We start from the raw sequence: 115,343 nt of genomic DNA, 5'->3' as shown, positions 1-115,343 counted from the left end.
CGATTATTTATTCACATTTTATCGATGTGATGAAGGCATTTAGCGGTAAACAAAGAGAAATATCTGGCAATAATGCGAAATAACCAGAATAAATGGCGGTGAAAGGAAAATAAGTAAAACCAATTGCTGCCGTTGGCAGCAACCGTATCAATGCAGATGAGAGGTGGTGACTCTGGCAGCAGAGCCCTCTTCTTCCTCACCGATAAACAGCAGATTATTAGCGCCGGCCTCAAGGATCACCATTGAGATTTGTTCTTCGGACTGCTGCATGAAATGTCTGAATTGTTCCAACGTCATGCCAGCGGCCACGCTGAATGACTGGCAGACAATCAACTTCGGCAGGTTATCGTCCTGAACGTCGATAAATGCCTTCACGGTCAACGAGCTGGCATTGATTTGGCTCAAGTCGCCGACCAGAGGAATCAACGCGCTGGGCTTCACTTCGGCAAGGGCAGAAAACAGGATCACGTTATCTACCAGATCAACTTTCGCATCGAACACGCCATCAAAATTTTGCATATGAGGAAGATGGAGCGCCTGACAGGAATCACATTCGAAATACAGAATGTTCAGTTGATCCAGCCACCGCCGTAGCATAGCCAAATCCGGGACGATGAGTGAATCCATCATGTTTGCCTCATACCTGCTGCCGTACAGACAGCGTTGTTGAAAAGAAAACACCGTTTACGCAGAAGCGATGTTAAAACAGAAAGAGCCTTAAAAACGGCCCATAGCTTACGGAATATTGCGCGACGATGCCATGATAAAAGCGCCTCTCCGTCCGCTTTCGTCGGCCCACTGCGCGGCGGCGCACCACCTCGCACCTCACCAATGCCCACACGCCAATGGGGTACGCCGCATTTTACGGCGCAGCCCCCGTTTCAGAAAGCTAACTTTTACTTATTGTTGTCGATATTGCGAAGCGCCTCAGGGTATTTTGCTCAATAAACTCAATCATCATGTCGGCAATATCGAGTCCGGTCGTCGTTTCAATCCCTTCCAGCCCCGGCGAGGCGTTGACTTCCATCACCAGCGGCCCCCTATCGGCACGCAAAATGTCGACGCCTGCAACATTCAGCCCCAGCGTTTTTGTCGCCTTGATGGCGATCGCACGCTCCTTCGCCGTAATCTTCACTTTATTCGCTGACCCGCCGCGATGCAGGTTTGAACGGAATTCCCCCGCTTTCGCCTGTCGCTCAATTGCTGCAACAACCCGGTTACCGATCACAAAACAGCGGATATCTTTACCCTGCGCTTCATGCACGTATTCCTGCACCAGGATGTGCGCATTCAGCCCGCGAAAGGCATCAATCACGCTTTCCGCCGCCTGTCGCGTCTCGGCCAATACCACACCGATTCCCTGTGTACCTTCCACCAGTTTTACGACCAGCGGCGCACCGCCCACCATCGCAATCAGATCGCCGGTGTCATCCGGCGAGTGAGCAAATCCGGTGATCGGTAAGTCAATCCCTTCGCGGGCAAGCAGTTGCAGCGAATGCAGTTTGTCGCGGGCGCGAATGATAGCGACAGAATTATTCAGCGGGTAGCTGCCCAGCATTTCAAACTGGCGCAATACCGCCGTACCATAAAACGTGATCTGTGAACCGATACGCGGAATAACCGCATCAAATTTATCCAGCCGACGCCCGCGGTAATGCACCGACGGCGCCGCCGAATTGATATTCATGTAGCAGGAAAGCGGGTCAATAATCTCAATGCTGTGCTTGCGCGCCTCAGCCGCTTCACGCAGGCGTTTGCAGGAATATAACGCCCCATCACGAGACAGAATGGCTATCTTCATAAATATCCTACGGATACTAGCGTATCGCCCATCCTTGTTGATGTAAGTAGTCCAGCATAAAGGGACGTAACTCTTTTTTCAGCGTCCGTTCCACGTGCTCGCTCCAACTTTCACGACGGCTACCGGTACGTTGCAGGTAATATTCCACCATTTGCTGGTCGTATTGCGCCAGCACATCATGGTCGAGCGGATGATAGACATTTTCATGCAGCAGCATAGCGGTTGGCATGCGCGGTTTCAGCATCGGTTCCGCGTCCGGGTGCCCCAGACACAGGCCAAACAACGGCAGAACTAACGTTGGCAGTTGCAACAACCGCGTCACGTCAGCGATTCGATTGCGGATCCCGCCGATAAATACCCCGCCCAATCCCAATGACTCGGCAGCAACCAGTGCATTCTGCGCCATGATAGCGGTATCAACACAGCCAATCAGCAATTGCTCCGCCAGCCCGGTTTCTGCCTGTGGAAAGATCGCCACATGCCGGTGGAAATCGGCACAAAAGACCCAAAACTCCGCCGCCTGCGCCACATAACCTTGCTCACCGGTATAGTGAACAAGCGTTTCCCGCACGGCAGGATCGGTAATACGGATAATTGAGCTGCATTGTAAAAAGCTGGAGCTGGAGGCACTTTGTGCAGAGGTAATGATGGCGTGGCGTTGCTCATCCGTTATGGCCTGAGACGTAAACGCGCGAATAGAACGGTGGCGCTGTAGCAAATCAATCGTTGGTGTCACACTGGCATCCTTCAGTCGGTAAAGTTATTGCATCATCTATACCCTAAATAATTCAAGTTGCAGGACAAAACGTTAACGTTTTGAACAACGCAAAGCGTTGACCCTTTAGGGCGAGGCTCATCTATGGGCCTCGTAACGCGGCAAGAGAAGGACAAATTCTTCGGGAACGAATTTGACCAGCCAACGGCTGGCCTCTGGTGAGAGACAGGATGTCTCTCATTTCATCCCGATGAGCTTACTCAAGTAAGTGATTCGGGTGAGTGAGCGCAGCCAACGCGCATGCAGCTTGAAGTATGACGGGTATAATAGCTTCAGCAAATCGTTATAACAGGTAATGACTACTTTTTTTCATCAATGAATGCGGGCATAGTATTGGTAAATTTCGGTATAGTAGCGCGATTCGCAGTAACCTCATTGACCGTAACACTTTTAGCCGTGACCTTGTCTGTAATAGGCGTCACGCTATCCGTTTCAAGAATGAGAACATTTTTCTAATTTTACAAAGGAGTTTACATGTTCGCTGTAATTTTCGGGCGCCCTGCTTGCCCTTATTGTGTACGTGCGAAAGAACTGGCAGAGAAACTGGCCGAGCAACGTGATGACTTCAGCTTTCGCTATGTAGACATCCACGCAGAAGGCATCTCGAAAGAAGATTTGTCCAAGACGGTTGGAAAGCCGGTTGAAACCGTACCGCAGATTTTCCTGGATGAAAAACACATCGGCGGCTGCACTGATTTTGAAGCCTATGCCAAAGCGCATCTGGCCCTGTTCCAGTCATAATCATCAAGCTGACAAAACAGTAGATCATCAAACTGACAAAACAAGCGCGGCGACCGTCCGCGCTTTTTTATAGATTCAGAATAGAACCCTCTCAACGAAGATAGCGTCGATACAGGCTACACAAACACATCACGCCCATTGCCCCCAGCACGCACCAAAAGGCCGCACTCATCACGTAAGCCAACTCTTGCCAGAAAGAGCGCATTGGCGTATTCCACAGATGGAGCATCAGCAAACACACGGGCATTGCTGCCAGCGCGCCAAACAGCGGGTAAAGCAGGCGACCACGCGCAGAAAGAAAACAGGCCACCATACCAGGCAGCAGAAAAAACAGCATTCCCGGACTGCCACGCAGACCTTCATCCACAACGGTATCCAATACTTCAATTTTTTGACTCAAAAACACCACGGTAAACAATAGAAAACAGCAGATCGCGCCTACCCAACCTTTATTTCTTGCCATAAATCGCCCCTTTTCAATATCTATCTCAACCTCCATCACTCCAATACCGAAAACGGGCGGTATGATAAAGCGATGGGTATCTCTATTCCCTGATATGAAAAACATGAGGCTTCGCTACGATCTATTAGGCATACAGATACAGGTTGTCCGCAACAAAAAGACGATAACCCGCCGCATTTCTTCAACAGCGACACCACAATCATTAAATTAAAAAATAATTACACTGAACAATTTTATCGGATAAATTATACTGAACGAGGCTGACTCCTTTCAGCTGACGCGTATTGATACCGTTACAGAAATTCATGCATTTAATGCATTCCATGGCTAAATCTAGCCGCTATAATGAATAACATCAAGAACTTACTGGTAAACAACAAGTTACACTCCATGAATATAAACGTCGCTGATTTGTTAAATGGGAATTACATTCTGCTTTTATTCGTGGTTCTTTCACTAGGACTCTGTCTGGGGAAATTGCGCCTAGGGTCGGTACAACTCGGTAATTCTATTGGCGTTTTAGTGGTTTCTTTATTACTCGGCCAACAGCATTTTTCGATTAATACCGAAGCACTGAGCCTCGGCTTTATGTTATTTATTTTTTGCGTGGGAGTGGAAGCTGGGCCTAATTTCTTTTCTATTTTCTTCCGCGACGGGAAAAATTATTTCATGCTGGCGCTGGTGATGGTCGGCAGCGCCATGTTACTGGCATTAGGTTTAGGCAAACTCTTTGGCTGGGGAATTGGTCTGACGGCGGGAATGCTGGCTGGTTCCATGACATCAACGCCGGTGCTGGTCGGTGCGGGTGACACACTACGCAATACCACCAGTATGGGGAGTCAGCTCGGTATTGAGCAAGATCATCTGAGTCTGGGCTATGCGCTGACGTATTTGGTCGGGCTGGTCAGCCTCATTTTTGGTGCACGCTACTTGCCCAAACTCCAGCATCAGGATTTACCCACCAGCGCTCAGCAGATTGCACGCGAGCGCGGATTAGACCCAGACAGCCAGAGAAAGGTCTATCTGCCGGTGATTCGCGCCTATCGCGTCGGGCCGGAGCTGGTTGATTGGGCGGACGGCAAGAATTTGCGTGAGCTGGGTATTTATCGACAAACCGGCTGCTACATCGAACGCATCCGACGCAACGGAATTCTGGCCAACCCTGATGGTGACGCCGTCTTGCAAATCGGCGATGAGATCGCGCTGGTCGGCTATCCCGATGCCCATTCCCGCCTGAATTCCAATTTCCGCGATGGCAAGGAAGTTTTCGACCGCGATTTGCTGGACATGCGCATCGTGACGGAAGAGATCGTCGTCAAGAACCACAATGCCGTCGGCAAACGCCTGAGCCAATTGAAGCTGACCGATCACGGCTGTTTTCTTAACCGCATTGTCCGCAGCCAGATTGAAATGCCGATTGACGATAACGTCGTCCTGAATAAAGGCGATGTCTTGCAGGTCAGCGGTGATGCCAGACGGGTAAAAAGCATTGCGGATAGGATCGGGTTCATTTCTATTCATAGTCAGGTCACCGATCTGCTCGCCTTCTGCGCCTTTTTCGTCATCGGCGTGATGGTCGGGCTGATCACCATCCAGTTCAGCAACTTCACCTTTGGCATCGGTAACGCGGCTGGATTACTGTTCGCTGGTATCATGCTGGGGTTCCTGCGCGCCAATCACCCGACCTTCGGCTATATTCCGCAAGGCGCACTTAACATGGTCAAAGAATTCGGCCTGATGGTTTTTATGGCGGGCGTTGGTCTGAGTGCAGGTAGCACCATCAACAGCAGTCTGGGAGAAGTCGGTATCCAAATGCTGGCTTCAGGGCTGATTGTTAGTCTGCTGCCAGTGGTGATTTGTTTTCTATTTGGTGCGTATGTGCTGAAAATGAACCGTGCTCTGCTGTTTGGCGCCATGATGGGGGCACGAACTTGCGCACCCGCGATGGAAATTATCAGCGATACGGCGCGCAGTAACATCCCTGCGCTCGGCTATGCGGGTACCTATGCCATTGCTAACGTGCTACTCACCTTAGCGGGCTCACTTATCGTGGTTATCTGGCCTGAGCTGCCCGGCTGAAAAAATGTAAAAAATCGTCAATATTATTTTTTAAAAGCCAGAACTTTTTCTTTGCCCTAAAGTCTGAATAAGTGCCACTGCTTTTCTTTGATCCCCCTTATTGAGGAGCCCATCGTTCCCGCCTTTCAGGTTCAAGAACGATGGGCGTTTTCTTTTCTGTTTTATACGATTCAAACCCCTCCACCTTTTCATTCTCCCTATCGTCGGTATCACATTTATTTCATTTTTTGTTATTAAAATAACAAAATTTAATTTTATTGTTATTTTTGTGACATTAAAATTATTGAGTGTCATAATCACGCTATCTGATTTCTTATCGATATCACTGAGGATTTACCATGACTGACTACGCACGCTATATCGACCACACCCTGTTGGCGGCCAATGCCACCGAACAGCAAATTGCCACCCTGTGCGATGAAGCGATCGCTCACCGTTTTTATGCCGTCTGTGTTAATTCCGGTTACGTTCCTTTAGTGGCCGAAAAGCTGAAAGGCACTGAAGTACAGGTGTGCTCTGTTATCGGTTTTCCTCTCGGTGCAGGCCTGACTTCCAGCAAGGCTTTTGAAGCAAAAGCGGCGATTGATGCGGGTGCTCAGGAAATCGACATGGTGATTAACGTTGGCTGGCTGAAAAGCGGGAATATTGCTGCCGTCAAAGCAGATATTCAGGCCGTGCGTGAGGTTTGCGCCGCTATACCGTTGAAGGTAATATTGGAAACCTGTCTGCTTGATGACAAACAGATTGTACTGGTCTGTGAGATGTGTCGTCAGTTGGATGTCGCGTTCGTCAAAACGTCTACCGGTTTCAGTACGGGTGGCGCACGTGAAGAACACGTTCGACTGATGCGTAGCACCGTCGGCAGCGAGATGGGTGTCAAAGCATCCGGCGCGGTTCGCGATCGCCAAACGGCACAGCGTATGATTAAAGCAGGCGCCACGCGTATCGGCACTAGCTCAGGCGTCGCTATCGTTTCAGGTGAAACGGCCGCAGCAGGAAACTACTAACAACAAAAATAGCTTACTAGCAGGGAATTTTATGGAAACGCGGCGCGACGAACGAATCGGCAGACTGGCTAAAGCATTAAAGAAAACCGATAAACTCCATCTTAAAGACGCCGCACAGCTACTCGGCGTGTCCGAGATGACCGTGCGCCGCGATCTGAATGCAGATTCCACCAGCGTCATGCTGCTCGGCGGCTACGTCGTTAGCGACCTGAAGAATAACGGTGTCACGAATTATTTTGTCTCCGACCAGCAGAGCAAGCACGTAAGAGAAAAGCAGGCTATCGGTACCGCAGCAGCCTATCTGGTGGAAGCAAACGATACCGTTTTTTTTGACTGTGGCACCACGATTCCCTTCATCATTGACGCCATTCCTGACGAGTTGCCCTTTACTGCGATTTGTTATTCCCTGAACACGTTTTTAGCGCTACAGGAAAAAAAGGCGTGCAGAGTGATTTTGTGCGGCGGGGAATACCATCCTGATAACGCGATTTTTACCCCGCTCAACCAGCGAAGCGAGCTGGACAACATCTGCCCGAATAAAGCCTTTATCTCTGCGGCAGGTATCGAACTGACTGCCGGCGCCACCTGCTTTAACTTTGCCGAACTGGGCATGAAGCAACGCGCGATGGCGACCGCGCAGCGAATTATTATGGTGGCGGATAGCAGCAAATTCGGTCAGATCAAACGTGCCTGTATCGGCCCGATGACGCTGTTTGATACGGTCATTTCCGACAGCGCCCCGAGCGAATCCTACTTACGCTATTTTTCCAACAACGGCATTCAGTTCATCCACCCAGGGAATTAGAGTCTGTCCCAGTAGGCGTTATTGGTGCAGCCAGTTTGGACACGGACAGCGCGCAGAAACCGGAGCGTACACGTAGTACGTGAGGATTTCGAGCACTGCCCAGGTTCAAAATGGCAAATAAAATAGCCCTAATGAGGTAGGCTCTTAGCCGAATAGCCCACCGAACCACTGCTGCACCTTCATCATCACCGTATCCCAGAGGCGGCTAAAGAAACCGGCCTCTGGAATATCATCCATCGCGACCAGTTCGCGTTGTCCGATGCTCTTGCCGTCCAGTTGGAAGTCGATAGTGCCGACAATCTGATTTTTGGTTAACGGTGCGGAAAGCTGCGGCTGATTGAGCGTAAAGCTGGCTTTCAGGTTCTTCATTTGTCCTTTCGGGATGGTCAACGCAGCATCCTGTGCGACGCCAAGCCGTGCCTCTTTCTCAGTACCAAACCAGACTCGCTGCGTGGTAAAAGGCGCATCCGTCTTGATAGGCGTTACCGTTTCGAAAAAGCGGAAGCCCCAGGTGAGCAGTTTTTCACTTTCACGGAAGCGAATGGCATCCGTTTGCGCCCCCAACACCACGGAAATCAGGCGCATATTACCTTCGGTGGCCGAGGCCACCAGATTGTGTCCCGCTCCGTTGGTATGGCCGGTTTTCACACCGTCTACATTCAGGTTAGTGCTCCACAGCAGACGGTTGCGGTTAGGCTGGCGAATGTTATTGAAGGTGAACTCTTTTTCCTTGTGCAACGCGTATTCTTCCGGCACATCGCGAATCAGCGCCTGCCCTAACAGCGCCATATCGCGCGCGGTGCTGTACTGCCCCGGCGCATCGAGACCGTGCACGGTCAGAAAATGCGTATTCGTCAGGTTAAGTGCCTTCGCATAATTGTTCATCAGGCTAACGAACGCATCCTGACTACCCGCGACGTAATCCGCCAGCGCGATGCTGGCATCATTGCCTGACTGAATGACAATGCCTTTATTTAACTCAGAAACGGGGATGCGGTCGCCCGGTTTAAGGAACATCAGCGACGAGCCACGCAGCGCCGGATTACCCGTTGCCCAGGCATCTTTTCCGACGGTCACTTCATCCGTCGGACGAATTTTACCGGATTTGATCGCCTGTCCAATCACATAGCTCGCCATAATTTTTGTCAGGCTGGCAGGGTCAAGGCGCTCATCGGCATTACTTTCTGCCAGCACTTTACCGCTGTGGTGATCGATCAAGATATAGGCTTTAGCATCAATTTGCGGCACCGCTGGCAACTGTTCCGCATAGGTGAATGGCACTAAACCAACAAGCAATACCGTACCTACAGAGAAAGACGTGAGTCTGGTCAGGAAAGGAGTTGTTTTCATGAGTTCGCCGCGATATCCATCAGTCGTTAAAAATTCTTAATTTTCAATATGTTTTGAAAACTTTAGTAACATACAAAGGTAACGCGTCATCTCTGGGATGAAAACCGTTCATTCTGTAAAGATAGTCAAAGAAATGAAAGTTTCTAAAAAAACGCAGATAAAAAAAGCACTTAGAAAAAAGTAAGGAATGTCTGAAAATGCAGACGGCAGGGCCGCCAGAAAAAATAGCAGATAGCACGAGGGGGACATGGCAGCGCAGCCTACCTCGTGCACAGTAGTTGGAAATACCCTTAGCGGCGTTCGCGCTTATCGGCACGTTTTGACAGCCAGTCACCCAGCGTCTGTACCACCTGCACCAGAATGACCAGCGCAATAACAGTAATCACCATCACCTCGGTTTCATAGCGGTAATAGCCGAAGCGGATCGCCAAATCACCCACCCCGCCGCCGCCGACAATGCCCGCCATCGCCGAATAACCGATGAGGCTCACCAGTGTAATCGTCAAGCCACGCAATAGTCCCGCTTTCGCCTCTGGCAGCAGCACCGTGCCGATAATACGCATCGGGCTGGCTCCAAACGCTTCGGCCGCTTCCACGATACCGGGATCGATTTCACGCAGTGCGCTATCCACCAGACGTGCATAAAACGCGATCGCGGCGACCGACATCGGTACCGCCGCCGCTACAGGCCCAATCGTATTCCCCAACAGGATCTGCGTCAGCGGTAACAGCAGAACCAACAGAATCACGAAAGGAATAGAACGGATAATATTCACCAGCACCGTGCCAAACAGATAGACGGCGCGATTTTGCCAGAACAGGTTCCTGTCGGTGACGTAAATCAGCAGCCCCAGCGGTAAACCGCCAATCACGGCAAATAGCGTGGAAATCCCCACCATTTGAAATGTCTCGCCGAACGCTGCGACCAGATCGATCCATAAATCAGCCATGCAGCACCTCCACGTTCGCCGTTCTGACCTGAATATGCTCCACTGCTTCGGTCACTTTTCCGGGATCGGAAGGATGAGTCAGTAGTGCGACGAGTATGCCTAGCGCACGATTGCCGATGTATTCGATCTTGCCGTGCAGGATATTGACGGACACGCCAAAACGCGTCGCAACGTCCGACAGCACGGGTTGCTCCGCCGATTCACCAACGAACAGAATCTTCAGTAGTGTGCCCTGTAAATCCACCAGCAAGCGAGGCGGCAATGCAAGATCGAGCGTGTGGGAGACCAGTTGACGCGTAAAGGCGTGCTGCGGCGTCGCAAAAATATCGAAAACATCGCCCTCTTCCACAACCCGACCGCCCGTCATCACCGCCACCCGATCGCAGACCGCCTTAATCACGCTCATTTCATGAGAAATCAGCACGATGGTAATGCCCAGTTTCTCGTTAATCTCTTTCAGCAGCGCCAGAATAGCGGCTGAGGTTTCCAGATCGAGTGCCGAGGTCGGCTCATCACACAACAACACTTCGGGATCGTTGGCAATGGCTCTGGCGATACCTACACGCTGTTTCTGACCGCCGCTGAGCTGCGCCGGATAAGACGACGCTTTATCCGTCAACCCTACCAGATTCAGAATTTCCGGCACCCGTGCAGCAATTACCGCGCTGGATTTCCCAGCAGCTTTCAGGCTGAACGCCACGTTTTCCGCCACGGTACGCGTCTGCATCAGGTTGAAATGCTGAAATATCATGCCAATTTTTTGCCGCTGTTCTCGCAGCGGTTGCCCAGCTAATTCGCTGATGAGCACGCCATTGACGAGCACGCGGCCGGCAGTCGGTCGCTGCAAGAGATTGATGGTCCGCAGCAGCGTGCTTTTCCCTGCGCCGCTGGTGCCGACAATCCCGTAAACCTCGCCACGTTGAATGTGCAACGACACGTTGTCTACCGCGAGATTTTCTGGTTGCTTCCCGTGCGAGAAGTCAACGCTTACCCCTTCTAACTGAATCATTATCCGCAAACTCCTGGCCTGAGCGGAAAAGAAGAAAGCCGGTCATAGACCGGCCAAAAGATATTCTGTATAGCCTGAAAGTTACTGTGCGGGCGCTGGCGTTTTCGCCTGCATCCACTCCGGTTTCTGGAATTGGCTATACATCAACGCAGGATCGTTGATCACCGCGGCATACGCAGGTGATTCCACAATCGCTTTGGTATCTTTAACAAAGGGCTTATCGAGATCGTCGGTACGCACGGCAATAACATTTTTCAGGTTCTCATCCAGCGTTTCCAGCTTGATGGCCGATGACAGTTTCATACCGGACGCAAGCGCAAAATTACCGTTCACCAGCGATGCCGTCACGCTATCCAGCGTACGGGGTAACTGCGCCGCTTCCATCGGTTTGAAGACCAAACCGCGCGGGTTTTCAAGAATATCTTTCTCAGATGCTTTGGTCGGATCGATATCAGCCTTGATCGTAATCAGCCCCATCGATTGTAGGAAACGCAGACCGCGTGCCAGATTGGTGGCATCGTTAGAGAGCGTGACTACGTCTCCTTTTTTCAGCTCATCCAGCGATTTGATCTTCTTCGAATAGAAGCCCATGCTGGCAGTAGGTACGATAATCAGTGGGGAAATTTTTAACCCTTTATCGGCAGCGAATTTCTCCAAATACAGCGTATGCTGGAAGAGGTTGGCATCAATGCTGCCGTTGGCCAGCGCCAGATTGGGCTGAACGTAATCGCTGAATTCACGCACGACGACCTTGTAGCCTTTTTTTACCAGCTCAGGTTTGATCGCCAGATTCACCATGTCGCCATACGGCCCGGGTGCCACGCCAAACGTGATCGTCTGTGGATCGCTGCTGGCCAGCGCCAGTTGCATCCCGGCAGCAAGCAGTGTGATGCCGAGAGCGGCGCGAACAGAATGCGTCAATTTCATTGTGTAACTTTCCTGTCTGAATGTAACTTGCTGTCATTATTAAGAATGAAAAGTTAAATCATAAAGACTAAAAAGGCATATCATTATTTCTCATCGGCTGTCGCGGATAATCGGGACAGGCTTCACGAAGAAAGGGGCAACTATGATAACGATTTGGGGTCGTGATAACTCGACCAACGTAAAGAAAGTCCTGTGGTGTGCGGAAGAACTTGCACTGCCTTATCAGCATATTGCGGCGGGCGGACAATTCGGTCTTAACCATGAGGTCGATTATCTGGCGATGAACCCTAATGGCCTCATCCCGTGTTTGCGGGACGACGATCTGGTGCTGTGGGAATCCAATACCATCGTCCGTTATCTGGCGGCACAGTATGGTCAGGATTCGCTGTATATTTCCGATGCGGGCAAACGCGCCAGTGCCGAGAAGTGGATGGACTGGGCCACCTCCTTCGCCGTGTCTTTCGGGCCGGTATTCATTAATATAGTCCGCGTCGCGCCGGAAAAACGCGATATGGCATTGGTCCAGAAAGGCATCGCCGAATGCGAACGTCTTTTCGATATTGTCGATACCGTTCTGGCTAATCAGCCGTGGCTATCCGGCGATAAATTTGGCGTTGGCGACATTCCGTTAGGCTGTATTGCTTACGGCTGGCTGAATATGCCGATTGAGCAACAGTCGCATCCTCACCTGGAACGCTGGTATGAGCAACTCACCGAACGTCCGGCGTATCAGAAATACGTCATGATTCCGCTGTCTTAATCTAATGAATATCTTCCTGTACGCTCGGCTTGCTCAAACACTTTACGGTTCTATTCTGTTGCTGCCGTTTCCGTTCTGCGAGTAGGTTGGTCAACGGTTTGATAGGCTTTTTGTAGTGTAATGCCAGTAAGTTAAATAACTGACTGGCTTTTTCCTTAGCTTTTCGTATTTATAAAGTATTTCCTCCCTGGGAGGACGATTCCAGTTATTTAGCGTAGCCAATGACTTTAACTGGGAAGTGCTGGTAATCGAAATTGGCTTGTATATACCCGCTCACTATGTTCTTTGCATTTTGCTGAAATGAATATCCTGCTTTATACAAAGCGACAACGCGCAAGGACGCACAGAACATAACGAGGAACGTCCTTATAGTTCACTTGATGAGATGCAGTTAGTTATTTATGCGAGGAAAAAACTGAGAAACTACACTCGAAGCATAATGATAAGATATTATTTCTCTTGTTGAACATTAATTACATTCATTAAATTCGATTAATTTACGACCTAAATATTTATTGAATTAACCATATTATTATTTTACTAAGTGCGTCAGCCCTATATTTAAAAAAACAAATACACTCAATTACCACTCATTATTTCAATAATTATCAAATCAGTGTGAATAATTCCATGGTGATTTTAAATTCCCACCTCAACATTCTTAAAAAAAAATAAAAATCATTGACAAATTCACATCCAGAAACTTAACTAAACATTAACCTTTGGGTTGTAAATACAATACATTTTTTCAACTAATTATTTATTGAAAATAAATTAGATACTACGATAAATCCATTACGCTCAGGTATTTCAGTCGTAACAATGTTTGCTGCGCTATTGGCATGCGCGTTAGGACATGAAAATTGGGAAGTGAATAATAGTAATTTGATAATTAACATCATTACTCCATTATAAAGGAAGTCAAAATATGAATACTACGACCTTAATTCATGACAAAAAAAAACATAGTCGCACAGTGCGTTACCCTGTAAAAAACGGTATTGAAATCACTGCGGAAGATTTAAGTGAGTTACTTGAAGATCACATTACTGTGACAATCCTTATAAAAGATGGAGAATGGACACCCGCAATTCATGCACCTATCCCTTCAGGATATGAATCAGCTCAAGCCATTGCTATTAATAATATAACTTCCGCTTCAACGCCCCCCGTTGAACTACATGTGAATGGAGAAACGATATTAGCAGGTCCCAATGCAAGCGGCTTTCTTTTTGCTTATCCTAAAGATGATAAATGGGAGATACATGGACTAGACTCGTAAATAACTTACAATAGAGTGCCATGTCATTTTTCAAAAACAGCGTGCTAATAGGGCTTTAGCAACGCTGTTTTTACTTTTTCAGTATATAGAATATTCGTAAAGCTTGTACTATCCCACCGCTTTTCGACCCACTTTGTTTGACCCTATATTCTTCCTCACTGTACACTTTCAGCTCGATAGCATAGATGACCAGATATACAATTTCACTGCGAGTCGGTATTTTGACCTTGATGTTAACACTTTTTACTCACTTGCTACCGAGACAGTTCGGTACCTGATGTTTTACTCCAGTCCCACTTTCAGCAGTTTACCATTGTCGTGATCGGTCAACAAATAGAGATAGCCGTCCGGCCCCAACCTTACGTCACGGATGCGTTCACCGTGGTCGCCCAGCAAGCGCTCTTGGGACGCGACTTTGTCGCCATCAAGCGTCAGACGAATCAGGTTCTTTTCTGCCAGCGCGCCGATAAAGACGGAATTTTTCCACTGCGGGAAACGATCGCTGTTATAGAACGCCATTCCACTGATCCCCGGAGATTTTTCCCAGTAAAAATCAGGGTTCACCATCCCTGCGATCTCTTTTCCTTTCGCTTCTGGAATCTTCAGCCCGGAATAGTTAATGCCGTGTGTCGCAATCGGCCAGCCGTAATTTTCGCCCGCTTTGGGAATATTGATTTCATCGCCGCCTTTCGGACCGTGTTCATTTTCCCACAGCGCGCCAGACCACGGATTAATCGCTAATCCCTGCGGGTTACGATGTCCGTAAGACCAGATTTCCGGTCGCGCGTTAGGCGTATTCACAAACGGGTTATCGGACGGCACTTTACCCTCCGCAGTCAGGCGAACAATTTTGCCCTGTAATTTATCCAGATCTTGTGCAGTCGGGCGTTCGTTATTTTCGCCCAGTGCAATAAACAGATGCCCTTGTCGATCAAAGGCCAGCTTGCCGCCGAAATGGTTACCCGTTGACAGTTTCGGTTCCTGACGGAAGAAGACCGTGAAATTCTCTAACCGTTTATTATCTTCAGAGAGCTTACCGTAGCCGACAGCGGTTCCCGCTTTACCCTCGCTCCCCTCTTCGGCAAAGCTCAGATAGATGCGCCGATTCTGTGCAAAATCCGGCGATAGCGCGACTTCCAGCAATCCGCCCTGTGATTTAGCGAAGACCTTCGGTACACCGGCTATCGGCGCAGACAGCGCGCTACCCGCTTTCCATAAGCGTAAATTTCCGGCGCGTTCCGTAATCAGAATTCCCTGTTCTTCCGGTAAAAACGCTAATGACCACGGATGATCCAGCTTATCCTGCAATTCCGTCACCTTCGGTTCCGCCGCCAATAGCTGGCTGGAAAACAGCAGCGTCGCACTGAGCAGCAACCAATGCGGCGCAGCAGAAAATTGTCGTAACAGGGTGTGTGAAGCAGAATTGCGAGGTATCAGGCAGTAGGACATAGCGTTGTCTCCATCCAACAAAAAGTCCTGTAAATTTAGGCGGCAGGCGATGTTTGTGCAAAAAAACGGGGCAAGGTTTACATTTATTGAAGAAATTCAGCCGTTAAAAGCACCATCGCCGCAGTGATAAAATGCTGAGTTTTACACCACTGACTATAAGGATAATCAACTATGGTGTAGAATCCTCCGGTTTTTATTTTCTGTTTATTTTGTGAGCGAATAATATGCAACAACCACGTATCGGCTTTGTTTCCCTCGGTTGCCCGAAAAACCTCGTCGACTCCGAGAGGATTCTGACCGAACTGCGTACTGAAGGTTATCAGGTCGTCCCACGTTATGACGACGCTGAACTGGTGATCGTCAATACCTGTGGTTTTATTGACAGCGCCGTACAAGAGTCGCTGGAAGCCATTGGCGAAGCGCTGAATGAAAACGGTAAAGTCATCGTCACAGGCTGTCTGGGTGCCAAAGAAAATCAAATACGCGAAGTGCATCCCAAGGTTCTGGAAATTACCGGCCCACACAGCTACGAGCAAGTTCTGTCACACGTCCATCAATATGTCCCTAAACCGACGCACAACCCGTTTACCAGTCTGGTTCCCGAGCAGGGAGTCAAACTCACGCCGCGCCATTATGCCTATCTGAAAATCTCAGAAGGCTGTAACCACCGCTGTACGTTCTGCATCATCCCTTCTATGCGTGGCGATTTGGACAGCCGTCCAATCGGCTCGGTGTTGGATGAAGCAAAACGTCTGGTTGATGCTGGGGTAAAAGAGCTGCTGGTGATTTCTCAGGATACCTCAGCGTACGGTGCGGATGTGAAGCAGCGTATGGGATTCTGGAATGGTCAACCGGTCAAAACCAGTATGGCCAGCCTGTGTGAGCAACTGGCGTCGCTGGGCGTGTGGGTGCGCCTGCACTATGTCTACCCTTACCCACATGTAGACGATGTCATTCCATTAATGGCGGAAGGCAAAATCCTGCCTTATCTGGACATCCCGCTCCAGCACGCCAGCCCGAAAATTCTCAAGCTGATGAAGCGTCCGGGTGCGGTAGAAAGAACGCTGGAGCGCATTAAGCGCTGGCGTGAAATCTGCCCGGACTTAACGCTGCGTTCTACCTTTATTGTCGGCTTCCCTGGCGAAACGGAAGAAGACTTCCAGATGCTGCTCGACTTCCTGAAAGAAGCCAAGCTTGACCGCGTAGGCTGCTTTAAATTCAGTCCGGTCGAAGGCGCAGCGGCAAATGAATTGCCAGATCAGGTGCCGGAAGAGGTCAAAGAAGAGCGTTTCCACCGCTTCATGCAGCTTCAGCAGGCGATTTCCACCCAGCGTTTGCAGGATAAAATTGGCCGTGAAGTGCTGGTGCTGATCGATGAAATCGACGAAGAAGGCGCGATTGGCCGCAGCATGGCTGACGCCCCTGAAATTGACGGCGCAGTTTACCTGAACGGCGAAACCGGCGTGAAAGTCGGTGACATCGTCAAGGTGAAGGTCGAACACGCAGACGAGTACGATCTGTGGGGTAGCCGCGTTTAATACGCTTATCACGCCAGCTTTTCCGCCCGAAAAGCTGGCGTTTTATTTTTACACCATCTCGCCCCGAACGCTGAAAATTCAATCAATAAACCGCCCATTCCTCGCCTGCGTCTTGCGTCACCCTGTCAGGTAAAGTAGCCTTGAGGCATGATTAGTCTACTCGCCTTACCTGAGGCATAAGCATGTGGAAACGCCTGACATTCGGTTTGTTAGCCCTCATTGGCGTGCTGCTGCTCTCTGCTTTTGCCCTCGATCGTTGGATCAGTTGGAAAACCGCGCCATTTATTTACGATGAGCTTCAGACCTTGCCGAAACGTCAGGTCGGCGTCGTACTGGGAACGGCAAAGTACTACCGTACCGGCGTGATCAACCAGTATTACCTGTTCCGTATGCAAGGGACGATTAACGCTTATAACAGCGGTAAAGTCAGCTATCTGCTATTAAGCGGTGATAACGCGCTACAAAGTTACAATGAACCGATGACGATGCGTCGTGATTTGATCGCCGCAGGCGTTCCGCCTTCGGATATCGTGCTGGACTATGCAGGGTTCCGCACGCTGGATTCCATCGTCAGAACGCGCAAGGTGTTTGATACCAACGATTTCACCATCATCACCCAGCGTTTTCACTGCGAACGGGCGCTCTTCATCGCGCTGCATCTCGGTATTCAGGCACAGTGTTACGCCGTGCCTTCCCCGAAAAATATGATGACGGTGCGGGTTCGTGAATTTGGCGCTCGTCTGGGCGCGCTGTTCGACCTGTATATCCTTAAACGCGAGCCGCGCTTTTTAGGGCCACAGGTGCCGATTCCTGCCGAGCATACCATTCCAGAAGATGCTCCGGATTATCCTGCTGTCCTGCCGGAACAGGTGCTTCCCGCGCCAGCGCAGCAGGTTAAACCGGAGCAACTGGCAAAACCCGAGCCCGAATCTGAACCTTACCACGAGCAGGCCGCACCGTAACGTCTTTCTCTACGCCGTTTTCCCTATCGCATTAGTGAGCGTGCGCCATAGCCATTCGAGCGGTCCCTGACGGAAATAGCGTAGCCAGTAGTGAGAAAAGACCAGATTGGCGATCCAGATAGCGGGAACCAGTGCCAGCAGTTGCAGGCGGCTGAACGCCATAAACAGGCCAAGCTGATTAAACAACGCGACGCAAATTAGCGTTTGCAGCAAATAGTTGGTTAACGCCATGCGGCCGACATCCGTAATCCAGTAGGTGATGCGCCATTGGCACAGCGTGGCCCAGAAGCCATAACATAGCGCCAGATACCCTATCGCCTGCAAAGGTGAACTCAATTCACGCGGAATCTGCAATAACAGCCCGCTCCAGCGATATTCCCAACCCACCAGCCACTGCCCTACCACGCCAATGCTGTTGATTGCTACACCCAGCGGAATCAGCCACAGCGCAACCTTACGATAGTGTGCCGTGCTGAACTCACCTTTCAACCAGCCGCTGCGCATTAACCCTGCACCCAGCAGCATCGATCCCGCCAGCAGCCAGCCGTACTGCACGCCCAGTGACAACAGGCTTTCCGTGAGCAGATCGACACGATTCCCCCACGCTTCCGGCCCACCTAACACTCGCCAGTAGGCCTCATAGGCGATATCCGCCATGCCCGGCAGCCAGAAACGTCCCGGTTGCAGGCTCAAAATCTGGCTCAACACAAACAGTACGCCGATTCCCACCAGATACAGGACCGCCCCCGTCCTTATTAACAACCGGCTGCTTTCCGCGTGGCGAATCATGCCGTAGCACACCAGCCCAATCAGCGCATAGTCGAGTAAAATATCGCCATCCCACAGGAAAATTGCATGAATCAGCCCGATGATCATCAACCAGAACAGACGTGCATGTACCCAGCGTTTCCCCCGCGACAGCAGCAGCTGTAGCCCCGCACCAAAAAGAAGAGAAAACAACGTCAAAAATTTTGCCTGCGCCAGCAGGTCCATTACCGCCCAGGTTAAGGCATCAGATAATGTGGTTTCTCCCTGCCAGGCCGGATTCAGGTATGCCGCATGCGGTAAGCCAAACGCCGTAATATTCAGCAGTAAAATGCCCAAGATAGCGACGCCGCGCGCGAAATCCAGCGCAACGATCCGCGAGGGTGGTAATGGAAGTGACGGTATAGTGTGAGAAGGCATACAAATTACATTTTCAAATCATCGAAGTAGCGATTGTATGCACATACAGAGAAAAAGCGAAGATGCTTGCTGATTTGACGATGACAAAGCGCATTTCCTTCATCATCGCCAATAAGAGAGGGCTTAATTGTGGTGACGCACCGCGCGCAAGAATTCCTGACGCGTATTTTGGCTGGACTTAAACAGCCCACCGAGCGATGTCGTGGTCGTGGCGCTGGTCGCATCACGGATACCGCGAGCCTTCACGCAGTAGTGCACCGCATCAATCGAGACCGCAACGTTGTTGGTTCCCAACAGCGTTTGCAGCGCGACCAGAATCTGCTGCGTTAAGCGCTCCTGCACCTGAGGGCGCTGAGAGAAAAACTGGACGATTCGGTTGAGCTTCGACAAGCCGATGACACCATCTTTCGGAATGTACGCCACCGTCGCTTTCCCATCGATCGTCACGAAATGGTGTTCACAGGTACTGGTCAGCGTGATATCTCGTACGGTGACCATTTCATCGACCTTCATTTTGTTTTCAATGATGGTGATTTTGGGGAAGTTGGCGTAGTCCAAACCGGAGAATATTTCATCAACGTACATTTTGGCGATACGCGTCGGTGTTTCAGCCAGGCTGTCATCGCCCAGATCGAGGCTCAACAAATTCATAATTTCCGTCATATGCTCGGCAATACGTTGCTTACGCGTATCCCGATCCAACAACGCACCGCGCAGCGGCGTTTCCAGACCGCGTGCCAGCAGCGCTTCGTGCACCATAACGGCTTCTTTACTTAGTGATGACATTATTATTCTCCTGCAGGTGTAACTATGCCTATCGCACTATCACGGTCTTGGTCAGACCTTAGCGCCGTCAACACTCTAGTTGAGAGAGTCACGATTATCCAGCGATTGTATGTCATGATTGTTGAAATAGATTCAAGTTATCAAGCGTGGCAGATGTGCCTGTGTGCCGTAACAAGGTCGAAACATATGCACAGAAAAACACCTATTTAATCGTCAATATTCAGCGCTAAACAAAAAAGCACCGGGAGACTATCCCAGTGCTTTTAACGATAAATCATCTGATTTTTGCGGTCGTCAGCGCCCTGACGACCCGTGCAGTGAAGCTATCAGAAGGTTTCCCAGTTGTCGTTAGCATTGCCCTTCTTACCGCCAGCGGCCGCTAATAACATCGGCTTTTGCGTTGTTGGCACTTTCTCCGCCAGACGCTGCTGAGGACGACGAAGTGCCTCTGAACCTGACAGTTGGAACACCGATACCGCTTCAGTTAACTGACGAGCCTGATCTTCCAACGATGCAGCAGCGGCGGCAGATTCCTGTACCAGTGCGGAGTTCTGCTGTGTAACGCCATCCATCTCGGTAACAGCCTGACCAATCTGAGTAATACCGCGACTCTGTTCATCCGATGCCGATGCGATTTCGCCCATCAGATCATTCACTCGGGTAATGGCAGAAATGATGGAATCCATCGCTTCACCGGTTTGTGTGACTTGATTTGACCCCATGTTGACACGTGCAACCGATTCGGTAATCAGGCTTTCAATTTCTTTCGCTGCCTGAGCACTGCGCTGCGCCAGATTACGAACTTCGCCTGCGACGACTGCAAAGCCACGGCCTTGCTCACCGGCTCTGGCGGCTTCGACTGCTGCGTTCAGTGCCAGAATGTTGGTCTGGAAGGCAATACCGTTGATCACACTAGTGATGTCAGCAATTTTCTTCGAGCTGGTCGTAATACTCGCCATCGTCGCCATTACATCTGCCGTGACGTCGCCCCCCTTCCTGGCTGCAACGGAAGCGTCCTGTGCCAACTTAGTAGCCTGATGAACGTTATCGGCATTCTGTTTCACCGTCGCGCTCAGCTCTTCCATACTGGCAGCGGTCTGCTCCAGTGCGGCGGCCTGCTGCTCGGTACGTGCGGACAGATCGTTGTTGCCGCTTTTAATTTCGCTTGAGCCCTGATGAATCGATGCAGAACTGTCGCGGATGATGGACACCGTATTAACCAGACTGCCCTGCATCTCTTTCAGATAAGGAATCAGCTGCCCGGCACAGTTGCGGCCAAACTCTTCAAGCGGGTGACCAAGCTGCCCAGCAGCCAGAACCTGGAAATAGCCTTTGATCATATTCAACGGCTTGACCAGATAGTGAACCAGATAGCGATCCGTCAGCAGCAGGATGAGCAATCCAAGAACCATCGCGCCCAACAGAATATGGTTGCTCCAGCCAACCAGACCATAGACCTCGTTCATTGACGCTTCTGACGATGAAATCATCGCGGTTTGGTATTTATCCATATTCGCACCAAACGCCACGCTCAGCGGCGGGTAGGTTTTACGGAAAAGCTGGCGAAACTCTTCTTGACGATTCTCACGCGCGGCGTTCAGCATCGGCGTCAACCCGTTATCCAATATCTGGGTCCACGCAGCGATCATATTGTCTGCCGTTTCTTTATCGACACCGACATGTACAACGGCTCTAAACGCAGCCAGTTGATCTGACGTGTTTTTAAACGCGGTCGTTGCTGACGTAAATACTTTTTCTGCTTCCGCAGTTTCACCTGTTTGCTGGAAATCCATAGAACGCAACAAGCGAGTAACCGTACGAAAATACTGGTCATTGCCTTTCACCAGCATCTCTACGTTTTTACGCTGAGTTTCGCTAGACTCCAATAGTTTGGTCATACTGCTTAATGAGGTAGTAGTAAAGAAAGATGCGCCCCCCCATACAGCCAGAAACAGACCCAGTATTGTTAAAAGCATTGCCCTGATGGTGATATTTTTTAAAAAATTCACAGAAGACTCCTATAAATTATCTGGCGATTTTCCTCTGCGCTTTCTGCAAGATAGCCGCACATTTTTAATTGGAAATACGCCGGGTGTTACGTCATTTAATGAAGAGCAGAGGCTCTCATTAGTTAGAGTTATTTTCCTTTAATGACCAAAAGATACATTTCCTTACAATAACGATAAGATATTCCTACCATACATTAACATTATCGGCACTTTAGGCAGGCACTTTACGCTGTTGCATCAACAAATGCGATCAAAATGAAGAATTGCGATAGTTTTTGACTATTGCTCTGATACAACAATTTACCTATACATTTAACTGTTTATTTTAATTATCTATTTATTTTCACGCCTTCGCTATTGCATCAGGGAAAGTACGGATTTATTTTTTTGTGATTATTCTTATTTTTTCATTATTCCCTATTCATTAGAAAATATGTCCTATTCACAGCAATAGTTGATTGTGATGCTATTAATTCCGGCCGCGATCATTTTATCGCTTTCTTCTCTTTCTCCGTTCGAATATTAATTCTGATGATAATTACGCCCGTCATTTTCATCATTGCGAGCACATCTCATCGCGCTGGGTTTACGTTGCGTTCACGTCAGTGTGGCGTAAGCCAGTTGCGAAATGCTCAGCTTGCCGCTACACTTCACAAAAAATGAATAATCAAACACCAGTTCATTACGAAAAGAGAAAGATATGGATTTGACCCAGCTTCGCATGTTCTGTCTCGTCGCCGAAACGGGCTCCGTCGCGCGCGCCGCAGAACAGCTTCATCGAGTCCCCTCAAATCTGACCACGCGGCTGCGCCAGTTGGAACTGGAACTGGGCACCGATCTGTTTATCCGTGAGAAACAGCGCCTGCGCCTGTCCCCTATTGGGCACAATTTCTTATGTTATGCGCAGCGCATTCTGGCACTTAGCGAAGAAGCGATCAGCATGACGCGCACGGGTGAACCCGCCGGTAATTTCGCACTCGGTTCGATGGAAAGCACTGCGGCAACCCGTTTGCCTACGCTCTTGGCGGCTTATCATCAGCGCTATCCCAATGTTTCACTGTCCCTGAGCACCGGTACATCGGGGGAAATCATTGAGCGTGTGCGAGCGGGAACGCTGGCTGCCGCGTTAGTTGACGGCCCCGTTGTCTACGATGAGCTGAATGGCTGTTCATGTTTTACGGAACGACTCGTGCTGATATCGGACACGACGCATGCGCCGATTACCCATGCACGGGATGCCAGCCACGATACGTTGTTTGCCTTCCGCCCCAGCTGTTCTTACAGAAAGCGCCTTGAGAACTGGTTCCGGCAGGATGGCGTGGTGCCCAGCACGATCATGGAAATCCACTCATACCATGCCATGCTTGCCTGTGTAGCTAGCGGTGCCGGACTCGCCATGCTCCCCTATGCCGTCCTTGAATCGCTGCCCGCTGGCGCGCGCGTTCAGATACATGAATTACCGCCCGATATCGCCGCCGCGTCTACTTGGCTTGTCTGGCGACGCGACGCCTTCGGCCCAAATGTCGAAGCGCTTAAAAAGCTCATTATTGAACAGAGCAGCATGATTGAACCACCCGTTCAGTCGGAATGAACCCATTATTTTCCATGAACGACCCTTTTCAAGAGAGGACGATACAGTGAGCAATGCTACGTCCTGTCATTCAACTTACAACCCATAACGGAATGCCATTAGGAGTCTCCACCATGCAAATGATTAAAACCCGCGCCGCCATCGCCTGGGGTCCCAACCAGCCACTGTCGGTTGAAGAAGTGGATCTGATGCCACCACAGAAAGGGGAAGTGTTGGTACGCATCGTCGCAACTGGCGTGTGCCACACGGATGCCTACACGCTGTCCGGCAAAGATCCTGAGGGCGTGTTCCCAGCGATTCTTGGTCATGAAGGCGGCGGGATTGTGGAGGCGATTGGGGAAGGCGTGACAAGCGTTGCCGTCGGCGATCACGTTATTCCGCTTTACACCCCAGAATGTGGCGAATGTAAATTCTGTCGCTCTGGCAAAACCAACCTGTGCCAGGCTATTCGCTCCACGCAGGGCAAAGGCCTGATGCCGGACGGCACCACTCGCTTCTCCAAAAACGGCCAGCCGATTTTCCATTACATGGGCACATCCACCTTCGCAGAGCACACCGTCGTGCCTGAAATTTCGCTGGCGAAAGTGAATAAAGAAGCGCCGCTGGAAGAAGTCTGCCTGCTGGGCTGTGGCGTCACCACCGGTATGGGTGCCGTGCTGAATACCGCAAAAGTGAAAGCAGGCGATACGGTTGCGATTTTCGGCCTCGGCGGCATTGGTCTGTCGGCGATTATCGGGGCGCAAATGGCAGGTGCCGGACGCATCATCGGTATCGATCTCAACACCAGCAAATTCGATCTGGCGCGTAAACTGGGTGCTACCGATCTGATCAACCCAAAAGATTACGATAAGCCGATTCAGGACGTCATTGTTGAACTGACCGATGGCGGCGTTGACTTCTCCTTCGAGTGTATCGGTAACGTCAATGTCATGCGTTCCGCGTTAGAGTGCTGTCATAAAGGCTGGGGTGAATCCATCATCATCGGCGTGGCAGGCGCTGGCGAAGAAATCGCAACCCGTCCGTTCCAACTGGTGACCGGTCGCGTATGGCGCGGTTCTGCTTTCGGCGGCGTGAAAGGTCGTAGCGAGCTGCCAGGCATTGTCGATCGTTACCTGAAAGGTGAGTTCCCGCTGAATGACTTCATCACCCACACCATGGGGCTGGACGAGATCAACACGGCATTCGATTTAATGCATGAAGGCAAATCGATTCGCTCAGTGATTCATTTCGGTTAATGCACCACCGTCAGGAACAGAATAAAGGAGGCTGTACAGCGATGAATTCATCACTGGAACTGCTGGAAGAACACCGTATGTTTGGCGGCTGGCAACAGCGCTACCGCCATGTGTCAGAAACGCTGAACACCACCATGACGTTCAGCATTTATCTGCCACCGACACAGGATGACACGCCGCCGCCCGTGCTTTACTGGCTGTCTGGGTTAACCTGCAATGACGAAAATTTTACGACAAAAGCCGGCGCACAGCGCGTGGCCTCCGAGCTGGGTCTGGTGCTGGTCATGCCAGACACCAGCCCGCGCGGCGATGGTGTAGCGGACGATGCTGGGTACGATCTGGGTCAGGGCGCGGGATTCTACGTGAATGCCACGCAGGCACCCTGGGCGGCACACTACCGGATGTATGACTATATCAGCAGCGAATTACCCGCGCTGATCCAGCAACATTTTAACGTGAATAGCCGTCAGTCCATCAGTGGGCATTCAATGGGCGGGCACGGTGCGCTGATGCTGGCGCTACGCAACCCGGACCAATTCCTGTCTGCGTCGGCGTTCGCACCGATCGTTAACCCAAGCCAGGTTCCGTGGGGGCGCAAGGCGCTTACCGCCTACCTCGGCGAGGATGAAACACAGTGGTTGCAGTATGACAGCTGCCATTTGCTGGCGAATAGCCAGAAGAAGCTGCCTATGCTGGTTGATCAGGGCGATTGCGATCAATTCCTCCCCGACCAGCTGCAACCGGCGAAACTGGAAGCGCTGGCAAGCCAGTATGACTGGCCGCTGACGCTGCGGACACAGTCTGGCTATGACCACAGCTATTTCTTCATTGCTAGCTTTATCGAAGATCACCTGCGTTTCCACGCCCACTATTTGTACGCATAAATAGTTGTATGCATAATCGCGATACGAATAATGGGCTATGCTCATCTAGCTGATAACCGCACTCGGGAGATGTCTCCCGAGTGCTATTTTCACTTCCCTGTTACAGCAAATCTCAGTAAAACAATCACACACCTGCACCGTGCTGAATAACGGAACCAAGACAAACAAAAAGGAAATCTTGATGATACATGTTCATCACCTCGAAAAATCCCGCTCAACCCGCGCGACCTGGCTACTGGAAGAGCTGGGCGTTGACTATGAAATCATTCGCTACGCCCGTGACCCAAAAACGTTTAGCGCCCCGGCGTCACTCAAACAAATCCACCCGCTAGGGAAATCGCCGGTGATTACCGATGGCGAACTGACGATTGCCGAATCCGGAGCCATTGTGGAATACCTGATTGAAAATTACGGCAACGGCAGGCTCCGTCCACAGAGCGGGCGAGCCCTGCTGGATTATCGCTTCTGGCTGCATTTTGCCGAAGGTTCCCTCATGCCGCTGCTGGTGATGCGTTTAGTATTGGCGAAAACAGAATCCGCACCGATGCCGTTTTTCATCCGCCCTATTGCGCGCAAAATTGTGCAAAGCATCGAGCAGGTCTTTATTGTGCCGCGGCTGACGACGCAACTTCAGTTCATCGAACAGCATTTAACTAAACAAGATTGGTTTGCGGGAGAGTCGCTCAGCGGTGCCGATATCCAAATGGCAGTCCCGCTGGTGTTGGCGAAAACACGTTTGGATTTCAGCCACTACCCGCACATCAAACAATACATTGAGCGGATAGAAAGCCAGCCAGCTTTTCAACGGGCTATTGCTCAGGATTAATGGTGCGATCGGAATATCACCTTATCGACGACAAACAAAGCGGGTCGATGGGCGACAGAGCAAGAATTCTGTGAGCGTTTACTGATTATTCATGATCTAATAAAGATATGCTGCTGTTTAACCCCGATATATTTCGAGCTATAACACAATATGGTTAGAAAACCCAAAAGGTGGTATATCGTCAGGATGCGGTATTGATACGTTGGGAGTGATTAATTTTGCAGAGAAAACGAGTTTCATCAACAGAGTTGTTTTCAGTCGGGTACGATGCAGAAAAAAGCCAGTTGGAAGTCGAACTGCTGAATGGGAGCATCTATCTCTATAGCGGCGTCGCACGCATGATTTATGAAGAGCTGATGGCAAGCAAGACGAAGTACCGTTACTACGCCAACTTTATCAAAAATTCATTCCCCTACGAGAAAACGCAGTAGTTTTTAAAGATAAAGCATGGTTTTTTAGAGATAAAGTCTTTGGGGCGGAGAATCCTCTCCGCCATCCTCTTTCTACCCGGTTATTCCCCAGTAGACTCAACGGTGTTAAACGCGGCCAGCAAGACCTCTTCATTGAGCGTCAACGGCAGATAATGAATGGATTCACCCGCCTGCAACGTGCGAACAATAACGGCCTGAATCGCAGCGCGATCGTGAATATCCACATCCAGCGCAGCCAGCGAGGTCGGCAAACCAAACGCCTTAAACGCCTCCTTCAACTGGAGCAATGTGTCGTTATCGCCCAGTAACGCACTTTGTACCAGAATGCCATAAGCCACTTTGGTGCCGTGCAGGAAGCGTTCGGTTTGAGGCAACACCGTTAAACCGTTATGAACCGCATGCGCCGCCGCCACGCGGGTGTAGCGCTCACCCAACCCGCCAACCATGCCGCCTCCGGCAATGATCGCATCCACGACATCCAGAAAATCCTGCGTCAGTTCACCACGCTCGACGGCTTCCAGCGCCGCTGCACTTTGTTGCAGCAATACATTGCGGATATCCAGCGCGGCCTGTAAGCCCAGCCGAACTGAAAGTGGCAGCGTTTCCGGCTGAGGACTGAGAACGACGGCTTCATACCACTTCGCCAGCGTATCACCGACGCCAGCCAGCAGATATTCCACCGGTGCCGCCAGCATAATCCGTGGTTCCACCAGCACCAGATGGTTAGCATCAGTGAAAATCTCGAAGCGCAGCGCCTGCCCGGCATCGTTATACCACACGGACAGCGGCGTCCAGGCCGCACAGGTCGCTGCAATAGTCGGAATCGCCACCAGCGGCACGCCAATATGACGCGCGGCGACCTTCGCGGTATCCAACACCGCTCCGCCGCCGACGCCAATGACGACCTGACACTCATCACCCGCTTGCGCCACCAGTTTTGCAACTTCTCCTTCGCTACAATGCGCGCCAAACCGGACGCGGCGGGCTGAAGGCGCCTCAAATTCTGCTGGTAAATACGGTCGAGCCGCAGCAATCGCCCGCTCACCGTAGATCCACAGCGCGTTTTTCAGCACGTCTGGCGGATAAAACTCCAGCAGCTTATCGATAGCGCCGGGGAAAGAGAAATAGTTGGCAGGGCCAACCTGTACGCGGACTGTCGTTGTGTGCATGTTTGAATCTTCCTCGCCGTGCCTTCTCTTGAGCACGGCTCTTATCTTATGTTTGTCTGACAGCCGAATCTGCTGCGCTACTCTATTGATAATCCCATCTTATTCACTTGCCTGCGCCAGCTTAAGAACTTTTTTATTTAATTTATGCCTTTTCGTTCATAGCCAATAACTCTCAAACACTTGAAGCTGTATTAAATTCTCTGGGATATGTGCTACCTTTCTTTTCCGTTATTTCATGACCTTGACCGCCAAGAGCGTTACCGACCATGATTCCTACCTCCCAAAGCCGACTGGAAATGCACAACATTTCCATCTCCTTTTCTGGTTTCCACGCCCTCAAGCAGGTTAATTTCACACTGGAAGGTGGTTCGATTCATGCCCTGACTGGCGCAAACGGCGCGGGTAAATCCACGCTCATGACGATCTTATCAGGCGCTTACGATCACTATCAGGGCGACATTCTGATTAATGGTAAGCAGGTCGACGTCCATTCACCGCGTGATGCCAAGCGATACGGCATTCATCTGGTGCAGCAGGAAGTCGATGTCGCACTGGTCCCCACGCTGTCCGTGGCGGAAAACATTATGTTGGATACGCTGGCGCAGGACGGACATCTGCTGAGTTGGCCGCAGATCTATCGTCAGGCGCAGGCGCTGCTTGACCAGCTTGGCGTTCACCTCAATGTTCGCCAACGATTGGATACCTGCTCGCTCGCGGAGAAACAGCAAATTCTGCTCGCCCGTGCGTTATCTCATGAGTGTCGCTTCCTGATTCTGGATGAACCCACCGCCCCGCTGGATCAGGCCGAAAGCGCGCGCCTCTTCGAGGTAGTACGCCGTTTACAGGCCGATGGTATCGGGATCGTGTTTATTTCCCACCGTATTCATGAGTTGAGCGAAATCTGCGATACGTTGACCGTCCTGCGTGACGGCGAGTTTGTCAGCAGCGGTGCGATGCAGGGGCTCAGCGGCGAAGAGATTGTAGAGAGAATGCTGGGGCATCGGCTCGACGATATCTTCCCGCCACGCCGAACAACCCCTGCCACAGAGACGCTGCTTCAGGTCACCGGTTTACACGACGAAACGCTACTGCACAATATTTCTCTCACGCTGCACAAAGGGGAAATTCTGGGCATTGCCGGGCTGGCGGGCGCGGGGAAAACCGAGCTGTGTAAAGCGCTGTTCGGCGCGGAACCCTGCCAGATCGCACAGGGTGAATATCGTGGTAAACCCTGGCGGCCGCATTCACCGCACCAGTCCGTCGAACAGGGTCTGGCCCTGGTTCCTGAAGAGCGGCGCAAAGAAGGCATTTTTATTGATGAATCCGTCACCATGAATCTCAGTATCACCGCCACCGATAGCTTTTCCCGCTGGGGCCTGTTCAGCCGTCGCAAGGCATTGGGCTGGGCGAAACAGATTGTTGAGCAACTTGCCGTTCGCACCACCGGTCCGGCGCAAAAACTGGCACGCTTGTCGGGTGGAAATCAGCAGAAAGTGGCTATCGGCAAGTGGCTACGCAGTGAAGCACAGGTGTTGATTTTTGATGAACCCACTAAAGGCGTCGATATCAAGGCTAAACAGGACTTGTTCACACTGATTGACGGCCTTGCTCGTCAGGGCAAAGGCATTATTTATGCATCGGGCGAGTTTTCCGAACTCGTCGGGCTCTGCGACCGTATCTGCGTGCTATGGGATGGCCGTATTGTCGCTGAATTGAACGCCGCTGAGATTGACGAAGAAACCCTACTTTTATATTCAACTGGAGGAACTCCCGCGTGAGTCAGCCACTTTCATCTAACGGGGCGCTCCCCTTCCGTCACCACGTTTTCGAGTTTCTCTATAAATGGGGCATGCTGATCACGGTTGTGGCCCTGATTGCGCTCTTCGGGTTGGCGTCGGACAACTTTCTCGACCCGTACAACATCATCAATATTCTGCGTTCTATCGCCATCGTTACGGTGATTGCCATTGGTGTTTCTATTTCGTTGTCCGTGGGCGGATTCGACCTTTCCGTAGGATCGACAGCCTCGCTGGCTAATGCGCTGGTTATCTCGCTTTTCGTCTGGCATGGATTCGGCACTACTGGCGCGATTGTCCTGACGCTGCTGCTGTGTACGCTGGTCGGGCTATTCAACGCCTTCCTCATCGTCGTGCTCAAGATTCCCGATATGCTGGCGACGCTCGCCAGTCTGTTCGTCATTCAGGGCGTGGCGATGACTTACAGCTATGGCGGTTCCATCACGCAGAACATGGTGCTGCCCAGCGGTGAAATGGCAGAAGGCGTCATTCCTGAATTCTTTGCCACATTAGGTCAGGTGCCGGTCATTGTTGTCATCATGCTGGCGGTTACGTTACTGGTGCAGCTGTATCTGTCTCTCACCAAGCACGGCCGCCGGATGTATGCCATCGGCGGCAACCCAGAAGCCGCGCGGCTGGCGGGCATTCGCACGGCGCGTTATCGGGTACAGGCGTATGTGTTTTCTTCACTACTCGCGGCGCTGGGCGGTATCTTACTGGCATCACGCATCGGCTCTTCGCAGGTCAATGCTGGGGGCGGCTATTTGATGGATGCCGTTGCCGCGGCCTACATCGGTTTCTCGCTGGCGGGATCTGGCAAGCCGAACGCGCTGGGTACGCTACTCGGTGCCGTTATTCTTGGCGTCTTGCAGAATGGACTGGTGATGCTCTCCGTGCCTTATTACGCGATGGATATCATCAAAGGTCTAGTTCTGGCACTCGCGCTAGCCATGACGTATATCCAGAAGCGCTAATAGCTATAGCTTTCAGTAACGTCTCGTTTCAGTACCTTCTCGCTTCCGCCCCCTTCATCCGAATTCGGGGCGGATTCATAATACAGCTCACCAATACCTTCTTCATTACGCGGCGTTTTGCCGCCGAAAAATATCACTGCATTCACTCTATTATTTACTTCCGTTATTATTAAGAAATAAATATTCGCTCATACAATCAAGAGTGGTTCGGAATAATCACAAATAATAACGTTGTCACTTTAGGTCTGACGTGCGCCGCTTTCATTCCCTGCCGATATAGCGAGGGCGGCAGAGATAATCGACAGGGAAAAATTCGAACCGATGAAACGTTCAATTTTGATAATCAATTAAAATTGATGAATATCATCATTCCTCTGCCGGGCAATATTCCTTCATACCCGGCGAAATCAAATTACAGCTTATTTGTATCCGTTCTGCTGAGCATACTCATCAATATTTTCAATCGTCTTTTCCATCAGTAATTGCAGCGATGAGGCAGAAGTCCAGGAGATATGCGGAGTAATCAGAAGATTAGGCAGGGTTTTCGCCGCGGCCATCAATGGATTGTCTTTTGCTGGCGGTTCTTGCGTCAGACAGTCTAGCGCAGCACCGGCAATGACGCGCTGCTGCAAAGCTTCTGCCAGCGCGCGCTCATCAATCAGTCCGCCTCTGGCGGTGTTAATAATAAACGCGGTGGGCTTACACAGTGCGAGCGTCTCCGCATTAATCAGATGCTGCGTGCTCGCATTGAGCGGGCAGTTGAGTGAAATCACATTCGCCAGCCGCAGAACGTCTTCAAACGGCAGATACCCAGCGCGACACTGTGCGGCTCCGCGGTGCTCGGCAAAAATCACCTTCATCCCCAGCGCCTGCGCCAGACGTGCGACTTCCCGTCCAATCGCACCCGCACCGATGATGCCCAGCGTAGCACCCGCGATGTCCTTAACCGGATGATCAAAATACGCAAATTGCGACTGGCTGGCCCAGCGGTCGCTCAGTTGATCGCGATACCACGCCATCAGGCTGTGCTTTAGCGCAAAAATCATGGCAATCACGTGCTCGGATACGGCTTGCGTCGAGTAGCCCGGTACATTTTTGACCGTGATGCCCAGTTCTTTGGCAGCAACAAGATCGATATTGTCCGTTCCCGTTGCCGTTACGGCAATCAGCTTCAACGCAGGCAACGCGGCCAAGGTGTCTCGCGTTAATAGGGCTTTATTCGTGATGATAACGTGGGTGTCTTTTGCTCGGGCGATAACGTGATCGGGCGAGGTATAGTTATATTCAATCCATTCATGGCGGCACTGTGGACGCCTAAAACTCGTCTTTTTCAGGAAAATGGTCTCAGGCAGTGAGCCTTTATCCAAAAAGGTAATTTTTAACATCATCGTGCCCTGGTTGCTATTCATACACTGATTTCCGCTTGCAGATATCAAGGGCTCCGCAGTCGTCAATCACGACAGGTATTCTCATACAAAAATAATGAATTAAATTCTCTGTATGACACAAGACAACGAACGTATTAATAACGTTACACTTCCTGCCTCATCGGAAATCCATCACTCCGTAACGTGAAGCGTAGTCAGCATTAAAGCAATTAACAATACCTAATATAATGAATTTCATTCATCGACATTGTTAGCGTCGATATTCAGAAATATCACAAAAAAAATAAATCAGGCTGCTCATTGTTATCATGACATCAGCAAAGAGATAACCATAATAGCGGGTAACAACTAAGCCCCGTTGTTAATCATAAAGAATACATTCGCGAGAAAAACCGCAGAAGTGGTGACATGTCGTTGGAGAGAGGAAGCAAGCGAGGGTCGTAATGCCCCGGAATGAGCTGGCCCATTCCGGGGAGGTGCTACATCAGAAGTTGACGTTTACTGATAGCCAATAGTTACGACCTGGCATGACATAACCTGAGGTAAAAGAGCTACTACCGAAATAATCGCCAGCGTAGTACGTGTTACGACCCGATGTATAGGCCTGTACCTGAGAGAAATCCTTATCCAGCAAATTGTTCACCGTGCCATTCAGCGTAACATCCTTCGTTAATTTATACGAAGTACCCAAATTCACCACCGTCCAGGATTTCAGATCGGCCCCCCGATCGTCATATACTAGCTTTTGAGCCGCATTCAGATTCGTATAGTTGGTCGTAAACCGTGGTGTCTTAGCTCGATATTCTGCCGCCAACCAACTATTCCACTGCTCATCAATCTTCCAATTCAGCCGGGCATTTGCCATATGCTTAGCCGTGGTAGTTAACGCCGCACCGGGATTGTTTCCACCGATTTGTTCACTATGTGTGTAGGTATAGTTCAAGGCAAGAGTGATATCCGGCACAACTACCGGGAAGGATGTCGCCAGCTCCACGCCTTGCGTTCTGGCTTTGCCAATGTTGCGATACGTCCCCGTTGAACTATTGAGTTCAACTGAATCAATCGCATTTTTATAATGGTTAACGAACCCGGTAATGTTCGCCTTCACATCTGCTGGGTTCGCGTAGTACACCCCGGTTTCAAAGTTGGTGCTCTCTTCCGGCTTAAGATTCGGATTACCGATCGTACTCGTTGTTCCATTTCCGCCAACGCCGCTGACGCCGTTATGCAATTGTGCCAAAGAAGGCGCTTTGTATCCGGTACTCACGCCACCTTTTACCGTCCAATCATCTGCAACATTCCACACCAGATAAGCGCGTGGGCTAAGATGGCCGCCGAAGCTATCATGTTTCTCATAGCGGGCACCTACTGTCAGTGACAATGGGTCGAGTAATTGCCAGTCGTCTTCCGCATACAGTGACCAGCTTTTTTGTTCGAACGTTTCGCCACTGTTTGCCAGCACAATTCCGTCTTTAAGGCGTGCATTCCAAAATTGCCCTCCGACCGTTAGCAGATGATCTTCCCCGACTGGCGACACCAGCATCGTATCAAAGATAGTGTTGGTATTTTTCAGTTCGCGGTCGCGACCAGCAAGGTTTGCATTAGCGGTATTCAACACTCGTGGTGTCAGTAAGCGACCTTTGTTTTCGGTCACAGCATAGGAAAGGTTCGAGCTCCAACGTCCAAACGACAGATCGGTATCATGCCCAATCGACAGCTTATTACGCTCAAAGCGCAACTCATCGCGATAACCACCGCCGGTGATCCCAATCGGCCCCAATTGGCTGTTGTTATTATCATAAGTCTGGCGCGAAACATCGCCATCAACCCACAGCGTATTCGCTTCGCTGGTCTTGAAACTCAACTTCCCACCCACATTGTAGTTATCCGTTTTCGTCGGGAAGGGAATACGGGTATCACCACCACTATTATTCAATGAGGTCACACTGGAGGCCTGTCGATGCTCCAGATTACCGCGTAACGCCAAACTAAATTGCTCGTTCACCAACGGGCCTGAGGTATAGAATCCTAGCGTTGAGCTGTCGCCCCATTTACGGTGTTCCTGCACCGTATGTGACAGATTAATGCTGCCACTCCACTGTTTACTATTTTTCTTTGTAATAATGTTGACCACACCACCAATCGCATCAGAACCATACAGCGTCGACATCGGCCCACGAATAACTTCAATACGTTCAATGGCTGACAACGGCGGCATCACCGCTGTATTCATAGTGTCAAAACCATTCGGTGTTGTATCTCCGCTGGCGTTCTGGCGTACGCCATCGATCAGAATCAGAGTATAACTGCTTGGCATACCGCGAATGCTGATATCCAGACCACCGGTTTTACCCGTGCCGCTGCGCACATCAACCCCTTCCACGCCACTTAAGGCTTCACCCAGATCGTGATAGCTTTTTTGAGAGAGCTCTTCTTCACTGACGACAGAAATGGAGGCTGGAGCGTTCGTCAACTTTTTCTCATAACCACTCGCTGTAACGACCAAAACATCATCATTACCTGCGGCTACCGCGACGTTTGTTGTTGTTGCCGCCAGAGCCAGCGCCACTGCACTCTTGAGATTAATCAGAGAATGTCCTTTCATGATTCCTCGTTATTTTATTGAGTTTTTTTGCAAAAAATAGTGTAAAGGAATGCATTTAAACGTAAATGATAAGTATTAGCATTTTTAATTTCGTTTAACTACGGTTTATAAATTCTGATTTTAGTAGCGCGAAAACGCTAATCGGGAAGAATAAAAACAGTCAGAAAGGTATACGCAGCAACAATATTATTCAGAATATTTGATAAAAAAACGAGTTTTGCCAAATAAAAACACCGCTGATAAATATGTTATCAGCGGTGTTCGTGAGAGGTGATTCTAAGATAAAAAAGCAGAGTTGGTTAACCGCATTCTTACGATTTAGTCTTTATGATCGGGGTACGTCATATCCTGATACTTAACGAAACGCGTTCCACGATACAGCTTATAGCCGAACCAAATCAGCAGGAACAGCGGGATACCGATGTACGTTGCCGTCACGCCATACCAGTCGATCTTATCTTCCAGAAACGCCTGATAGTTCTGACCCAGCGTAATGATCAGACAGAGCACAAACGCAAAGATCGGCCCCAGCGGGAAAAAGCTCGATTGATAAGGCAGACGATTCAGGTCATGACCTTGCATAACATAGCCGCGACGGAACCGGTAATGGCTAATCGCGATCCCCAGCCAGGCAATAAAGCCTGTCATACCGGAGGTATTCAGCAGCCACAGGTAAACCGTTTGGTTGCCATATAAAGAAGACAGGAAACACAGCGCCGCCACCACCGTAGTTGCGTACAGCGCATTACGCGGCACACCGCCTTTTGACAGCCTGGCGAAAATGCGCGGTGCTTTCCCTTCCGATGCCAGCGTAAACAGCATACGCGTAGAGGCGTACATCCCGGAGTTACCCGCCGACAGCACCGCCGTCAGGATGACCGCATTCATCACCGCCGCCGCAGACAGCAGGCCCGCGTTCTCAAACACCAGCGTGAACGGGCTCACCGTAATGTCTTTTACATCATTACGCAGCAAGTTTGGATCGGTGTACGGAATGATTAAGCTGATAATCAGAATCGCGAAGATGTAGAACAGCAGAATGCGCCAGAAAACCTGACGGATGGCACGCGGAATGTTCTTGCTTGGCTCCTGAGATTCTCCAGCCGCCACGCCGATCAGTTCCGTTCCCTGAAAAGAGAAGCCGACGATCATCGCCACGCCGATCATGGCAGAGAAGCCGCCAGCAAACGGCGCATCGCCAATTTCCCAGTTGTGGAATCCAGCATTTTCCGCACCGCTCATGATGCCCGTAATCATCATCACGCCAACGGCAATGAAAACGACGACCGTGACCACTTTAATCAGTGAGAACCAGTATTCCGCTTCGCCAAATCCTTTCACGGAAATGTAGTTAAGCAGGAACATCAGGGCCAGGAACAGCGCACTCCAGATCCAGCCGGAGACGTCGGGGAACCAATATCCCATGACCAGCTGCGCCGCCACCAGATCGACTGCGATAGTCACCGCCCAGTTGTACCAGTAGTTCCAGCCCAGCGCAAAACCGAACCCTTCTTCTACATAGCGAGAACCGTAGCTGGAGAACGAACCGGAAACCGGCATGAACGCCGCCAGTTCACCCAGGCTGGTCATCAGGAAGTAAACCATCAACCCAATCAGGGCATAAGACAGAAGTGCGCCACCCGGGCCTGCTTGTGAAACCGTCGCACCAGACGCGACAAATAACCCGGTGCCAATCGATCCGCCAATGGCGATCATCGTTAAATGCCGTGCTTTCAGTTCACGGCGCAGGGTCGGTGCGCCCTGTGTAGTTTGTTGAATATCGTGCTGAGCCATTGTTATCCTGCGTGCTCGTGCTAAAAATCGAGGCGGGATTGTAGCAAATAGCGTTGTGCTGAATAGTTAAGATCGTCGAGTTATAAGAGAGGTTAATAACTCACGTCCGATTATTAGCAGCAGAAAATATTTTCGCTATGGCGTTTCGCAGCAATAACTCAAGAAACGCTGCAGCACATTTGAAAGATGCTTCTGTCGGTGATGAACCAGATACAGCGTCCGCGTGAGTTTAGGCAGCGGCACCTTCAACTCCACCAGCGAACCTGACGCCAACTGCTCGGCAATGACATGCCGTGACAGGCAACTGATGCCAATCCCGTGGCGAACCGCATGTTTAATCGCCTCTGAATTACCTAGCTCCATCACCAGATGGAAATGCGACAGGTGCGTCAGCAGCAGGTGATCCAGCACTTCGCGCGTGCCTGAGCCACGTTCACGCAGGATCCAGTGCGCATCCGCCAGCGCCGTTAATGATACAGAACCGCGGCTGAGCGGATGTTCGGGAGAACAAAACACCACCAGCTCATCTTCCAGCCAGGGCTGTGTAATCAAATCGGGGTGATGGCAAGGCCCTTCGATCAAGCCCAAATCGACACTGAATTCAGATACGCGGGTGATCACATCTTTCGTATTGCCAACATGCAGCTCTAGCGGAATATCAGGGTAGTCATGACGATAGCGGGCAATCATCGCAGGTAATAAATAGTTGCCGATGGTGCTGCTGGCATACACACGCAGCGCTCCGTTATCACGCCGGAACAGTTGCTCAATTTCCATCGATTGTTCAAGCAGTGCCAGTGCCTTGGGATACAGCAGGCGGCCATGTTCATTAACCACCAGACGCTTGCCAACGCGATCGAAAAGTTGAACACCCAACTGCCCTTCTAAATCCGCCAGAGCCGCGCTGACGGCCGATTGAGACAGTGCAAGCACAACGGAGGCCTGTGTCGTTGAACCACTTTTCAGGACTTCGGCAAAGACTTCCAGTTGACGTAACGTGATATGCATAGTGCGCTCTTTATCTAAAATACTTATAGGTTATAAATATATAATCAATTTCTCTTTTAATCTTGTGGATTATAAGCTGGCTTCTCAATTTTCGGTACGGTCAGAATAGGCACTACATCCATGGCTCTTCCTGCGACATTACCTACGATAGCCCCACCCGATGGAGCAAAAGCGCGATTGCCCGGTCTGCTGTTAGTAAGTTTAATAACTTTTTCGCTCCTCTGGCTGGCAAATATTCCGAAAATCGCCCATTGGGGACCCGGTTCACTGACATTGGCGATCCTGAGTGGGATCGTGCTGGGAAATAGCGTTTATCCGCGTCTTCACCCTCTGTGCGATCCTGGCGTGCAATGGGCCAAACAGCATTTACTCCGCTGGGGCATCATCCTTTATGGTTTTCGCCTCAGCTTTCAGCAGGTTGCTGCCGTTGGCTTTACCGGTGTCGCGGTCGATCTTACCGTCGTCACGTTGACGTTTCTACTCGCCTGCTGGATAGGCAAACGCTGGCTGAAACTCGACAATGAAACCGTGATGCTCATCGGCGCTGGCAGCAGCATCTGCGGTGCGGCGGCGATCATGGCAACCGCGCCCGTGGTCAAAGCATCCAGCAATGCGATTGCCGTCGCGGTTTCTACCGTGGTGATTTTCGGTACGACGGCGATGTTTTTGTACCCGTGGCTCTATCAGCTCAATCTCGATCATCACTGGATTGACATCACACCCCAGATCGTCGGCCTGTACTTTGGCTCAACGATACACGAAGTCGCTCAGGTTGTTGCCGCAGGACATGCCATTGATGGTGCAACAGAGAACATCGCCGTCATCAGCAAAATGCTGCGCGTGATGATGCTGGCCCCTTTTCTTCTCATTCTTGGGTTTTATCTGAAAAAAACGACGCAAAAAAGTAACGCGGAAGACGCGATTCCACTGATGTTTCCGTGGTTTGCTCTGGGGTTTATTGCCGTAGCCGCCTTCAATTCCTTCCAGCTACTTCCTACTGTGCTCGTCACGCAGCTGGTACAGCTCGATAATGTGCTGTTGACCATGGCGATGGTGGCGCTGGGGCTCACGACCCGCTTCAGCGCCATCCAGCAGGCAGGTGCAAAGCCGCTGCTGCTGGCACTCGTTCTGTTTCTCTGGCTGGTCGTTGGCGGTGCGGGCATTAATCTGTTCTTCGAACATTTATTCGGCTAACGATAAATTATTTACCTGTTAACGTATCATTAACCTGCATAATGTCTCCGTTATCAGAGGAGACCAACATGAAATACATCGGGGCGCACGTTAGCGCATCTGGCGGAGTCGATCAGGCCGTGATTCGCGCACATGAGATACAAGCGACGGCTTTCGCTTTATTTACCAAGAATCAGCGCCAATGGCAGGCCGCGCCGCTCAGTACAGAGGTCATCGACCGTTTTAAAACCGCCTGTGAGCAGTACGCCTATACGCCAGCACAGATTTTGCCCCACGATAGCTATCTGATTAATCTGGGTCACCCGGACGCCGAAGCGCTGGATAAATCTCGCAGCGCGTTTATTGATGAAATGTCCCGCTGCCAGCAGCTTGGGCTAAGCCTGCTGAATTTTCACCCCGGCAGCCATCTGAAACAGATAGAGGAAGCGGACTGCCTTGCACGTATCGCCGAGTCTATCAATATCGCGCTGGCGGAAACGGATGGCGTCACCGCCGTGATTGAGAATACCGCCGGGCAAGGCAGTAATTTGGGTTTCCGCTTTGAGCATCTGGCAGCCATCATCGACGGCGTAGAAGATAAAAGCCGCGTCGGCGCCTGTATCGATACCTGCCATGCTTTCGCCGGTGGTTATGACCTGCGGACGGAAGCCGATTGCGAAGCCACTTTCGCTGAATTCGATCGCATTGTTGGGTTTCGCTATCTGCGCGGAATGCATTTAAATGATGCCAAAAGCGCGTTCGCCAGCCGTGTTGACCGACACCATAGCCTGGGGGAGGGCAATATCGGCAAAACCGCTTTCAGCTATATCATGAAAGATGCCCGCTTTGATGGTATCCCGATGATTCTGGAAACGATCAATCCCGATATCTGGGCCGACGAAATCGCCTGGCTCAAGTCCGAAGCACAGTGCTAGTTAACTTCTTGACTCCATAATAGTAAAAAGCGCCAGTTGGTTTACCCAACTGGCGCTATCTCATCCACATCCTTGTGTTATGGCATTACTTTTTATTCACGACGCCGTTTCCTGCATCGTAAAAGTCAAACTTACGCGACTTTCGCCAGTTGTTCATCAGAGCGTTTCAGCAGCGCGTACAGCACGCCAGCCACTGCGGTTCCCGCAATGATCGCTAACAGGTAGCCAATAACTGGGGTAATCGCGCCAGGAATCAACAGCACGAACAGACCACCGTGTGGTGCCATCAGCTTAGCGCCCACCGCCATCGACAGCGCACCAGTCAGTGCGCCACCGATGATGCAGCAAGGCAGAACGCGCATTGGATCACGCGCCGCATAAGGAATCGCCCCTTCGGAAATAAAGCACAGGCCCAATACAAACGCCGCTTTACCGCCTTCACGCTCGGTCGGGTTGAATTTCTTGCTTGCCAGCACGGTCGCCAGACCCATTGCCAGCGGTGGCACCATACCGGCAGCCATAACGGCGGCCATCGGTGCGTAAATCTGGCTACTGAGCAAGGTCGTACCGAAGACGTAAGCCACCTTGTTAACCGGCCCGCCCATATCCGTACACATCATCGCACCCAGGATCGCACCCAGAATCACCGCATTCGCCGTGCCCATGGATTGCAGCCAGCCTGTCAGGCCAGTCAGGATTTTCGCCACTGGCGTACCAACGACGTAAATCATGATAAGACCGGTGATCAACGTAGCGAACAGCGGAATAATCAGGATCGGTTTTAGCGCAGTCAAACTTTGCGGCAAAATCAGTTTATTGTTGATCGCTCTGGCAATATAACCTGCCAGGAAACCGGCAATGATCCCACCAAGGAAGCCCGCTCCCGTACTCACCGCTAACATCCCGCCAACCAGACCCGGCGTTAAGCCCGGACGATCCGCAATGGAGAATGCGATGTAGCCCGCCAGCACTGGCACCATCAGCGCAAAGGCAGAGCCGCCGCCGATCTTCATCAGCGCCGCTGCCAGCGTACCTTCCTGTTTAAAGGCTTCAATACCAAAGACAAACGACAGCGCGATACACAGACCGCCCGCCACCACCATCGGCAGCATGTAAGACACGCCGGTCAACAGGTGACGATACGGGCCTGCTCCGCCCTTCTGGCCAGACTCGCTAGCGCTTGACGCACTGGCTTGCCCGGATGGCTGATACACTTTAGCTTCAGCCTGCGCTTTATCTAACTCCTGCGCCGTTTTCTTCAGTGCCAGTCCGGTCGAGGTGCGATACATTTTCTTACCGGCAAACTTCGCCAGATCGACTTCAATGTCCGCAGCAACGATCACCAGATCGGCCTGTTCTACTTCTTCTGGGGTAATCGCGTTACCCGCGCCAACGGAGCCACGCGTTTCCACTTTGACCCACCAGCCGCGTTTTTTCGCTTCGCTTTCAATCGCTTCTGCCGCCATAAACGTGTGCGCGACACCCGTCGGGCACGCCGTTATTGCAACAATACGTTTGGCAGCCGCAGGCTGCTGAACAGGAGCTGACGCCGCAGCCTGATAGACCGTGGCTTCAGCCTGCGCTTTCGCCAAGAAGGCGTCCGGCTGCGAAACAGCCAGTTCGATATCACCGACATAAACCTGCTTGCCATTCAGTGCGCTATCCGCCGCAGCGGACGCACCCAGAACGATCGCCAGTTCAGCGTCGTTAGCTTGTTCTGTAAACGTCACCCCTGCTTTCGCAGCGGCAGCGCCGAGTAGGTTCTTCACCAGTTGGCTTCTCGCCAGGCCCAGTGATTTATCCAAAATCAGCAGCGTTTTCATTGTTTATCTCCTGCTGTATCAGTTAAAGGGTTTGAGGTCGACACGCGCCATCATTGCGGCCAACTGAGGACGATCGGTAATACCAACATTACTTTGGCTGACGGCCAGCGCTGAAACCGCCGTAGCCAAACGCAGAGTGTGCTCACTGGACTCACGCATTAATAAGCCATAAATCAACCCCCCAACCATGGAGTCGCCCGCACCTACCGTACTTACCACATCACAGGCCGGTGGCAATGCCCGCCACGCACCCGATGCATTCACCCACAGCGCGCCTTCCGCACCCAGTGAGATCACAACATGCGCGATACCCTGCTCACGCAGCGCGTGGGCGGCATCTACCACATCAGCCAGCGTAGGTAATTTACGCCCAGCCCATATCTCCAGCTCCCGGCGGTTTGGTTTCACCAACCAAGGAGAGGCTTTCAGTCCCGCCACCAGCGCTTCACGGCTGCTGTCGAAAATAATGCAAGGACACTGCGTGCGCAGACGCGACATCCAGTCGGTAAACGCATCAGGATCGACGCCAGCAGGCAAGCTGCCGCTCACCGCAACCATGTCGAACTGCCCAAGCCAGCTCAGCGAATCATTGACAAAACGCTGCCAGTCCTGCTGTGTCACTTCAAAACCGGAAAAGTTGAAGTCGGTTACGTCGCCATCTTTTTCGGTTAATTTGACATTAATACGCGTACGTCCTGGCACAACCTGGAAACGGTTGGCAATGCCCAGCTCGCTGAACAATTGCTGAAAACCATCCTGATTGTCTTTACCCAGAAAGCCACCTACCGTGACATCAATCCCGAGATCTTTCAGCACCTTGGCAACGTTGATACCTTTGCCTGCGGCGTGCAGACCCGCTGTCTGAACCAGATTGACTTCGCCTTTCTCAACTTCCGGGCAATAGCCAACCAGGTCATAAGCTGGATTCAGGGTGATTGTGGCTACTCTCCTGCTCATGCTGCCCCCTCGCCCAAACCGGACGTAATCGCCTCGCCAATCGCGACAAGTGCTTGTTCCGCATCGCTACCGCTGGCGGTGAAGCGCAGTTTGTGACCTTTCTTCACGCCCAGCGCGACGACTTTCATCAGGCTGCGGCCATTTGCCGGTTTGCCTGTGCCATCCAGATTGGTGACGGTAATCTCACTGGTGAACTGCTTGATCACGTTCACCAGCATCGTTCCCGGACGCGCGTGCAGGCCGTGTTCGTTGCGAATGGTAAATTCTGCCGTCAGCACTTCGCTTTCTTCCGGTACGTCGCTGGTCAGTAAAGCCAGCAGCGTCGGTGCATCAGCCGTCAGCAGACGTTCCGCTTTTTGTGCAATCAGCAGGTTGCTCAGGTAATCGATCGGCGCAAAAGCCTGATCGTCAGCCGCAGCCACCGTCACCAGTAAGGCCACGTTTTCACCGTCAACGCTGAAAGGCGTAGCCGGACGCGCCACTGCCGCCGCGCTGCTGAGGTTGCCGACAGCGCTATCGCTGAACCACACACCTTGCCCCAGATTCAGCGGCTTGTTGCTGACTGCGGAGCTGACGAAGCTGGCGTCTGCTGCACCGACCTGCTGAAGACGACCCGCGTTCAGCGCCTGAAGCGTCAGCAGGTTATCGGTCGCCACGTCCAGCGCAATCAGCGAGGTATCAAAGTGGAACTCCGCCAGTTGCTGCTCGCCCATCAGCAGGCTACGCAGTTCTTCTGCTGAAGTTGTACTTGCCAGACGTGCCGCGACGCGATCGTCACTCAGGACGTGAGTCAGCTGACGCAGCAACGCAAGGTGTTCATCAGAACGGGCTGCAATCCCCAACACCACGTAGGCGGTTTGATCTTCACCCCAGGAAATACCCTGGGGAAACTGAAATACTTGAACCCCGGTCTTCAATACCAGATCGCGGGTATCGGTTGTGCCGTGAGGGATAGCAATGCCGCTTCCCAAATAGGTGGATGTTTGCTGTTCGCGCTGTAGCATGCCGTCGACATACCCTGCGTTAACGCACCCGGCCTCGGTCAGTGCTGAAGCAACAAGCTGGATAGCTTCCTGCTTAGTGCTGGCCGCTGCGCCCAAATGAATATCTTGCTGTGACAACTGGAACATGGCACTCCTCTCTTGCTGAAAGTTGAATCGTTTCAGCTTTTATGAGAAAAAAATGTGTCGATTGTTAGGGCGTTTCAAAAAAAATTCCGCTGAAACGTTTCAAAAGTCTCATTCTATTACGCCATTTATGCAAGCTTTCTGCGCTGCTGACGTAACAGAATTTTGACATCACGCACATTTTAACGTGGATGACGCGCAGCCCGCCAACAAAAATCACCCAATGGCTGAAGCCGTGCTGACGAAAAATAATGAAACAAGATTTCTGTTTCATTATAAACCCGAGTACTATGTCGCGCTCGACAGCCTCTGCCTATTTTCCAAGCGCTATCAATTTATGTTCACTCCTGCAAACACAACGCGACGTCCGCTTGACCTGACATCGTCAGCATTTTTAGTTATAGCCTTCTTGACCGGAACGGCCGGTGCCCTGCAACTTCCTACGCTCAGCCTCTTTCTTTCCAGCGAAGTACAGGCTCGTCCTTTCTTAGTCGGGATGTTTTATACCGGCAGCGCGGTTATCGGCATTGTCGTCAGCCAAATGCTGGCTACGCGTTCGGACCGTCAGGGCGATCGCAAATCACTGATCTTCGTCTGCTGCCTGCTGGGCGCACTGGCCTGCATGCTGTTTGCATGGAACCGTAACTACTTTATTCTGCTCTTTATCGGCGTATTGCTGAGCAGCTTCGGCTCGACCGCGAACCCACAGCTTTTTGCACTGGCGCGGGAGCACGCGGATAAAACCGGTCGTGAAGCGGCGATGTTCAGCTCCATCCTCCGCGCGCAAATTTCTCTCGCCTGGGTTGTCGGCCCGCCTATCGCCTTTGCGCTGGCACTGGGATTTGGCTTCACGACGATGTACCTGACCGCCGCTGTCGTCTTTATCTTGTGCGGCATTCTGGTCAAACTCTTTCTGCCTTCCATGCCCAAAGCCGTGGAAAAGACCACTTCCACGCTGGAATCACCGCGCCGCAACCGTCGGGACACGCTCTTGCTATTCGTAGCCTGTACCTTGATGTGGACCTGCAACGGCATTTACCTCATTAATATGCCGCTGTATCTGGTGCATGAACTGCATCTGCCGGAAAAGCTGGCAGGTATCATGATGGGTGTGGCCGCAGGGTTGGAAATTCCGGTGATGCTGATTGCGGGTTACGTTGCCAAACGCTTCGGTAAACGTTTCCTGATGCGGCTTGCCGTTGCCTCTGGTTTGCTGTTCTTCGGCGGCTTACTGGTTCTTGATGGCGAAATAGCGCTGCTGGCGTTACAGGTACTGAACGCGATCTTTATTGGCATTCTGGCTGGAATCGGCATGCTTTACTTTCAGGACTTGATGCCCGGACAGGCAGGCGCGGCCACCACGCTATTTACCAATACAACACGCGTTGGTTGGATCATCTCCGGCTCACTGGCTGGAATTGTTGCTGAAATTTGGAACTATCACGCCGTCTTCTTCTTCGCGCTGCTGATGATCGTTGGTTCTATCTATTGTATGTGGCGCATCAAAGACGCCTGATCGCCGCGCGTTAAGGGGCGGTGTCGGCTTCCAGTTTGAGCAGATAAATCATCGCCTCATCACGATGGCTGAAACACATATCGGCGCGCGGCTTCAGCCCCGCGCAAACCGCAGGCCGCAGTGGGGAATGAAACAGCCCGCAGCGCATCGCGTCATCAAGATGAATACAGGGCGTGTTTGCAGGTTTGCCGTGCGGCAGACCCGGCATCGGCGTTGAAATCGATGCCGCGATACAGCAGGCACCGCAATGGGGGCGACAGTCCATCAGCAGGCACTCCGGTGGGCTGACAAGAAGTAGAGCGCGCCACCATAACAGCCCTTCTACCAAAAACCAATATAAGACCACGTATCTTATGCTTGCCTGAATTCTCCGGCGCGAGTAACGTGTCGCCACAAAAATCACACTCCTTTATAGCAGGTAATTTTTATGGCAAGAGCGAACGAGATTAAACGCGGAATGGTCGTTAACTATAACGACAAGTTATTGTTGGTAAAGGACATCGACGTCCAGAGCCCTAGCGCCCGCGGAGCCAGCACGCTGTACAAAATGCGTTTTTCTGATGTCCGCACGGGTTTGAAAGTGGAAGAGCGTTTTAAGGGCGACGACATTATCGATACCATCACACTGACGCGCCGCACGGTTACTTTTTCCTATATTGACGGCGATGAGTATGTCTTTATGGATGATGAGGACTACACTCCTTACCTCTTCAAAAAAGATCAAATAGAAGAAGAGCTGCTGTTTATCCCTGAAGGCGGCATGCCGGGGATTCAGGTATTGAGCTGGGACGGCCAAATCATCGCGCTGGAACTGCCACAAACGGTCGATCTGGAAATTGTTGAGACGGCACCGGGCATTAAAGGTGCTTCAGCCAGTTCGCGCAACAAACCTGCGACCATGAGCACTGGTCTGGTTATCCCTGTTCCAGAATATCTGAGTGCAGGTGAAAAGATCCGCATTCATATTCCAGAACGTCGCTACATGGGTCGCGCAGACTAACAGTCTACATTGTGCTTTCCGCACAATACTTGTCGCCGGATGACCAATCCGGCACACGTCACCCCTCCCCCGCATTAGGAGCCTGCCATGCTAACGAAAGTCAATTTGATTACGGGATTTCTGGGTAGTGGAAAAACCACCACGATTCGTCATCTTCTATCGCAAAAGCCTGAAGACGAAGTCTGGGCGGTGCTGGTCAATGAATTCGGCGAAGTGGGCATTGACGGTGCGTTACTGGCGGACAGTGGTGCCGTCCTGAAAGAAATTCCCGGCGGCTGCATGTGCTGCGTGAACGGCTTGCCGATGCAGGTTGGCCTGAATATGCTGCTGCAACAGAAAAAGCCTCATCGGTTGCTCATCGAACCCACGGGGCTCGGCCACCCGAAACAAATTCTCTCCTTGCTGACGAGTGATATTTATCAGCCCTGGCTGACATTACAGGCTACGCTGTGCCTACTGGATGCACGTCAGCTAAGCGAGACCCGTTACACGGAAAATGAGAACTTCCGCGATCAGCTTGCCGCCGCTGACATTATTATCGCCAACAAGCGCGATACTTATACCGCCGACGATCTCGCTGCTTTGCAGCAGTGGCAGCAGGCAAGCGGTGATGGTCGACAAGTTATCGAGGCCAGTCAGGGAAACGTTGATCGGCAACAACTTGATCAGTCTCGACACAACATACGTGAACTGCCGGATGGCACCCACCACCACTCGCATAAGCCAACAAATGGCTTGGCCGCACTGCAATTACCGGGTGGACAACCCTGGCGCCGCTCTCTCAATCAGGGACAGGGCTACCACGCCTGCGGCTGGATATTCGCACCTGAAACCGCTTTTGATACCGCCGCGCTGCTGGACTGGGTCCGCCTGTCTCCCGTGAGTCGGGTTAAAGGGGTAATGCGTATAAAGGAAGGAACGCTCGTCGTGAACCGTCAGGGACACGATCTTCATATAGAAACCCGATCGGCGGCACCGATTGATAGCCGTATCGAAGTCATTAATGAAACACCAGCAGAATGGAATACGTTACAAGCCTCGTTGTTAAAGGCTCGTTTAGCTAACGTAGAGTAAACTGGAGTTTTTTCGTCTTTGTTTGGATGTTTTGCCTTATGTCATTTGCTCGTTTTTCTTCTATTTTAATGCTCAATGTATTGGGCATCGGCCTGTTTTTATCCTGGTATCTACCGGAAAATCATGGTTTTTGGCTCACGATCGACAGCCATATCTTTTTCTATTTCAACCGCCTCTTGGTTGATAGCCCGACGTTTTTACATCTGGTTGCTATTACGAATAACCGCGCGTTTGACGGCTGTGCGCTCGTTGCGATGGGGTTGCTGTACCTGTCGTTTTATCTAAAAGCTACGCCCACAGAACGTCGACGTTTGTTGATCCTCGGTGTTGTCATGCTGTTAACCGCCGTCGTGCTGAATCAGGCAGGACATTTATTACCGGTGCAACACGCCAGCCCGACCCTCTATTTTAGTGACGTCAACCGCGTTTCAGATTTAACTGGTATTCCAACCAAAGATGCTTCATCGGACAGCTTCCCCGGCGACCACGGCATGATGCTGATGATCTTTGCTGCGTTTATGCTGCGTTATTTTACCCGCACCGCTTTCGCTATCGGTCTGGCCATCATGGTGATTTTCTCATTGCCTCGCATCATGATTGGTGCACATTGGTTTACCGATATTGCCGTCGGTTCGCTCTCTGTTGTTCTGGTCGGACTGAGCTGGTGGCTATTAACGCCAGCAAGCGATGCCGCTATTGCCCTGTTAAACCGACTATTACCTAAAAAATCGACAGTATAAATTCACATGATTTCAGATTTTTTACATCGACATTTTTTAGCTGAACACATCATTAAATCTTATAAATAAAATAGTTAAAACTGCTCGCAATCCTGCTGCTGTTACGGTAGTCTCGTTCAAGTTTGCTTTTTAGCGCACACTGAACTAGCGGCGGCAAGAGAAATAATGTGCATTCCGGCACACTTTCGCCGATGAGTGTTTGGCTAAGAAGAAACTCTGATTTAGTCTGAGTCTCGTTTTCGTTTGGCATTTATACCCCAATGAAATGGGGATACTACATAGCGATATTTATCGTTAAGGACAGCAAGGGAACATAACAACAATGGTCAAGTCTCAACCGATTCTGAGATATATCTGGCGGGCAGTGCCTGCCATCGCGGTAGCAATGATGCTCTCCGCCTGTGGAAGTAATAGTGCATACAACAATAAAGCTCAAACTGATATGCATGCAGTTAATGATAAAGATGGTCTTTTACTGCAAGCCTCTCAGGATGAATTTGAAGCACTGGTTCGTAACGTAGACATCAAGTCCAAGTTACTTAACCAATATGCCAGTTGGAAAGGTGTTCGTTACCGTTTAGGCGGTGATAGTCGCCGTGGCATTGACTGCTCAGCTTTCGTTCAGCGCACCTTCCGCGAACAGTTTGGTATGGATTTACCGCGTTCAACCTATGAACAGCAAGAGATGGGCCAGCAAATTCAGCGCAGCAAATTGCGCGTTGGCGATCTGGTTCTGTTCCGTGCAGGTTCAACCGGCCGCCACGTTGGCATTTATCTCGGCAACGATCAGTTTGTCCACGCGTCAACCAGCAGTGGTGTCATCATTTCTAAAATGACCGAAGACTACTGGAATAAGCGTTATCAGGAAGGACGCCGTGTCCTGAGTAAAGGAAAAACCAGCTAAACAATATCGCTCCCTTGCTGTGATATTGTTTTGTTAGTAAAAGAACTTTGCTGTTAGCCAACGAAACCAGACGACATCAACGCTGCTTATCACCATAAGTGGCGTTTTTTATTTCACCATGACCCAGTTCCGAAATTCGCTCGACTCTATCTGGACTTGCCCCAGCAGGATTATCAAAATCTTAGGGTGATACCTGACCACACTGTCGGGCGGATTGCGTCATGCAATGCCCAGTACTTCTTCCAAGATCCAGTCCACAAACGCCTTGACCTCTTGCCGCTGCATGGCACCCGGTTTCGTCACCACATAATAGGCGAACCGCGCGGGCCACGGCTTGTCGAGCACCTGCACCAAGCGCCCCGCAGCAATTTCATCTTCCGCATACTCTAACGGCACTAACGCGAGTCCCTGGCCAGCTTCCGCCGCACGAATCAACAGGAAGTCATCCTCAAACGCTGTTCCTCGCTCGGCGCGAGGGTCTTCGGCAACCCCATGCGCTGCAAGCCAAAGCGGCCAGTCTGCACGATCGCTATCGTGTAACAACGGGTAAGCCAGGCAATCTTCAGGTTCTTTGAGTGTCGCATCCGTAGTAACCAATCCAGGGCAAGCCACCGGCACCAGTACAGGTGCCATCAGCCGGGTAACATCCAGACCTGGGTAGACCCCCAACCCATGCCGCAGTGCTACATCGACACGATCTCGCCGCATGTCTACGACGGCCGAGGTCGCCTCGACCCTTACCTCAATGTGCGGATAGCGATGGTTGAATCGGCCCAAACGCGGCACTAGCCATGATGCCGCAAAAGTGGCAACCGTGCTGACTGTCAGGGTCTGGCGGGCCTTAATCTGATCTAAAGTCTGCACAGCCTTTTCGATTTGCTCAAAAGCCTGAAGCAGCGAGGGATGAACATCAGCCCCCGCCTCAGTGAGCCGCAGCCCCTGCCGCTCTCGTGTGAAAAGCACCACCCCAACCCGCTCTTCCAGCACCCGAATCTGTTGGCTAACTGCGCCAGACGTTACGTTCAGTGCTTCAGCAGCAGCCTTGATGCTACCTCGCTGCCCAACCTCAACAAAGGTGCGCAACGCCAACAGTGGGAGCGATATTGTCATCAGATTTAGTTTTCCTAAATTTCAATAGAAGAAATGATCGTTTCCGATAACGGAGATTAGCGCCCATCATACCGACTGTTTAGAAGTAATAGATAGATTTAGATAAAGTATATTAACTTTGGAGATTATATGAACAATCCACGCTGGCGACTTTGCCTGATTCTGCTTTGCACGACGCAGTTCGTCGCCTTACTCGACTTCTCCATCACCATGATTCCCTTGCCGCAGATTCAGGACAGCCTAGGCTTCACGCCGGGCGCCTTGCAGTGGGTCATTAATGCCTATGGCGTAGCCATTGCAGGGTTCCTACTGCTGGGTGGGCGTGCCGCCGATATGTTTGGCCGTCGGCGCATGTTCCTGACTGGGCTGGCAATCTTTACTGTCGGTTCTTTGCTCGGCGGTTTCTCACAGAGCCCTATGATGCTGATCGCCACCCGCGCCTTACAGGGATTTGGCGCCGCATTGTTTTCACCCTCTGCATTTTCATTACTTCTGGCAGTGTTTCCCGAACAGAAGCAGCGTAACCGTGCGCTTGGGGCCTGGACAGCCGTAGCTGCCAGTGGGTTTGTCGCGGGTCTGATTCTGGGCGGCATCATTACCGACCTGATGGGCTGGCGCTGGGTGTTGTGGATCAACGTCCCTGTCGGCCTGTTAGTCATCGCCTTGGCTGGTGCCCTACCACATGGTAAGCCCGAGACCAAGACAGTAGCCCGACAATTGGACATTGGCGGTGCGCTGTTGGTCGTCGCAGGTGCCGCAACACTGGTTTATGCCTTTGCCAATAGCGAACATGTCGGTCTGTCTTCTCCTGTCACATTCGGGCTAATCGGTCTGGCTCTGGCATTGCTGGCGCTGTTCATCTGGGTGGAAAGTAAGGTTGAGACTCCGTTGATGCCTCTCTCTATCTTCTGGCGGCGTATGACGGGCGGTGCCAATCTGGTGTCACTGCTAGCGAATACCGCTCTAGGCCCGACCTTCGTGGTCATTGCGCTCTACATGCAGGAGATCCTAGGCTTCACTGCCACGCAGACAGGGCTGGGGCTGCTCCCGATGGCAACAGCCTTCACGCTGGCCAGTGCCTGGGGTGGCCCTGCACTGATCGCCAGAATGGACACCAAACCCGTCATTCTGGGCGGCCTGACGTTGTTCATCGGCGGGCTAGCTTTGCTGGGCGCATCACTGGCGTCTGATGCCTCATGGAGCACATCCATCCTGCCCGGCACCCTGCTGGCTGGCATCGGTTACGGTATCGCGTTCCCCGCTTGGACGGTGGCTGGTATCGAAGGGATTGATGCCGTCGATCACGGTGTAGCTGGCGGCATGCTCACGACAACACAAGAGGTCGGTTCCGCCATCGGATTGGCAGTTGGCGTCGCAGTCAGCATCGCGGTACTCGCTAATGGGGGCAGCGCTGCGCAAGGCTTCAGCTATGCCGTCTTAGTGTCTGCTAGCTTGGTAGTGGTCGGTTTAGCCTGCGCGGCGCTTGTCCTGCCGAGTAAGACGGCCGTTGTGGAGATCGCACGATGATTCAGCTTTACACCGACAGCTCGCCCAACGGCTTCAAGATCACCATTGCTTTGGAAGAACTAGGCTTACCGTACACCTTGCACCACATCCACATCGACAATGGGGAACATAGGCAACCCGAGTTCCTGCGTCTCAATCCGCACGGGCGCATTCCTGTGATCAAAGACGATGAGACGGGAATCACAGTGTTCGAGTCAGCAGCCATCCTACTGTACTTGGCAGAGAAAACGGGGCAGCTACTTCCGGCAGAGCCCAAGAAACGCTGGGAGGCCATCCAATGGCTGGTGTTTCACGCGGCAAGCGTTGGGCCGATCCTAGGTCAGTGGGTGCATTTTGAGCTGTTCGCCCAAGATAGGCAGCCCGCCAACATCGCACGCTATCGTCACCTGACCCATGACGCGTTTGCCACATTAGATGCCCGACTGGCCGAACACCCTTATCTGGCTGGCGATGACTATTCCATCGCAGATATCGCCCACTTCGGTTGGACGCACATTGCGCGAGTCATCGATTTTGACTTCAGTGCATATCGGCACCTGACTGACTGGCATGAGCGTGTGGCGGCAAGACCCGCCGTGCGCAAGGGCATCACGCTCCCCGCCCCCGCAACGGGCGCATGAATCAGAGACTACGCAAGGATATACTAATCATGACTGCTATCCAGGTTTCAGGCGGTGCTTCTTTTGCCGCGTTTTCCACACATCCGGGTTATCGGCGGATGTTCACTCCTGACCGATTGACCATCGGAATCTTCTTGCCGCTACGCTTCTACAAAGGCGACATGCGTGTGTTGGCTGGGCAAGCGGATCTGGTGACGGACATCGACCGTCGCGGCTTCGCCGCCGTATGGGTGCGCGATGTGCCGCTGTTTGACCCGTCATTCGGCGATGCAGGACAGGTATTCGATCCTTTCACCTATCTGGCTTTCCTTGCAGCAAAAACGAAGAGGGTTGCGCTGGCAACGGGCAGCGCAGTCTTTTCCCTACGTCATCCGATCGACCTAGCCAAGGCATCTACGACCATCGACCAGCTATCGGGTGGCAGATTGGTGATGGGCATCGCCTCCGGTGACCGAGCCAGCGAGTTTCCCGCGTATGGACTAGAACATAGTGAGCGCGGCGAACGGTTTTCGCAGACAGTGGCGTACTTTCGCCAGTTGATGCAAGCGGCCACCCCGTCTATTGATTCGCCTCTGGGCCGAATCGACGGTGCAGAGTTCTTACCCAAGCCCACCACTGGCGCAATTCCGCTAATCGTCACCAGTTCGTCCGGCCAGTCCCTAGCATGGATCGCCGATCATGCAGATGGCTGGCTGACCTATCCCGAAGCTACACACAACCGTCAGGGGCCACAACGCCTGGCAGAAAAGATCCGAGCCTGGCGCAACCTGATTCCCGATGGTGGATTCCGGCCGCACATGACCAACGAATGGCTAGACTTGGTAGACGACCCCGATCACCCGCGCACCCCATTGCGTGGTGGCTATGTTTTGCGCACGGGACGTAAAGGTCTCATCGCTTTGCTGGAGGAATGGCAGCAAGCAGGTGTCAACCATGCTGCGCTGGGTATTCAGTTCTCGGAGCGGCCAGCCGCGGAGGTCATTCAAGAGTTGGCTGAGGACGTACTACCACATTTCCCATCACACGAGGAGTCGCCAGTGCTCGCGGCGCCTTGGTGATAACCTGAATGAGGGGCCTTGCGTGCCCCTCAAACTGACTTTTATATGCAGCACCCTCTGATTTGAAGCCCCTCGAATACCTCTCCCCCTCCCCTTCTGCGGCATACTGCGCAAAATATGACTGACTCAACAACCTGAAACATTAACAGGCCGTGATTAAGGTAGGTTTATCACCTGATTTCATGATAAAAAGAAAACACGCAGCTTCCCGATGGGAATGTTAATTATTTCAAGAACTTTATGCCGAGGAAATCGGCATTGTTGATGTTACGGTATGGCATGTCTGCATCAGACAACGCCCAACCAGATAACGTCCACTCGCAGGAGATTACCGTCAGATGTTAAAACGCGTTATCGCTGCCGTATTGCTTTGCACGGCCCATTTTGGGGCGCATGCCGAGACGACTGAGAACAGCACCAGCTTTGCACTCTTGGGTGAACCCAAATATGCCGAGAACTTCAGCCATTTTGATTACGTCAATCCTGATGCTCCCAAAGGCGGTAGCATCACTCTCAGCTCACTGGGTACCTTTGACAATTTCAACCGTTACGCGCTACGTGGCGTGGCAGCGGCACGTACTGAACGCCTCTACGATTCGCTCTTTGTTTCCTCTGATGACGAACCCGGCAGCTATTATCCGCTGGTCGCCCTGACAACACGCCATTCGGCGGATTTCCGCTGGATTGAAATCGAGATGAATCCCAAAGCCCGCTTTCATGACGGCTCACCAATCACGGCAGCTGACGTCGCGTTTACCTACAATATGTTCATGACGCAGGGCGTGCCGCAGTTTCGCATCTACTTTAAAGATGTCACCGCCAAGGCCGTTGCACCGCTGACTGTGCGCTTCGATTTTCCCGTATCCGACAAAAACCGCATATTCAGTCTGATGACATTGCCCATCATGCCAGAGAAATTCTGGAAGAATCATAAACTCAGCGATCCGCTATCGTATCCACCTCCGGCCAGCGGCCCTTACCGCATCACCGCCTATCGTACCGGCCAATATGTCACCTATTCACGCGTGAAAGACTATTGGGGGGCCGACTTGCCAGTAAATAAAGGCCAGTACAATTTCGATAAAATCCGCTACGACTACTATCTCGACGACAGCGTTGCGCTGGAAGCCTTTAAAGCTGGAGCTTTCGACCTGCGTGAAGAAGGTTCGCCAAAGCATTGGGCGACGCAATATCAGGGCGGCAACTTTGCGCGCGGCTACATCATCAAACAGGATCAGGTCAACCAATCCGCTCAGGATACGCGCTGGCTGGCATTCAATATCCAGCGACCGCTGTTTCAGGATCGCCGAGTTCGTCAGGCGTTAGCACTGGCATTTGACTTCAACTGGATGAACAAAGCGCTGTATTACAACGCCTATCAACGTACCGACAGCTATTTCCAGAATACGGAGTATGCTGCTAAAGGCGAACCCAGTGCAGAGGAACTGGCATGGCTGACGCCGCTGAAGGACAAGGTGCCAGCCGAGGTTTTTGGCCCCAGTTATCAACCGCCCTCCTCCGACGGAAGCGGCTATGATCGGCAAAACTGGCTAAAGGCACTCAAGCTGCTAGAAGAGGCTGGCTGGGAATTGAAAGATCAAAAGTTGGTCAATAGCAAAACCGGACAGCCGTTTACCTTTGAACTGCTATTGCCCAGTGCTGGCAACTCGCAGTATGTCCTGCCCTTTCAGCAGAGCCTGAAAAAGCTGGGCATCACCATGAACGTACGTAACATCGACAGCACGCAGTTCAACAACCGTATCCGTAAGCGGGATTTTGACATGACGGCTACGGTGTACAGCGCGTTTCTTTACCCCAGTGCCGACCTGCAAATCCGCTGGAGCTCGCAGTATATCGATTCGACCTACAACAGACCGGGCGTCAGCGATCCCGCGATTGATTCTCTCATCGAGGAAATCGTTAAGCATCAAGGGCAGAAAGTCCCCCTGCTGTCATTAGGCCGCGCGCTGGACAGGGTCTTGACCTGGAATCAGCTCATGATCCCGATGTGGTATTCCAATCATGACCGTTTCGCCTATTGGAACAAGTTTGCCATGCCTGCTGTACGCCCAGCCTATTCGCTTGGTTTTGATGGCTGGTGGTTCGATACCAAACAGGCGGCTACGCTGCCCGCAGAGCGACGTTAAGGAATCAAAATGGGAACGTATCTGTTACGCCGCCTCTTGCTGGTCATTCCAACCCTGTGGGCGATCATCACAATAAATTTCTTCATTGTGCAAATTGCCCCCGGCGGCCCGGTAGATCAAGCCATCGCGGCAATTGAAATGGGACACGGCAGCGGTTATACCGCTAGCAGTGGGATGGATGCCGGAATGGCACGAACAGGCACCAGCGGCGCACCAAACATCGAGAATGCTTATCGGGGTTCGCGCGGGCTCGACCCGGAAGTTATCGAAGAAATCACCAAGCGCTATGGCTTTGATAAACCAATCCATGAACGTTATTTTAAACTGCTGTGGGATTACGTGCGTTTTGACTTCGGCGACAGCCTGTTCCGAGGTTCTTCGGTAATGCAACTCATTAAAGAGAGCATGCCGGTTTCGATCACGCTGGGGCTGTGGAGTACGCTGATTGTTTACCTGATCTCCATTCCGCTTGGCATCAAGAAGGCCGTGAAGAACGGCACACCGTTCGATACCTGGAGCAGCACGTTAATCATTATCGGCTATGCCATTCCCGCGTTTTTGTTTGCGATCATTTTGATTGTACTGTTCGCAGGCGGCAGTTATCTAGACTGGTTCCCGCTTCGAGGGCTGGTTTCCAGCAATTTTGACACCCTACCGTGGTACAGCAAGATTACCGATTACTTGTGGCATATCGCGCTACCGGTTCTGGCTTCTGTCATTGGCGGTTTCGCCACCTTAACCATGCTTACCAAGAACTCCTTTATGGATGAGATTCGTAAACAGTACGTGGTTACCGCGCGCGCCAAAGGACTGGATGAAAAGAGCATTCTCTACCGCCACGTGTTCCGTAATGCCATGTTGCTGGTGATCGCCGGCTTCCCCGCCACGTTTATCAGTATGTTTTTCACCGGTTCGCTGCTGATTGAGGTGATGTTCTCACTCAACGGGCTGGGTTTGTTGGGCTATGACGCCACGCTGCAACGTGACTACCCCGTCATGTTCGGTACGCTGTATATCTTCACGCTGATCGGCTTATTGCTGAATATCGTCAGCGACATAACCTATACGCTGGTGGATCCGCGTATCGATTTTGAGGGACGCCAATGAGCCGCTTAAGCCCGATTAATCAAGCGCGCTGGGCGCGTTTTAAAAGTAATCGTCGCGGTTACTGGTCGTTGTGGATTTTCATGGTGCTGTTTATCGTCAGTCTGTTTTCCGAATTAATCGCCAATGACAAACCGCTGCTGGTGAAGTATGACGGCCAGTTCTATACGCCGGTGCTTGTTGACCACAGCGAGCGGACATTCGGCGGACAGTTGGATACCACCGCTGACTTCCGCGATCCTTATATCGCCGAGCGTATTAGCAGCCACGGCTGGGCTATTTGGCCGCTGATTCACTACAGCTACGACACCATAAACTACGCCACGACAGCGTCCTTCCCCTCTGCACCAGACTGGCAAAACTGGCTGGGCACGGACAGCCAGGGGAAAGACGTGGTCGCCCAAGTAATGTATGGCTTCCGTATCTCACTGCTGTTCGGTCTGGCGCTCACGATCCTGTCCAGCGTGATTGGTATCGTCGTCGGGGCGACACAGGGCTATTACGGCGGACGTTTCGACCTATGGGGACAACGCTTTATCGAAGTCTGGTCCGGCATGCCGACGCTATTTCTCATTATCTTGCTGTCCAGCGTGATTCAGCCGGATTTCTGGTGGTTATTAGGCATTACCGTGCTTTTCGGCTGGATGAGTCTGGTTGGCGTGGTACGGGCAGAATTTCTGCGTACCCGAAATTTTGACTATATTCGTGCGGCGCAGGCGATGGGCGTCAGCGACCGCGCCATTATGTTCCGCTGCATGCTGCCAAACGCGATGGTCGCTACGCTGACCTACCTGCCCTTTATTCTCTGCGGTTCGATTACCACGCTGACATCGCTGGATTTTCTCGGCTTTGGTCTGCCGATGGGCTCGCCATCATTAGGCACTTTATTGCTGGAAGGGAAAAATAACCTTCAGGCGCCGTGGCTGGGCATTACCGTATTTATGGTGCTTTCCATCGTGCTTTCCTTACTCATTTTTATCGGCGAAGCGGTGCGCGACGCCTTTGACCCCAGCAAGGCGCATTAATATGTCCAGTTCACCTTTATTGCAGATAGATAATCTCAGTATTGCCTTCCGCAAAGGCGATCAGGAGCAGCGCGTTGTCGACCAACTTTCACTGGCGGTAAACGCGGGTGAGACACTGGCGCTGGTCGGTGAATCAGGTTCGGGGAAAAGCGTCACCGCGCTATCGGTGTTGCGCTTGCTCCCCTCCCCGCCCGTGGTTTATCCGCAAGGGGATATCCGCTTCGCAGGGCAATCGCTGCTACATGCTGATGAAAAAACACTGCGTCAGATACGCGGCAACCGGATTGCGATGATCTTTCAGGAACCGATGGTGTCGCTTAACCCTTTGCAAAGCATTGAGAAACAGCTGATTGAGGTGCTCTCACTCCACCGTGGCATGCGCACCGAGGCCGCCCGCAGCGAAGTCATCACCTGTCTGGATCGCGTGGGTATTCGGCAGGCTAAAAGCCGATTGAATGATTTCCCGCACCAGCTTTCCGGCGGGGAACGCCAGCGCGTCATGATTGCGATGGCGTTGCTGACACAGCCGGATTTGCTGATTGCCGACGAACCCACAACGGCGCTAGACGTGACCGTTCAGGCGCAAATATTAAAATTGCTGAACGAGCTGAAGCAGGAGCTGGGGATGAGTTTACTGTTCATCACCCACAACCTGAATATTGTCCGTCAGCTGGCAGATAACGTATCGGTTATGAAAGCGGGTCAGGCGGTGGAACACAATAGCTGCCAGCAGCTTTTCAGCGCACCGCAGCACCCCTACACGCGCCAGTTGCTGGATGCAGAGCCGTCAGGCGAGCCGCTTCCGGTAACGGATGACGGCGAACCTCTTTTGCGGGTGGAAAAACTGCACGTTTCGTTTCCCATCAAACGTGGTCTTTTGCGCCGTACCGTTGACGAAAAACAGGTAGTGAACAATATCAACTTCACCTTGCGACGTGGCGAAAGTCTGGGGCTAGTGGGGGAATCCGGCTCAGGAAAAAGCACGACTGGATTAGCGTTGCTGCGCCTGATTCAATCACGCGGCGATATCTGGTTTGACGGCCAGCCCTTGCAAGGACTAACCCGCAAGCAAATGCTACCTTTCCGCCACCGGATTCAGGTTGTTTTTCAGGATCCAAATTCCGCGCTAAACCCGCGGCTAAATGTGGAGCAAATCATTGCTGAGGGATTGACCGTCCATCATAAGTTAAGCAAAGAGGCGCTCGATCAGCGTGTGATTGAGGCGATGCAGGAAGTCGGGCTGGATCCCACGACCCGCTACCGTTATCCCTCCGAGTTTTCCGGTGGTCAGCGTCAGCGTATCGCTATCGCTCGCGCCCTGATACTGCAACCGGAGCTGCTGATCCTCGATGAACCCACGTCATCGCTGGACAGAACGGTGCAGGCACAAATTCTGGCGCTGCTGAAATCATTACAGGAAAAGCACAAAATCGCCTACCTGTTTATCAGCCATGACTTACAAGTTATCCGATCGCTGTGTCATCAGGTTATTGTGTTGCGACAAGGCGAAGTGGTCGAACAGGGCGAATGCAAACAGGTATTCGCGCACCCTGCCGAACATTACACGCGCGAATTGCTACAGTTTTCATCCTATACGGCGGAAACGCAGTCAGCATAAATGAGGGAATACCGCAGCGCCAATCTGCTGACGCTGCGGTTTAAAAGGGATATTGTGCCGATACGGACTCAGCGATAGCGACACCAACATTTTTCAGACGGCACATTGCTGTGCTTTCATCATTGCGATGCAAAAACAGGCACGGTTCGCCTTCCCATTCCAGAACGGCGCATTCAACCTGAATTTCAGACAGAGACTGATGCAATTGGTGCATGATTTTCCATGCAATATCGCCGTCATGGCTCAACAGCTTGAGGCCAATCAGGTTATTCTCTTCTTCTCTGCCGCTCAGCGGAATCGGTTCAACATTGATACCTGCAAAACCCGATAACCAGCGATAACTTTGCGGCAAACGATGAACTACCGAAAGTTGGAAACTGTCCACTACTGTTTTCCTCAGGTAATAATTCACAAAATAGTAACATATTTATCATAGTAGCGTGTTCACACCATTTCTCGCCACTTTTAGTGAACAAAAAAACAACAAACACGCTTTTTTCATATCGTGATAGTGACTAACAGATTCGATTGCAAGGACTATTAATGCCAAATTGATCACGAATTTTTCTTCTTTTCCGGCTATATGTAACCTTTTCCATTTAATATCTCAACCCTTTTCAGCCCATTTGTTCACTTTTGGGTAAAACATTTTACATTAACAAAACAAAAAACCATATCTGGGTATCACCTTAAGAGGGAATATGAGGAATCAGAGAGAAAATACTCAGATGCAGGAACATCTTTCCTGCATCTAAGAAGAAGGGAAAATCAGGACGCGGGGGAACGAGTTGCGTACAGATACAGCAGAAAGGCACCTATCGAACAGAGTGCCATCGATAGCACCATCGGCCAGGCGCTGTTGAATGAGGCCAGAGAGAGGATCCCCCCCACAATCGCGCCCAGACCGAAGCGTAGCGTGCCAGCCAACGACGAGGCCGTCCCTGCCATATGCGGGAAATCATCGAGAATCACCGCCATCGCATTCGACGCCACCATCGCAATACAGCCGACAAACAGTGCCACGCCAAATACCAGCGGTAAGAATCCGAGATCGAACAGGCAGACAATCACCAGCCATATTCCCATCGCAAACTGGATCACCAGCCCTGCGCGGAACATCGCCAGCGCGCCCAACCGTCGTACATTGCGGCTGTTAAACAGCGTCACCACAAAGAGAAAGACGACGTTCAGGGCAAAGTAGTAGCCAAAATTCTGAGGAGATACGCCATACAGATTGATATACACAAACGGCCCGGCGCTCAGGAAGGAGAACATGCCGCAAAACGAAAGCCCGCTTGCCACCATATAGCTGAACACCCGCTTATGGCGGAACAAGATGGCAAAATTCCCAATGGTGGTGCGCAGATGAAATTTCTGCCGCTTAGCGGGCGGTAAGGTTTCTTTAATAAAAAAGAAAATCAGCGCTGATGCCAGAAAAGCCGCACCAGAGATCGTCCAGAAAATGGAATGCCAGCTAAACCACAGCAGCAGCCAGCCACCGACAATGGGCGCAATGAGCGGTGCGACAGTCATCACCAACACGACAAACGACATCATGCGAGAAAAATCATCCCGCGAGAACATATCGCGCATCAGGGCATTAATCACCACCGCAGCCGCCGCAGCGGAGACGCCGTGCAGAAAACGCATGTAGATCAGTTGCTCTACCGTTTGTGCCAGCGCACAGGCCACGCCTGCAAACGCAAAAACCAGCGTACCGCCGAGAATGACAGGCTTGCGTCCCAGGCTGTCCGCCATCGGCCCGTAAAACATCTGGCCAATCGCAAAACCTAGCACATAGGTGCTGAGCGTCATTTGGACATGACCGTCCCCCACGCCAAACTCGTTAGCAATGGTCGGCAACGCAGGTAAATACATATCGATAGCTAACGGCATTAGCATCGAAATCAGGCCGAGAATAAAGATCAGCCCAAAATGAGAAGAGCGGCGTAATTGCACTAATAACTCCAGATAAGAAAAAAGGTCATGCTATGCAGCATTATTTTACGCTGGCGATCTCCTCAGCACTTAATTCCCGGTATTCTCCCGGTTCCAGTTCGCTATCCAGATAGATGCCACCGATACGTTCGCGATGCAGCTCAACGACCCGATTCCCCACTGCCGCAAACATCCTTTTGACCTGATGATAGCGACCTTCGCTAATCGTCAGTCGAACGACATAATCCGTTATCTTCTCAAGCGTAGCGGGTTTGGTGAGCTTCTTCTCGTTATGCAGTTGCACGCCCGCCGTAAATTGCGCGGCGGTGTCCTCGGCCAGCGGCTGTTCCAGCGTCACCAGATACGTTTTTTCACACTGGTGCTTAGGCGAGGTAATGCGATGCGACCATTGCCCATCGTCAGTTAACAGCACCAGTCCGGTGGTATCGATATCCAGACGCCCCGCCGCGTGCAGTTTGTACGCCACCGGGACATCCATGAAATACAGAATGGTGGGATGATCGGGATCGTCCGTTGAACAGACATAGCCCTGAGGCTTATTCAACATGAAATAGCGCGGGCCATTCTGTTGTTTCAGCGGTTCGCCATCAAACTCAACATTATGCTCAGGGGATAACTTGAACGCGCCGCTTTTTACCACTTCACCATCAACGGTAACACGCTGTGCATGGAGTTCACGCGCTACCAGTGAGCGGCTAATTTCCAATTGCTGGGATAAAAATTTGTCCAATCGCATTAAAACTCACTACCTGTCTCAAATAACTGCCAGTCTCAAATCGTGAGACCCTAAATTGTGAGATCGTAGTATAACGGGGCTTTGCCTGCTCGTCCTGCAATTCACCGTCCATAACTTGCTCTTTTTAGTCAACCTTCAGGCTGCGCTCCCCTTGCTTATCTCTCGCGCCAGGTATTATCAACAGGCATAATAGGGACAATTTTCTATCTTTTGAGGGCAACCGCATGTCATCTATTCACGGTCATGAAGTTTTGCAAATGATGCTCGCGTCCGGTGAGTCGTTTACCACCGAACAGCTGATTAGCACTATAGAAGCCCGCTTTGGCAGCGCAGCGCGTTTTCACACCTGTTCCGCCGAAAATATGACGGCCTCAATGCTGGTACAATTTCTGTCTGAACGCGGGAAATTCATCCCGCACGATGCAGGCTTTACCACCAGCGCCAGTAAAATCTGCCAGCACTAGTTATGTCGTTCACACAGTCTGCCTCGTTCACACTACGGCCTTACCAGCGTGAGGCAGTTTCCGCCACACTCGACTATTTTCGCCGTCACACCCAACCGGCCGTTATTGTTTTGCCTACCGGTGCGGGGAAAAGCCTGGTGATTGCTGAACTGGCGCGGCTTGCTCGTGGTCGCGTACTGGTGCTCGCGCACGTCAAAGAACTGGTCGCGCAAAACCATGCCAAATACTGTGCCTTGGATTTGGAAGCAGATATCTTCGCGGCGGGACTACAGCAGCGCGAGAGTCAGGGAAAGGTGGTTTTTGGCAGCGTGCAGTCCGTTGCGCGCAATCTCGACCAGTTCGACAATGCCTTCTCCCTGCTGATCATTGATGAATGCCACCGCATTAGCGACGACGATAACAGCCAATATCAACAAATCATCCAGCACCTGCAAAAAACTAACCCACAGCTGCGGCTGCTCGGCTTAACGGCGACGCCCTATCGGCTTGGCAAAGGCTGGATATATCAGTATCACTATCACGGCATGATCCGTGGCGACGAACGCAGTTTGTTCCGCGACTGCATCTATGAGCTGCCGCTGCGTTATATGATCAAGCATGGCTTTCTGGTGCCGCCAGACAGACTGGATATGCCAGTGGTGCAATATGATTTCAGTAAGCTCGTCGCCCGCAGCAACGGGCTATTCAGCGAAGCCGACCTGAACCTCGAACTCAAACGTCAGCAGCGTATTACGCCGCACATCATCAGCCAGGTCATCGATTATGCGCAAACGCGGCGCGGCGTGATGATTTTTGCGTCCACCGTCGAACATGCCAAAGAAATTACGGCCTTGCTACCGGCCGGACAGGCTGCACTGGTTAGCGCCGATACGCCAGCGGCCGAGCGTGATGCGCTGATCAACGCCTTTAAACAGCAGTCGCTGCGGTATCTGGTCAACGTGGCAGTGCTGACGACCGGTTTTGATGCTCCGCATGTCGATCTCATCGCCATCCTTCGCCCAACAGAATCCGTCAGCCTGTATCAGCAAATCGTCGGTCGCGGTTTACGTTTGTATCCGGGGAAAACGGACTGCCTGATACTGGATTACGCTGGTAATCCGCACGATCTCTATACGCCAGAAGTCGGTAACAGTAAAGCGCATGCTGGTAGCCAACCGGTACAGGTCTTCTGCCCTGAATGTGGCTTTGCCAATCTATTCTGGGGGAAAACCACCCCAGATGGCGACATCATCGAACACTATGGCCGCCGCTGTCAGGGTTGGGAAATGGCGGAGAGCGGCCAACGCCAGCAGTGTAATTTCCGGTTTCGGTTTAAAGTGTGTCCACACTGCGGTGCGGAAAATGATATTGCCGCACGGCGCTGCCACCAGTGTGACGAGGTATTGGTCGATCCTGACGATATGCTGAAAGCGGCGCTGAAACTGAAAGATGCGCTAGTTCTGCGCTGTAGCGGCATGAGTTTCGAGCAGGGGCAGGATGCGAAAGGAGAATGGCTGAAGATCACCTACCACGATGAGGAAGGTGCCGAAGTTAGCGAACGTTTTCGTCTGCACACTACCGCTCAGCGCCACGTCTTCCTGCAACAATTTTTGCGTGTTCACCAACGCGCACCGGGAACCCCGTTTAACTGGCAAAATGCCGCTGACGTCATCGCACAGCAACCTTTATTACGTGCGCCTGATTTTGTCGTCGCCCGCAAACACGGAAAATTCTGGCAAATACGCGAAAAGCTCTTTGATTATCAGGGGCGCTTCCGCCGCGCCAACGAGCTCCGCGGCTAAGGTATACTCTAAATAATTCGAGTTTCAGGCAGGCGGCAAGTGAGAGAATCCCGATGAGCTTACTCAGGTAAGTGATTCGGGTGACAGAACGCTGCCAACGTACATGAAACTTGAAGTATGACGAGTAATTTTGGGATTCATTTGCCCGCAGAGCCATATTCCGCTAGAATTCAGCCCGCTTTTGTTCGCAAAAGCTGAATAGTCCCACCTGTTGCTGGGTCGCCTGTAGCAGGAATACTTTATATAAGTAGAGAAGAACATGATTACTATCAAAGCAGAAGCACGTCAAGGTCAGGGTAAGGGTGCGAGCCGCCGCCTGCGTTCAGCTGGTAAATTCCCAGCCATCGTTTACGGTGGTTCAGAAGCACCAGTATCTATCGAACTGGATCACGATTCAGTAAAAAACCAAGAAGTGAAAGATGGCTTCTACGGTGAAACACTGATCCTGTCTATCGATGGCAAAGAAGTTCAAGTTAAAGTTCAGGCTGTACAACGTCACGTTTACAAGCCAAAACTGACTCACATCGACTTCGTTCGCGTTTAGTTTGCGCTGAAGTTGTTTTCCGGGACGCCGGAAAAGAAGAACGCCGCTTATGCGGCGTTTTTTTTATAAAAATTTATTCATTCACAAAGGAATGTGAACATGTCTCGTGATATCTCACAGCGACTTATCGCTATCGATGCCCTGCGCGGTCTGGTTATGGTACTTATGCTACTGGACCATGTGCGGGAAACCTTTTATCTGCACCTGCAACTCGCCGATCCGATTGATGTAACCAGTACCGACCCCATGCTATTCATCAACCGTACGCTGGCGCATTTATGTGCTCCCGTATTTGTCTTTTTAACCGGACTTTCTGCCGCACTTTATCATCAGAAAGTGCAAGATCGCCGACAAACCGCCCTCTTCCTATTCCAACGCGGCTTAATTCTCATTCTTCTTGAGCTCACGTTGATCAACTTTGCGTGGACGTTCCAATTCCCGCCGCAGGTTATCTATTTACAAGTAATCTGGGCAATCGGCATGAGCATGCTCGCCCTCAGTACGCTGATCTGGCTCCCTGCCGGGCTGGTTTTGATACTGGGCATCGTTATCGTGGGCGGACATAACCTGCTGGACCCTCTGCAGGCTTCCGCAGACTCCATCTGGTCCATTCCCTGGGCGATTCTGCACGATCGCGGTTGGATAGACATCGGCGACACATTCCGTATGCGTACTTCATATCCGGTACTTCCCTGGATTGGTGTCATTTCACTTGGCTATGCAGCTGGCGCACTATATCGAAAAGAGGTGTTTCCGCTTCAGCGTCAGAAAGCCCTGCTCACTCTGGCAGGGATCACGCTAGCGCTGTTCTTCGTCCTGCGTAGCATCAACCTGTATGGCGAAAAGCCCTGGCAGCAGGGCGATGTCATCACACAGACGCTCATGAGTTATTTCAACATCACGAAATACCCGCCATCATTGCTGTTCCTCTGTCTGACGCTTAGCATCGGGCTCTGCCTGCTTGCCGTATTCGAGCGTCAGCAGCAAAAGCGCTGGTTGGTGATGCTGGCGAGCTTCGGTGCGGCACCGATGTTTTTCTACCTACTGCATCTGTATGTTTTAAAAGGGATGTATTTAACCGCTGTCGCGATCTGGGGGAAAAATCAGGGAGAATGGTTCGGCTTTTCTGCCGTCTGGCAATTGTGGGTGTGTACTCTGGCGCTGATGGTCGTGTTATTTTCGCCCGTTCGCGCGTTTGCCCGCCTAAAAGCCCGCCGCAGAGACATCCGCTGGCTTAAATACTTCTAATCACTATCGTTTCAAACCGTTATCAGCCACTGCCCTTTTCCTGAAGTAAGAAAAAGGGCAGCATCTTCTGGCGCCGACTACTTACCGCTGCTCGTCCGACGCTGTAACTGATCGCGCAGATTCGGCGGCGTGCCTTTAATCGTCAACGTATCCGTCGCCGGATCCCAGAAAATTCGCTCACCGAGTAATAGAGCATCAAAATTCAGGCTGATGCCGCCGCCGCTGCCAGCAAATTTGGTCAGTTGACGCAGCGTCCCGCGATCGGCAGGGAAACTTTCTTCCAGCTCATAGCCCTGATCGGCTGAAAACTGCTGAAAGGTCTTCTCGCCAAGCGGTGGCAATTCCTGCGACAGCGATGCCAGCTCGATTTCCTCACCGGACTGCAACTGCTCATTGCAGTAGCTATACACCTGCTGACGATAATTTTGGCGTTCGTTTTTATCTAACTGCGCTTCGTCACAATACTCATCGACCGCTTTCAGCAAGCCACGGTTTTGTGCTTTGGTGTCCAGCCCTTCTGACGCGGCCAGAAAATCCATGAAGAAGTCAGATACTTTGCGCCCGACGCGGCCTTTGAGGAACGTCAGATAGCGAGTGGATTTTGGATTAACTTCCCATTCCGTCAAATCGATACGCGCAACGATATCGGCATGATTGATATCCAGATAGTGCGTGGTGCTGATATCCAGCTGTTCATTAACTCGCATGCTGTTGCAGCTATTGAGCACCGAGATCAGCAAATACTCGACCGCCAGATAACGATACTGGCAGAACAACACGATACCGCCTTCAGCAAACGGGTACTTCGCCAGCTCGTCACGCAAGCGTCCAGTCGCGGCGCGTGAGAAACTTAGAAAATCCTCATCCCCTTTGCGACAAGCTCGCAGCGCATCCGCCAGCTCGCTTTGCTCATTAAACAGCCCATAGGCCTTACTCTTGGCGCTGTAGACGCGATGCAGTTCAGCCATCATCTCTTCTACTGCCGCATTGGTTGGCAATAGGGAATCACGTAACACCATTTCCAGCGTTTGTTCGTCACGTTTAATTAGCTGATGCAGGGCAATCTGGGCGATATCCAGACTCATGATAAACTCTCCTTTTGGCAAGGCGCGTATTCAAACATTGATACGAACGACCCGCAACACATTAAAGCTGGCCCTTTACATCTGTACGCGCGCTAAGCGTCTACACTACTTATTGATAAAAGTACGCCAGTGATAAAAGTACGTTAATGATAAAAGTGCAGAAAAGCATAAGCCTATACGGTAAGATAAGCGACTTTACCAGCTTGAGATACGCCATTTTATGCCACAATCATCCCGTTATAGTGACGAACACGTTGAACAACTGCTTTCTGAGATGGTCAGTGTTCTGGAAAAGCACCACGCCCCAACCGATCTTGCTTTGATGGTGCTCGGTAACATGGTGACGAACCTGATTAACACCAGCATCGCACCTGCACAACGTCAGGTTCTGGCGCGTTCTTTCGCTGAAGCCCTACAGGCTTCGATTAAAAAAGCCGATAAAGCTCACTAAGTTTTGACCAACGTATGGTAACCAACCGTCAGCGCTACCGCGAAAAAGTCTCCCAGATGATCAGTTGGGGACACTGGTTCGCCTTATTCAACATTTTGCTCACTTTGGGGCTGGGTAGCCGCTACCTGTTTGTTGCCGATTGGCCGACATCCCTGTTCGGTCGACTTTACGCACTGGTTAGCTGGCTTGGTCATTTTAGCTTCATCGTCTTTGCTGCCTATTTGCTGGTTATCTTCCCGCTCACATTTATTGTGATGTCGCAGCGCTTGCTACGGTTCCTGTCTGCGGCGCTGGCAACGGCCGGGCTGACGATACTGCTAGTGGATGTTGAAGTATTTACACGCTTTCACCTGCACCTCAACAGCACCGTTTGGGAACTCGTCGTCAATCCGGGACAAGGTGAAATTGCCCGCGACTGGCAGTGGATGTTTATCGGCATTCCGTTGATTTTCATGGCGGAAATGCTGTTCGGCACCTGGTGCTGGCAAAAACTCCGCAGCCTGAACCGTCGCCATTTTGGCAAACCGTTAGCGGGCGTTTTCATCTCGGCATTCTTCGCGTCACATCTGATGTACATCTGGGCCGATGCGAATTTCTATCGTCCGATTACCATGCAGCGCGCCAACCTGCCGCTGTCTTATCCGATGACGGCACGTCGTTTTCTGGAAAAACATGGTCTGCTGGATGCACAAGAATATCAGCGTCGGCTGACGCAACAAGGCAATCCTGAAGCCATTACGGTAGAGTATCCGCTCAGCAACATCACCTTCCGCGATAATGGCAGCGGCTACAACCTGCTGATGGTGATGATCGACGATATACCGCCTGACGCCATACAAAACCGTATGCCAAACCTATCGCGTTTCGCCGCAGAAAACGTGCGTTTCAGCGATCATTACGACTCGGGTTCGCAGCCAGACGCCGCCTTGTTTAATCTGTTTTACGGCCTCTCGACGACCTATATGGATGGTATTCTGAGTGCGCGTAAACCTTCTGCCTTGATCACCGCGTTAAGCCAACAGGGCTATCAGTTTGGGTTATTTTCGGCGAACGGCTTCAACAGCCCACTTTATCGTCAGGCGCTGCTTTCTGATTTCTCCTTACCGGCACCGCAGCAGCAAAGCGGTGATGCCATTATTACGCAATGGCAGGAATGGCTCAGCCGCGATAATAACCCAGCACCTTGGTTCTCTTACGTTGAACTGAACAGCGCACCAAAAACCACAGATGGCAAAAGTGCTGAGCCTAACGGCCGCATGAATATTCAGGACGTTGACCGCCAGATTGGGCAAATTATTAATACCCTGCAGGAAAAAAACATCCTGAATAATACGGTCGTCATAGTGACAACCGCACAAAACCAGAATGCTAATGCCAGCAATGCGGCACGTTTTGCCCGTACCCAGTGGCAAACGCCGCTCATTGTTCACTGGCCAAACACACCTGCGCAGACCATTACCAAAATGACGGACAACAAAGACGTCATGACCACGCTAATGCAGCGCCTGCTCCACGTTAAAAACAGCACGGATGATTATTCACAGGGCGAAGACCTGTTCTCTGCTCAACGACGCTATCCGTGGTTGATTAACGGCAACGGCGGCACGCTGCTCATCACAACGCCGGAACAACTCATCATGTTGGAAAACAACGGGAACTACCGGGCTTACGATATGGCGGGAAATCGGCTGAATGATGAAAAACCACAACTTGCTTTGCTCCTGCAGGTACTAACGAACGAAAGACGCTTTATTGCCAACTAACTGCCTAAATCTAAAGCAGTCGTTCCATCAGGCTATTGCAATAAGGTCAGGAAAAGGTAGTATGAATGCCCATAGCATCGGCACGTAGCGCAGCCTGGTAGCGCACCGTCATGGGGTGTCGGGGGTCGGAGGTTCAAATCCTCTCGTGCCGACCAAATTATCCCCAACGTTTTGTCTACTGAAGTCCAGACAAGACTATAAAGAACAGAATAAACAGTAGGTTGTGAAGACCTGCTGTTTTTCTGTTGTCTAGCAAAGTCCACACTGATACAGTGAAATCCAACATTTTTAGGCATATCTTTAGGCATACAATTCATTGTGTCGTCTGAGCCATATGCCTAACCAGTGATTGGAGAATAATATGGCGCGTCAGACAAAGCCCCTTAACAACACCGAAGTCAAAAATGCCAAAGCGACTGAACGTGCCACTATCCTGTATGACGGGGATGGCTTAGAGCTACTGGTTAAGCCCGGTGGCTCAAAACTCTGGCGATTCCGCTATTACAAACCTTTCACTCGCAAACGCGCCATGATTAGCTTTGGTACTTACCCTGCGGTATCTCTTGCCGAAGCTCGTAAGCTCCGCGAAGATGCACGACTTCTTCTTAGCAAAGACGTTGACCCGCAGGAGCATAAGCAAGCAGAGCAATCACGGAAAAAAATGCTACAGAGAACACCTTTGAAAAAGTTGCTGCCGAATGGTTTAAAACTAAAGAGTCAGCAGGTTTGGCAACACATACGTTGAATGATATTTGGCGCTCTATGAGTAAGTATGTGTTCCCACACATTGGCTCTATGCCTATTGCTAACATCACGGCTCAACGATTTATTGGGGCGTTAGAACCCACTCATGCCGCAGGAAGACTTGAAACAGTTAAACGTCTGAGTCAGCGTATCAATGAAGTCATGGATTATGCTCTCAACTCTGGTCTGGTATCTGTAAATCCAGCCGCACGAATTGGACGAACATTCCATAAGCCGAAGGTGAAGCATCGCCCTGCCCTCTTGCCAGAACAATTACCACTTCTGATGAAAACACTGTCATTTGCCAGCATTGGGAGACAAACCCGTTGCCTTATCGAATGGCAATTACTCACCATGACTCGACCAGCAGAAGCCGCCGAATCACGCTGGGATGAAATCGATTTTGACGCAAAAGAATGGCGTATTCCTGCTGGTCGCATGAAGATGAAGCGTGAGCACGTTATCCCACTCTCAGAGCAAGCGCTGGGGATTCTGGAAGTCATGAAACCCATCAGTAAGCACAGGGATTATGTCTTCCCCGGATACCGTAACCCACTTGAGCCAATGAACAGTCAGACAGCGAACATGGCACTCAAGCGTATGGGCTTCAAAGATATGCTTGTGGCTCATGGTATGAGAACCATTGCTTCGACAATCCTCAATGAAAAAGGATTTCCCCCTGATGTGATCGAAGCAGCGTTAGCACATATCGATACTAATGAAGTCAGGAGAGCCTATAACAGGGCGCAGTATCTTGAACAGCGCAGAGAAATGATGGCGTGGTGGGGAGACCATGTTGAGTCAGCTTCATATGGTAAAACGAGTATCGTTTCTGTCGCTGGCTAAGTCTGAGTTTACACAAACAGGATAGATTTAAGGCCAAGGATGGCTAGATTGTATTATCACCTCGGTTCATTGCTTTGAATTCTCAGTTTCTCAACGGCAAACTTTTTAAGTCGTTGTCCAGCTAACATGTCAGCTTACCACTACCTTAAACAAATCTCTTTCCAATGAAATACTTACCAACCTATTAATGTAATAAGAATGTATTCCGCTCATTGAGCGATTACACTACAATCTAAGCTAAGTAATCTTGTAATTCATGGATGGAATGACAGTGACTGAAGCAGATCTGGATGAACTGGCTGACCGTATAGTGAAGATGCTAACCACTACGGATTTTTATGAAGGAATGGGAAATGGGGTAAGTGAACTCGGAAAAAATTTCGGGTATCTCGCCTATGGATTTATTGATACAGATTCACGCTCATCGAGATCAAGAGAAAAAGAGAGAGTTATTAAAGCTATCCATAGAGGAATTGTTTCAAGAGATAAAATCATTGAAGCAGTAACGAGAATTTTCGATATTTTTAACCGTAATGTTTCTGAAGCAAAAAAAGAGACTATATATAATAAAATAGCAGGAGGATTAGTTGGGAGTTTTATTATATCTCAGGTTGTAATGAGAGCATCAAAAAAAATTGGCAATATGAAAAAAATGTTCACAGGGATTGTTTATTATGGCTTGATGGCAGGCGGGATGATGGATAGGTCAATATATAGATCTCGGTCTCTAAAAGAGCAGAATCCTGAAGTATACTCTGAACTAAGAAAGGATGATCTAGACCTTCTTTTTTTCCTATTTGAAGAGCAAGTTGAGCCATTAACCGAAGCGATAAAAATGAAAAGAACATATGGTATAGGCATGTTCAACAAACTAATTGATAAAGTTGAAAGCAGGATTTAATAATATGATTTTCTTTATAAAGAAGATATTGGCTTTCATCCTGAATCATCTGGCAATGTTCTTATTTCCATTTTGTTTTTTTTGGATACTTTATATACTTTTCGTTGGATATGCTCCGTGGAGTGAAAAAATAATCCATTTAATTATTGCTGGTATTATCTTGTATATACTGGGTAGAATTTCAGACTGGTATTATAAAGATAAGTAAATGCAGGGTCTCCCCTGCACTTGTTTAGTTCATGAACTTAGTCATTTCCCACAATGCATAACCAGACGTTCCGGCTTTGTGGTGCGTCCATGTAACATCTTTATATCTGATAGAGATATGCTCCAATATCAGGCCAGCACCATCATCAATGATGTTAGGCATGACGAGATTGATATCTGATATGAGTCCATCATTGATCTGAATCGAGAAAAACTTCTCTTGTTTGGCATGTTGCGTCGTGCGGTAAAAGTCGAGCAACACTTTAACCTTCTCTTGCTCGTTCAATGCCATTGCCAGTAACGGCGTTGACTTATCGATAGGTTTTACCAGGGTGATAGGATTATGAACAGCATGGCCGTCATTGCTCATCATATGGTTAAAAGCCAAAATCATGATTTCATCGGTATGCCCTGCCTGATATCGGTTGCCGATAGATTCTAATGTGGAGCATCCCTCAGAAATCAATCCCTGTGATTTACCTTCGATAGTCATGTATGCATAATTAGCCATATAAATTTCCTTTTCAATGGTTTTGCGCTTTGCATATTATCGTTAATGAACACACAAGACCATTGATGCAATTATAATGATTAGGATGATATGGATATCAAAGAACTCAGATAATCAATTTTCTCATTCGTAAGCATGATGCTCGTTCCCCGCTTATTGAGAGAAAAATAGCTCTAATGATTTTTAAATAACTGTCAACATAGTAAAACATCTAATGAAATGATTTTACAAGTGATTTTCTTATTCTAGGATGTTAACAACTGATGAAAAACTTGTATCATCGTTTTTCTGCCTTACGTAAAGAGAAAATACATCCCGCAAAAGAAATCATATTATGTGTAATCTAAAAAATGAGTATATATGTCATTTTCTGTATTGGATCTAAAAAGTATCGAGGCATCAGGCCGTGGAATGGTTCTAGATGCAAGGCCATTTTCTGCACTAGATTTAAAAAGTATTGCAGCTTCTGCTTCAGGAAAACAAGCTAGAATAGTTCTTAATAACTTGCAAGGTAAATCATTCCTAGATCTAAAATAAATTGCCGCATCAGGAAATGGATGTGTTGTTTTTGATTACACATAAAAACGAAATAATACGCAACTAATCTGAGAGGAGTTCAAGCCAGATACGATCTGACAGATAACCGTATAAATAACCGGATTCTATTATAGAACAGTCTGAGATAATAAAATTAAAGCCTCAAAAAACTCTTATCTATAATTAAAAATTAGGGAGGCTGATTTTATCCTCCCTTGTTTTTACTTTTCCTCGCCATCGGCTATAGTGATTTCATCATCAGAGTCTATCTTAGGTTTTTTGTCCTTTGCGTCATCTTGTTTTTTTCGCTGCAAACCTAATTTTTGTAAAACACCATCTACCCTCTCCCCACCTGAATTAATAAAATCCTTAAAGTTTTCAGAAGAAATAATTTCCATCATAGGAGATGAGTGGGTGGCCTCTTCAACAAATCGTAAAGGTGGCTCTTCCAACCTGGTCAACGCATTACCAAATAACCGTTGGGCAAAGCCTTCATCTAACTGAATAGCTTCTCTTCTATATCCTTCATAAGCTTTAGAAACTGATGCTTTAAACTCATAATCTTCTGCAAGCTTAAATCTCTGCCCTATTTGCTTTGTTGCCAACCAAGCAAACCATAATGGCGCACCAACACTAAATGCAGAGAGAAATATTTGTATTATCATCTTAAATATAGATGTATCTGATGATGAAAAATAACTTTCTAATGCCTGTAATCTAAAATATCCAACGACAGCCCCTAAAATCAAAGCACAAATTAACCCACCGACCCAATATCGAATACTCACATTCAATTTAATTGCTTTATCCTCAAAAGCCCCTGCGAGTCCTTTAGAGGTCGTAGTCCTGAATGCTTCTTCACATTTATCTATATATACTTCAGCCTCATTCTTAAGACCATCCATATACTCTTTAGCTTCATTCTCAATATTTGATTTCAAGTCCTTTATTTCAGAATGAAAACGTTCTATTTCTTTATGAAGTTTATCTGAATTATTATAGGCTTGTTTAGTAAGAGAGAAATTTTCTTCTGAAGATATCTTTATATTATCAATTTCTTCTTTTATATCCCTTAAATTCTTTAAGGTTGTAGGAAGTCCCTCCGCTGCATCATACGCTTCGTTAATAGTATCTATTTTTTCGTCAATATTTCCTGACTTACCTTGGATTTCATCTAGCTTAGAATTATAAAGATCTAATCTATTTATTATTTTTTTTGGCAGTAAATCTTTATTAGCTAATACTTCAAAAGAAAAAAGATCATTGATGCCATTACTAATAAATAGCATCGACAGTAAAAAAGAGTAAATAGCCGGGGCAGAAACGTTTGCACTACCGTTTATGAGATAAGGAATATTTTTTTTAGAGTTATCAATCGCTAGTATGAAATATTCTATGGACGTAATATCATCTTCGGTTGGAATATATTTTTTAAATCGAGAAACCTTATCTGATAACTCTTTTGGAAAGAAAACGATATCACTAGAGTTGAGGAAAGGAAAATTATAATCACCATTATCAATTAAGTTATCTAGGGGGAATTTCAACTCTTTCAATGCTGTATGCAGTCCTTCAAGCTTTTCTTGAAGCTGTATCAACTTCTCATGCACGATTATCTTCTCCATTCATAGTAAGCATAAAATGATTATTTAGTTTTTATATAAAAACTATAGTTTACCCCTTCGGCTCAATCCCCTGCCTGCGAAGCTCTTTACGGGCAAGCTCTTTGAACCAGTTTCCGAGACTGACACCTTCTTTTGCAACTATCTCATCAAGCTGTTCGCGTAGCTCAGGCGAAATCCGTATCTGGAAGGTCGGTGATTTCCCCAATGATGAAGATTTCTTTGTATCGCGTTTTATCGTTGACATGTACGTACCTTTTTAACTATGCTGGATTTCATAGGTACGTACACTATCACAAAAGCACATTACTCTCATCACCAGTTTCGCCCCTGAAAGGTAGTGCAATACCAAACAGGGGCTAACCACAACGTTATGGAGTTAACGATATGGCTATCAGCAAGTCTAGCAATTCCCACCTTGAAGATCAGCACATTAAGCAATCAGGTAAGTGTTATTTTAATCAGTTCCATCAAGAGGCTACGGAGGTGTTTTATGTTCGATAACACACCTTTAGAGCAGGAAGAAATCATCGATCAGTGCAGGGCGTTGATCTACGCCGTTATCGAGACCAAACAGCCACAAGTTAAAGAAATTCTGACCTTCATCCTTTGGGAAAGGCTGGACTGGCTTTATCAGGATTTTCATTCGGAGGAAATTTTAAAATAATGATATAAAATTATCATATTATCCTTCCCTAATAGACTCAGGAAATGAATACATATTTCATTTCCTGATATGAAATTGAATGAAAATGATCTTTTAATTATAAGCATTATAAAAAAACACGATCCATTCCATTTTTTATGTTATTGATAAAAGATGCTAATGTAGAATGTAGACTTTTAGCTGCATCAATTAAAGTTGACTCCCTTGTCTTTACAAAATAAACGCCGTCAATAAAAAAACATAAATATTTTTTATTTTTGCTTTCATAACCATTTTGGGAGTCAACACGAATAATATTTTCTAACTGCCATAGTTCCTCTATATAACAAACAGCTCTATTATTACTATTGTATTTATTTTTAAGATTATCATAAAGTACATTAAAATCTAATTCAACAATATTTTTTAACAGACCCGATTTCAAAAAAAAACACTCATGGTTTTTTATTTCAAAAAAAGAGTAAAATCTTATCTCATCATCAAAATTATCAAGCTCTGCTTTTACATAAGGGACTGAGTTATGTTTTAAATAATTATTCAAATCAACATAAATGTTATATCTGACACCATGTGAATAATATTTATTACAGAACATAAAGTTCATATAATAAAAGTATTTCCTTATATTCTCATTTATTGAAAACTCATCAGATGCTTTATCATAGGAAAATAAATCTTTCTTATCATTTATAATTCCAACCTCATGCAATATATCAGCAGAGGCTCTAGCAAAGAAACACGGCCAGTAATCAGCTACCTTTTCCACATCTACCCCAATATTAAAAAGCTCTCTATCGAAATGCTCTCTTAACGACTGAATAGTAGTTCCTACCTTGTGTTTTTCACATAGTGAAAGTAAATAATCATTAGTTATCTTTTTATATTGAACTTTTATTATCTTTTTTTCAATAATACCCATTTTCAACATGGTATAAACACAATAATAATCAATAAGAGATGCCATTGAATTAATAATGGAATCAGAGAGTATTTGATTTATCACACTACTATCATCACTTAACTCTGTTCTATTTTTACCTTCTAAAAAATCTTTAATATAATTAACCTGCTCTTGCTTTCGCATAGCACATAAGAAATTTAATTTTTTTATTTGATAATTAATATTATCTTCCGTCTTCTTGATTAGTAAATCTCTTTGCATTTTTAAATCCTTAGAAAATATAATAAATAGCATGATAATATTACTAAAAATAATCATTGCTCTGGTTTTACTTTATGTTAATCTATGGAGTACCACTGAGGCACTCTTTCCTGCTGACAAACTCCCATAGTATGCTTGCTTTGCACATGGGGTGTGAAGGCTATCAGTAGCACACTTTATATTGTATTCACCAATTACCTCCAGACACGCATCAAACCCTTTAAATAAAAGCCTCTCCGAAAACCTGTAAAATATTCTGTAAAATAAACCGCTGTTTTTCGCCTTAAATTTTACATTTTACTTTAAGCGACACGGTTTCTTGAATTTTGGATAGTTAATTGAATCCACTCATCGATTTCGCTTTCGACAAAAGCGACAGCACGAATACCGATCTTTACTGGCTGGGGAAACCGATTTTGGCTGATAAGACGGTAAATCCAAGCCTTACCAAATCCGGTTTTCTTCATCACTTCCGACAGGCGAATAAGACGTGTGCATGGCTGATTCATGGTATTTCCCTCATCTGCGTTGATGGAAATGACTATAAGAGTGAATCAGCATGAAAAAGAGCGACCTTCATATCGCCGGGGGTATGGACATCAGTCTTTTTCAGAATCCGCGATTTTCATCACGTCTGAAACTCTGATGTTTTTGAGATGACTGTTTTTGTTGATGAACAGATGAAACTGCCTGATGAACTGTATACTCGCTGCCTTCAAAGCTAGTGGTCTGTCCGTATCCCTAATCTGATGGTTAAGACGGGTTTGTTCTTCATCATCATCGTCCGTGTAAAGAAGGCGGGAAAGACGATCTTCTGATATCCGAACCTTGTGCAAATTTGCCCATACAAGAATGTCGATCATGGGTATCAGTCTGTAGTTGATGATTTTCTTGATAGTGCCATAGCCAAAACGCACCGCATCCGTTATGTCTGGCTCTATCCCCCGAACTTTACGCCACTGTGGAAGTGCGGCTTTCAGGGATTCAGCGATTTCTTCGTCAGTGCCACTGGATAGATCGATTTCTACCATCACCGTATCCCTGAACAATTTTGGCAAAACTTCCGATACAGGGCTATCCAAGAATTCGCGGTTGACCGAATACTCATCACTCCCATCCCAAAAGAACAACGAATTTTGTAAACCTACTATGCTGAGTTGAGCCAACCTCTCGGTTGTCGTCAAAAAGAAGTGTGGGGGCTGATACAACGTATCTTCTCTTGTGAGATAGCCAAGGTGTTTTTCAGTAATGAGGAAAGGATTACCACTGAAAATCCGTTCAATGTATAGACCGACCGCTTTCGCTTCAAATTCTTCATGGTAGGGTTTGAAGAACAGTGTCCTTGCTAATAGCTCATGGTAAAGCTGTATGAGCGGAAGCGCTTCAAATCCGCGATATGTATCGACATCCAGCCATTTTTTAACTTCTTTCGTGTGTTCCGTTGACCAGTTTTTCATCATCCAGCCCGCCCCTTAAATCCATGTGGTGGCTTTAGCTTACTGCAACCCTTCAGTCAGGTGAAATTTAGAGTAGCAGTGTTTTGCCTCCATCTAAGATGACTTTACCTTTTAGGCATACGCTTAGGCATACACTGATACAATGCAATAAAAAAATCAATTATAATCAATATATTATATTGTTTTATTTAATCCTCTCGTGCCGACCAAATACAACTTCGGTTAGTATCGTTTACTACCGGAAACCCCACAGAAACCCGCATTCTCACTGAGTTTGTGGGTTTTTTGTTGCCTGTTATCTATCGGGATACCCCGTTTACAGCCGGAAAATTTAGTTATACGCTTAGTTATACCGCCCCATATAACTACAAAAGCGTATAACTACGATGGCTCGTATAACTACACCACTGACCAATACCGAGATCAAAGCCGCCAAACCTGCCGAAAAGGAATACACGCTACAGGACGGGGATGGGTTGTATCTGCTGGTGAAACCGAGCGGCTCTAAAATCTGGCGCTTTAATTATTACCGCCCTGATACGAAGAAACGTGCATTAATCAGCTTTGGTTCATTCCCTGCAGTTTCTTTGGCCGAAGCCCGACAGCGGCGTGAAGCAGCAAAGGCGCTGATAAGTAAAGACATCGATCCGCAATTCCACCAGCAACAGCAGCGCGAACAAGAGCAAGCCATCAACCTGAACACGTTCGCCAAAGTTTCCGCCGACTGGTACGAAGTGAAAAAGTCTCAACCGCTGGCCGAGAACACCATTAAAGATATCTGGCGCTCGCTGGAAAAATACGTGTTCCCGTTCATCGGAACCTTACCGATCACCCAGCTTACCGCTCGTCACTTCATCACCGCGTTGGAACCGATACAGGCCAGCGGCAAACTGGAAACCGTCAAGCGGGTAAGCCAGCGAATTAACGAGGTAATGGATTATGCGGTTAACTCTGGGCTGATTCCTGCTAACCCCGCAGCCAAGATCCGCAAAGCCTTTCAGACGCCAGTGAAAACCCATATGCCGACCATTCGGCCAGAGGCATTACCTGGCTTGATGAAAACGCTATCGGTCGCCAGCATTGAGTTACAGACCCGCTTATTGATTGAATGGCAGCTACTGACCGTTACCCGCCCTGCCGAAGCCGCTGAGACCCGCTGGAGCGAAATAAACCTTACAGATAACACCTGGACGATCCCCGCTGGCCGCATGAAGATGCGCCGCGAGCACGTTATTCCCCTACCCCCGCAGGCATTAGCCATTTTGGACGCCATGAAGCCCATCAGCGGCCATCGAGAATACCTGTTTCCTTCCAGTAAAGATCCCAAACAGCCGATGAACAGCCAGACCGCTAATGCCGCATTGCGTCGTATGGGTTACAAAGGTGTGCTGGTGTCTCATGGCCTACGCGCCATATTCAGTACAGCGGCCAATGAAGAAGGCTTCCCGCCAGATGTGATTGAAGCCGCCCTCGCCCACGTAGACACCAACGAAGTGCGCCGCGCCTATAACCGATCCACTTATCTGGAACAGCGCAAAATATTGATGTGCTGGTGGGGTGAATTTGTCGATGCGCCAGCGATTCACATTGGTCCGGTCCCTTCAATTATTCTTAACATAAATTGCTCCGCTTTATCCAACCCTTTTATACTACTCAACAATCTGGCACTACCAGTATGTATTCACAATGCTTGTTGAGGACAAAACTCGTTGAAAATCATGATGATAAATGCATCCTTTGATGACCTTCATATTAGAAAAAGTACATCCAGTAGCGAGCATCAGACTTTTTGGCAAAACATTCTCTCTTTTGATGGTTACCCTGAATATGGAATAAGACTGTCATTGTCTTTTGATGACCATGTCAAATCAAATTATTGTATTTCCCATGAAGAAGAAGAAGCACTAGGAAATTACATTGCAGACTCGTGGGAATATATAAATAAATATCTCACCCCAAATCCCCCACTCTATTCAATCCATTCTCTAGAACGAAAAACAACCTTAGAGAGGTTAGTAAATAAAATGCCGACGTCAGAGCTTGATTTCTATAGAGCTGTAAGAACAGATGGCAGGTGTTTTTTTTCCACTCTTATTGATAAGCTGGAAAAAAAAATGATAGAAACAGGGAATATATTGATAAATTATTCTTTTTTATCATTCACCAACAATCCATATTCTTTAAGAGCTTTTTTTGGTGATACCGCTAATGGAGAAGTTGAGAATAACTGTATTTTATATAAGCTGACAGGAGGCATTAAGTCAATATCGAAAATATCTCCTGTTGATGAATTTGAAGGGATAGTTCCCCCAGGCAGCTTACTTGAAGTAGAACATGCAAGAAAATTAAATATTAAAATAAAATCAGGACACGTGCGGAACATATGGTTTATAGAGATTAAGAAGGCTCCGTTATCATCTAAACCTCACTTTGATTTCTACGGCAATGCTGTATGATTGGTGATTACATTAATAACGCCCAAATTATAAATAAAGGAGTACTGTATGGAATAAGAACTACTTTACGCACAGATACTTAATCAGTAATAACGATGAAAAGTCAAATATGTCACTCTTAGTGAGAATACTCGCTCTGTTGCCGTCATTTCCGTGTTGATAAGGTGATCTTCAAAACGGGGCATTAGTGCACCACTATTATCGCTGATACCCCTGATTTACATCAGGGGCGTGTTTGATGGTGATGGTTCAGAAACTTTCATTCCCGAGCCACACAGACGTTAGCCATAAGCATGGAGCGTACGCTGGCACAGCGCCGAACGCACACAGTCCTCTTTACCGAAAGAGACGACGCCAATCATGTCATCCTCAACAAAACGCTCCAATGCATCGCGCAGGCCGGATTTCATCCCAGTAGGCAAATCGCACTGCGTCACATCACCATTGACGATAACCGTGACATTCTCGCCTAAACGCGTCAGGAACATTTTCATTTGGTTCACTGTCACATTTTGCGCCTCATCCAGAATCACAACCGCATTTTCAAATGTCCGCCCGCGCATATACGCAAAAGGCGCAATTTCGACTTTGGCAATTTCCGGCCGCAAACAGTACTGCATGAAAGAGGCTCCCAGTCGACGCAAAAGTATGTCGTAAACCGGACGGAAATAAGGCGCAAATTTCTCCGCAATATCTCCAGGTAAAAAGCCAAGATCCTCGTCAGCCTGTAATACTGGCCGCGTAACGATAATACGCTCAACCTCTTTATGGATTAGTGCCTCCGCCGCTTTCGCAGCGCTCAGATACGTTTTACCGCAGCCAGCTTCACCTGTGGCAAAAATCAACTGTTTATTTTCTATCGCAGACAAGTAATGTTCCTGGGCAGCTGTACGAGCTTGAATAACGGAATTATCACGATTCTCACGCGCCATTCCGATTGCTTCAATCCCGACCATTTGTACCAGAGAAGTGACCGATTCTTCCTCACGCTGACGATGGCTACGCGACTCACGGCGGATAACGCGTTTTGCTTCACGACGAGCTTTGATCACTGCTTTTTGTCTTCCCATAGTGGCACCTTACAGTTTGTTTCACTTACCGCACTGTTCTACAGCGCGTGACGTTTAACTCACTAACGAGGTTAGGCTTCCTTATTAAGCCAATAGCGGACGGAGAATACGCATGATTCATCCACGAGCCGAGTGAAAAACGGACCGAGCGTTCATGGATAGAAAAGGAAAATAAACGGAAATTTTGGGGAACAAGAGAATGGCGTAGTGTTGAAAATAAGTGGGAGGAAAGTCCCTCGCATCGGCGAGTCAGCAGCGTAGAATCTTGACATCGACTATAAAGCCCAAAAAAGGACATTACCATTCGCGTTCCTCACTGTGACAACAACTATTCCACTGAATAATGATTGATCGCATCGTAGAACTACCGCTAACCATTGCCTAAAAATTAGTGCCGAATGATTTCAGTAGTATGACAGTGCAATAATTTGCCTCTGCAATGCAAGCATTTTTTACACTGTCATAACATCTACGTATAGTCAGTATCCCATGGTTTGGCAATGTCAGCCTGAGAACGACGCATGATGCACGTTAGAAATGCCGCTGCCAGTCCAGATATTGATCGTATTTTCGTAAGGCGCTGCGGTAGATATTTTGCTCAATACCGGGAAGGTAATCACATACGCGCTGCTGTACCCCATCGCGATGACGGGAAAACGTTTCTGCGGGATAATTATTGGCGGCAAGCAGCTCATCTAAGCGCCGCAGACGAATGACATACTCGCGCATCGTGCTATGGCGGACTTCAGTCTGCTCAATCAGATACTGTGTGAACGCTTTAATATCGAAATAGCTAGCAGTGGTATTGCATAATATTTCGCTACAAAAGCGGCAAAGTGGGATTAATTCCTGTTGCAGACCAGACCATATGTCGTCGTCGATAAGCCTGTCTATACTGCCGATCGATTTTTTATTGATAAGCTGATTGCGAAATACCAGTGAAACGCGGTCGAGCTCTTTATCACACTGGGAACAGTTAGTTTGTCTGTGTTTGAAGTCTTTCAGATAACGGCTTAGGAGCTGTTTCTTCCGAATTGATGGGTGCATGAATCCATTCCGTGACAATATATAACCTCAATGTGAAGCGATAGCATCGTTCATTACGCCAGAGAGCCTGGTGTGCTAAAAACAGGTGACATTAATCATGTAAATACTGATGCAAGACGCACATCAATATTCAAAATTTTTCATGGCCCTGCTGCTTCAGTGACTGAAGATATATTTGATAACAGTATTCCTACGCAGCGCAATTAAACATCGTTCATTAATTTCACGCGCAGGCGCTTTATCGCCTGGCTATGCAACTGACTGACTCTCGACTCTCCGACTTCAAGAACGGCACCGATCTCTTTCAGGTTCAACTCTTCCTGATAATAAAGCGTCAACACCAACTTCTCACGCTCTGGCAGGCTTTCAATCGCATCCATTACACGATGGCGCAAATTGCCTTCCATCAGTTGATGCAATGGGTTCGCATCTTCATTGCCTTCCAGTAACGCCTCTGCGCTGTCACCATGTTCTTCACGCCATTCATCATAAGAGAAAAGCTGGCTGTTATTCGTATCCAGCAATATCTGACGATAATCTTCAAGCGTGATATTCAGGGTCTGCGCAACTTCCTGCTCCGTTGGAGTACGACCGAGCTGCTGTTCAGCCTGTTGCATTGCTTGTGCCACTTCCCGCGCATTACGCCGTACACTGCGTGGAGCCCAGTCACGACTGCGTAATTCATCCAGCATCGAACCACGAATTCGTTGGACGGCATAGGTGGTAAACGCCGTACCTTGTAACGAATCATAACGTTCAACTGCGCTTAACAAGCCGATACCACCAGCCTGTAGCAGATCGTCAAGTTCAACACTCGCGGGGAGACGAACCTGTAAACGCAAGGCTTCATGGCGCACTAATGGTACATAGCGCTTCCAAAGGGAATTTTTATCCATTGTGCCTTCGGCGGTATACAAATCGCTCACAGTGACAAATACCTACGATGATAGTGTTATCGACACTATTATGCTTTTAGGTAGGGTAGCCAATCGTCTGAATAGCGTCAAAAAAGGAGGGTTATTCATGCCATGTATGGCAGGATTGAGTAAGGAGTCTGCGGAGAGAAACACAAATGGCCCGTACAGAGGGTGCAATGCGACACAAGATCTGTGATGTGTCTCTCTTTTGTAGGGAGATGATGCTAGCGCAGACCTCTGGCAGAGGAAAGGCCGTTTTATAGAAAGGGAATGCTGCTTTGTGGTCAGTCTGAGTACAGCAACTCTAAACTTTATCTAGCGCTTATACTTTATCTGGAGCCGATAGTAGTATCGCCCTACAAATACCAAAATATTTTCACCATAAGCCAATCACACTGATAATAATTTTAGAGGAGCCTGATAAATAATGTACAGCTTAACGTTTTCGGATGGAACAACACTGTCGTTCATTGCAGGAAATCATAATTAATCAATATGTTACCTACTTGCCAGAATCAGGCCACACTAAGGAAATTAAGCGTTTTGTCTACGTTTAAAGATGGAATGTGTCATTCCTGTTTTATATTACTGGAACGACACAAGATTTCTGAAAATTATCAATTAACAGTATATTTATCAATAAGATAATTTTTATATGAAGAGTATTTTCCTTCAACGTTTTTCATCGTTGTCACCACCCACATAAATGAATAATCGGTATGGCTAATGTCACAGACGAATGATGAATTAATCCTGAAGACATCACTTTTATCTTTTACATAATCAAGAGCAGCAGAAAGCGCAACTTGATCTAAAAACCACACATTATTGTTGCTCACCAAGTTAGTATGAATAAATGATGCAACTCTATTAATATAGTCTTTTGACGTACGCCCACCACCTAAATAAACAAAACCTGCCGACACATTCTCCCAAAAAGGAGTGTTTTCAGTGGTAGTTAACATCAAGTCAAATTCTTCTACATGAATTGATGATAGCCAATCCTTTCTTAACAAACAGTCAGCATCTAAAATTAACACGGGTGTATCTAATGCATTTAAAGCGTAGTCAGCAAAAACAAAACGCCTTAATGTATATTGGATAATCATGCCTGAAGGGCTAGAAAAATTTTCCGATGTGCAAGAAATATTTAACTCAGGGAGTTGTTCATTTTTTCTTTTAATATCGAAAGATGTCTCTTCATCAATATTGTAAACGTGAACATGAACATTAAAACGTTCCTTATTTGTTTCATATATTGAATACAATGCAGGAATAGTATGCTCATAGTAATATTTAACATCACAAGCTATAATGATAGTCGTTTTTTTGTTCTGGTGGTTTTTTCTTATTATCCAATCATAGTTATCACTAGGAACAGAGAAAACTTTATTATCTAAAAGCGAAGAGAAATTAATATAAGAATCAGGATACCCACCAAGCCTGTAAATTGTACAGACCACCATTAATAAGGTCATTAAATCTTCACCTATCAAATGCTGACTAGATGTCATTTCTCTTACTAAAGGTAATGCAAGTTCATAGTCTTCTTCGATGATGCAAATCATCAACAATATTCTGAAGGCTGCGGGAGAATTTTTTAATGAAGAAAAGTTATTATTTATTAAAGCAACCGATGAATCAACATCACCAATCCTAAATAAAATTTGAATTGCTATAACAAGATATTCTATATTTGGATTTAATTTCAATATCCCAACCAATGAATTACGAATACCTGAAACATATTCATCAGGCATTTTTTTCTGATAGCCACCCCATTTTTCATCAAAGTTCAAATTAGCATGAGAAATTGTCACAAGTAGTTGTTTTAATGCATTATCACTATCTGGTGGCAGACCACTATCATATGAACTTAACTCTCTGGCAACAAATAACGCATCGCAATTAAATTCTTTAATCACACTATCAATTATTCCCAATGGAATATTACCAGTATTACCGAGTTCAAGATCTCTTGTAAATACATCCCGATAAAATTGATGCGCAGCTTTTGCACGAATGTAGTTTTGCATAACTCTCTTTTTTTTCTTTAGTTACTTAACGAGTTTAATTTTTAAAAAAATATAAAAGTTAAATACTAATTATTTTCTCTCACACAGCAAAAATATACTCGAGCAAAGATCAGGATATTGCTGACCAAGTTGATAGCAGCCGTCTAAATACTCATCTGATATAATATCAGTTTGCAATAATTTATCCCATTGAAAATTCGCCAAGGCTTTAAAGAATATACCTGAACGGTAGGCAACGTGTAATCCAGCAAGGCTTGCATCGCGCTCAAGTGTATCCAGTGCATAGGTACAACGATGTCCATGCTCAAATTCTGCTTCAGTCACCGCCGAATTATGGGAAATAATCCCCATTTTCACGGCTATTTGGCGGGAAGCCGCATTAGCATTAGGACAAACGAGGAATAAACGTCCTCCTTCAGCTAACCATTCGTCATTAATACGCTTAAGCAGAGCGATGGGGTCATCAATATGCTCAAGCACGTGCGTCAATACAATATTATCGTAACGACGAGGTAACTGAACATCTTCAAAGCGTGAGTGAATATAAGTTATTCCGTCTTTTAAACGGCCTTGAGCATGTGAAATAGCTTCTTCGGAAGCTTCAACGCATGTGATATCGCTGAAATTTTCCTGTAGTCGTGAAGTGAAATCACCTTTAAAGCTTCCTAGTTCCAGTAAACTTCCTGGACGAAAGAAAGGGGTAAATGCACGTACCATAAAAGGATGCATCACATCAAAGTCAAAACTATAGGCGTACTTATGGTCTGCTGTATCCTTAATTTCTTGATCATAATTTCTGTTGATTGTCATGTTCTCGTCTCACAATGTCGGATCATTTGCAGGATATTGCCGCTAATTCCTGACTGAATAAAAGCGTGTTTTTGATAAAAGCATCTGGCGACCTGATTACTTTCTTCAACTTCCAAGCGTATTTCTATCGCACCTAAAATTTGCATTTTTGCTATACATTGTTCCAACAGAATACCGCCAGAACCTACTCCCTGGGCTTCCGCTAATACCGAAACATTAGTAATAAATGCTATCCTTGTTTGCACATTAAAATATGCAGCAACAAGGCCGACCAAATGTTCGTCTCTCCATCCTTCAATACAATGGGCAAGACGAGCGATTTTATCTGCATAGGCCGCTATTTCAACTCGGTGCTCAAGCGAACGGACAAATTCATCATCGCAGGCACGCAGATGCGATGCGATATCCTCCGCCGTGGCGCTATTCTGACGTATAATCATTCGCTGCATGCGGTCAACTCAGCCAAACCGAAGCCTTCTTTTCCGAATGCGTTACCGTTATAGAGCAAGTATACCTTCTCATCACATCGGAAAAGGTGCGGATAACATTGCATTTCACTATCCCACTCACCCGATTCCGAAATGGCAGGCACCTGAGTATCATCTCTATGCCATGTAATAAGATCATCTGACCAGGCATAACCAAGACGATATCCACGCCCGGCACCTAAGCGGAAATCAAAACATTCGCGATAACAAAAAATCATATGATAGCGATTGCCAATCTTGATCACCGTAGGCAGCGCCTGACATTCATCATCACCGAGCCGATCGGCAATAATAGGCTTACTCTCTCGCACCCAGTCGATGCCATCATCAGAAACAGCATGTGCAATTTTATAAATACGGTCTGGTGGAGAATCCGACTGTTGCTTTTTCCAACCCACACCGTAGATGTACCACATATGGAAGCGCCCTTCGATATGCAGAACAAAAGCGTCCCCGACCAAATAAGGTTCGTGTAAGGAGGCCGACATCACAGGGCCAGTCGCATGCCGTTGAAACGTATTGCCGCCATCACGGCTAATTGCCAAGCCTATTGACGTATCCACGGAAACAGAAACCCGGCGATTCCACCCTGTAGTCCAAGCCATCACAGCACCATTGTGGCGCAAGACGTTAAAAGGGAAGATACCATGTTCATCAAACGTGCCTAATTCAGCGTGGGCAATGACAGGTTCCGGGCTGACGTTAAGGACTTCCTGCAGATTTTTATCCATATCTACATAGCAAACTCGGCTGATGAATTTATTATTTCTCTCATCCAATTCGCGAGTAGAAAAATAGATACGAACAAAGTCATCAAATACTAAGGCTTGGGGAGATTGGGCATACCCTGCCCCACCAATTAAGGGTGGATGCGCCTGAGGTGAGTAGATGAGCCCATGTTTACGCCATGTCAGCATTAGCGCAATTCTCCTTCCAACTGTGCCAAACCAAAACCATAGCGCCCAACTTGATCGCCTAAATATGCCATATAGACTTTACCATCAAGCTCAAACACATGGGGATAACTGATCATTTCCGAGTCCCATCCAGTTTCAGACACATCAATTCCTGCCTTTTCATCATCACGGTGCCAGTCAATAAGATCGGAACTCCACGCATATCCAATACGGTACCCATGTTTTTTCCCTCGATAATTTTCGCTATAGCGGTAGCAAAAAAACATATGGTACTTACCGTTCGCATAAAACACATCCGGGCTCGCCTGCGCTTCATCTTCTTCAATTCGACTGCTTATTAAGTCTTTATTTATCTTCCGCCAATTTATTCCATCACTCGATACCGCCATGCGGATTTTATAAACAGGCTCTGCTCGACCATCAACGAGCTTCCATCTACGACCGGCAATGTAGAATAGTTGCCATTCACCATTAAAACGGCGAATTTTTGGCCCACTCATAACAAAGGGTTCTTCAGGAGAGTAGCTAATAATGGGTCCTGGTCCAGCCTTGCGGAATACGTCCCCATCATCACTAGTGGCCATGCCAATAGCAACATTGAAAGGGACTGATTCACATCGGGTCCATCCAGCATAATATGCACGAAAAATATTTTCATCGCGAACGACGGACACGGGATAGGTACCAAATTCGTCAAACTCACCTGATTGCCCTAGCGGTAAAATAGGGGTTTCAGAAACACGTAATACCTTGAATAGATCATTACGATCTAGATCAACCCAAGCTGAATAGCTAACATACATGCCCTGTTCATCAGCAGGTGGGCGACAAGAGAAATAAACCCGAACAAAGTCATCAAAAATAAGAGTTGCAGGTGCTTGTGCGAATTCTTTAAGCCAAAGCCGATCATTAACATCTTGCGGGGTAAACACCTTGCCTAACTTTTTCCACTTAAAAATACTCATATCAACTCATACTCATTAGTAATAAGGTGCAGTACCTCATCACTGGAATTAAACATCATGACATCAATGATTGATAACCAAGCCACAAAAGGTTCATCAAATTGTTTATAAACAATGTTATTTGGCTGGATAAAATTCAGAGTCATTCCATGCAAAGAAAAGGCCTCTTGGGAGTACAGCGAAATACCACCTGGTGGATTACTATACGATTTCGCACCAAGGGCATTCCCGAAGGCAAGTACTTTGTCTTGAGACTTTAGTGAATGATCGATGTTAATAGAAGATGATACTTTTATATCACATGTCAAACCAAGATATCCCTTAATACTTTCCAAGGAATACAATATATAGTTAAACAAATTATCATCACGATAATTTATTATATTCTCCAGCAATGGAAAAACATTTTTAAAGTAAGGTGCGCGCCGATAAGCCCCACGAATCTTGTTGATTAAATCATCTCTATTAAATGTCTCTGATAACACTCTATCTTTAACATCTAAAAAATCTGAATCTTTCTTCAATGGTAAGCTAAATGTACTATCTTTCCCATTTAATAAAATGCGGTTTCGATTTATCCATCCCTTTTTAGTATATTTTATATTATCGTAAACCACAAAAACGTCTACTTCGGCCATCAACTGAAAATAGCCAATGTAAGGAAAGAAATAAGGTTGCATTACCGCATATTTTATCAACGCTATCTCCTGATAAAACTAAAATGCTAACTAATATAGATACCGCATCATCATATTTTATTGAAAACAATAACTCATGCTATTATTTCCTTCTGCCTAAAAATATTTTTCAATTTACACAGTCAGAAATACATCTAACAACATCCAATATACTTTCATCTGACAAATCAGGGTAGATTGGAAGACAGAGTACATTGTCCGCGATATGAGATGCTGTTGGCAGTCCATCTTCTTTAGCTGAGTCTAACCCTCGATACATAGGGAATGTGCTAATCAGAGGATAAAAATATCGGCGAGCATATATATTGTTTTCCCTCAGAATATCGTAAACTTCGTCTCTTTTCTTAGGGAAAGTATCAGAGAAGAAAATAGGGAAATAGGCATAATTCCAAGTCACATTATCAGGAATACTCAACACCTTAATTCCTGATATATCTTTCAAAAGATCACAATATCTTGAATAGATATTTTTACGCTGGTTTAATGCTGAATCAATATGTTTCAGTTGAAGCAATCCAAATGCTGCCTGAACCTCATTCATTTTTGCATTAATTCCAGGGGCAACAACTGTTACTTCATCAACAAAACCAAAGTTCTTAAGATAATCGATTCTTTTTTTCGTTTTTTCATCTTGAGAAATAATCGCACCACCTTCAATAGTGCTAAATACTTTCGTTGCATGAAAACTAAGAATAGAAAGATCACCATGGTTTAGTATGCTGACATCATTCTTTTTAACACCAAAAGCATGAGCCGCATCATAGATCACTTTTAAGCCATATATATCAGCTATATTTTGAATTCGGTCAACATCCGCAGGCAATCCATAACAATGCACTGGTAGAATGGCAGATGTTGCTGGCGTAATAGCATGTTCTAATTTCGAGGGATCAAGATTACATGTGACGGGATCTATATCAACAAATACTGGTTTTAATCCATTCCATAATAATGTATGAGATGTCGCCACAAATGAGTAAGGTGTAGTAATTACCTCACCAGTGATACGTAACGTTTGCAAAGCAGTTAATAATGCCAGCGTGCCATTGGAAAACAAACTAAGGTACGGAACACCCAGATACTCCGCCAAAGCTTGCTCTAAACGCTGATGGAAGGTGCCATTATTAGTTAGCCACTTATTTTCCCATATCTCTTCAAGATAAGGCGTAAACTCATCCAAAGGCGGTAATAACGGGCTTGTTACATACACTGGTTTTTTCATTTCACCATCTTCCGCTTATAGATTATTCGCAATCAACGCTACCGCCCTTGACTCGCAGCTACCAAAGCGCTGAAAATTCACCCATATTGATGATATAAAAAGAAAATGTTCAGATTTGGTTTAGTACGCCTGACCAAAATAACAATGCTGCATTCTCTTTCTATAATACCCGCAGCCAACTTCCACTCACTCGGCAATGCGTTTGAAAATCATCTTTTAGATGATAATGGCATAAACATAGATGCCATTATCTCATCCATTTACCAATCAATCTGGTGACGTTCATCGGTGACAAACTATCACTTCCATAAAGTTAGTGGCCTATCGAATAGCTTTTAGGCGGCTCATCAGCACAGTAAGCTTTCCATACCGTTCTCAACGCTTGTTGAAAATACGTTGAAGCCGTTACATCAGCAGTATCGATATCATGTTCCATCTTTTTACGTAAACTATGGCGAATTTGGTTCAATTCATCCAAACGGTTATTCCAGGAAATGGCTTTGTCGATGTAGTCTGCTTCTGAATGTGCAATAAACTCATTCAAGCCAGCCTGACCAAGGTTTACAACCCCTTGGCGAGCAGCATAGGTTTCACCGGCCAGCGTCAGAGTCGGCACGCCCATCCACAAAGCGTAGTTCGTCGTGGTTCCCCCTGTATAGGGGAAAGTATCCAGCAACACATCGATTTCCTGGTGCATAGCGAGATAATTCATTATGTTGACACGTTCGCGGAAAATTAGCTGCTCGGGCTGAACACCCTGTGCCTCTAGCTTTTTACGTATATGTTCCCTTGTCTGCATGCTAGGCAATGCACCAATAATCATCTTGCTCGTTGGCAACTGAACGAGGATCTTTCCCCATGCCGATAATACGGTATCGTTAATCTTCGTCGGCCTGTTAAAGCTAGCGAAAGTGAGATAACCGTTTGTCAGTGCGGGAAGATCGTTAACCTCGGGGCCATTAACTACAGGTTCAAACTGTCGGTCAAATAACACGTACAGCAATTTTTCAGTAAATTGATGGGCTAAAACCTCTGGGTATGGGGCATGGTTCATAACCAGATAATAATCCATCGCCTTTAATCCGGTCGTTCCCGGATAACCAATCCAGCTAATCTGGATTGGTGCAGGCTTCATCGCAAACATTGATAAGCGGTTGTCGCCAGTATGGCCGGAAAGGTCGAAAAGAATATCTATCTCATCCCGTTTGATTAACTCGAATAATTCAGTATCGCTGCTACTCGCTACGTTACGCCATACTGTTGAGCTTTTTTCCAGCATCCGCGTGACATCATCATAATGATGTGATGTGGAATAGGCATAAAGGGAAAAATACTGATGATCGATGTCATTCCATACAGGCGATAAGAATTTGCTGACTGGGTGTGAATATAAATCGCCAGACACAAAACCAACTCGCAACACTCTATCGGGATCTTTATTTTGCAGATAATGCACTGGAGCAAGTGCGCCATTTCGTTTTTCTACTACTTCGCCATATGACAAATGTTCAGAAAAAATCTCTGAAGCTGGAATCTTAGCATTATGCAGCAAAGCAAACAGAAGATTACTGTACAAACTTAAATCTTCAGGAGCATTAGTAACAGCCTTGCGATAGTAATCAATTGCACTTTCGACATCAGATTTTTTATCCAACACCATTGCCATTGCATTTAATACTGCCGCATCGTTAGGCAGAAGTTTTATTGCTTTTTCTATGCATACTTCTGCACCGGCCATATTTTCAAATTTCAAATAAACAAGTGCTACCACATTCCAGGCAACAGCAATACTCCCATCACAGCGAATAACTCTGTAGGCAAGGTTAATCGCTTCCCAGTAATGATATGTATTATGCAATAGACTGGACAATTCACTGTAGACCAGCCATGCATTGCTATGCATAGAAATGACTTTCGCTAGAGAGAATATTGCCGCATTCTTATCGCCAGTAACAAAATTAATTCTTTCTAGTGTGATCCAATTTTGCAGATTATTCGGCTGTTTTACCGTTAATTCTTCAGCCAAAGAGCGAGCTTCGTCATATTTCTGTTTCTGTAATAAATCATATAATTGGCGTTTGACTTGCGCATCAATAGGATCGTTAACGAATTCTTTTCTACTTTTCTCGGCTTTTATGACATCACTAGCCTTGAATAAGCCACCGCCGCTCGCGTTACTGGAGTACATAATCAGCGGATTTATATTGTGGATAACCTCGTTAACATCCTTAGCCAATTCCATCCGTTTTTGTAAATAACGCTGCCATGCCAGTGCACTTCCAATCATCAAACCTTTATGGTGCAATTCATCTAACAGCGCTAATGAGCCCTCTTCCTGCTCATTCAGTAAGCCCATTGGAATTTTTAGACCCTGAGCCTCTGATGGTAGCGTGAAAGACTCATACCAATAGTTAAATGCAGGATAAATATCCCCACAGTTCGGTAATACTCGCAGTGCGCTGAATTCACTTTTACGATAAGCACATTCACCGACGCAGAAATGAATGCTAGATATTCCCTGCTTTAACAAAGCATAGAGAGATTCACGCACATTCTTTTCATGTTCTTGCTCATCATTTTCTCTTTCAGGAAAATGAGTATTAAATATAAGTTGCTTAAAGGAGACACTCGCTGGCCACGCATTACCTAAGACATCAAGGATTTGCTGTGTAAGTTCGTGATCGGTCGATATCTGTATACCGGTATTGGTGATATAGGCGTTAGACGCCAACCCTTTATTTAACATGACACGGCGGAAGCTACCGGCCCAAGAAAGTTTATCCAGCCGAGAGGTATCAATTTCCGATTCCAACTTTTCCGCTCGCTCAGCCGCCACCAACAGACTAAACCGACGTTTACGTCCGACATTGAAATCCAGATACTGTTGCTTCAATATTTTATTGCCTGTCGGACAGATTGCGCGCAGCAAACTATCTACCTGCTCACCATAGTGAGCGGCAATCTCGGTATGAGGTTCGATTTCACCGACATAAGACAAGCCTTCTTGCGTAATCTGCGCATTAAAGTCGAGCAGATAGCAAGGTTGATTCAGACCTTGTAAATAATTGAGCGCTAACGACACGTCTCCCAGTTTTTCAGCTTCTTCAACTAGGGCCGCAATAGCTGTTCTCTGAGGATTATCTGCAGATAGGCCCAGCGATAAGTAACTCAGCATGGCTCTGGCGCTGGCTTGCTGTTGTTCCGGCGTTTCTGCCAGACTGGCATGCAGATTTAAGGCATCCTGCAGGATTTCCTCTGTTTTCCCACCTGGGTAGGTCGAATAGGAAAAACACACCACGCCTTTTGCACTTAAGTGGCGGTGACAATATGCCAACAACGCCGAGCGCGCTTCGCCGCCGATCAGTCCGAAAACACCATGGACAATAATATAATCAAATTTGCCAAGATCGCTGTCCAAAAGCGATGCCAAATCCATCGCCTGAAGTTGCAGGTTGGTTAGCCCATACTGCTGTACCCACATCTGCCCTTGTGCAATTTTTTCCTCGTCAAGATCGATGCCAATAGCCTGTGCCTGCGGATATGCAGTGGCAAATGGCAGCAGGTTCGCGCCACTCATGCATCCCAGTTCCAGTACTCGCGCCCTTTCAGGGGCCGCCGCCACAATGCCATGCAAGTATGTCACTGCCTGCAAATGCGTCGGTGAGGTGTAAGGCAAAGGACAGCGATCAGCCGCGCTCACTGTTGGATGGCTGGCAGCAGTATCTAAAGTCATCAGAAGGGAAAACCTTTCATGAGAGGAAAAAGTAATTACTACTATCGTATCAACTATTAAGATACGCAATCTTATAAATAGAGGGAAATATTAGGCGTATAACATACGTTAGGGAGGGGTGGTACGGTTTCACAACTGCATTAACGCACAGGATGTTTACCATAAAAAAACCAGCCCCGAAGGACTGGCTTATAATATAAGTTACAGTGTTTGTCTGGCTGGGGATTAACGCAGCAGAGACAGAACAGTCTGTGGAACCTGGTTTGCCTGGGACAGTACAGAAGTACCAGCCTGTTGCAGAATCTGGCTACGGCTCATGTTTGATACTTCAGTTGCGTAGTCAGCGTCTTCAATACGGCTACGAGCAGAAGACAGGTTGTTGATAGAGTTGTTCAGGTTGGTGATGGTAGATTCAAAACGGTTCTGAATCGCACCCAGGTTACTACGTGCAGCATCAACAGCTGACAGAGCAGTATCCAGAGAAGTGATCAGAGCCTGAGCTGCTGAGTTAGCAGAACTACCGGTAGCAACAGCGCCCAGAGAAGTGATTTTAGCTGCAACATCACTCATTGAACCAGTACCGCCAGTGGTGGCGTTGATCAGTGCGGTGCTGTCGATGGTAATAGTTTCGGTTGCACCAGTGTTAGCGCCAACCTGAATGATGATGCCAGCACTTGCAGAACCGTCCAGCAGTTTAGTACCGTTGAAAGAAGCGCTCTGAGCAACACGGTTAACTTCGTTAATGCGCTGAGTCATTTCCTTGACGATAGAGTCACGGTCAGTTTTACCGTTAGGATCGTTCGCTGCTTGCGTTGCCAGTTCACGGATACGTTGCAAGTTGTTGTTGATTTCGTTCAGGTTGCCTTCAGCAGTCTGAGTCAGAGAAATACCATCGTTGGCATTACGTGCTGCCTGAGTCATACCCTTAACCTGAGCGGTCATACGGTTAGCGATCGCTTGACCAGCTGCGTCATCTTTCGCGCTGTTGATACGCAGACCAGAAGACAGACGCTCAATAGCGGTACCCAGAGCAGACTGAGATTTGTTCAAGTTGTTCTGAGTAGTCAGAGACATGATGTTAGTATTAATTACTGCCATGATAGCGTTCCTTAATCAGTGGTTATCGGTTTCGGGTTAGACCCACGGGTTCATCCCCGTCGCTAACATTTATCGGAACGCTTTCCAGAAGCTTTAACTTTTTTTTTAGCCTAAATTCATTTTTATTGTTTAGAAGGCAATTCTGATAGCCCTTATCCGGCGATATTAATCAGTAATAAAGATGACCGTTCTTTACTGCTAAACTTATTTTCTATCCTGCCGATAATGGTTTCATAGCTCATCGCACTCTGAATAAAAGGATTCTATCATGGCAAGCGTTTCTTCATTAGGTGTAGGTTCCGGTCTGGGTTTAAACGAATTGCTCACGCAGCTTAGAACCGCTGAAAATCAAAGACTTGTCCCAATAACAACTCAGCAATCCAGCTTCAAGTCACAGCTAAGCGGCATCAGTGCCCTCAAAGGCGCCCTTGATAAACTTAAAACAGCGAATGATGCTTTAGCCATCTCTGAATCTTTCGGCATCGTTAAGGGTTCAATTGATGGTATCACATCAACCAAAGTCACCAGCACGAACAAAGCGTTTACGGCAACCACTGATAGTAAAGCCGTTGCCGGTACCTTCAATATTGAAGTGAAACAATTGGCACAAGCACATTCCATAACGTCAACAGCCAAAACCAGTGCAACAGAGCCCTTAAGTGCAACAGATACAAAACTCGTTATTGCTCAGGATAATGGTAAATTCACCAAAGTGGGTGATGACTACTTAAAATATCTGGAAATAGACATTAAAGCGGGTGAAACCTCATTAAACGATGTTCGTGACGCGATCAACAAAGTTAATGGCACCGTGACGGCGAGCGTCGTCAAAGCGAAGGATAATGAGTACTACCTGATGCTAACCGCAAAGAACAGCGGTACTGAGAGTAAAATCTCCATTGGGGGAGACGACACAAACGTCTTTAATGGCACGCCAACAGAAAAGGTAGCAGCCAAAAACGCGCAAATCACAGCGAATGGTATTGATATAGAAAGACAAAGTAATTCTATTTCTGATGCTTTTGAAGGTGTAACGATCAATCTTCTTGCCCAAACTGAGGCAAGCAAACCGGAAACCCTGACGATTGAGCAGGATATCACCGGAATGAAGGATACGATCAAAGCCTGGGTTGATGCTTACAATGCGCTGCAAGATACCATCGCAGCTCAAACAAAGTACACTGCGGTTGAGGCGGGCGAATCCCAATTAAGTAGCAATGGTGCGTTGCTGGGAGATTCTACTGTTCGTGGTATCCAGAATAAACTCAAGGCTCAGCTCACAACGGTACAAAGTGACAGCGATGAATTCCGTATTCTGGCAGATCTTGGTATTACACAAAATTTCAAAACCGGGAAGTTGGAAATCAGTGATACCAAGTTAGACAAAGCGTTGAAAGAAGAACCCGGCAAGGTTCGGGCGTTTTTTGTTGGTGATAACGACAAAACAGGCTTTGCGACACAGACCCGCACCTACCTGAAAGAAGTCCTCGATACGAGTGAGGGTCTAATCAAAACCAAAGAAGACGGTATCAATAGTACGCTGAAGAAATTGGACTCTCGGGCAACTCTCGTCAAAAATGGGATAGAAGATACTATTGCTCGTTATCAAAAACAGTTTGTTGAACTGGATAAAGCGATGACTAACATGAATAGTACAATGAGTCGCTTAACGAGCATGTTCTCTAAACTCTAAATTTTCGCTGAAAGAAAGATAGGTAATGTGATGTACAACATGAAAGGCAGCCAAGCCTATGCTCAAGTAGGCCTCGAAAGCAGTGTGATGAGCGCAAGCCCTCACCAGCTTATCGTCATGCTGTTTGATGGCGCGCGCAGTGCGATGGTGCGCGCGCGCATTCTCATGGAGCAAGGCGACATCCAAGGTAAGGGTATGGCGTTATCTAAAGCAATCAACATTATCAATAACGGACTAAAAACTGGGTTGGATATGGAAGGCGGGGGCGAGCTCGTTGAGAACCTGTCCGCTCTGTATGACTACATGTCTCAACGTTTGTTGATTGCCAATTTACATAACGATGCAAAAGCGATAGAGGAAGTCGAAGCATTGTTGGAAAATATCGCTGATGCCTGGCGGCAAATCGGCCCTAATTACAAACCAGAGCAGGAAGTACGTTAATGGCCTCCCCCCATCGGCTTCTAAAAGATTACCAACAGCTTTTGTCTCTGAGTCAAAAAATTCTTCATTTGGCCGTCAGCGGCCAATGGGATACGTTGGTTGAGCAAGAGATTGTTTATGTTCAGTCCGTTGAAGGCTTAGTTAACACGCCAATTCCTGACGAAATTGATAGCATGATGCGTTTGCATCTGCGACAGATTTTGCAGGAAGTGATGGATAATGAAGCGAAAGTAAAACAACTTCTGCAGAAGCGGATGGACGAGTTAAGTTCGTTAATGGGGCAATCACTGAAGCAAAAGTCAATTAATACGACTTATAGTGAATTTGCAGGGCAGCGGGCATTTCCTGATGATGCCTTGCCTGATGAAACACGCTCATAACGCTTATAGTGTTATACATATACCGCTCTCGCCGCGCCTCTTCATTGAGGCGCGTTTTTTTACCCATAGCACTGTTTTTTAATCGGCACGTTAGGCTATCGGCATAACGAAATCAGCGCGCTTTAATGAGTTTAAAGGAAAGAAATAGCCGGCGGAAAACAAAAATAAATAGAAATTACGCGCGATCCCATTCCATCGGTATAACAGTGAGATCACGCGCAATAACGTTAATAATTACAGATTGATACCATAAAAGACGGCATCAAACGGACATATTCATCACTTCCTGATACGCAGATACCAGTTTATTACGCACCTGAATACCCATTTGCATTGAAATAGATGATTTCTGCAAATCCACCATCACATCATTCAATGCAACGCCCGGCACACCCAAGGTAAATTTTTCAGCCTGCGTACGAGCCGTCTGTTGCGTGTCGCTGATCTTATCGATCGCGGCTTTCAACTCACTGGCAAAACCAGGTTCTACCGATGGTCTGGCTATTGGCATGTCAGCAGCCTGCAGAGCTTTAACCTGCATTTGCTGTAAAACGCCATCAATACCTTGAACTGACATAACACCTCACTACATCATACAGAGTAGACTACTTATGCATTTTCTATGACAGCATTACCCTACCACACAGCTTTTCAGATAAATCGTACAATTAGCGCGAAAAATGCCACCTTATCGACCCATCGATTTTTCTTTTACGGAAAATAATGACATGCCGATAAATGTAGGCGAAATGTTTTATTGATTGCGCAATCAGGGAGTTCTGTTTTGTCACGTCACAACGTTAAGTATATCGTTCAACAACCAAGCAGAGATAGAGTATGAACGCCTCATTAACCGGCTCCGCTACCGGTAAAAATAGCTTTGGCGAAATACTCAACCGGTTACGCGCCAATCCGAAAATTCCGCTATTGATCGCAGCCGCTGCGACCATTGCGATCGTCGTTGCGTTGACGCTATGGGCCAAAGGTCCAGACTATAGAGTGCTTTATAGTAATATAAATGACCGTGACGGCGGTGCGATTGTCAGCGAATTAACAAAGCTGAATATCCCCTATCGTTTTGCAGAAAATGGCGGGGCGATCATGATTCCCGCAGCCAATGTCTATGAGACCCGACTTCGACTGGCTCAATTAGGGCTGCCAAAAGGCGGCGCAGTTGGCTTTGAATTGCTCGACCAGGAAAAGTTTGGCATCAGCCAATTCAGCGAGCAGATTAATTACCAACGTGCACTGGAAGGTGAGCTGTCCAGAACGATAGAAACGCTCGGCCCCGTTCAGAATGCGCGAGTCCACCTTGCCATACCGAAACCTTCACTGTTCGTGCGTGAGCAAAAAGCGCCCTCTTCTTCTGTCACCCTGACATTACAGCCGGGTCGTGCATTAGACGAAGGGCAAATCAATTCCATCGTTTATATGGTTTCCAGCAGTGTTGCTGGCCTGCCACCAGACAATGTTACGGTCGTCGATCAGACAGGACGCCTGTTAACCCAGGCTGGCGGCAGCGGCCGCGATCTGAATGCTGCACAACTGAAGTACAGTAACGAAGTCGAGGCGATGTACCAACGCCGTATAGAGTCAATTATCGCGCCCATGGTTGGCATGGGTAACGTACATGCCCAGGTCACCGCGCAAATCGATTTCTCTGCTCGCGAACAAACTGACGAACAGTATCAACCCAACCAACCGCCAGATAAAGCGGCTGTTCGCTCTCAGCAAACCAGCCAGAGTGAGCAAAAAGGAGGCCCGAACGTCGGTGGCGTTCCAGGTGCATTAACCAATCAGCCCGCACCGGCGCCTACAGCCCCTATCGCGACACCGCCAAATAATGCCAATGCGAACAATCAGGCTGGCCAGCAGAACCAAAACAATGCGGCAGGTGCGCAAGCTAATGCGGCAAATGCGAATACCGTTATTCAGACATCAAATGTTCGTAATGATGCAACAACCAACTATGAAGTCGACAAGACGATTTTACATACCAAACACAGTACGGGTGGTGTGAAGCGCTTGTCTGCGGCCGTTATTGTTAACTATCAGCCTCCTGGTGAGGACGGCAAACCGGTTGCACTGACGGAAGAACAGATCAAACAGATTGAAACAGTAGCACGCGAAGCAATGGGCTTCTCTACTGAACGTGGCGATACATTAAATGTCGTGAATACGCCATTTATGGATAGCACTGACGGTTCTGGCGAACTCCCCTTCTGGCAAAAACAAGCATTTTTCGATCTCCTGATGGAAGCTGGCCGCTGGCTGCTGGTTCTGATCGTTGCCTGGATTCTGTGGCGTAAACTGGTTCGTCCACAATTGCAGAGAAAAGCACAGCAACAAGAAGCGGCGCTGGCGGCGGCTGCACTATCTCAAGGTGCAGACAGCGATGTTATGGTCAACTTGAGTAGCTCGGAAGTTGAACAGCAGCGGAAATCGCAGCAACGCGTCAATGCAGAAATGCAAAGTAACCGCATACGTGAAATGGCAGAGAACGATCCACGCGTCGTCGCCCTGGTCATTCGCCAATGGATGAGTACTGAACTATGACCCTGACAGGAACAGAAAAAAGCGCCATCTTATTGATGACCATTGGTGAAGACCGTGCTGCGGAAGTGTTTACTCATCTTTCGACTAAAGAAGTGCAGCACCTGAGTTCTGCAATGGCGAACATGAGACAGGTATCACAACAGCAGTTGCTCGAAATCCTGAGAGAATTTGAAGCTGATTCAGAGCAATATGCCGCTCTCAGTGTGAATGCTGGCGATTACCTTCGCTCAGTGCTTGTCAAAGCCCTTGGTGAAGAACGAGCATCTAGCCTGTTGGAAGATATTCTGGAGAGCCGCGACTCTACAAGTGGAATGGAAACGCTCAACTTTATGGAGCCGCAGATTGCCGCAGACCTTATTCGCGACGAGCACCCACAGATTATCGCAACAATTTTGGTGCACCTGAAGCGAGCTCAGGCTGCCGATATCTTAGCCCTGTTTGACGAACGTCTTCGTCATGACGTTATGCTACGTATCGCAACCTTCGGCGGCGTTCAGCCTTCCGCACTGGCAGAATTGACAGACGTTCTGAATGGCTTGCTGGATGGTCAGAATCTCAAACGCAGCAAAATGGGTGGTGTTCGTACTGCGGCTGAGATTATCAACCTGATGAAAACCCAGCAGGAAGAAGCAGTTATCGATGCAGTACGCGAATTCGATGGCGAACTGGCACAGAAAATTATCGACGAAATGTTTCTGTTCGAAAACCTGGTGGACGTGGACGACCGCAGCATCCAGCGCCTTCTGCAAGAAGTCGAATCCGAGTCTCTGCTGTTGGCATTGAAAGGTGCGGAAGAGCCTCTACGCGAGAAATTCCTGCGCAACATGTCTCAGCGTGCCGCAGAAATTCTTCGCGACGACCTTTCAACTCGCGGCCCAGTACGTATGTCACAGGTCGAAAACGAACAGAAAGCCATTCTGCTTATCGTCCGTCGACTGGCAGACAGCGGCGAGATGATTATCGGTGGCGGCGAGGATGCTTATGTCTAACGCCCCCAAAAATCTGCCTTGGCAGCCTTGGAAGCTCAATGACCTAGCTGAGCCTGTTTCAAAGCCTGTTCCAGCATATCAGGTAAATAATGAGCCTGAATTGTCAGACACGGAGCGTTTCCCCGAGGAAAACGCCGTCCCTACCTTAGAGGATGAACTGGCATCTCTGCGTGAAAGCACGATGCAGCAGGCGCGAGAAACAGGTTTTGCCCAAGGTCATCAACAGGGCTACGACGCGGGTTATCAGGAAGGTTTGGCCAAGGGGCAACAGCAGGGGGTACAAAATTCCCAGCAGCAGCAGCAGCCGATCATCGAACAGATGCAGCAAATGGTCACCGAATTCCAACAGACGCTGGATACGCTCGACAGTGTAATCCCGGCTCGCCTGATGCAATTGGCGTTGACCGCAGCCAAGCAGATTCTGGGGCAACCTCCGGTATGCGATGGTAATGCGCTGCTTGGTCAAATACAGCAATTGATTCAGCAAGAGCCTATGTTTTCAGGGAAAACGCAGTTGCGCGTTCATCCTTCAGACCTGGAACGTGTTGAACAATATTTAGGTCCGACGCTCAGCTTGCATGGTTGGAGATTGCTTGCCGATAGCCAACTTCACCCTGGTGGTTGTAAAGTCAGTGCAGAAGAAGGCGATTTGGATGCCAGTCTAGCAACACGCTGGCACGAACTTTGCCGTTTAGCCGCACCAGGAGAACTATGATGACTTCGCGCCTCGGACGCTGGCTTTCTTCTCTCGATTCATTTGAGAAGCGCATTGATGACACGCCTTCGGTGCGTCGTTACGGCCGCTTAACCCGGGCGACAGGTTTGGTATTGGAAGCGACAGGGTTACATATGCCACTGGGCGCCACCTGTCTCATTGAACGGCAGAATGGCTCGCAGGTTGAAGAAATCGAAAGCGAAGTTGTCGGTTTCAACGGGCAAAAACTCTTTCTTATGCCGCTGGAAGAAGTTGAAGGTATTACCCCTGGAGCGCGTGTCTACGCTCGCGTCGGCCAGGACAGCAGCAGTCAAGGAAAACAATTACCCTTAGGCCCTGAATTACTGGGTCGTGTACTGGATGGTAGCGCAAAACCGCTGGATGGTTTACCCGCGCCAGATACAGGCTATCGCGCACCACTGATTACGCCGCCGTTCAACCCATTACAGAGAACGCCAATCGAAAGTGTTCTGGACGTGGGTGTTCGAGCCATCAATGCCTTGCTTACCGTAGGTCGTGGGCAGCGAATGGGCCTGTTTGCTGGTTCAGGGGTGGGTAAAAGTGTGCTGTTGGGTATGATGGCACGCTATACTCAGGCTGACGTCATCGTTGTTGGCCTTATCGGTGAACGTGGCCGAGAAGTGAAAGACTTTATCGAGAATATCTTGGGCACGGAAGGACGAGCGCGTTCCGTCGTTATTGCCGCACCGGCTGATGTTTCTCCATTATTAAGGATGCAGGGTGCCGCTTATGCCACGCGTATTGCTGAAGATTTTCGCGATCGCGGGCATCACGTTCTGCTCATCATGGATTCGCTCACACGCTATGCCATGGCACAGCGTGAAATTGCTTTAGCGATTGGTGAACCGCCAGCAACCAAGGGTTATCCCCCTTCTATCTTCGCTAAATTACCTGCGCTAGTAGAGCGCGCAGGAAATGGTATTCATGGAGGTGGTTCAGTCACCGCCTTCTATACTGTTCTAACTGAAGGTGACGATCAGCAGGATCCTATCGCTGACTCCGCTCGCGCCATCCTTGACGGGCATATCGTATTGTCACGTCAATTAGCTGAGTCTGGCCATTATCCGGCAATTGATATTGAAGCATCGATTAGTCGTGCGATGACAGCGCTGATCGATGAAGGTCATTATGCTTCTGTAAGGCAGTTTAAACAGTTACTATCGAGCTACCAACGTAACCGTGATTTAGTCAGTGTTGGTGCCTACGCCGCAGGCAGCGACCCTATGCTTGACAAAGCAATTCGGCTTTACCCGCATCTGGAAGCCTTCTTGCAGCAGGGTATGTTTGAACAAAGTAACTATGAAGAGTCCTGCCAGGCGTTGCACACTATTTTCCCTCGTAACGAGTAGGAGAGCAGATGAAAACCCAGTCACCGCTGGTTACACTACGCGAACTGGCGCAGAAGGACGTTGAGAAAGCTGCTGGCCAGTTGGGACAAGTGCGTCAGGCACATCAACAGGCCGAGCAGCAGCTCAATATGCTGTTAAACTATCAGGATGACTATCGTCAAAAATTGAACTCGACGATGTCCTCTGGTATGGCGAATAATAGCTGGCAAAATTATCAGCAGTTCATCCGAACGTTGGACAGTGCAATTGAGCAACACAGACAACAGCTTTCGCAGTGGACATCACGTTTAGATTTAGCAATGAAGACTTGGCAAGAAAAACAGCAGCGCCTGAACGCATTTGAGAAATTGCAGGATCGCGAACTGACAAGACAGCTTGCCAAAGAGAACAAAATAGAACAAAAACAAATGGATGAATTTGCCCAACGGGCCTCACAGAGGAAAGCAGAATCATGAATCTGTCCGCGTTACCTATAGCTACCACTGCCAGTGATACAAGCGGTTCTTCCGCTTCGTTACTGACACAGGGTGAGCTGCCAAAAGATTTTGTTGATCTGTTGAGCAAACGCATATCACAAGTAGCCGATACGTCGGGTAAAAAAACGCTCGATAAAGTAGACGAAGAAGCCCTGCTCAGCGCGTTAGGGAAAGATAATGCTTCGCTGAGCCGTGACGATTTAAATGCCCTGCTTTCTTCCTTCAGTTCTCTCACGGGAGCAACGATTACAGCGGGTAAGCAAAATCCAGAAATTGTAGGGCAGGCGAAATTTAAGAATCTGGACAAAAAAGAGAGTGACAGCACGACGGATGACACTATCGCCATGCAGGCACTGCTTGCCATGTTGCAGACAACGCCGCTTCCTACACAACCTGCCGCTGATAATATTGCAGCGAATGCCGTAAATGCAGGGTTGACGATTCCGGGGCTCATTGACGCTAAACGCCAGAATGAGACATCCGCATCAGTACTAAACACTACGGGTGAAAGTGCTAAAGGCACACTGGCAAAATTGCTCGACGTTTCAGTGACCTCAGATAAAGATGCAGGCATATCACGCGATCTGCATCATGCAGCCAAGCAAACCTCATCAACAACCGAGTCTGCGGATGATGCTGCAAAGTTTGCGCTAACGATGCCAAATTCCCTTGTGGGCGATCGCAATGTGTCTGAATCAGTCTCTACATTAGGCAACGGCGCGTCTCAAACAACACCACCTGTCGCACAGGCTATGCATATTCAGCCAGCCTCGGTAGGAACGACCACGCCAGCCCCTCAGGCAGCGAGTGCCCAACTGAACGCACCATTTGGTTCACCGCAATGGCAAGACACATTGGGCCAGCAAATCATTATGTTCAGTCGTAATGGTCAGCAGACCGCAGAGTTACGTTTGAACCCACAGGAATTGGGTGCCCTGCACATCAGTCTAAAAATCGATGATAACCAGGCTCAAATTCATCTGGCTTCAGCAAACAGTCAGGTTCGCTCAGCGCTGGAAGCTGCGCTGCCTCACCTGCGTAATGCGATGGCAGAAAGCGGAATTAACCTTGGTCAGAGCAGCGTAGGCAGTGACTCCTCTGCCTGGCAGCAGCAAATGGCGGGTAATAACAACGATGGCAATAACCGTGGCCCGTCTTACCAACAACAATTTGGCCATTCATCAGAAAGCACAAGTGAATTATTAGACGTACCAGAACAGTTAAGATCAATGGCATCATCCGTCAACGGTGTTGATATCTTTGCCTGAAAGTGAAGTAAACGAATAAGTTAGCACGATTTTCCCTGCCTATTCTCTGTATTGAACATTCCAATAGGCAGGATAATCATCGACATTACGCATTTATTTATTGCTGGTTTCATCCGGCAGTAAATATCGATAAGTAACGGGAACTATCTTTGGCTATGTCTGATATGCAAGTTCGACCAGGACGTAAACGGTCTATTTGGCTAATACTACTGATTATCGTTGCTCTCGCTGCAACTGGTGCTGCGGGCGCCGCTTGGTGGCTATTAAGTCAGAAGAATGCGGCAACGGCTGAGCAAGAAGCACCGCCACCGCCAGAGCCTGTTTTCATGCCACTGGATACCTTTACCGTTAATCTCGTCAATGCAGATAATGACCCTGACCGCGTGTTATATGTTGGATTCACGCTGCGTTTACCAGATGAAGCCACGCGTACCCGGTTTACTAATTATCTGCCAGAAGTTCGCAGCAGATTGTTATTACTGCTTTCTCGTCAGGACGCGATTGCGCTTGCCAATGAGCAAGGCAAACAGAAGCTGATAGAGCAAATTAAGCAAGTGCTAAGCCCACCATTAGTTCCTGGTCAACCTAACCAGGTCGTTACTGATGTTCTGTTCACGGCCTTTATACTGCGGTAACCATTATGGGCGATAGCATTCTTTCACAAGCAGAAATTGATGCACTATTAAATGGCGACAGCGGCGATAGCGACGCTGATGCAAATGCGTCGTCAAAAGCGGATGGGGGCGTCAAGCCCTATGATCCGAATACTCAACGACGCGTTATTCGCGAGCGTTTACAGGCATTAGAAATCATTAATGAGCGCTTTGCGCGTCAATTCCGTATGGGATTGTTTAACCTGTTACGCCGTAGCCCTGATATCACTGTAGGTGCGATCAAGATCCAGCCTTATCATGAGTTTGCCAGGAATCTTCCCGTACCGACAAACCTGAATCTGATTCACTTAAAACCGCTACGTGGTACCGCATTATTTGTATTTTCACCAAGCCTGGTATTTATCGCCGTAGATAACCTGTTCGGCGGTGACGGGCGCTTTCCGACAAAAGTCGAAGGGCGTGAATTTACCCACACAGAGCAGCGTGTCGTTAAGCGTATGTTGCGCCTGGCTCTGGAGGCTTATGGTGAAGCCTGGAATGCAATTTACAAACTTGACATCGAATACGTGCGTTCAGAAATGCAGGTCAAGTTTACCAACATCACGACGTCACCTAATGATATCGTCGTGACGACACCGTTTCATGTTGAGATCGGTTCTCTGACTGGCGAATTTAACATCTGTATTCCTTTTTCAATGATCGAGCCGCTGCGTGAACTGCTCGCGAATCCACCATTGGAAAACTCACGTCAGGAAGATCAGAGCTGGCGGGACACCTTAGCCAAGCAGGTACAGCATTCCGAATTGGAATTGGTTGCAAGCTTTGTTGATATTCCGCTGCGACTTTCCAAGATTCTGAAGCTCCAACCCGGCGATGTCTTACCGATCGACAAGCCTGACAAAATCGTTGCTCATGTTGACGGCGTGCCCGTGCTGACCAGCCAATATGGCACATTAAACGGGCAATATGCCCTACGTGTTGAACATTTGATTAACCCTATATTGAATTCTCTGGATAACGAGGAACAGCCCCATGAGTGACACCAAGAAACCGTCCGACGACAAGGAATCAGTGGACGATCTGTGGGCTGATGCATTTAACGAGCAGCAGGCTGCAGAAAAACCGGCCGCGACAACGGAAGGCATTTTTAAGTCGCTAGACGGTCACGATCCGCTGGGTGCTCTGCAGGATATCGACCTGATATTGGATATTCCTGTCAAACTCACCGTTGAGCTTGGCCGGACCAAAATGACGATAAAAGAGTTACTGCGCCTGACTCAGGGCTCCGTTGTTGCACTTGATGGCTTAGCAGGTGAACCGTTGGATATCCTAATCAATGGCTATCTGATCGCCCAAGGCGAAGTTGTTGTTGTATCTGACAAGTACGGTGTCCGTATTACAGATATCATCACGCCATCCGAACGTATGCGCCGCCTGAGTCGTTAATGGCAATAGCCTCGATATCATCTCCGGCCCCAGTAGCAAGTCAGCAGTCAACACTTGTTACTGAGCCCCCCCTTACCGGCAGCATGTTACTGACACAGGTTGGTAGCGTGCTAGCTGGTATTTTATTATTTATTCTGCTGATAGCCTGGCTAGCTCGCAAACTCGGTTTTGCTCCCCAAGCCAAGCAAAACAAGTTGCTAAAAGTCGTATCCAGTTGCCCTGTCGGGCAGCGTGAACGTGTCGTTATTGTAGAAGTTGATAATACCTGGCTGGTGTTAGGTGTTACGGCTCAGCAAATCACGCCGTTGCATACACTTCCAGCACAACCAACCAACGACAGTTCCTCAACTGGTGACACTAAGCCGGTAGATTTCAATCAACTGTTAAAGAAAGTTTTAAAGCGTCCGGAAAAATCGGAATGAGTGCCTTGCCTAATTATTTTCGTATCACCGCCCTGCTTCGCACACTGCGCTACGGTTTAGCCATCGGTTTATTATTCATGGCACCATCGGTGTGGGCACAGCTTCCCGGTATTGTGACGCAACCTCTACCTAACGGTGGACAGAGCTGGACGTTATCCGTACAGACGCTGGTTTTACTCACGTCATTAACGTTTATTCCTGCTGCATTGTTAATGATGACCAGCTTCACCCGAATCATCATTGTACTAAGTTTGTTACGTAACGCGCTGGGTACACCAACCGCACCACCGAACCAGGTATTGCTCGGATTGACGCTTTTCCTGACATTTTTTGTCATGTCGCCAGTATTAAACCGCGTTTATGACGAAGCTTATCTTCCCTTCAGTCAGGATCAAATCAGTATGGAAGTCGCCATAGAACGTGGCGCGGAACCCGTGCGTGAGTTCATGCTGCGGCAGACCCGGGAAACCGATCTGGCGTTATTTACCCGGCTGGCAGAAATTCCAGAGATCCAAGGGCCTGAAGCGGTACCCATGCGTGTACTTCTCCCCGCATTTGTGACAAGTGAGCTAAAAACTGCTTTCCAAATTGGTTTCACCGTATTTATCCCTTTCCTCATCATTGACCTCGTTGTTGCCAGCGTATTGATGGCACTAGGGATGATGATGGTTCCTCCGGCAACCATTTCATTGCCTTTTAAACTCATGCTTTTCGTATTAGTCGATGGCTGGCAGTTGCTACTCGGTTCATTAGCCCAGAGTTTTTATAGTTAGACGAATAGAGGAATGCGACTATGACACCAGAATCGGTGATGGCGCTTGGCTATGAGGCAATGAAGGTAGCATTGGCGTTGGCGGCGCCTCCGTTGATGGCAGCACTACTCAGCGGGTTACTTATTAGTCTTTTACAGGCTGCAACTCAGATAAACGAAATGACGCTGTCGTTTATCCCTAAAATCCTCACGGTCTTCTTCACCTTAGTGATCGCTGGCCCCTGGATGTTAAACCTCATGCTGGACTATATGCGTACGCTATTCGGCCAGTTACCTAACATTATTGGGTAAGCATGCTGACGTTTAACAGTTGGGACATGGTGAATTGGGTTAGCCAGTTTTTTTGGCCCTTTGTCAGAATTCTTGCGCTGATCAGTACCGCACCGGTCTTTAACGAAAGAGCGATTGGCAATCGGGTCAAGATCGGTCTGGGCGCACTGATTACCCTACTCGTTGCGCCCTATTTACCGTTAAACACTACGCCTATTTTTTCCGTCTCAGGTGTATGGCTGTTAATACAGCAAATACTTATCGGCGTTACGCTCGGTCTGTCAATGCAGTTAGCATTTGCCGCTATTCGCCATGCAGGCGAACTCATTGGCTTACAAATGGGGCTCGCTTTTGCGACCTTCTTTGATCCCACTGGCGGCCCGAATATGCAGGTAGTCGCCCGTTTCCTGAATATTCTCGCGATTTTATTGTTCTTAACCTTTGATGGGCACCTCTGGATGATTTCGCTATTAGCGGATAGTTTCTATACTCTGCCAATCAGCACCAACCCTATCAACAGCCATGCTTTTCTCGCACTTGCTCGTGCCGGCGGGCTAATTTTTATTAACGGATTGATGCTGGCGCTGCCAATCATAACCCTATTGCTGACCATCAACCTGGCATTAGGTATGCTTAACCGCGTCGCTCCCCAACTCTCGGTATTTGTCGTTGGCTTTCCGATTACCCTTACGGTGGGAATCATGACGCTAGGTTTATTACTCCCACTGGTTCCCCCCTTCGCAGAGCATTTATTCAGCGAAGTATTCGATTTACTCGCTGATATTCTCACTCAGCTATCAAGTTCTTAGCAGTTCACTATATAAATCCGTAGTGGTCGAAGTGAGGCCAATACGGATACCAGGCGCACATATTTATTCCCATTTAACCTCCCTTGTAGTGGCACACTGAATTTGGCCACCTGAACAGAGGTGATATGCTCACCTCAGAACAACACAGGTGCTCCAATGAAAAGAAGAAATTTTAGTCCTGAATTCAAACGCGAATCTGCTCAGCTGGTTGTCGATCAAAACTACACCGTCTCTGATGCCGCTAAGGCTATGGATGTAGGTCTTTCCACGATGACGAAATGGGTCAAACAACTGCGTGATGAGCGTCAGGGCAAAACGCCAAAAGCCTCCCCGATAACGCCGGAACAAATCGAAATACGTGAGCTCAGGAAGAAGATGCAACGTATTGAAATGGAAAACGAAATATTAAAAAAGGCTACCGCGCTCTTGATGTCAGACTCCCTGAACAATTCTCGATAATCGGGAAACTCAGGGCGCGTTATCCTGTGGCCACACTCTGCCATGTGTTCAGGGTTCATCGCAGCAGCTACAAATACTGGAAAAAACGTCCTGATAAACCAGACGGCAGACGGGCTGTATTACGCAGTCAGGTACTTGAGCTACATGGCATCAGCCACGGTTCGGCCGGAGCAAGAAACATCGCCACAATGGCAACCCAGAGAGGCTACAAAATGGGGCGCTGGCTCGCTGGCAGGCTCATGAAGGAGCTGGGGTTGGTCAGTTACCAGCAGCCGACTCACCGGTACAAGCGTGGCGGTCATGAGCACGTTGCTATCCCGAATCATCTTGAGCGACAGTTCGCCGTAACGGAGCCCAACCAGGTGTGGTGCGGTGATGTGACCTATATCTGGACAGGTAAACGCTGGGCGTACCTCGCCGTTGTTCTCGACCTGTTCGCAAGAAAACCAGTGGGCTGGGCAATGTCGTTCTCGCCGGACAGCAGACTCACCATGAAAGCGCTGGAAATGGCATGGGAAACGCGCGGCAAGCCCGTCGGGGTGATGTTCCACAGCGACCAGGGTAGTCATTATACAAGCAGGCAGTTCCGGCAGTTACTGTGGCGATACAGGATCAGACAGAGTATGAGCCGGCGCGGAAACTGCTGGGATAACAGCCCAATGGAGCGCTTCTTCAGGAGTCTGAAGAACGAATGGGTGCCGGTGATGGGTTACGTAAGCTTCAGCGATGCAGCTCACGCCATAACGGACTATATCGTTGGATATTACAGTGCACTAAGGCCGCACGAATATAATGGTGGGTTACCACCAAACGAATCGGAAAACCGATACTGGAAAAACTCTAACGCGGTGGCCAGTTTTTGTTGACCACTACATTGAGGATGATGGGGGAATAAAAAATGGCATGTCATCCATTCAATATAATGAAGGGAGTGACACGCCTAAAAAATACGCCCGGTTTAAGCGTATTCAAACCGTAAAGTAGAATAGAAAAATATCGTCTATTTCTACTATCTCATCTGGAATAACGACATTCCTTGCATATTCTGGAAAGCCGTATAAGAGGCCTGCAGAGAAGACTGTTGCATGATGTAGGATGAAATTGCCTCATACCAGTCAGTATCTTGTAATTGCGACAGCGCTGTCTTATTCGCTACATCACGGTCTTTACCCACTGCATCGAGATTATCAATTTCATTGAGCTGGATACCCAACTCTGCACGAACGGCTGAAATATTATTAAATGAATTGTTTAAACCACGGTTTGCCGTTTCTAATGCCGCTGCAACATTAGCTTTTGTTGTATCATTCGCACCATCCAGCGGGGTTTCAAGCGCTTTAATTGCAATGTCTAGTGTTTCAAATAAATCGGACTGAATACTACCATCCGGCTCTTTCTTAGCATCACCCGTCACGCCATTGAAAACCGTAGAGCCAACATGGCTAACCGTCATGTCTCGAGCGGCATCGACACGCTGTGAAATGGCCTGATATCCGCCTTTATATTCAATACCAGTGGCACCTTCAACAAAGGGTACCTTGTCCGTTTCATAGCCAGAAAAAATATAGTTACCATTACCATCAGTACTGTTAGCCATATTCAGCAATTCGGCTTTCATACCACGAAGAGCGGCCGCGACCGATTTCCGGTCATCATCATTCAACACACCGCCACCTTTGATGACTTCGGTCAATGCGCTGCTAATGGTGTTAGTACTTTTACTCAGAATAGATTCTTCCAGAGACATACTTTGCTTGGCAAAGGTACGAGCCAGCGTGTACTGACCATTCTCCGACTGCGCCTGACCAAGCATAATTGCACTGGCCGCGGCTATCGGATCATCTGATGGATTTACAACGCGTTTGCCGCTTGACAGCTGCTCACCCGTTTTTTGCCACGTGGCCTGACCATTAATAATGCCTTGCATATTCTGCTGGTACATCATGCTAGTACTTAAGCGCATGGTATCAATTCCTCTTTCTTAAATGGTCAAACTAGCTACGGGCCGCTAAAAGTGCATCAAATATGGATTGTGCTGTTTTGATGACCTGAGCATTTGCCATGTAGTATTGCTGATAGCGCATCAGATCGCCGTATTCTTCATCCAGGTTCACACCGGATACGGACTGTTGTTCTGCCGTCAATTGCTTAACAACGTTTTGCTGCGATGTATTATTTATCTTCAGTGTGCTGGTTTGGTTACCAATCGCACCAACCAGGCTGGCGTATGCCCCGGAGACGCTGGCCTTTCCACCCACAATTTTCTCATTTTGTAGGGCAAGCAGAGCCTTGGCGTTGGTATTATCACTCACGCCGCCAAACACGGGATTGCCGCTTCCATCCAAAACTGGGGCACCATTTTCATCAAGCTTAACGGATGCCGCCGCAATTTTATTAGGATCGGAAACAGCCACTGCCATATCGATAATAACGTCATTAACGGGCTTAAGCAGGAAGCTGTCATTCGTTGCAGGCGTCCCTGTGATAGCCATTTTGACGCCATCAAAATTCAGGCTGTTATCAGAGGTATCCACCGCCGCCGTAAATTTTGAATTATCAGACAAGCGGGTTACTTGCCAATTAGCGCCATCGTATTTAATCGAATAATTAGTTGCCTGCACATCTTTAGTATCGGTGTAAGACGGAGCTAACACCGCGTTCCCCCCATTCTTGCTGTCGTTCAGAACTACAGCCTTACCAAAGGAGAAGAAATCGCCGCCTTTAACACCATTACGATCATAACCTTGCTGATGTTGAGTATTAAACGCATCAGCAAATGCCAGCGCTAGCTGCCCTAACTGGCCACGTGCTTCATCTAGCGTTTCAGTGCGGAAAGAAAGCAAACCGCCTAATGAACCGCCAGTTAACGTACTCTCATTTAATGAGACAACATCGTTTGTCTGGTCTTTATATCCAATAGTCAGACGCGTTGGATCATTGCTTGAAGCGATGGCTACCAGCTCATTACTTGTTCCGGCCTGAACCAGATTGGTACCATTTTTCAATGCTACGTTATAGACGATTCCATCCTGAACGGTAACGTCAACGCCTACCAATTTGTTCAGTTGATCGACAAGAACATCGCGTTGATCGAGCAAATCATTAGGCATTGTGCCGCTATTCGCGCCCATTAGCTTCGTGATTTCATTATTTAAAGACGCAATCTGGTCGGTATGCGTATTAACCAGGCCGACAATACTTTGAATCTGAGTATTCAGCCCACTGTCCATGTCGCGCAGGTATTTATCTGTGACCTTGAATTGGTTTACCAGCCCTTCTGCCTTGCCCAGTACGGTTTGGCGAGTCGACGAGTCGCCCGCATTACTGGTGAGGTTTTGCAGGTTAGAAAAGAATCCCTGAATCGTTGATGACAGGCTCGTTGTGCTGCTAGCTAGCAGATTATCGATCTTGGAAATTTGTTCGTAGTAAGCAGAAACCGAGCTGCTTGTCGTTTGTGCAGCACGCAGCTGATTGGTGATGAATTCATTGTACTGGCGATTAATGCTAACAACATTGACACCGTTACCAATATATCCAGCAGATGTGCTGCTGCTAATAGCCTGCTCAAGTATTGCATTCTGCCGACTATAGCCAGTAACAGCCTGATTACTAATGTTGTTACTCACTGTACTCAGCGCAACCTGTGCACCTTTTAAGCCACTCATCGCGGTGTTAATTAAATTGGACATAGGGTGTTGTTCCTTTTACACAGGTTCTTCTCGCCCTGCGCGATTAACCAAATGCTGAAAGCAGCAAATACGCTACATAAGTTAATTACTTTATCGGTCAGGAAGCGCAAATCTTGAATAAAAAAATTAAAATAGCCGACTCAAATCGTGAGTGTAAGCTTTCGCCACTTTCTCGCCAGAACTCTTCATTTGCTGGATCATACTAACCAGCTTCTGGGCATATTGTGGATCCGTTGCATAACCCGCCTTTTGTAACGCATGAGCCGCTTGCTCAGCCGTTCCGGCGCTCATCACCGCAGAATAGCGTGGGTTATTGGTCAACAATTTCACATAGTCACCAATAGCCTCGATATAGGAATCGTACACTCTGAAGCTGGCTTTTACCTTTTTGGCCACGCCTTGCTCATACTCTGTCGTCGTTATCTCTGTTGTCGGCCCATTCCAGCTACTGCCTGCTTTGATACCGAACAGATTATGACTTGGACGTCCGTCCTCGGTAGGGATTTCGCGCTGTCCCCAGCCAGATTCAAGCGCAGCCTGAGCGATGATAAGGTGATGAGGTATGCCGCTATGCTGGCTGGCAATCTGAGCAGGTAAAGAAATCTGAGACACAAAATTACTATTGGAGAGCGGCAACGCTGACCCCGTCGTGGGCAATTTGGGTAGCGCTTTACGCACCATCTGTTCCACGGCCGCGGTTGGCATGCTTTTGAGCACATCACCATCGAAGGTTAATGGAACAGACGGAACAGCGACTTTAGCCGCCGTGGCATCAGGGGATTGTCGGGTCAGTTGCTCAACCATAACATCCGCGAGCCCAAGCCCCTTGCCCTTAGTTGAGATCTCTTGAGCAATTTGCTGGTCATACATTGAGGTATACAGACGCGTCTGATCGCTGTTGAAGAGCCCGTCCTGCGGAATCGCTGAACGCATGCTTTTCATCATCAATTGTACAAACACGCCTTCCATTTGTTGCGCAACCGCCCTGATGCCCTCTTTGCTTTGAGGATTACCTGAAACTTCACGCTTCAACGTATTCAGGGACTGCGCATCATAGGCCGCGTTATTCAGCGTCTGCATATCACTCATCAGATAATTTCCAGTTTGGCACGCAAGCAGCCAGCACTTTGCATCGCCTGCAGAATAGACATCAGCTCCATCGGAGTCGCACCCAAGGAATTCAGTGCACGCACGACGTTGTTAAGGTTGGCACTAGAATTGACACGCTGTAAAGCACCACCCGCTTGCTGAACCGAGATCTCGGTTTGCGGAGTCACAACCGTCTGACCACCGCCAAATGGTGTATTAGGTTGGCTGACGTTGGCCTGCTGATTGATCGTCACAGAGAGGTTGCCTTGAGCGATCGCGCAACTATCCAGCGTAACATCACGATTCATCACGACAGAACCGGTGCGAGAATTGATTACCACCTTAGCATCCTGAATACCGACATTGACTTCAATATTCTGGACATCAGCCAAAAAGCGAACCTGAGAACTATTACCATGTGGGGCAAGTACCTGGATGGTGCGAGAGTCCAGTGGCGTTGCCGTACCACCGTATCCAGAACGATTGATTGCATCGCTAACTTTCTGCGCCATCGAAAAGTCGTCATTCTTCAGCTGCAGCATTATCGTATTCGACGTACCAAACGTACTTGGTAACTCTCGCTCAATAACTGCACCGTTGCTGATCCGTCCACCAGCAAGTTGGTTAACCTGAACACTGCTCCCGCCAGCGGAAGCACCAGCACCGCCAACCAAAACATTACCCTGAGCCAAGGCGTACACTTGGT

106 protein-coding genes, 1 tRNA gene and 2 pseudogenes (1 of these 109 cut by a window edge) are annotated in these 115,343 nt (G+C 48.6%); 59 read left to right on the top strand and 50 right to left on the bottom strand.

The genetic code is table 11. The annotated features are described in order from the left end of the window. Positions 1–147: 147 nt before the first annotated feature. The 3 genes from JFY74_08760 to nfsA form a co-directional block, all read right to left on the bottom strand. Positions 148–627, bottom strand: coding sequence for a YbjN domain-containing protein (locus JFY74_08760; GenBank protein QQG30490.1), 480 nt, complete (start codon positions 625–627; stop codon positions 148–150). A 262-nt stretch (positions 628–889) separates the two neighbouring features. Next, positions 890–1,801 (bottom strand): 30S ribosomal protein S6--L-glutamate ligase, encoded by a 912-nt coding sequence (gene rimK / locus JFY74_08755; protein ID QQG30095.1) that lies wholly within the window; start codon positions 1,799–1,801, stop codon positions 890–892. 16 nt (positions 1,802–1,817) lie between these two features. After that, on the bottom strand, positions 1,818–2,537 hold the full coding sequence (gene nfsA / locus JFY74_08750; protein QQG30094.1) for an oxygen-insensitive NADPH nitroreductase: 720 nt from the start codon (positions 2,535–2,537) through the stop codon (positions 1,818–1,820). Positions 2,538–3,050: 513 nt separating this feature from the next. Between nfsA and JFY74_08745 the strand changes: the two genes are divergently transcribed. Next, positions 3,051–3,317 (top strand): GrxA family glutaredoxin, encoded by a 267-nt coding sequence (locus JFY74_08745; GenBank protein ID QQG30093.1) that lies wholly within the window; start codon positions 3,051–3,053, stop codon positions 3,315–3,317. Positions 3,318–3,408: 91 nt separating this feature from the next. On the opposite strand, the gene JFY74_08740 is transcribed toward JFY74_08745, so the two are convergent. Next, positions 3,409–3,780 carry an inner membrane protein YbjM gene (locus JFY74_08740; protein QQG30092.1) on the bottom strand — a complete coding sequence of 124 codons (372 nt, stop codon included), beginning with the start codon at positions 3,778–3,780 and terminating at the stop codon, positions 3,409–3,411. Between the two features lie 390 nt (positions 3,781–4,170). Here JFY74_08740 and JFY74_08735 point away from each other — a divergent pair, with 390 nt between their 5' ends. The 3 genes from JFY74_08735 (at position 4,171) to deoR (ending at position 7,671) form a co-directional block, all read left to right on the top strand. After that, positions 4,171–5,859 (top strand): aspartate:alanine antiporter, encoded by a 1,689-nt coding sequence (locus tag JFY74_08735; protein ID QQG30091.1) that lies wholly within the window; start codon positions 4,171–4,173, stop codon positions 5,857–5,859. A 338-nt stretch (positions 5,860–6,197) separates the two neighbouring features. Next, positions 6,198–6,866 (top strand): deoxyribose-phosphate aldolase, encoded by a 669-nt coding sequence (locus JFY74_08730; GenBank protein QQG30090.1) that lies wholly within the window; start codon positions 6,198–6,200, stop codon positions 6,864–6,866. Between the two features lie 31 nt (positions 6,867–6,897). Next, positions 6,898–7,671, top strand: a complete 774-nt coding sequence (deoR, locus tag JFY74_08725) for a DNA-binding transcriptional repressor DeoR (GenBank protein ID QQG30089.1) — start codon at positions 6,898–6,900, stop codon at positions 7,669–7,671. Positions 7,672–7,815: 144 nt separating this feature from the next. Here deoR and JFY74_08720 read toward each other — a convergent pair whose 3' ends face one another. The 4 genes from JFY74_08720 to JFY74_08705 all read right to left on the bottom strand — a co-directional run bounded on the left by JFY74_08720 (position 7,816) and on the right by JFY74_08705 (position 11,907). Then, positions 7,816–9,021 carry a serine hydrolase gene (locus JFY74_08720; GenBank protein ID QQG30088.1) on the bottom strand — a complete coding sequence of 402 codons (1,206 nt, stop codon included), beginning with the start codon at positions 9,019–9,021 and terminating at the stop codon, positions 7,816–7,818. A gap of 290 nt (positions 9,022–9,311) precedes the next feature. Next, entirely contained in the window at positions 9,312–9,971 is a 660-nt protein-coding gene (locus JFY74_08715) for an ABC transporter permease (protein QQG30087.1), read from the bottom strand. Then, complete coding sequence (locus tag JFY74_08710) at positions 9,964–10,980, bottom strand: methionine ABC transporter ATP-binding protein (GenBank protein QQG30086.1); 1,017 nt, start codon at positions 10,978–10,980, stop codon at positions 9,964–9,966. Before JFY74_08710 ends, JFY74_08715 begins: the two co-directional genes overlap by 8 nt. An 81-nt stretch (positions 10,981–11,061) precedes the next feature. Further along, a complete protein-coding gene (locus JFY74_08705; protein QQG30085.1) occupies positions 11,062–11,907 on the bottom strand; it encodes a metal ABC transporter substrate-binding protein in 846 nt (281 codons plus the stop codon). Positions 11,908–12,049: 142 nt separating this feature from the next. Between JFY74_08705 and JFY74_08700 the strand changes: the two genes are divergently transcribed. Together JFY74_08700 and JFY74_08695 are read left to right on the top strand one after the other, a co-directional pair. Then, the gene (locus JFY74_08700; protein QQG30084.1) at positions 12,050–12,667 is read left to right on the top strand and encodes a glutathione S-transferase; all 618 of its coding nucleotides are present in this window, start codon (positions 12,050–12,052) and stop codon (positions 12,665–12,667) included. Positions 12,668–13,595: 928 nt separating this feature from the next. Next, complete coding sequence (locus JFY74_08695) at positions 13,596–13,949, top strand: hypothetical protein (protein QQG30083.1); 354 nt, start codon at positions 13,596–13,598, stop codon at positions 13,947–13,949. Between the two features lie 282 nt (positions 13,950–14,231). Here the strand turns inward: JFY74_08695 and JFY74_08690 are convergent, their stop codons facing one another. After that, positions 14,232–15,398 carry a PQQ-dependent sugar dehydrogenase gene (locus tag JFY74_08690; GenBank protein ID QQG30082.1) on the bottom strand — a complete coding sequence of 389 codons (1,167 nt, stop codon included), beginning with the start codon at positions 15,396–15,398 and terminating at the stop codon, positions 14,232–14,234. Positions 15,399–15,622: 224 nt separating this feature from the next. Between JFY74_08690 and rimO the strand changes: the two genes are divergently transcribed. Beyond that, positions 15,623–16,936: a 30S ribosomal protein S12 methylthiotransferase RimO gene (gene rimO, locus JFY74_08685; GenBank protein ID QQG30081.1), complete on the top strand. Its 1,314-nt coding sequence runs from the start codon at positions 15,623–15,625 to the stop codon at positions 16,934–16,936. Between the two features lie 182 nt (positions 16,937–17,118). Next, positions 17,119–17,898 (top strand): outer membrane permeability protein SanA, encoded by a 780-nt coding sequence (gene sanA / locus JFY74_08680; protein ID QQG30080.1) that lies wholly within the window; start codon positions 17,119–17,121, stop codon positions 17,896–17,898. 9 nt (positions 17,899–17,907) lie between these two features. On the opposite strand, the gene JFY74_08675 is transcribed toward sanA, so the two are convergent. The 3 genes from JFY74_08675 to JFY74_08665 all read right to left on the bottom strand — a co-directional run bounded on the left by JFY74_08675 (position 17,908) and on the right by JFY74_08665 (position 21,878). Continuing rightward, positions 17,908–19,083 carry a DUF418 family protein gene (locus tag JFY74_08675; GenBank protein QQG30079.1) on the bottom strand — a complete coding sequence of 392 codons (1,176 nt, stop codon included), beginning with the start codon at positions 19,081–19,083 and terminating at the stop codon, positions 17,908–17,910. A gap of 123 nt (positions 19,084–19,206) precedes the next feature. Then, positions 19,207–19,869, bottom strand: coding sequence for a GTP cyclohydrolase I FolE (folE, locus tag JFY74_08670; protein QQG30078.1), 663 nt, complete (start codon positions 19,867–19,869; stop codon positions 19,207–19,209). 326 nt (positions 19,870–20,195) lie between these two features. Next, on the bottom strand, positions 20,196–21,878 hold the full coding sequence (locus JFY74_08665; protein ID QQG30077.1) for a Tar ligand binding domain-containing protein: 1,683 nt from the start codon (positions 21,876–21,878) through the stop codon (positions 20,196–20,198). Between the two features lie 700 nt (positions 21,879–22,578). On the opposite strand from JFY74_08665, the gene JFY74_08660 reads away from it, so the two are divergent. From JFY74_08660 to JFY74_08640, 5 genes are all read left to right on the top strand, one after another. Continuing rightward, on the top strand, positions 22,579–23,469 hold the full coding sequence (locus tag JFY74_08660) for a LysR family transcriptional regulator (GenBank protein QQG30076.1): 891 nt from the start codon (positions 22,579–22,581) through the stop codon (positions 23,467–23,469). 113 nt (positions 23,470–23,582) lie between these two features. Then, the gene (locus tag JFY74_08655) at positions 23,583–24,704 is read left to right on the top strand and encodes an S-(hydroxymethyl)glutathione dehydrogenase/class III alcohol dehydrogenase (protein ID QQG30075.1); all 1,122 of its coding nucleotides are present in this window, start codon (positions 23,583–23,585) and stop codon (positions 24,702–24,704) included. A gap of 53 nt (positions 24,705–24,757) precedes the next feature. Next, complete coding sequence (gene fghA, locus JFY74_08650; protein ID QQG30489.1) at positions 24,758–25,588, top strand: S-formylglutathione hydrolase; 831 nt, start codon at positions 24,758–24,760, stop codon at positions 25,586–25,588. A 181-nt stretch (positions 25,589–25,769) separates the two neighbouring features. Beyond that, entirely contained in the window at positions 25,770–26,414 is a 645-nt protein-coding gene (locus tag JFY74_08645; protein QQG30074.1) for a glutathione S-transferase, read from the top strand. 218 nt (positions 26,415–26,632) lie between these two features. Continuing rightward, positions 26,633–26,845, top strand: a complete 213-nt coding sequence (locus JFY74_08640; GenBank protein ID QQG30073.1) for a KTSC domain-containing protein — start codon at positions 26,633–26,635, stop codon at positions 26,843–26,845. Positions 26,846–26,925: 80 nt separating this feature from the next. Here JFY74_08640 and JFY74_08635 read toward each other — a convergent pair whose 3' ends face one another. Beyond that, positions 26,926–28,014 carry an oxidoreductase gene (locus JFY74_08635; GenBank protein QQG30072.1) on the bottom strand — a complete coding sequence of 363 codons (1,089 nt, stop codon included), beginning with the start codon at positions 28,012–28,014 and terminating at the stop codon, positions 26,926–26,928. 266 nt (positions 28,015–28,280) lie between these two features. Between JFY74_08635 and JFY74_08630 the strand changes: the two genes are divergently transcribed. Together JFY74_08630 and JFY74_08625 are read left to right on the top strand one after the other, a co-directional pair. After that, positions 28,281–29,792 carry a sugar ABC transporter ATP-binding protein gene (locus JFY74_08630; protein QQG30071.1) on the top strand — a complete coding sequence of 504 codons (1,512 nt, stop codon included), beginning with the start codon at positions 28,281–28,283 and terminating at the stop codon, positions 29,790–29,792. After that, positions 29,789–30,784, top strand: coding sequence for an ABC transporter permease (locus JFY74_08625; GenBank protein QQG30070.1), 996 nt, complete (start codon positions 29,789–29,791; stop codon positions 30,782–30,784). The genes JFY74_08630 and JFY74_08625 overlap by 4 nt, the downstream gene beginning before the upstream one ends. On the opposite strand, the gene JFY74_08620 is transcribed toward JFY74_08625, so the two are convergent. The 5 genes from JFY74_08620 to JFY74_08600 form a co-directional block, all read right to left on the bottom strand. After that, positions 30,781–30,930, bottom strand: a complete 150-nt coding sequence (locus JFY74_08620) for a hypothetical protein (protein QQG30069.1) — start codon at positions 30,928–30,930, stop codon at positions 30,781–30,783. The genes JFY74_08625 and JFY74_08620 overlap by 4 nt on opposite strands. Before the next feature lie 273 nt (positions 30,931–31,203). After that, a complete protein-coding gene (locus JFY74_08615; GenBank protein ID QQG30068.1) occupies positions 31,204–32,193 on the bottom strand; it encodes a 2-hydroxyacid dehydrogenase in 990 nt (329 codons plus the stop codon). Positions 32,194–32,656: 463 nt separating this feature from the next. Continuing rightward, positions 32,657–34,777 (bottom strand): TonB-dependent receptor, encoded by a 2,121-nt coding sequence (locus JFY74_08610; protein QQG30067.1) that lies wholly within the window; start codon positions 34,775–34,777, stop codon positions 32,657–32,659. Positions 34,778–35,095: 318 nt separating this feature from the next. Continuing rightward, complete coding sequence (locus JFY74_08605) at positions 35,096–36,571, bottom strand: amino acid permease (GenBank protein QQG30066.1); 1,476 nt, start codon at positions 36,569–36,571, stop codon at positions 35,096–35,098. A 135-nt stretch (positions 36,572–36,706) separates the two neighbouring features. Continuing rightward, positions 36,707–37,579, bottom strand: coding sequence for a LysR family transcriptional regulator (locus tag JFY74_08600; protein ID QQG30065.1), 873 nt, complete (start codon positions 37,577–37,579; stop codon positions 36,707–36,709). Between the two features lie 120 nt (positions 37,580–37,699). Between JFY74_08600 and JFY74_08595 the strand changes: the two genes are divergently transcribed. Both JFY74_08595 and nfo read left to right on the top strand, forming a co-directional pair. Continuing rightward, positions 37,700–38,773: a YeiH family putative sulfate export transporter gene (locus JFY74_08595; GenBank protein ID QQG30064.1), complete on the top strand. Its 1,074-nt coding sequence runs from the start codon at positions 37,700–37,702 to the stop codon at positions 38,771–38,773. Positions 38,774–38,841: 68 nt separating this feature from the next. Continuing rightward, positions 38,842–39,687, top strand: coding sequence for a deoxyribonuclease IV (gene nfo, locus JFY74_08590; protein QQG30063.1), 846 nt, complete (start codon positions 38,842–38,844; stop codon positions 39,685–39,687). A gap of 131 nt (positions 39,688–39,818) precedes the next feature. Here nfo and fruA read toward each other — a convergent pair whose 3' ends face one another. Genes fruA through fruB form a run of 3 tightly spaced genes read right to left on the bottom strand, consistent with a single transcriptional unit; the run spans position 39,819 to position 43,597 of the window. Further along, positions 39,819–41,510 carry a PTS fructose transporter subunit IIBC gene (gene fruA / locus JFY74_08585; protein QQG30062.1) on the bottom strand — a complete coding sequence of 564 codons (1,692 nt, stop codon included), beginning with the start codon at positions 41,508–41,510 and terminating at the stop codon, positions 39,819–39,821. A gap of 18 nt (positions 41,511–41,528) precedes the next feature. After that, entirely contained in the window at positions 41,529–42,467 is a 939-nt protein-coding gene (gene fruK / locus JFY74_08580; GenBank protein QQG30061.1) for a 1-phosphofructokinase, read from the bottom strand. Then, positions 42,464–43,597: a fused PTS fructose transporter subunit IIA/HPr protein gene (gene fruB, locus JFY74_08575; GenBank protein QQG30060.1), complete on the bottom strand. Its 1,134-nt coding sequence runs from the start codon at positions 43,595–43,597 to the stop codon at positions 42,464–42,466. The genes fruK and fruB overlap by 4 nt, the downstream gene beginning before the upstream one ends. Before the next feature lie 334 nt (positions 43,598–43,931). On the opposite strand from fruB, the gene setB reads away from it, so the two are divergent. Further along, positions 43,932–45,110 (top strand): sugar efflux transporter SetB, encoded by a 1,179-nt coding sequence (setB, locus tag JFY74_08570; GenBank protein ID QQG30059.1) that lies wholly within the window; start codon positions 43,932–43,934, stop codon positions 45,108–45,110. A 10-nt stretch (positions 45,111–45,120) separates the two neighbouring features. On the opposite strand, the gene JFY74_08565 is transcribed toward setB, so the two are convergent. Continuing rightward, positions 45,121–45,375 carry a YkgJ family cysteine cluster protein gene (locus JFY74_08565; GenBank protein ID QQG30058.1) on the bottom strand — a complete coding sequence of 85 codons (255 nt, stop codon included), beginning with the start codon at positions 45,373–45,375 and terminating at the stop codon, positions 45,121–45,123. Between the two features lie 162 nt (positions 45,376–45,537). On the opposite strand from JFY74_08565, the gene yeiP reads away from it, so the two are divergent. The 4 genes from yeiP (at position 45,538) to mepS (ending at position 48,828) form a co-directional block, all read left to right on the top strand. Beyond that, positions 45,538–46,110, top strand: coding sequence for an elongation factor P-like protein YeiP (yeiP, locus tag JFY74_08560; protein ID QQG30057.1), 573 nt, complete (start codon positions 45,538–45,540; stop codon positions 46,108–46,110). 87 nt (positions 46,111–46,197) lie between these two features. Further along, positions 46,198–47,184 (top strand): GTP-binding protein, encoded by a 987-nt coding sequence (locus JFY74_08555; protein QQG30056.1) that lies wholly within the window; start codon positions 46,198–46,200, stop codon positions 47,182–47,184. 38 nt (positions 47,185–47,222) lie between these two features. Then, positions 47,223–47,924 (top strand): phosphatase PAP2 family protein, encoded by a 702-nt coding sequence (locus JFY74_08550; protein ID QQG30055.1) that lies wholly within the window; start codon positions 47,223–47,225, stop codon positions 47,922–47,924. 322 nt (positions 47,925–48,246) lie between these two features. Continuing rightward, positions 48,247–48,828, top strand: coding sequence for a bifunctional murein DD-endopeptidase/murein LD-carboxypeptidase (gene mepS, locus JFY74_08545; protein ID QQG30054.1), 582 nt, complete (start codon positions 48,247–48,249; stop codon positions 48,826–48,828). 219 nt (positions 48,829–49,047) lie between these two features. Here the strand turns inward: mepS and JFY74_08540 are convergent, their stop codons facing one another. Next, positions 49,048–49,938, bottom strand: coding sequence for a LysR family transcriptional regulator (locus JFY74_08540; GenBank protein QQG30053.1), 891 nt, complete (start codon positions 49,936–49,938; stop codon positions 49,048–49,050). A 129-nt stretch (positions 49,939–50,067) separates the two neighbouring features. On the opposite strand from JFY74_08540, the gene JFY74_08535 reads away from it, so the two are divergent. The 7 genes from JFY74_08535 to yejF all read left to right on the top strand — a co-directional run bounded on the left by JFY74_08535 (position 50,068) and on the right by yejF (position 59,037). After that, complete coding sequence (locus JFY74_08535; GenBank protein QQG30052.1) at positions 50,068–51,465, top strand: MFS transporter; 1,398 nt, start codon at positions 50,068–50,070, stop codon at positions 51,463–51,465. Next, positions 51,462–52,085, top strand: coding sequence for a glutathione S-transferase family protein (locus JFY74_08530; protein ID QQG30051.1), 624 nt, complete (start codon positions 51,462–51,464; stop codon positions 52,083–52,085). The genes JFY74_08535 and JFY74_08530 overlap by 4 nt, the downstream gene beginning before the upstream one ends. A 98-nt stretch (positions 52,086–52,183) precedes the next feature. Continuing rightward, positions 52,184–53,143 (top strand): LLM class oxidoreductase, encoded by a 960-nt coding sequence (locus tag JFY74_08525; protein ID QQG30488.1) that lies wholly within the window; start codon positions 52,184–52,186, stop codon positions 53,141–53,143. A 338-nt stretch (positions 53,144–53,481) separates the two neighbouring features. Next, the gene (locus JFY74_08520; protein ID QQG30050.1) at positions 53,482–55,290 is read left to right on the top strand and encodes an ABC transporter substrate-binding protein; all 1,809 of its coding nucleotides are present in this window, start codon (positions 53,482–53,484) and stop codon (positions 55,288–55,290) included. 9 nt (positions 55,291–55,299) lie between these two features. Beyond that, positions 55,300–56,397: a microcin C ABC transporter permease YejB gene (locus JFY74_08515; protein QQG30049.1), complete on the top strand. Its 1,098-nt coding sequence runs from the start codon at positions 55,300–55,302 to the stop codon at positions 56,395–56,397. Beyond that, the gene (locus tag JFY74_08510; GenBank protein QQG30048.1) at positions 56,394–57,419 is read left to right on the top strand and encodes an ABC transporter permease subunit; all 1,026 of its coding nucleotides are present in this window, start codon (positions 56,394–56,396) and stop codon (positions 57,417–57,419) included. The genes JFY74_08515 and JFY74_08510 overlap by 4 nt, the downstream gene beginning before the upstream one ends. Before the next feature lies 1 nt (position 57,420). Then, positions 57,421–59,037 (top strand): microcin C ABC transporter ATP-binding protein YejF, encoded by a 1,617-nt coding sequence (gene yejF / locus JFY74_08505; GenBank protein QQG30047.1) that lies wholly within the window; start codon positions 57,421–57,423, stop codon positions 59,035–59,037. A 40-nt stretch (positions 59,038–59,077) separates the two neighbouring features. Here yejF and JFY74_08500 read toward each other — a convergent pair whose 3' ends face one another. The 3 genes from JFY74_08500 to rsuA form a co-directional block, all read right to left on the bottom strand. Continuing rightward, entirely contained in the window at positions 59,078–59,422 is a 345-nt protein-coding gene (locus JFY74_08500) for a hypothetical protein (protein QQG30046.1), read from the bottom strand. A gap of 383 nt (positions 59,423–59,805) precedes the next feature. Further along, positions 59,806–60,996: a Bcr/CflA family multidrug efflux MFS transporter gene (locus JFY74_08495; GenBank protein QQG30045.1), complete on the bottom strand. Its 1,191-nt coding sequence runs from the start codon at positions 60,994–60,996 to the stop codon at positions 59,806–59,808. A gap of 40 nt (positions 60,997–61,036) precedes the next feature. Continuing rightward, positions 61,037–61,732, bottom strand: coding sequence for a 16S rRNA pseudouridine(516) synthase RsuA (gene rsuA / locus JFY74_08490; protein QQG30044.1), 696 nt, complete (start codon positions 61,730–61,732; stop codon positions 61,037–61,039). 224 nt (positions 61,733–61,956) lie between these two features. Here rsuA and JFY74_08485 point away from each other — a divergent pair, with 224 nt between their 5' ends. The 4 genes from JFY74_08485 (at position 61,957) to JFY74_08470 (ending at position 65,769) form a co-directional block, all read left to right on the top strand. Then, positions 61,957–62,196 (top strand): YecH family protein, encoded by a 240-nt coding sequence (locus JFY74_08485; GenBank protein QQG30043.1) that lies wholly within the window; start codon positions 61,957–61,959, stop codon positions 62,194–62,196. A gap of 2 nt (positions 62,197–62,198) precedes the next feature. Beyond that, positions 62,199–63,977 (top strand): DEAD/DEAH box helicase, encoded by a 1,779-nt coding sequence (locus tag JFY74_08480; GenBank protein QQG30042.1) that lies wholly within the window; start codon positions 62,199–62,201, stop codon positions 63,975–63,977. A 259-nt stretch (positions 63,978–64,236) separates the two neighbouring features. Next, positions 64,237–64,521: a 50S ribosomal protein L25 gene (gene rplY / locus JFY74_08475; protein QQG30041.1), complete on the top strand. Its 285-nt coding sequence runs from the start codon at positions 64,237–64,239 to the stop codon at positions 64,519–64,521. 99 nt (positions 64,522–64,620) lie between these two features. Further along, positions 64,621–65,769 (top strand): DUF1624 domain-containing protein, encoded by a 1,149-nt coding sequence (locus JFY74_08470; GenBank protein QQG30040.1) that lies wholly within the window; start codon positions 64,621–64,623, stop codon positions 65,767–65,769. Between the two features lie 77 nt (positions 65,770–65,846). Here the strand turns inward: JFY74_08470 and yejK are convergent, their stop codons facing one another. Further along, positions 65,847–66,854, bottom strand: a complete 1,008-nt coding sequence (yejK, locus tag JFY74_08465; protein QQG30039.1) for a nucleoid-associated protein YejK — start codon at positions 66,852–66,854, stop codon at positions 65,847–65,849. Positions 66,855–67,074: 220 nt separating this feature from the next. Between yejK and JFY74_08460 the strand changes: the two genes are divergently transcribed. The 5 genes and pseudogenes from JFY74_08460 to JFY74_08440 all read left to right on the top strand — a co-directional run bounded on the left by JFY74_08460 (position 67,075) and on the right by JFY74_08440 (position 71,559). Beyond that, on the top strand, positions 67,075–67,305 hold the full coding sequence (locus JFY74_08460) for a YejL family protein (GenBank protein QQG30038.1): 231 nt from the start codon (positions 67,075–67,077) through the stop codon (positions 67,303–67,305). A 14-nt stretch (positions 67,306–67,319) separates the two neighbouring features. Next, positions 67,320–69,068 carry a DUF3413 domain-containing protein gene (locus tag JFY74_08455; GenBank protein QQG30037.1) on the top strand — a complete coding sequence of 583 codons (1,749 nt, stop codon included), beginning with the start codon at positions 67,320–67,322 and terminating at the stop codon, positions 69,066–69,068. Positions 69,069–69,146: 78 nt separating this feature from the next. Next, positions 69,147–69,223 (top strand) — tRNA-Pro (locus JFY74_08450). 206 nt (positions 69,224–69,429) lie between these two features. Beyond that, a pseudogene (locus tag JFY74_08445) lies at positions 69,430–70,658 on the top strand (tyrosine-type recombinase/integrase). Positions 70,659–70,929: 271 nt separating this feature from the next. Further along, the gene (locus JFY74_08440; GenBank protein ID QQG30036.1) at positions 70,930–71,559 is read left to right on the top strand and encodes a hypothetical protein; all 630 of its coding nucleotides are present in this window, start codon (positions 70,930–70,932) and stop codon (positions 71,557–71,559) included. Positions 71,560–71,791: 232 nt separating this feature from the next. Here JFY74_08440 and JFY74_08435 read toward each other — a convergent pair whose 3' ends face one another. Further along, the gene (locus tag JFY74_08435) at positions 71,792–72,277 is read right to left on the bottom strand and encodes an Hcp family type VI secretion system effector (GenBank protein ID QQG30035.1); all 486 of its coding nucleotides are present in this window, start codon (positions 72,275–72,277) and stop codon (positions 71,792–71,794) included. A 360-nt stretch (positions 72,278–72,637) separates the two neighbouring features. Between JFY74_08435 and JFY74_08430 the strand changes: the two genes are divergently transcribed. Next, on the top strand, positions 72,638–72,814 hold the full coding sequence (locus tag JFY74_08430; protein ID QQG30034.1) for a hypothetical protein: 177 nt from the start codon (positions 72,638–72,640) through the stop codon (positions 72,812–72,814). A 221-nt stretch (positions 72,815–73,035) separates the two neighbouring features. On the opposite strand, the gene JFY74_08425 is transcribed toward JFY74_08430, so the two are convergent. After that, the gene (locus JFY74_08425) at positions 73,036–74,424 is read right to left on the bottom strand and encodes a hypothetical protein (protein QQG30033.1); all 1,389 of its coding nucleotides are present in this window, start codon (positions 74,422–74,424) and stop codon (positions 73,036–73,038) included. Between the two features lie 64 nt (positions 74,425–74,488). After that, positions 74,489–74,683, bottom strand: coding sequence for a ribbon-helix-helix protein, CopG family (locus tag JFY74_08420; protein QQG30032.1), 195 nt, complete (start codon positions 74,681–74,683; stop codon positions 74,489–74,491). A 246-nt stretch (positions 74,684–74,929) separates the two neighbouring features. On the opposite strand from JFY74_08420, the gene JFY74_08415 reads away from it, so the two are divergent. After that, on the top strand, positions 74,930–75,103 hold the full coding sequence (locus JFY74_08415) for a hypothetical protein (GenBank protein ID QQG30031.1): 174 nt from the start codon (positions 74,930–74,932) through the stop codon (positions 75,101–75,103). A gap of 106 nt (positions 75,104–75,209) precedes the next feature. Here the strand turns inward: JFY74_08415 and JFY74_08410 are convergent, their stop codons facing one another. The 3 genes from JFY74_08410 to JFY74_08400 all read right to left on the bottom strand — a co-directional run bounded on the left by JFY74_08410 (position 75,210) and on the right by JFY74_08400 (position 77,722). After that, entirely contained in the window at positions 75,210–76,265 is a 1,056-nt protein-coding gene (locus JFY74_08410) for a hypothetical protein (GenBank protein ID QQG30030.1), read from the bottom strand. A gap of 302 nt (positions 76,266–76,567) precedes the next feature. Further along, on the bottom strand, positions 76,568–76,774 hold the full coding sequence (locus tag JFY74_08405; protein QQG30029.1) for an AlpA family transcriptional regulator: 207 nt from the start codon (positions 76,772–76,774) through the stop codon (positions 76,568–76,570). A gap of 90 nt (positions 76,775–76,864) precedes the next feature. Beyond that, positions 76,865–77,722 carry a hypothetical protein gene (locus JFY74_08400; GenBank protein ID QQG30487.1) on the bottom strand — a complete coding sequence of 286 codons (858 nt, stop codon included), beginning with the start codon at positions 77,720–77,722 and terminating at the stop codon, positions 76,865–76,867. A 386-nt stretch (positions 77,723–78,108) separates the two neighbouring features. Here JFY74_08400 and JFY74_08395 point away from each other — a divergent pair. Together JFY74_08395 and JFY74_08390 are read left to right on the top strand one after the other, a co-directional pair. Further along, positions 78,109–79,296, top strand: a pseudogene (locus tag JFY74_08395) (tyrosine-type recombinase/integrase). A 135-nt stretch (positions 79,297–79,431) separates the two neighbouring features. Next, positions 79,432–80,178, top strand: coding sequence for a hypothetical protein (locus JFY74_08390; protein ID QQG30028.1), 747 nt, complete (start codon positions 79,432–79,434; stop codon positions 80,176–80,178). A gap of 281 nt (positions 80,179–80,459) precedes the next feature. Here JFY74_08390 and phoH read toward each other — a convergent pair whose 3' ends face one another. The 12 genes from phoH to JFY74_08330 all read right to left on the bottom strand — a co-directional run bounded on the left by phoH (position 80,460) and on the right by JFY74_08330 (position 95,182). After that, complete coding sequence (gene phoH, locus JFY74_08385) at positions 80,460–81,248, bottom strand: phosphate starvation-inducible protein PhoH (protein ID QQG30027.1); 789 nt, start codon at positions 81,246–81,248, stop codon at positions 80,460–80,462. Between the two features lie 531 nt (positions 81,249–81,779). Beyond that, entirely contained in the window at positions 81,780–82,295 is a 516-nt protein-coding gene (gene fliZ / locus JFY74_08380; protein ID QQG30026.1) for a flagella biosynthesis regulatory protein FliZ, read from the bottom strand. A 203-nt stretch (positions 82,296–82,498) separates the two neighbouring features. Continuing rightward, positions 82,499–83,221 (bottom strand): RNA polymerase sigma factor FliA, encoded by a 723-nt coding sequence (locus JFY74_08375; protein QQG30025.1) that lies wholly within the window; start codon positions 83,219–83,221, stop codon positions 82,499–82,501. A gap of 608 nt (positions 83,222–83,829) precedes the next feature. Further along, a complete protein-coding gene (locus JFY74_08370) occupies positions 83,830–85,248 on the bottom strand; it encodes a hypothetical protein (GenBank protein QQG30024.1) in 1,419 nt (472 codons plus the stop codon). Positions 85,249–85,317: 69 nt separating this feature from the next. Then, a complete protein-coding gene (locus JFY74_08365) occupies positions 85,318–86,058 on the bottom strand; it encodes a class I SAM-dependent methyltransferase (GenBank protein QQG30023.1) in 741 nt (246 codons plus the stop codon). After that, positions 86,055–86,507: a GNAT family N-acetyltransferase gene (locus JFY74_08360; GenBank protein QQG30022.1), complete on the bottom strand. Its 453-nt coding sequence runs from the start codon at positions 86,505–86,507 to the stop codon at positions 86,055–86,057. Before JFY74_08360 ends, JFY74_08365 begins: the two co-directional genes overlap by 4 nt. Next, complete coding sequence (locus JFY74_08355) at positions 86,495–87,463, bottom strand: hypothetical protein (protein QQG30021.1); 969 nt, start codon at positions 87,461–87,463, stop codon at positions 86,495–86,497. Before JFY74_08355 ends, JFY74_08360 begins: the two co-directional genes overlap by 13 nt. Beyond that, entirely contained in the window at positions 87,463–88,422 is a 960-nt protein-coding gene (locus JFY74_08350; GenBank protein ID QQG30486.1) for a glycosylase, read from the bottom strand. The genes JFY74_08355 and JFY74_08350 overlap by 1 nt, the downstream gene beginning before the upstream one ends. A gap of 2 nt (positions 88,423–88,424) precedes the next feature. Next, a complete protein-coding gene (locus tag JFY74_08345; protein ID QQG30020.1) occupies positions 88,425–89,126 on the bottom strand; it encodes a WbqC family protein in 702 nt (233 codons plus the stop codon). 109 nt (positions 89,127–89,235) lie between these two features. After that, positions 89,236–90,348: a DegT/DnrJ/EryC1/StrS family aminotransferase gene (locus JFY74_08340; GenBank protein ID QQG30019.1), complete on the bottom strand. Its 1,113-nt coding sequence runs from the start codon at positions 90,346–90,348 to the stop codon at positions 89,236–89,238. 313 nt (positions 90,349–90,661) lie between these two features. Next, positions 90,662–94,081 (bottom strand): methyltransferase regulatory domain-containing protein, encoded by a 3,420-nt coding sequence (locus JFY74_08335; GenBank protein ID QQG30018.1) that lies wholly within the window; start codon positions 94,079–94,081, stop codon positions 90,662–90,664. Between the two features lie 225 nt (positions 94,082–94,306). After that, positions 94,307–95,182: a flagellin FliC gene (locus JFY74_08330; protein ID QQG30485.1), complete on the bottom strand. Its 876-nt coding sequence runs from the start codon at positions 95,180–95,182 to the stop codon at positions 94,307–94,309. Between the two features lie 265 nt (positions 95,183–95,447). On the opposite strand from JFY74_08330, the gene fliD reads away from it, so the two are divergent. The 3 genes from fliD to fliT are packed head-to-tail and all read left to right on the top strand — an operon-like array spanning position 95,448 to position 97,693. Then, positions 95,448–96,872, top strand: a complete 1,425-nt coding sequence (gene fliD, locus JFY74_08325; protein QQG30017.1) for a flagellar filament capping protein FliD — start codon at positions 95,448–95,450, stop codon at positions 96,870–96,872. A gap of 30 nt (positions 96,873–96,902) precedes the next feature. Continuing rightward, positions 96,903–97,313 (top strand): flagellar export chaperone FliS, encoded by a 411-nt coding sequence (fliS, locus tag JFY74_08320; protein QQG30016.1) that lies wholly within the window; start codon positions 96,903–96,905, stop codon positions 97,311–97,313. Then, a complete protein-coding gene (gene fliT, locus JFY74_08315; GenBank protein QQG30015.1) occupies positions 97,313–97,693 on the top strand; it encodes a flagella biosynthesis regulatory protein FliT in 381 nt (126 codons plus the stop codon). Before fliS ends, fliT begins: the two co-directional genes overlap by 1 nt. Positions 97,694–97,955: 262 nt before the next feature. Here fliT and fliE read toward each other — a convergent pair whose 3' ends face one another. Then, the gene (gene fliE / locus JFY74_08310; protein ID QQG30014.1) at positions 97,956–98,270 is read right to left on the bottom strand and encodes a flagellar hook-basal body complex protein FliE; all 315 of its coding nucleotides are present in this window, start codon (positions 98,268–98,270) and stop codon (positions 97,956–97,958) included. A 260-nt stretch (positions 98,271–98,530) separates the two neighbouring features. Between fliE and fliF the strand changes: the two genes are divergently transcribed. The 14 genes from fliF to JFY74_08240 all read left to right on the top strand — a co-directional run bounded on the left by fliF (position 98,531) and on the right by JFY74_08240 (position 110,725). Then, positions 98,531–100,249, top strand: coding sequence for a flagellar M-ring protein FliF (gene fliF, locus JFY74_08305; GenBank protein ID QQG30013.1), 1,719 nt, complete (start codon positions 98,531–98,533; stop codon positions 100,247–100,249). After that, positions 100,246–101,238 carry a flagellar motor switch protein FliG gene (gene fliG / locus JFY74_08300; GenBank protein ID QQG30012.1) on the top strand — a complete coding sequence of 331 codons (993 nt, stop codon included), beginning with the start codon at positions 100,246–100,248 and terminating at the stop codon, positions 101,236–101,238. Before fliF ends, fliG begins: the two co-directional genes overlap by 4 nt. Continuing rightward, the gene (gene fliH / locus JFY74_08295) at positions 101,231–101,953 is read left to right on the top strand and encodes a flagellar assembly protein FliH (GenBank protein QQG30011.1); all 723 of its coding nucleotides are present in this window, start codon (positions 101,231–101,233) and stop codon (positions 101,951–101,953) included. The genes fliG and fliH overlap by 8 nt, the downstream gene beginning before the upstream one ends. Beyond that, positions 101,953–103,323 (top strand): flagellum-specific ATP synthase FliI, encoded by a 1,371-nt coding sequence (gene fliI, locus JFY74_08290; GenBank protein ID QQG30484.1) that lies wholly within the window; start codon positions 101,953–101,955, stop codon positions 103,321–103,323. Before fliH ends, fliI begins: the two co-directional genes overlap by 1 nt. Before the next feature lie 8 nt (positions 103,324–103,331). Continuing rightward, entirely contained in the window at positions 103,332–103,778 is a 447-nt protein-coding gene (gene fliJ / locus JFY74_08285) for a flagella biosynthesis chaperone FliJ (protein ID QQG30010.1), read from the top strand. Beyond that, positions 103,775–105,067 (top strand): flagellar hook-length control protein FliK, encoded by a 1,293-nt coding sequence (locus JFY74_08280; protein ID QQG30009.1) that lies wholly within the window; start codon positions 103,775–103,777, stop codon positions 105,065–105,067. Before fliJ ends, JFY74_08280 begins: the two co-directional genes overlap by 4 nt. A gap of 155 nt (positions 105,068–105,222) precedes the next feature. Beyond that, positions 105,223–105,702: a flagellar basal body-associated protein FliL gene (fliL, locus tag JFY74_08275; protein QQG30008.1), complete on the top strand. Its 480-nt coding sequence runs from the start codon at positions 105,223–105,225 to the stop codon at positions 105,700–105,702. A gap of 5 nt (positions 105,703–105,707) precedes the next feature. Continuing rightward, on the top strand, positions 105,708–106,721 hold the full coding sequence (gene fliM / locus JFY74_08270) for a flagellar motor switch protein FliM (protein QQG30007.1): 1,014 nt from the start codon (positions 105,708–105,710) through the stop codon (positions 106,719–106,721). Then, positions 106,714–107,127: a flagellar motor switch protein FliN gene (fliN, locus tag JFY74_08265; GenBank protein ID QQG30006.1), complete on the top strand. Its 414-nt coding sequence runs from the start codon at positions 106,714–106,716 to the stop codon at positions 107,125–107,127. The genes fliM and fliN overlap by 8 nt, the downstream gene beginning before the upstream one ends. Further along, positions 107,127–107,549, top strand: coding sequence for a flagellar biosynthetic protein FliO (gene fliO / locus JFY74_08260; protein ID QQG30005.1), 423 nt, complete (start codon positions 107,127–107,129; stop codon positions 107,547–107,549). Before fliN ends, fliO begins: the two co-directional genes overlap by 1 nt. 77 nt (positions 107,550–107,626) lie before the next feature. Beyond that, positions 107,627–108,322 (top strand): flagellar type III secretion system pore protein FliP, encoded by a 696-nt coding sequence (gene fliP / locus JFY74_08255; protein QQG30483.1) that lies wholly within the window; start codon positions 107,627–107,629, stop codon positions 108,320–108,322. Positions 108,323–108,342: 20 nt separating this feature from the next. Further along, positions 108,343–108,612 carry a flagellar biosynthesis protein FliQ gene (fliQ, locus tag JFY74_08250; protein ID QQG30004.1) on the top strand — a complete coding sequence of 90 codons (270 nt, stop codon included), beginning with the start codon at positions 108,343–108,345 and terminating at the stop codon, positions 108,610–108,612. Positions 108,613–108,614: 2 nt separating this feature from the next. Next, complete coding sequence (fliR, locus tag JFY74_08245; protein ID QQG30003.1) at positions 108,615–109,400, top strand: flagellar type III secretion system protein FliR; 786 nt, start codon at positions 108,615–108,617, stop codon at positions 109,398–109,400. A gap of 156 nt (positions 109,401–109,556) precedes the next feature. Further along, a protein-coding gene (locus JFY74_08240; protein ID QQG30002.1) for an IS3 family transposase occupies positions 109,557–110,725 on the top strand; the annotation gives its coding sequence in 2 pieces (ribosomal slippage) (positions 109,557–109,806 and positions 109,806–110,725; 1,170 coding nt in all). 143 nt (positions 110,726–110,868) lie between these two features. Here JFY74_08240 and flgL read toward each other — a convergent pair. The 4 genes from flgL to JFY74_08220 form a co-directional block, all read right to left on the bottom strand. Further along, entirely contained in the window at positions 110,869–111,822 is a 954-nt protein-coding gene (gene flgL, locus JFY74_08235; GenBank protein ID QQG30001.1) for a flagellar hook-associated protein FlgL, read from the bottom strand. Between the two features lie 31 nt (positions 111,823–111,853). Then, positions 111,854–113,548 carry a flagellar hook-associated protein FlgK gene (gene flgK / locus JFY74_08230; protein QQG30000.1) on the bottom strand — a complete coding sequence of 565 codons (1,695 nt, stop codon included), beginning with the start codon at positions 113,546–113,548 and terminating at the stop codon, positions 111,854–111,856. A 126-nt stretch (positions 113,549–113,674) separates the two neighbouring features. Continuing rightward, positions 113,675–114,637, bottom strand: coding sequence for a flagellar assembly peptidoglycan hydrolase FlgJ (flgJ, locus tag JFY74_08225; protein ID QQG29999.1), 963 nt, complete (start codon positions 114,635–114,637; stop codon positions 113,675–113,677). Further along, positions 114,637–115,343, bottom strand: the 3' portion of a protein-coding gene (locus JFY74_08220; GenBank protein QQG29998.1) for a flagellar basal body P-ring protein FlgI. It continues 403 nt past the right edge of the window; 707 of the gene's 1,110 nt are visible here — the last part of the coding sequence; its start codon lies beyond the right edge, outside the window; the stop codon is at positions 114,637–114,639. Before JFY74_08220 ends, flgJ begins: the two co-directional genes overlap by 1 nt.

This window comes from Pectobacterium carotovorum (genome assembly GCA_016415585.1).
GTDB lineage: Bacteria > Pseudomonadota > Gammaproteobacteria > Enterobacterales > Enterobacteriaceae > Pectobacterium > Pectobacterium carotovorum_K.
This window is presented reverse-complemented; position numbering and strand designations above follow the sequence as displayed.

Excerpts from the sequence above, each read along its gene's own strand:
- JFY74_08655 (QQG30075.1), top strand. The coding sequence starts at position 23,583 with ATGCAAATGATTAAAACCCGCGCCGCCATCGCCTGGGGTCCCAACCAG.
- rplY (QQG30041.1), top strand. The coding sequence starts at position 64,237 with ATGATTACTATCAAAGCAGAAGCACGTCAAGGTCAGGGTAAGGGTGCG.
- flgK (QQG30000.1), bottom strand. The coding sequence starts at position 113,548 with ATGTCCAATTTAATTAACACCGCGATGAGTGGCTTAAAAGGTGCACAG.
- JFY74_08710 (QQG30086.1), bottom strand. The coding sequence starts at position 10,980 with ATGATTCAGTTAGAAGGGGTAAGCGTTGACTTCTCGCACGGGAAGCAA.
- JFY74_08430 (QQG30034.1), top strand. The coding sequence starts at position 72,638 with ATGTCATTTTCTGTATTGGATCTAAAAAGTATCGAGGCATCAGGCCGT.
- folE (QQG30078.1), bottom strand. The coding sequence starts at position 19,869 with ATGTCATCACTAAGTAAAGAAGCCGTTATGGTGCACGAAGCGCTGCTG.
- fruK (QQG30061.1), bottom strand. The coding sequence starts at position 42,467 with ATGAGCAGGAGAGTAGCCACAATCACCCTGAATCCAGCTTATGACCTG.
- JFY74_08720 (QQG30088.1), bottom strand. The coding sequence starts at position 9,021 with ATGAAAACAACTCCTTTCCTGACCAGACTCACGTCTTTCTCTGTAGGT.
- JFY74_08540 (QQG30053.1), bottom strand. The coding sequence starts at position 49,938 with ATGACAATATCGCTCCCACTGTTGGCGTTGCGCACCTTTGTTGAGGTT.
- fliH (QQG30011.1), top strand. The coding sequence starts at position 101,231 with ATGTCTAACGCCCCCAAAAATCTGCCTTGGCAGCCTTGGAAGCTCAAT.
- JFY74_08760 (QQG30490.1), bottom strand. The coding sequence starts at position 627 with ATGGATTCACTCATCGTCCCGGATTTGGCTATGCTACGGCGGTGGCTG.
- JFY74_08420 (QQG30032.1), bottom strand. The coding sequence starts at position 74,683 with ATGTCAACGATAAAACGCGATACAAAGAAATCTTCATCATTGGGGAAA.
- fruA (QQG30062.1), bottom strand. The coding sequence starts at position 41,510 with ATGAAAACGCTGCTGATTTTGGATAAATCACTGGGCCTGGCGAGAAGC.
- mepS (QQG30054.1), top strand. The coding sequence starts at position 48,247 with ATGGTCAAGTCTCAACCGATTCTGAGATATATCTGGCGGGCAGTGCCT.
- phoH (QQG30027.1), bottom strand. The coding sequence starts at position 81,248 with ATGGGAAGACAAAAAGCAGTGATCAAAGCTCGTCGTGAAGCAAAACGC.
- JFY74_08595 (QQG30064.1), top strand. The coding sequence starts at position 37,700 with ATGGCTCTTCCTGCGACATTACCTACGATAGCCCCACCCGATGGAGCA.
- fliD (QQG30017.1), top strand. The coding sequence starts at position 95,448 with ATGGCAAGCGTTTCTTCATTAGGTGTAGGTTCCGGTCTGGGTTTAAAC.
- JFY74_08525 (QQG30488.1), top strand. The coding sequence starts at position 52,184 with ATGTTCACTCCTGACCGATTGACCATCGGAATCTTCTTGCCGCTACGC.
- JFY74_08480 (QQG30042.1), top strand. The coding sequence starts at position 62,199 with ATGTCGTTCACACAGTCTGCCTCGTTCACACTACGGCCTTACCAGCGT.
- JFY74_08700 (QQG30084.1), top strand. The coding sequence starts at position 12,050 with ATGATAACGATTTGGGGTCGTGATAACTCGACCAACGTAAAGAAAGTC.
- JFY74_08485 (QQG30043.1), top strand. The coding sequence starts at position 61,957 with ATGTCATCTATTCACGGTCATGAAGTTTTGCAAATGATGCTCGCGTCC.
- JFY74_08730 (QQG30090.1), top strand. The coding sequence starts at position 6,198 with ATGACTGACTACGCACGCTATATCGACCACACCCTGTTGGCGGCCAAT.
- JFY74_08675 (QQG30079.1), bottom strand. The coding sequence starts at position 19,083 with ATGCCTTCTCACACTATACCGTCACTTCCATTACCACCCTCGCGGATC.
- JFY74_08360 (QQG30022.1), bottom strand. The coding sequence starts at position 86,507 with ATGCAGCGAATGATTATACGTCAGAATAGCGCCACGGCGGAGGATATC.
- JFY74_08405 (QQG30029.1), bottom strand. The coding sequence starts at position 76,774 with ATGAATCAGCCATGCACACGTCTTATTCGCCTGTCGGAAGTGATGAAG.
- fliN (QQG30006.1), top strand. The coding sequence starts at position 106,714 with ATGAGTGACACCAAGAAACCGTCCGACGACAAGGAATCAGTGGACGAT.
- JFY74_08635 (QQG30072.1), bottom strand. The coding sequence starts at position 28,014 with ATGCACACAACGACAGTCCGCGTACAGGTTGGCCCTGCCAACTATTTC.
- JFY74_08745 (QQG30093.1), top strand. The coding sequence starts at position 3,051 with ATGTTCGCTGTAATTTTCGGGCGCCCTGCTTGCCCTTATTGTGTACGT.
- fliI (QQG30484.1), top strand. The coding sequence starts at position 101,953 with ATGACTTCGCGCCTCGGACGCTGGCTTTCTTCTCTCGATTCATTTGAG.
- JFY74_08740 (QQG30092.1), bottom strand. The coding sequence starts at position 3,780 with ATGGCAAGAAATAAAGGTTGGGTAGGCGCGATCTGCTGTTTTCTATTG.
- setB (QQG30059.1), top strand. The coding sequence starts at position 43,932 with ATGTTCACTCCTGCAAACACAACGCGACGTCCGCTTGACCTGACATCG.
- JFY74_08695 (QQG30083.1), top strand. The coding sequence starts at position 13,596 with ATGAATACTACGACCTTAATTCATGACAAAAAAAAACATAGTCGCACA.
- JFY74_08370 (QQG30024.1), bottom strand. The coding sequence starts at position 85,248 with ATGCAAAACTACATTCGTGCAAAAGCTGCGCATCAATTTTATCGGGAT.
- fliF (QQG30013.1), top strand. The coding sequence starts at position 98,531 with ATGAACGCCTCATTAACCGGCTCCGCTACCGGTAAAAATAGCTTTGGC.
- JFY74_08415 (QQG30031.1), top strand. The coding sequence starts at position 74,930 with ATGTTCGATAACACACCTTTAGAGCAGGAAGAAATCATCGATCAGTGC.
- fruB (QQG30060.1), bottom strand. The coding sequence starts at position 43,597 with ATGTTCCAGTTGTCACAGCAAGATATTCATTTGGGCGCAGCGGCCAGC.
- JFY74_08520 (QQG30050.1), top strand. The coding sequence starts at position 53,482 with ATGTTAAAACGCGTTATCGCTGCCGTATTGCTTTGCACGGCCCATTTT.
- JFY74_08660 (QQG30076.1), top strand. The coding sequence starts at position 22,579 with ATGGATTTGACCCAGCTTCGCATGTTCTGTCTCGTCGCCGAAACGGGC.
- fliM (QQG30007.1), top strand. The coding sequence starts at position 105,708 with ATGGGCGATAGCATTCTTTCACAAGCAGAAATTGATGCACTATTAAAT.
- fliE (QQG30014.1), bottom strand. The coding sequence starts at position 98,270 with ATGTCAGTTCAAGGTATTGATGGCGTTTTACAGCAAATGCAGGTTAAA.
- yeiP (QQG30057.1), top strand. The coding sequence starts at position 45,538 with ATGGCAAGAGCGAACGAGATTAAACGCGGAATGGTCGTTAACTATAAC.
- fliG (QQG30012.1), top strand. The coding sequence starts at position 100,246 with ATGACCCTGACAGGAACAGAAAAAAGCGCCATCTTATTGATGACCATT.
- JFY74_08690 (QQG30082.1), bottom strand. The coding sequence starts at position 15,398 with ATGTCCTACTGCCTGATACCTCGCAATTCTGCTTCACACACCCTGTTA.
- JFY74_08705 (QQG30085.1), bottom strand. The coding sequence starts at position 11,907 with ATGAAATTGACGCATTCTGTTCGCGCCGCTCTCGGCATCACACTGCTT.
- JFY74_08340 (QQG30019.1), bottom strand. The coding sequence starts at position 90,348 with ATGAAAAAACCAGTGTATGTAACAAGCCCGTTATTACCGCCTTTGGAT.
- JFY74_08280 (QQG30009.1), top strand. The coding sequence starts at position 103,775 with ATGAATCTGTCCGCGTTACCTATAGCTACCACTGCCAGTGATACAAGC.
- JFY74_08365 (QQG30023.1), bottom strand. The coding sequence starts at position 86,058 with ATGACAATCAACAGAAATTATGATCAAGAAATTAAGGATACAGCAGAC.
- JFY74_08530 (QQG30051.1), top strand. The coding sequence starts at position 51,462 with ATGATTCAGCTTTACACCGACAGCTCGCCCAACGGCTTCAAGATCACC.
- rimO (QQG30081.1), top strand. The coding sequence starts at position 15,623 with ATGCAACAACCACGTATCGGCTTTGTTTCCCTCGGTTGCCCGAAAAAC.
- flgJ (QQG29999.1), bottom strand. The coding sequence starts at position 114,637 with ATGAGTGATATGCAGACGCTGAATAACGCGGCCTATGATGCGCAGTCC.
- JFY74_08615 (QQG30068.1), bottom strand. The coding sequence starts at position 32,193 with ATGAATAGCAACCAGGGCACGATGATGTTAAAAATTACCTTTTTGGAT.
- sanA (QQG30080.1), top strand. The coding sequence starts at position 17,119 with ATGTGGAAACGCCTGACATTCGGTTTGTTAGCCCTCATTGGCGTGCTG.
- JFY74_08410 (QQG30030.1), bottom strand. The coding sequence starts at position 76,265 with ATGCAAAGAGATTTACTAATCAAGAAGACGGAAGATAATATTAATTAT.
- rsuA (QQG30044.1), bottom strand. The coding sequence starts at position 61,732 with ATGCGATTGGACAAATTTTTATCCCAGCAATTGGAAATTAGCCGCTCA.
- rimK (QQG30095.1), bottom strand. The coding sequence starts at position 1,801 with ATGAAGATAGCCATTCTGTCTCGTGATGGGGCGTTATATTCCTGCAAA.
- fliP (QQG30483.1), top strand. The coding sequence starts at position 107,627 with ATGGCACCATCGGTGTGGGCACAGCTTCCCGGTATTGTGACGCAACCT.
- JFY74_08535 (QQG30052.1), top strand. The coding sequence starts at position 50,068 with ATGAACAATCCACGCTGGCGACTTTGCCTGATTCTGCTTTGCACGACG.
- JFY74_08605 (QQG30066.1), bottom strand. The coding sequence starts at position 36,571 with ATGGCTCAGCACGATATTCAACAAACTACACAGGGCGCACCGACCCTG.
- JFY74_08470 (QQG30040.1), top strand. The coding sequence starts at position 64,621 with ATGTCTCGTGATATCTCACAGCGACTTATCGCTATCGATGCCCTGCGC.
- flgL (QQG30001.1), bottom strand. The coding sequence starts at position 111,822 with ATGCGCTTAAGTACTAGCATGATGTACCAGCAGAATATGCAAGGCATT.
- JFY74_08460 (QQG30038.1), top strand. The coding sequence starts at position 67,075 with ATGCCACAATCATCCCGTTATAGTGACGAACACGTTGAACAACTGCTT.
- yejF (QQG30047.1), top strand. The coding sequence starts at position 57,421 with ATGTCCAGTTCACCTTTATTGCAGATAGATAATCTCAGTATTGCCTTC.
- JFY74_08510 (QQG30048.1), top strand. The coding sequence starts at position 56,394 with ATGAGCCGCTTAAGCCCGATTAATCAAGCGCGCTGGGCGCGTTTTAAA.
- JFY74_08735 (QQG30091.1), top strand. The coding sequence starts at position 4,171 with ATGAATATAAACGTCGCTGATTTGTTAAATGGGAATTACATTCTGCTT.
- JFY74_08400 (QQG30487.1), bottom strand. The coding sequence starts at position 77,722 with ATGAAAAACTGGTCAACGGAACACACGAAAGAAGTTAAAAAATGGCTG.
- JFY74_08355 (QQG30021.1), bottom strand. The coding sequence starts at position 87,463 with ATGCTGACATGGCGTAAACATGGGCTCATCTACTCACCTCAGGCGCAT.
- JFY74_08335 (QQG30018.1), bottom strand. The coding sequence starts at position 94,081 with ATGACTTTAGATACTGCTGCCAGCCATCCAACAGTGAGCGCGGCTGAT.
- fliQ (QQG30004.1), top strand. The coding sequence starts at position 108,343 with ATGACACCAGAATCGGTGATGGCGCTTGGCTATGAGGCAATGAAGGTA.
- JFY74_08565 (QQG30058.1), bottom strand. The coding sequence starts at position 45,375 with ATGGACTGTCGCCCCCATTGCGGTGCCTGCTGTATCGCGGCATCGATT.
- nfo (QQG30063.1), top strand. The coding sequence starts at position 38,842 with ATGAAATACATCGGGGCGCACGTTAGCGCATCTGGCGGAGTCGATCAG.
- fliT (QQG30015.1), top strand. The coding sequence starts at position 97,313 with ATGGCCTCCCCCCATCGGCTTCTAAAAGATTACCAACAGCTTTTGTCT.
- fliL (QQG30008.1), top strand. The coding sequence starts at position 105,223 with ATGTCTGATATGCAAGTTCGACCAGGACGTAAACGGTCTATTTGGCTA.
- JFY74_08610 (QQG30067.1), bottom strand. The coding sequence starts at position 34,777 with ATGAAAGGACATTCTCTGATTAATCTCAAGAGTGCAGTGGCGCTGGCT.
- JFY74_08555 (QQG30056.1), top strand. The coding sequence starts at position 46,198 with ATGCTAACGAAAGTCAATTTGATTACGGGATTTCTGGGTAGTGGAAAA.
- JFY74_08630 (QQG30071.1), top strand. The coding sequence starts at position 28,281 with ATGATTCCTACCTCCCAAAGCCGACTGGAAATGCACAACATTTCCATC.
- fliJ (QQG30010.1), top strand. The coding sequence starts at position 103,332 with ATGAAAACCCAGTCACCGCTGGTTACACTACGCGAACTGGCGCAGAAG.
- JFY74_08645 (QQG30074.1), top strand. The coding sequence starts at position 25,770 with ATGATACATGTTCATCACCTCGAAAAATCCCGCTCAACCCGCGCGACC.
- yejK (QQG30039.1), bottom strand. The coding sequence starts at position 66,854 with ATGAGTCTGGATATCGCCCAGATTGCCCTGCATCAGCTAATTAAACGT.
- fliO (QQG30005.1), top strand. The coding sequence starts at position 107,127 with ATGGCAATAGCCTCGATATCATCTCCGGCCCCAGTAGCAAGTCAGCAG.
- JFY74_08515 (QQG30049.1), top strand. The coding sequence starts at position 55,300 with ATGGGAACGTATCTGTTACGCCGCCTCTTGCTGGTCATTCCAACCCTG.
- JFY74_08435 (QQG30035.1), bottom strand. The coding sequence starts at position 72,277 with ATGGCTAATTATGCATACATGACTATCGAAGGTAAATCACAGGGATTG.
- JFY74_08455 (QQG30037.1), top strand. The coding sequence starts at position 67,320 with ATGGTAACCAACCGTCAGCGCTACCGCGAAAAAGTCTCCCAGATGATC.
- JFY74_08600 (QQG30065.1), bottom strand. The coding sequence starts at position 37,579 with ATGCATATCACGTTACGTCAACTGGAAGTCTTTGCCGAAGTCCTGAAA.
- JFY74_08550 (QQG30055.1), top strand. The coding sequence starts at position 47,223 with ATGTCATTTGCTCGTTTTTCTTCTATTTTAATGCTCAATGTATTGGGC.
- fliS (QQG30016.1), top strand. The coding sequence starts at position 96,903 with ATGTACAACATGAAAGGCAGCCAAGCCTATGCTCAAGTAGGCCTCGAA.
- fliZ (QQG30026.1), bottom strand. The coding sequence starts at position 82,295 with ATGCACCCATCAATTCGGAAGAAACAGCTCCTAAGCCGTTATCTGAAA.
- deoR (QQG30089.1), top strand. The coding sequence starts at position 6,898 with ATGGAAACGCGGCGCGACGAACGAATCGGCAGACTGGCTAAAGCATTA.
- JFY74_08715 (QQG30087.1), bottom strand. The coding sequence starts at position 9,971 with ATGGCTGATTTATGGATCGATCTGGTCGCAGCGTTCGGCGAGACATTT.
- fliR (QQG30003.1), top strand. The coding sequence starts at position 108,615 with ATGCTGACGTTTAACAGTTGGGACATGGTGAATTGGGTTAGCCAGTTT.